Genomic DNA, 114,706 nt, shown 5'->3' on the forward strand with positions numbered 1-114,706 from the left:
ACCCCGGCCCGCTGATCACTCGTTGTGCAGCACCGTGGCGATGCTGAGCCGGGCCGCCGCACGGGCCGGGATGAACGCGCCGATCACCGCGATCACCACACCCGCGAGGGCCAGCGCGCCGAGCACCCACGGCTGCCAGACGTGCAGCAGCATCCGCCCGACGCCGATCTGCGCCGCGTCCGCCGCCAACGGCACGATGAAGCGGTGCGCGAGCATCCCGAGCGGGATGCCGAGTAGTCCGCCGATCACCCCCAGGGCCGCCATCGAGGTCACCATCATCACGGTCACCTGCCGGGGTGTCATCCCGATCGACTTGAGCATGCCGAGGTCACGACGGCGTTCCCTGGTGTTGAGCACGACGGTGTTGAAGACGCCGAGCGCCGTGACCGTCCCCAGCATCAGGGTCAACGTCGCCGCGAGGCTGACGACCGCAACGGTGAACGCGTCGGTGCCCCCGTTGTCGAACGCGTAGAGCCCCGGATCCGCCGCCCGGACTGCGGCGAGGTATCCCTGGACGTCGGTCCCGGCGGCGAGCTGGACCTGGAAGAGGAACTGGTGGTTGCCGGGTTGGCGGTCCGGGGCGAGCAGCGGGAGCGTCTGCCGGTCGGCGAGGATTCCGGGCGGTCCGGGGGCGCCCGCCATGGTCTCGCCGACAATGGTCACCGCGCCCTGCCGGCCGTCGAGTTCCAGCGTGATGCGGTCGCCGACGGCCAGGCCGCGCTCGCGCAGCAGCGTCGAGGGGACGACGACCTCGCCCGGTCGGGACAACCAGCGTCCCTCGACGAGCTGGTCCGGATAACCCTGGGTGTCGACATCCCCGCGCAGAAAGGTGACGACCACGGGCTGGGTGGACCCGACGAGCGAGAAATCGAGGTCCAGGTTGACGGTCACCCTGGCCGTGCCCGGCAACGAGCGCAGCAGCGCTTCGATCTGCGGTTCGGTCAGCGTCGACGGCGCCACCAGCTTCGACCCGGTGGGATTCGCCCGTACCCCGATGGTGTCGTTGCCGTCCGTGGCGTCGGCGTACCCGGTCACCGTGCTGGCCAGGCCGGTCGCGAACGTCACCGTGGTCACGCCGAGGAGGACGGCGGCCATGGTCAGGGTCGTCCGGCCGGGCCGGGCGAACGGCAGCCCCAGGCCCAGGCTGACCGAGCGCGGCAGCCGGGTCCCACTCAGCCATCGTTGGACCCGCAACCCGCGCCCGGCCCGGGACGCACTGCCCGCGCTGATCGCCTCGGCCGCGGACAGCCGATGTGCGCGCAGCGCGGGCACGAGCGCCGCGAGAACCACGATGGCCGGGATCCCCAGCAGGGTGACCACGTCGATCCAGACGGGAATGCCGCTGTCACCCGGGTTGAACCCCAACCCCTGGTACGCGCTCCCCAACAGCGGCTCGGCGGCGATGTTGCCGAGTACGGTGCCCAGCACGCAGCCGACGACCCCCGGAACGCAGACCATCACGAGGTAGACCGCGAGCACCTGGCGCGGGCTGAATCCGAGCGTCTTGAGGATCCCGATGTGCCGGAACCCGGAGACCACCGCGCCACTGACCACGTTGCCGACGATCAGGATCGCCGTCACCAGCCCGAGGACGCCGAACGCCATCAGGAACGGCACGTACACGCCCGCCTCGGCGGCGGCCGCCTGCTTGACGACCAGGTACGACTGCGCGGCGACCAGGGCATCCGACGGAAGTTTCCCGGTGACGGCGGCCATACCGGCGTCGATCTCCCGCTCCGTCGCCGCGGCGGTGAACCGGTAGAGCATCTGGGAGACGGTCGGGTGCAGGGCCGCGGCCTGCTCGGGTGAGACCCAGGCGGCGGCCGTCTGGGTCAGGCTGGAGGCGTAACCGACGACGGTGAACGCCACCTGGTCGGAGATGCTGATCTTTTCGTTGAGCGGGAACGGCGAGGGTCGGCCGGGTGCCGGGGGCGCCACGTTGAGCACGATCTCGCCGGGGCCGGTGGCCCACCGACCCGACCAGAGGTCGATCTGGTCCACGGCACCGCCCGGATCGGCCCGACCCACCACGGTGACCGGACCCGACAGGAACGGACGCGCTCCGCTGTCCGGGGGGATCTCCAGGACGACCTGTGCGAACGGGCCCGCGACGGCCTCGACTCCCGGAATCTCGGCTGTCCGGGTCAGATCCGCCGCCGCGACCCGGGTCCCGTCGAACGCCGCGACGACATGGGCGCCACGCTGCGCCGCGAAGGCCCGCTCGAAGGGGGCCGAGGAGGCGTTCAGCAGTCCCAGCGCGACCACGATCGTCGCGGTGGAGAACAGCACGACCAGACCGATGACCGTCGTCTGCAACCGGCGCCGCCGTACGGCCGCCCGAGCGGTCCGCCACACCGCGCTCACGCCGCCCGCTCCAGGGTGCGTCCGCCGGCGACCCGGCCGTCGGCGAGTTCGACCACCCGGGTGGCGCACCGGGTGGCCAGGCGCTGGTCGTGGGTGACCAGAAGCAGCGTCTGACCGATCTGGTTGAGGTCGAGCAACAGGTCCATCACCTGCTCGCCGGCGTGGCTGTCCAGGGCGCCGGTCGGCTCGTCGGCCAGCAGCAGCGCCGGCCGGTTCATCAGGGCCCGGGCCACGGCCACCCGCTGCCGCTCACCGCCGCTCAACGCCGCCGGATAGATGTTCCTCCGGTCGGCGATCCCGAGTTCGTCGAGGAGTTCGAGAGCCCGTCTGCGCGCCTGCCTGGCCGGGGTGCCGGTCAACTGCCCGGCCAGCGCGACGTTGTCCAGCGCCGGCAGGTCGTCGAGCAGGTTGAAGAACTGGAAGATCATGCCGATCCGCTTGCGCCGGAACAGCGCCAGCCCGGTCTCGCCCAGCCGACCCAGATCCTCGCCGTGCACGGTGACGGTGCCGGAGGTCGGACGGTCCAGCCCGGCGATCATGTTGAGCATGGTCGACTTTCCGCAGCCCGACGGGCCCATCACGGCGACCGCCTCTCCGCTGTGGATCTGGAGGGTCACGCCGTCCAGCGCGGTGGTGTCGCCGTACTCCTTGCGCACGGCGTCGAGTCGCACGACGACCTGTCCGGTGCTGTCTTCGCTGGTCATGGCTGCAAAGCTAGAGGTGGCGGCCAGCCTCGGCATCAGCCCCCGGAGGTAACGTCCGGACAGGTCATCCTGGGGATGTACAGCGCTGCTGCCCCGGGATGACGCGGATCGGGGTGCCTGCTGCGAAGGTGGTCTTGTGTGGGGATCCGGAACGGTCTGGCTGACCGCCGCGCTCGCGACGGCCTGCGCGGCCGTGGTGTGGCTGGCGGTCGCGCTGGTCCGGGCGCGGCGTCTGCACCGACGGGCCCTGGGCGAGCGGAGCTGGCTGTTCGAGCGGGAGCGCGAGAGCGCCGCCCGGGTCGCGGTCGAGGCCGAGCGGGCCCGGATCGCCCGGGAACTGCACGACATCGTCAGCCACAACGTCAGCCTGATGGTGGTCCAGGCCGGGGCCGCCCGCGAGGTGCTGGCCACCCTGCCGGACGAGGCCGCGGCGGCGCTGTCGGCCGTCGAGGGTGCCGGGCGGGACGCGATGACCGAACTGCGGCACCTGCTCGGCCTGCTCGCCCCGTCGCAGGACGGCGAGGAGGGTGGCGACGGCACGGGCCTGGCACCACAGCCGGGGCTGGGCCAACTGAGCCCGCTGGTCGACCGGATCGCGTTCGCCGGGCTGCCGGTGGAGGTACGGATCTCCGGCGAGCCCTATCCACTGCCGGCCGGAATCGACCTGACCGCGTACCGGATCGTGCAGGAGGCGCTGACCAACGCGCTCCGGTACGGCGACGGGGCGAAGGCCGAGGTCACCATCAGGTACGCGAACCGCTATCTCCGGGTGGAGGTGCTCAACACCGGCCCGAGCGTGCTGTCCGGCGCTCGGTCCGGATCGGCGGCTTCCGTGGCCGGGACCCGCCGGGGTGTGGTGGGTGATCCGCCCGACGACGGCACCGGAGCGGGGCGGGGCCTGCTGGGGCTGCGGCAACGGGTTGCGGTCTACGGCGGTGACCTGGACGCCCGTCGGCGCCTCGGCGGCGGCTACCGGGTACGCGCCCGGATTCCCCTGGACCGGTCATGACGACATCGGGTGGGCGGGTGACGGTCGGCGCCGAGCCAACTCCCCGGATCCTCATCGTCGACGACCAGGCCCTGGTCCGGACCGGCTTCCGGATGATCCTGACGGCGCGCGGCCTCGACGTGGTGGGCGAGGCCGCCGACGGCGCCGAGGCGGTGACGGCGGCGCAGGAGCTTCGGCCGGATGTCGTCCTGATGGACATCCGGATGCCGAACATGGACGGTCTACAGGCCGCCCGGCGCATCCTGGCGCAGACGCCGGAGAGCCGGGTGATCATGCTGACCACGTTCGACCTCGACCGCTACGTCTACGCCGCACTGGCAGCCGGGGCCAGCGGCTTCCTGCTCAAGGACGTCACGCCGGAACACCTCGCCGCCGCCGTACGGTTGGTCAGCACCGGAGACGCCCTCCTCTCCCCCTCGATCACCCGACGACTCGTCGAACGCTTCGCTGCCGGCGACGCCACGTCCGGCATCGCCGGCAGGGCCGGGGCGGGTCACGCGGCCGGTACCCGTGCGGCCCCGCACCGGGACCTCGCCGCGTTGACGCCCCGGGAACTCGAGGTCCTGACCCTGCTGGGCCGGGGTCTGTCCAACACGGAACTGGCGCACCAGCTGACGCTGAGCGAGGCCACCGTGAAGACCCATGTCGCCCGGATCTTCGCCAAGCTCACCCTCCGGGACCGGGCCCAGGCCGTCGTCCTCGCCTACGAGACCGGGCTCGTGGCACCCGGCGACTCCGACGGGTAACCGCCCGGCGGTTCGGCACCTGGAGAACGTCCTAGTCGAGCGGGTGGACGATGCTCCGGGCGTAGTCGACGACGGCGGCGCCGACCACGGTCGCCTCGATCGGCAGGACCTCCAGGCAGCGCCGTACCGCCGCCGCCATCAGGACGTTCGGCACCCGCATCGACAACGTGCAGTGCGGCACCCAGCGGCCGGGTCGGTAGTGCTCGCTGACCGGCACACCGGCCCGGACCAGTCGGGTGTGGACCGTCTCCTGGTGGGCCAGCAACTCGGCGGTGGGGGTCGGCCCCAGCCACACCACCCGGCCGACGAACTGGCCGGCGTACTGGAACGACAGCTGGAGCGGCGCCGCCACGACCGTACCGGCCAGAACCCCGGCGACCTGGTCCGGGTCGAGTCGCGGGGCGACCGCCAGCGAGACGTGCGGACGGTGCCGCTGTCCCAGCAGCGAACGCATGCTCTGCACGCCCTCGGACTCCAGGGCTTCCCAGAGCACCCGGATCCGCCGGGTGGCGTCGGTGTCGAGATACAGCTCCAGGGCCGCGACCATTTGATCAGCTTAGAGCCTGGTAAATAAGGGTCTCAGGCGTGTCGGTGGCGGCCGAGGCGACCACCACGTTCCCCTGTTCCTCGCGCACCCGGTACCGGTAGCGCAGTGGTGACACACCCACCTCGCGCTTGAAGGCGGTGCTGAAGGCACTCTCGGACGCGTATCCCAGGTCGGACGCCAGCGACCCGACGCGGACGTCGCCGTCGCGGAGGGCGCGTTGCGCGAGCAGCATCCGCCACCGGTTGAGATAGGTGACCGGCGGCATCCCCACAACGGTGCGGAAGCGTTCGGTGAACGACGTGCGCGACATCGCCGCCGCACGCGCCAGCTCCTGGAGGCCCCAGGGTTTTCCAGGTTCCTTGTGCATGAGGGTGAGCGCCGGGCGCAGCCGTTCGTCGGTCAGCGCCCGTAACCAGCCTGGAGGCAGCTCGGCCTGGTCGACGTAGGCGCGCAGCACCTCCAGCAGCAGGAGCTGACCGTGCTGCCGGATCGCGAACGCCGATCCGACCCGATCGCCCGTCGCCTCGTCGAACAGCCGGTCGAGGCTTGTGCGCAGGCTGCTGGCCGCGGCGGCCGATGCCCGCACGTGCGCCACCGGAGGGAGCGCCTGCAGCAGCAGTGTCCGACCAGCCTGGTTCAGGTCCACGCGTACACCGATGACGACGTCGTCGGTCTGACGGTCGGCACCGGCGAGGCCGGTCTGAGGGTCCGCCTCCTCCGGGACGATCACGCGGGGCGGGTCGTCGCCGGTGCCGCCTTCGATCTCCAGCCACGACCGGTTGTTCACGATCGCGACGTCGCCCGGCTCGAGCTCGACCGGGTCGCCAACGCCGTCGGTGGTCAGCCGGGCGCTGCCGCTCACCATCGCGAAGAACTTCAGGGGATCCTGCACCGACGCGCGCGAGACCCACCGGCCCGTGGCCGCCAACCCGCCGGTCAGTAGCCCGCGCACCTCGACGAGGTCCAACACCTCGGATAACTGATCGGTGGTCATCCCCGTACTATCGCGCAAGAAATTCGGACCGACAACCATTCAGAGTCCGAGGGTGCGGGCGCACAGTGGTGGCCATGACACAGAACATGACCCACCGACAGCACCCCATCGGCTCCGGATTCACCGCGGCGTCGACGGCCGACGAGGTGCTCGCGGGGATCGACCTGTCCGGCATCAACGTCGTCGTCACCGGCGGCCATCAGGGACTCGGCCTAGTGACAACTCGGGCGCTGAGCAAGGCGGGCGCGTCCGTGACGGTGGCTGTGCGTAACCCAAACCGGGCGGCGGCCGGGTTGACGGGCATCGAGCGCGTCGAGACCGGCCGGCTCGACCTCCTCGACCCAAACGCGATCGACGCCTTTGTTGCCCGGTATCTCGACTCCGGGCGCCCGCTGCACATCCTGATCAACAACGCGGGCATCATGGGCGGTCCCCTGGTCCGGGACGCCCGCGGATACGAATCGCAGTTCGCAGTCAACCACCTCGGACACTTCCAGCTGGCCCTTGGTCTGCTGCCCGCCCTGCGGGCCGCGAGCGGTGCCCGAGTGGTAAACCTCAGCTCCGGAGGGCACCGCGTGTCCGACATCCGCTGGGACGACCCGCACTTCACCAGCGGGTACGACCCGATGGGGATGCTCGGATACGGCCAGTCGAAGACTGCCAACGTGCTGTTCGCCGTCGAACTGGACCGCCGATGGGCCGAGGACGGAATCCGGGGCTACGCCGTGCATCCGGGCATCGTCTACGGCACGAATCTCGGTCCCCACATCGCTGAGGGGGTGGCGCGCACGGACACGTTGAGCGACGAGCAGTTGCGGGCCATGGGGCTGATCGACGAGTCGGGCCAGCCGGTCATTGACCCCGACCGCGAGCACAAGACGCCGCAACAGGGCGCCAGCACCAGCGTCTTCGCCGCGACCAGCCCGCTGCTGACCGATATCGGCGGCGTCTACCTCAAGGACAACGACATCTCACCACTGGACGAGAAGCCAGAGCCCATCATCTTCGGCTCCGGGAAGCTACCCCCCGCCACCGTCGTGCCGCATGCCATCGACCCACAGTCCGCACAGCGCCTATGGGACCTGAGCGAGGAGCTACTCAAGGCGTAACCGGGCGCCCTGCGCGGGTACGGGACCCGCGCGGGCCGGTAGCGGACAAGATCGGCCGAATCTGCCCGGCTGACAGGCTTCGGGCCACCGTGCGACGTCACGTCGGATACTTCCGGGTAACTCGCGCTTCCGCCGACCAGGCTTCACCACCAGTTCACGCGATCTTCCGGGGTGACTGGCTAGCGTCTGCTGCGCCTAACTGATCGAACTCTTGGCGCCGGGTCGTGTGGGGCCTGTGCAGCCACAACACGGGTTCAGTTGAAATGAGGACCGGATGGAATTGGACCGCAGGCAGTTCATCGCGGTCGGCGGGGCGGCGGTCGGCGGGGCGGTGGTCGCCGCCGCTGGGCTCGTACCCGCGTCCGCCGCGCAGGCGGACGTCGGAGAGAACCGGGGATCCGACAAGCACCACGACGAGCCCGAGGGACTGTGGCTGCCGGGCGACACCCACGTCCACGACGACCACTCGTCGGACGGAAGCGCGCCTCGGCAACTCTCGGACCAGCGGGACCCGGGCAACCTGCCGGTCGGCGACCAGATCGGCTACGCCGAGTCGGTCGGGCTGACCTTCATGCCGCTGACCGACCATCGCACCTACGACCAGCACTGGGATCCACAGTGGGAGTCCGACAAACTCCTGCTGCTCACCGGGGAGGAGGCGAACGGCTCACCGCACGCCGTCGTCCTCGGCGCGGTCGACACGGTGGTGGACGGCGCCAACCCGCCCGGCTCGGCGGCGTTCCGGCACATCCAACAGTCGATCTGGGACGCGCACGCGCAGCACGCGGTCTGGTCGGTCGCGCATCCCGACGACGGCGAGTACACCTCGGCGACCGGACCGAACGACAACGCCAGTGTTCAGGGCGTCGACGTCGTCGAGCTGTGGAACGTCAGCAACAATCCCGACGCCGAGATCGAGTATGCCGAGAACCGGTGGAACCACGGGTTCCGCTTCGGCGGCGTCGCGGCGAGCGACAGCCACTTCAAGGAACTGCGGCCGGTCAGCGCGCCGGGCCGGGCAACCACCTGGGTGTTCGCCGCCGAACGATCGGTCCGGGCGATCCTGGACGGCCTGGCGGCGGGCCGTACGACGTTGTCGATGAGCCCGCAGGGGCCATTCGTCACGATCGAGGCCGACGCCGACGGCGACGGACGGTTCGAGGCCGTCTGCGGTGACGAGGTCGTCGTACCGGAGAACCGGTTGTCGAAGCACGCGAAGCTGCGGGTCCGGGTCCGCGCGGCGGCCGGGATGAAGGTCCTGGTGTACGCCTCGCCGGGGCGCTCGGCCGGCCCCGTGGCGACGTTCGCGCCCACCCGGGACGACCAGACCTACCTGATCCCGCTCACCCTGCGCGGCGACCACGGCTGGTACCGGGTGGAGGTACGCGCTCCGGGAGAGGTTTCCGGACGCGAGGCCGACCCGAACCTTCCCGACCAGTTGCGCGCGGCCACCTCGCCGGTCTTCCTGTCGGTCCGCAAGCCCGCCGCGCCGGCTCCGGAGATCGCCCTGCCCGCCCCCGCCCGCGGCGACGACCGGGCCGCCCTGGTCCTCGGCGAGCGCGGCGGGTTCGCCGGCTTCGCGGACGTGGCCGTGCAGGGTCGACTGACGCACGTCGTCGCCGAGGTACACCACGACCACCGGACCTCCGTCGTGTACCGCCAGTTGGACGGGCACAAAGGCACCCAGCACGGCGATGGCATCGAGCTGTCCGGCAACTCGCCGACGGCGCGGTCGCCACAGGTCGTGGCATCCGGCGACGACGTCTGGGTGGTGTGGCAGGACGCCCAGGGCCACGAACAACCCCACCGGCCCGCGATCTACCTGCGACACAGCCGCAACGGCGGACGGAGCTTCACCCCCGCCGTCCGGTTGAGCAACGGCCGGGGTCGGGCCATGCACCCCGCACTCGCGCTGCTCGACGGCCAGCATCCGGTCGTCGCGTGGGCGGACAACAGCGGTGGTGCGTTCGACATCCACGTCCAGGTCGTCGGCATCGACAAGGCCCCGGTGAACATCTCCGCCACCGGCAAGGTCACCGACCCCGGTACGCCGTCGGATGCCCGCTCACCGCGCTATCCGGCGTCGCTGTTCCCGTCGGTCGCGGTCGCCCCGGACCGTCGGATCATCGTCACCTGGCAGGACAACCGGTTCGACCCCGACCCCGGCTGGACCGGACACACGCCGCCCGCCGGCGAGCCGGCCAGCGGCGGCACCAACCCGGACAACTGGGAGGTCCTCGCCACGGTCCGGGCCGGTTCGGCACGCACCTGGAGCCCCCTGGTACGGGTCAGCGCCAACGACGACGCCGCGGACCGGCACCCGAGCGTCGCCGTGGACCGGGACGGGTCGTTCGTCGTGGTCTGGGAGACCAAGGTGCTCTCCCCGGCCGGCGTGAACCTGTCGCTGCGGGCGAGCCGGTCGACGGACGGGGCGGCGTGGTCACCGTCCGAGCCGGTCGGCGTCGATCCCGACGCGATGAGCCAGCGGCCCCGGCTGGGCAACGACGCCGACCGGTCAGTGCGGGTGGTCTGGTACGACTCCCGCTCGACCGACTGGCGGTGGAAGATCTTCACCTCCCGCCGGGACGGTCGGTCGGGTTGGACGCCCGCGGTGCAGCTGAGCACGCAGGGCAACGGCACCTGGCCGGCCGTCGACAACGGAACCGTGGTGTTCACCAGCGACCGTGGCGCCGTTCGGACCCAGCGCGACGGAACCCAGCAGGTCTTCCTGATCCGCTGACGGCACTGCCGGGGCGAGGGGCCGACTCCGTATCCACCCGGAGTCGGCCCCGTACCCCCGCCCGGCCGAGGGCGCACCGTGGCATCTCTTCGGTTGCTACGCCTAACGGAGACCGTTGGAGATGGCGGTGATGAGTTCACCGTTGGTCGTGTCGCCGGACAGCTCCCAGAAGAACGAGCCGCCCAGCCCCTGCCCCTTGGCGTACGACATCTTGCCGCCGATGGTGCTCGGGGTGTCGTAACTCCACCAGTTGTTGCCGCACTTCGCGTACGCCGTACCCGCGATGGTGCCGGTCACCGGGCAGGTGTTCTTGAGCACCTTGTAGTCCTCGATGCCCGCCTCGTAGGTGCCCGGCGCCGCCCCGGTGGCCGTACCGCCCGGGGTGGCCTGGGTGACGCCGGTCCAGCCCCGACCGTAGAAGCCGATACCGAGCAGCAGCTTGTTGGCCGGGATGCCCTTGCTCTTCAACTTCTGGATCGCCGCGTCGGACCAGAAGCCCTGCTGCGGAATCCCGCTGTACGAGGTGAGCGGCGAGTGTGGCGCCGTCGGCCCCTGCGCGGCGAAGGCGCCGAAGTAGTCGTACGTCATCGGCATCAGCCAGTTGAGGTTGTTGATCGCCCCGGCGTAGTCGGCCGCGTCGATCTTGCCGCCGTTGCTGCCGTCCGCGGTGATCGCGGCGGTGACCAGCGCGGACGAGCCGAACCGGCTACGCAGCGCGGAGACCACGTTCTTGAACGCGTTCGGGCCGCTGGCGTCGCAGGTCAGTCCGCACGCGTTCGGGTACTCCCAGTCGATGTCGATGCCGTCGAAGACGTCCGCCCAGCGCGGGTCCTCGACCAGGCTGTGGCAGGACTCGGCGAACGCGGCCGGGTTCTGTGCGGCCTGGGTGAAGCCGCCGGACCAGGTCCAGCCGCCGAACGACCAGATCACCCGCAGGTTCGGGTACATCCGCTTGAGCTTGCGGAGCTGGTTGAAGTTGCCGCGCAGCGCGCCGGTGTCCCAGGTGTCGGCCACGCCGTCGACGCTCTCCGCCGCCGTGTACGCCCGGTCGTAGTCCGCGTAGCTGTCCCCGATGGTGCACCGCCCGCCGGTGGTGTTCCCGAAGGCGTACATGATGTGGGTCAGCTTGGCGGCCGAGCCGCTGGTGTGGATGTTCTTGACGTGGTACGCCCGCTGGTAGACGCCCCACTGGGTGAAGTAGCCGACCACCTTCTGGGCGCCCGGGTTCGGCGGCGGGGTGGTCACCGGCGGCGTGGTCGGTGGCGGGGTCGTCGGCGGCGCCGTGGTCGGCCGAACGGTGGTCGGAGTCGCGGTCGGCGTCGTTCCGCCACCGCAGGCGGTCCCGTTGACGGTGCAGTTCAGCGGCGCCCGGTAGCCACCGGAGCCGATGTAGCCCCAGGTCGCCGACGCGCCCGGGGCCAGCGCACCGGCCCAGCTCTTCTTCACCGCCACGTACCGGTCTCCGGTCCGGGTGACGTCGGCGTCCCAGAAGCTGCTCATGGTGGTGCCGGCGGGCAGGTCGAACTCGACCCGCCAGGTGCTCACCGACGCGTCCGTGCCGTTGGTGACGGTGACCTTGACCTCGTGGCCGGAGCCCCAGTCGGAGCTGACGGCGAAGCTGGTGGTGAGGCTGCCGGCACCGAGAGCCGCGGTGACCGGAACCGCGGCGATGGCCACCGCGGCCGCGACGCCGGCCCAGAGCGCCCGGCGGATGGATCTCCTCATGGTGGCGTCTCCCTGTTAATTAATAGGAAACTTTCCATTTAACTGAGGCGACGCTACTCATCGGTTCACTACTTCGTCAAGATGTCCATGTTTCGATTTCCCGCCGCCCCGGCCCGGCTCCGTCCCCACCGGACCGCCCGGCTCTCGGCGGGTGGCTCAGACCTTCGCGTCCGGGTTGCGGCTGACCCGGCGCAGCTCGATATCCCGCTTGTCCACGCTGATGCTCAACACATCACCCGAGCAGGCGTAACTCGACGAACCCACGGCGGCCCGCAACGGTTCCCGCCAGCGCTCCCGACCGTTGATCCGGCCGATGATGGTGCCGCTGGCCCCGGTGTTCTGCCCGAACATCTCGCCATCGCCGGTCCGCAGCTTGAACTTGAGGGTGCCACCGGTGATGACCTCGTAGCGCCGGCCGTTCAACCGCCCGGTCCAGGTCGTCGCCTTGCCGAACTGGGTCACGCCCCGGCCGTCCGGCCAGTGCCGACGGATCGCCCCCGACGCCTTCATCGTGACCTGCACGCCCTGGAAGCCGAAGTCGACCGTGTTGGAGGTCTCCCGCCAGGTCCCGACGAGACAGAAGTCGATCGCCGAGGAGGGGGTCGGCGCCGGGGTGGGCGAGGCGGACGGCGTCGGGGTGTTGCCGACCTGGCCTCCCCGGACTCCGTTGCCGGCACCATCGGCCAACGAGCCGTCGCCCCGGCCGAGGATCGGCACCAGGGCCAGCACCGCCGCCACCGCGACGAAGGCGACCCCCGCCGCCACCCATCGGTTCCGGGTACGCCAACCGGCGGTGTCCGCCGCCCACCGGGCCACCCGCCAACGGCTCGACACCGCGCCACCGAGCGAAGCCGTGCTCCCGAGCGTCGCCGTGCTCACAGGCGGACTCGTACCGCCGAGCGGAGCCGTACCGCCGGGGGCCCCTGTCGGGACGACAGCGGCGGCCACCGCACCGCCGGGCGACGCGCCCGCGACGGTCGTCGCCGGAGTGGTCGTGCCCGGCGTGCCGGCCCCGGTGCCCGTGCCGCCGTCGGAGAATCCTTCGGCGACCGTCGACGGGGCGGCCCCGGCCGTCTGCACGGCGGCGGCCCCGGCCGCGGTCATGGCGGTGGCAGTGGCGTTCGCCGTCGCGGCGGCAGTGGTGCCGGACGCCGCTCCCGGCAGTTCGCCGTCCATCGCGAGCGGCCAGGACACCGCGCGCAGGCTGCCCTCCGCCACGGCCAGTTCCGGCTGCTCGATGGTGGTCGGTGCGATGCCGAAGGCCCGGTGCAGCATCGTCGCCACCAGCGGGATCCGGCTGGCGCCACCGACCAGGTACAGCCCGGCGAGGTCGGCCGCGTCGATCCCGGTGCCCCGCAACGTGGACCGGGCGACCGCGACCGTCCGGGCCAGGATCGGTTGCGCGAGCTGTTCCACCTGCTCACGCCCGAACGGCACCTCGTCGTCGAACAGTGGCACGTGCACCAGCACACTCGTCGACTCGGACAGGATCTCCTTGCCGACCCGGATGTCGTCCCAGAGTGCCCGGCTGAGCCGGCGGTCGGCGGGCGCGACCGGCTGCCCCAGTCGCTGCCAGGCGGCCGAGTCCCGGACGGCGTAGAGCGCGCCGACGTACGCCATCATCGCCGCGTCGACGTCCAGTCCCCCGGCGTCGGAGAGCCCTTCGGTGTTGAGCACCTCGAAGCCGTCGGCCGTCCGACGCACCACAGAGGCGTCGAAGGTGCCCGCACCGAGGTCGTACACCATCACGGAGGAGCCGGGCTGCACGGCGGCGCCCTCCAGCGCGACAAAGTGACTCGCCGCGGCGACCGGCTCCGGCACCAGCACCACGCGGGGAAACACCCGGTTCGCCGCGGTCAGCAGGATGCTCCGACGAGCCTGCCGCCAGCCGGCCGGAAAAGTCAGTACGGCGTGCGGAACCGACTGCCCGGCCGCACGGCTCGCCTCCTCCGCCACCCGCCGCAGCACCGCCGCGATCAGCTCCTCGACCGGCACAGCGGCCGGCTCGGCCGACGACGTACCGGCGTAGCCGAGCAGCACCGTGCCGTCGTCGATGCACCGCTTCGGGTAAGGCTCGAAGCGCTCCGGGTGCGCCCGCCCGGCGTGCAGGGCGTTGCGGCCGACCGCGATCCGGCCGTCGAGACCGGCGAACACCGCCGAGGGCAGCAGCGGCGAGCCGTCGAACAGCAACGGGCGTACCCGCTCGTCCGGCCAGCGCAGCACCGCGACCGTGTTGGACGTGCCGAAGTCCACTCCGAGCCGGAAGTCGTGGGCACCCACGGGGCAAGGATACGGTCGGCAGGCGAACCCCTGATGCGAGCGGCAGCGCCGTAACCGGTACCGTCGAGCCGCCCGACCGGTAGCCTCGGCGCATGGCCGAGCGCAGCGAGGGCGGCGACCAGCCCAGCCAATCACGTCACGGCGACGACGAGCACAGGCAGGAGGCGACGTGAGCGTCTTCGACGTCGAGATCGGAGCCCTGACCGGGGGTTTCACCGATCTCGGTCAGTTCCGGGGGAACGCGCTGCTCGTGGTCAACCTCGCCTCACGGTGCGGGCTGACCCCGCAGTACGTCGGCCTGCAGACGCTCCACGAGGCCTATGCGGACCGCGGCCTGACCGTGCTCGGCGTGCCGAGCAACCAGTTCGCCGACCAGGAACCCGGCACTCCGGCCGAGATCGCCGAATTCGCGCGGTCCAACTTCGGCGCGACCTTTCCGATGACCGAGAAGATCGACGTCAACGGACCGGATCGGCACCCGCTCTACGCCGCGCTCGTCGACATCCCCGACGCCGACGGACACTCCGGCGACATCCGGTGGAACTTCGAGAAGTTCCTGGTCGCGCCGGACGGCGCCGCCGTCGCCCGGTTCGCGCCCCAGGTCGAGCCGGAGGCGCCGGAAGTCGCCGCCGCCATCGAGACGGTGCTGCCCAGGTAGCACCGGCGCCCGACGACTCCGGATCGGGGCCCGACCGGCTCCCCGCAGCGGTTCACATCCGATGTGCGTAACGATTAAGTAACCCTGCGTGGCGAGCTTGCGGGCTCGGTACCGGCTCGGGACCCTTTCAACGGCCCAGTGGTCCTCCCGAGCGTCCTCCCGTGATCGCTCCCGTCCGGACGGACCGCCAGTGCGACATTCCGGGCCCCCGGGCCGCTACCGTGCCCGCCACAGTCAGGAGGCACGATGGACCACACCACCACATCCCTGATCCGAATCGGGCGACGGATCGCGGCCGGGGCGGCCGCCCTCGGTCTCGGACTGGGCCTGAGCACCCTCGTCCCGACCCCCGCCACCGCCAGCGCCGAGGCGACGGTCGGCTACGTGCGGCTGGCCCACCTGTCGCCGGACACCCCGGCCGTCGACGTCTATCTCGGCGCCGCGACCGACTCGGCGAAACCGCAGGTGTTCAAGGCGGTCGGCTATGGCGTGCTGTCCCCGTACCTGCCGTTGCCGGTCGGCCCGTACGCGGTGGCGATGCGCAGGGCCGGCGCACCTGCCACGGATCCGCCGGTGCTCACCGAACGGGTCTCGGTGGCCGCCGGGAAGGCGTACACCGTCGCCGGTGTCGGCCGGTACGCCGGTCTGGGGCTGAAGGTGCTCGACGACGACCTGAGCGCACCGCCGGACGGCCGGGCGAAGGTCCGGGTGGTGCAGGCGTCGGTACGCGCACCCGTGATCGACGTGTCGGTGGCCGAGGGCGCCAGCATCGCCAGCGGCGTGCAGTTCGCCACCACCACCGCGTACCACGAGGTCGAGCCGGGACGGTCGACACTACGGCTGTCGGCGACCGGCGCGAAGCCGACGACGGTCGACGTGTCACTCGCCGACGGCACCGTCTACTCGCTGCTGGTGCTCGACGCGAAGCAGAGTGGCCTGACCACCGAGCTACGGGTCGACGCGCGGGGCGGAGTCGTGGTGCCGTCCGGTGGCGTGGACACCGGCGCGGGCGGTACGGCCGGACGGAACGACTCGACGTACCCGATCGGGCTGGCCTCGGTCGGTGCGCTGCTCGCTGTCGTCGTCACGGCGACCGGCCGGCGCCTCTTCCGGCTCCGTCGGCGCCGCACCTCGTGACATGACCGAGGGCCCGACCGCGCCCGGCGCCACAGGCTGGCGGCGCTGGGCGCGAGTCCGCGCGTCCCGGCCGGCCGTCGCCCCCGGCCCGGCCCGGCCGACGGCCGCGCCGAGCCTTGCCAGCCTGCTGCTCTGTGCCCTGCTCGGCACCGCACTCGGCGGCGCCGTGGCCGGCGACAGCCGGCCGGCGTTGACGCCCGACTCCACGACCACGGCGACGGCAACGACCGCGACGACCCGGATCCGGCCGACGGGCTGCCAGCTCGACTGCCCACCCACCCCGACCCGGACGGCCGTCCGGTCACCCACCGGCCCACCGACCCGGGTACGGATTCCGCGGATCCGGGTCGACTCCACGCTGGCCCGGCTGCGGTTGGACCGGACCGGTCGACTCGCCGCACCCACCGATTTCGCCGAGGCCGGCTGGTACGCCGGAGGAACCGCACCCGGTGACGTCGGACCGGCCGTGATCGCCGGGCACGTCGACTCGGAAGCCGGACCGGCCGTCTTCCACCGGCTGTCCGAGCTGCGTCCGGGCGACCGGATCGAGGTACGGCGGGACACCGGATGGATCCCGTTCCGGGTGACCGGGCTCAGCCGGCACGCGAAGGACGACTTTCCGACGGCCGCCGTCTACGGGCCCACTCCCGGGCCCGAGTTGCGCCTGATCACCTGCGACGGGGTGTTCCACCGACCCACCGGACACTATCTGGACAACCTGGTCGTCTTCGCCGTCGCCGACCTGCCGGTGGTGATCCCGAGCTCGGCCGCCGGCTGACGCCATCCGTCGACCCGTCTGCCCTGCACACACCGTCTGCCAAAGCCGGGTCAGACCCGGCGACGACCCGCGAACCCGCACTCCACCCGGTGGTACCAACCCACGTCGTCGTCACCCTCCAGCCAGCACCACAGCACCGGCTGGCCGTCGCGCTCGCCGGGAAAGTCGAGTAGTACCGGCGCGAAGCCCTTGACCTGGATCTCGTGCCCGGTCAGCTCCTCGAGGATGCCGAAGATCCGCGCCTCCAGCCCCTTGACCTCCGGCAGCCCGCCCAGCGGGCTCGCCGCCCGGTCGGCGAGGTCGGTCCGCAGCTCGGCCAGGTCGGCACGGAGCGTGATGAGCTCGTCAATCCGGGGGCGCAGCGTGGCGATCATGTGGCGCGCCTGGGCGAGGGTGAACACGTCGGTCAGTATGGGGCACAAGGGTCGGCTCCGGACCCGCTCGACGGCTCATACGTGCTGCACCGCTCGGTCGGGCCGCACCGCTCAGTCGTGCTGGGCGGCGATCTCCCGGGCCCGGTCCCGGGCCGCCTCGAGCGCGGCCAACAGCGCGGCCCGGACGCCGTGGTTCTCCAACTCCCGGATCGCGGAGATCGTCGTCCCGGCCGGCGAGGTCACCGCCTCCCGCAGCTTCACCGGGTGCTCGCCGGAATCCCGCAGCATGACCGCGGACCCGATCGCGGTCTGCACGATCAACTCGTGGGCCACCTGGCGGGGCAGGCCGAGCAGGATTCCCGCGTCGACCATCGCCTCGACCAGCAGATAGAAGTAGGCCGGTCCGGAACCGGACAACGCCGTCACCGCGTCCTGCTGCGACTCGGGGACCCGGATGGTCGCGCCCAACGGCCGGAACATCTCCTCGGCGAGTTCCAGGTGCGCCGCTGTCGCGTGTACGCCGGCCGAGATCGCCGTCATCGCCTCGTCGACCAGTGCCGGCGTGTTGGTCATCACCCTGATCACCGGCGTGCCCTCCGGCAGCCGCCGGGCGAAGAAGCTCGTCGGCAGGCCCGCGCAGAGCGAGATCAGCAGTTTGTCGGCCGGCACCTTCGGACCGATCTCGTCGAGCAGCGCGTCCGCGTCCTGCGGCTTCACCGACACGGCGAGAACGTCCGCCTCCGCGACCGCGGTCAGGTTGTCGACCACCCGTACGCCGTACCGGGTGGCGATCTCCTCGGACCGGCTCTGCCGACGGGTCGTGGCCAGCAGCCGGTCCACAGGCCATCCCGCCCGGAGCAGCCCGGAGAGCATCAACTCACCGATCTTTCCGGTGCCGATCACGGCGACCGTGTGTGCTCCCGGCGACATCGCTCCTCCTCAGGTGAAGCCGTCAAGCTCAGGTGAAAGCCGTCAAACCCTCACAGGCAGGTGGCAGCTCGGGATCGGGGTGGCCCGCCGCGCCCGGCGGAGAGATCAAGCCTGACCGCTCGGAGCCGGGTGCGGCGGGCCACCCCACCACCGCGAGTCGTCAGCTGCCGAAGAAGACCTCGGCCTCGGTGTAGCGCTCCAGCGGCACGGTCTTCAGCTCGCGGGTCGCCTCCGCCAGCGGAACCCGGACGATGTCGGTGCCCTGCATGGCGACCATCTTGCCCCAGTCGCCCTCGTTCACGGCGTCGATCGCCTGGAGGCCGAGCCGGGTGGCGAGGACCCGGTCGAACGCGGTAGGCGTGCCACCGCGCTGGATGTGCCCGAGCACGACCGTCCGGGCCTCCTTGCCGGTCTTCGCCTCCAGCTGCTGCGCGAGCCACTGCCCGATGCCACCGAGCCGGACGTGCCCGAACGCGTCCAGTTCCTGGTTGTGCAGCACCATCTGGCCGTCGAGCGGCTGTGCGCCCTCCGCGACGACCACGATCGGGGCGTACTGGTGCTGGAAGCGCTTCTCGACGTACCCGGCGACCTGGTCGACGTCGAACTGCCGCTCGGGAAGCAGGATCACGTTCGCGCCACCGGCGAGACCCGCGTGCAGGGCGATCCAGCCGGCGTGCCGGCCCATCACCTCGACGACCAGGGTGCGGTGGTGGCTCTCGGCCGTGGTGTGCAGCCGGTCGATCGCCTCCATCGCGATGTTCACGGCGGTGTCGAAGCCGAACGTGTAGTCGGTGGCGCTCAGGTCGTTGTCGATCGTCTTCGGTACGCCGACCACCTGGACGCCGAGTTCGTGCAGCTTGGTGGCGACGCCGAGGGTGTCCTCGCCGCCGATCGCCACCAGCGCGTCCACGCCCTGCTCGGCGAGGTTGGTCTTGATCTGCTCGACCCCACCGGAGATCTTGAACGGGTTGGTCCGGGAGGAGCCCAGGATCGTGCCGCCGCGCGGGAGGATGCCCCGCACCTCCGCGATGCCGAGCGGCTTGGTCAGCCCTTCCAGCGGACCGCGCCAGCCGTCGCGGAATCCGATGAAGTCGTGGCCGTAGGTGGCAACGCCCTTACGCACCACCGCTCGGATCACCGCGTTCAGACCCGGGCAGTCACCACCACCGGTGAGCACGCCGATACGCATGATCTGCTTCTCCTCCTGGAGCTTCGAGTAAGCCCGTCAAGCCCCAGGGTCGAAGTCAGGTCAGACCGTCGGCGTCGTTGCCGGCCCGGGGCGGGCCGTCATTGCGCACTGTAGTCGCCCGCCGGAGGGCAGGCCAGCGCGCCCCGTGCGCGGTTGGCGGGGTGGGACAGGAAGATCATCATGATCAAGGACCGGGTGTCCGGATCCGCCGGATCTCGCCCGATTGGTCCGTGGACCCGTCATGACCACGTCTTGACGCCGGTCAGGAGGGCGTCGACTCGGTCCCGGGGCGGGAGTGCATGGCCTGCCAGCGGGCCAGGTTGTGGCGGGCGTCGACCAGGGCGTCGTGCCGCTCGGCGTCGGCCTCGGGCAGCGGCGGCCGTCCCCGGTCCTCCCACCGCTGTCGAAGTTCCTTCGTGAACCGCGGGATCTCCCGGGGCAGCGCGGGCATCGCTCCCCAGAGCTGCGCCAGCGCCACGTGGTCGTACGCCGCGTACCAGGCCCAGAGTTCCAACCGCTCCCCCGGCCGGCCCCGGACGGGCTCCACCAGGAACTCGTAGAGGTCGTCGCGGATCCGCTCGCGGGAGCGCCACGCCCGGTCCGCCGGGGACGGCAGCTTGTCCAGAACGTGCCGGCGCACCCACGGCACCGCCCGCGAGTCGTCGAACTCCGTGGAGACGGCATAGAACTCGCGACCGTACTCATCGACGACGCCGATCGACACCAGGTCGACGAGCCGGCCGTCCTCGATGAACTCGCAGTCGTAGAAATAGCGGTAGACCATCGCCGCCATCCTTGCCCATCCGTCCCGCCCGGCGGGAATCGGGGGCGGAATTGTCGAACCCTCACGGCCCGTGACCGCCACTGGCGGCATCTCGCCGGGTCCGTAACGCCAGCCGGCGTGGTGATCCGATCTGCCGGATCACCACGCCCTCCCCTGGCCGGGCGACCAGCGCCCCCACGCCGGTCGCGCCGCTGTCCGCCGCGGCCGGCCAGGAGCTGACTCGCCCTCCGACCGGTCGCGGCGCCCCGCGCCCCCAAAGATCCGCCGCGCCCCCGTACGGTCCCCACCCAGCGGCGAATCTGAGCCTCAGAATGCCCCCTGGTCAGCGACAGAACTGTCACAGAAGTGATTTGAGGGGTGTACAGCAAGCGACACGACCGTCATGATCTGATGTGTACCGCTACCGGACTCCTACCGGTATGAGTTTCACCTTGCTTCCTCGGTCGGTTGCGGGTCGTCCGAGAGAAACTGTGGTTATTTACCGGGGAGGGGTTGAGCCTTGGAGGTTCGCCTGCCTGAGCCGGGCGACGCCCTCACCGGCGTCGAGATGTTCGCCGGCCTTGAGCCCGAGGTACGTCAACGGGTCATCGCCGCGGCGGTCCCGCGCACCTATCGCAAGGGCCAACTGCTGTTCGTGGAGAACGATCCGGGCGAATCCCTGATCGTGCTCCGCCGGGGCGCGGTAGCGGTGTTCCGCACCGCACCGACCGGGGAGCGGGCCGTGCTCAACGTGATCCGCCCGCCCGACGTGCTCGGCGAGGTGTCCCTACTGGACGCCTCCACCCGGTCCGCCTCCGCCGAGGCCATTGAGGACTGCACGGCCCTGGCGCTGTCCCGTGGGGCGTTCATGGAGCTGGTGCACTCCAACCCACGCATCCTCGACGCCGTGATGCGGTCGCTGGGCGGGCTGATCCGCCGGCTGACCGAGCAGAACGCGGACCACGTCTTCCTCGACCTGCCGGGACGGGTCGCCAAGACGCTGGTCCGGTTGGCCGGGGAGAGCCAGGCGCCGATGATCACCATCGAGCTCAACCAGAGCCAACTGGCCGAGATGGCCGGTGGCTCGCGACAGAGCGTCAACCAGGCCATCGGGTCGTTCGCCAGCCGAGGCTGGCTGCGTACCGAGGGGCGCCGGATCGTGGTGACCGACGTCGCGGCCCTGCGCCGCCGCGCCGGCATGGCCGACCGCTGACCCGTCCGCCGGGCAGCTACCGTCCGCCGGGCAGCTACCGTCTGTTCGTCGCACCGGCCGTCGCACCGTCGCCACCCGATCCCGGTCCGGACCGACGGCGGGCGTCCCGGAGACCACCCACGGCCTCCGAAACGCCCGATCGTGCTCGGTCCGGCTTCGACTCAGGTCGATCCGGGCCAGTTCGTGGTCGAGCCGCCGCCGCCACCCTCGCCGCCGCCGGTCGGTCCGGGCCAGTCCGGGCCCTCGCCTCCGACGATCCCTGCGGCCTGGAGTTTCGCCAGCGTGGCGGCGTCTACGTCGATCATGTCCCCCGGGGAGCGTCCGACGCCGTCGCCGTCGGTCCATTCCCTTTCCAGTCGGACGTACACCATTGCCCATCTCCCTGATAATCCGTCGATCGGTAGGCGCCAATGACTGTATCTTGGAACACTATCGGGTGAACTGTCCGCTAGCTAACAGGCCGGTTCCTGACAGACGTTCAGACGGTGATACTCGGCGGTGGCGATTCGCCCGACACGCGCGGTGGTTGACAATCGGCCGGAGCCCTTGGCCGGCATGGGCCGACGGCACCGCCGCCGCAGGACAGCAGGCTACTTCGACGCTGTAGGAGGTCGGCATCTCCGCTCTCTGTACCAGATGCGGCCGGACCACCGCCGTCGGCGACCGTTATTGCGGCGGCTGCGGGACCGAGCTGACTCCGACCTGCCCACATTGCGACCAGCCACTCGCCGCCGACGCGGCGTTCTGCACCGCCTGCGGCAATCCCCGACCGGGGCGACCCGGCCGGCGGGCGCCGGCCCCCCAGGAGGACCGGCGGCGGGTGAGCGTCCTGTTCGTGGACCTGATCGACTTCACGCCGTACGTCGAACGCGCGGATCCCGAACTGGTCCGTGGCATGCAGACCGCCTTCTTCTCGACGGCCCGCCGGGTCATCGGCCAGTACGGCGGGGTGGTGGAGAAGTACATCGGCGACGCCGTGATGGCCCTGTTCGGCGCGCCGGTGGCGACCGAGACCGACCCGCTGCGCTGTGTGCGCGCAGGTCTGGAGTTGCAGCGGGTGCTGACCCGGTTCACCCCGACCGGCGCCGACCACCTGCGGTTCCGGGTCGGGGTGGCCACCGGCGAGGCACTGGTGGACGTGGCCGCCGCCCGGGACGGTGGCCAGGCGATCGTGGCCGGCGACGTGGTGAACACCGCATCCCGGATGCAGTCGGTGGCGCCGCCCGGCGGCGTGCTGGTGTGCGGCACAACCCACGCGCTGACCAGGGACGCGATCCGGTACGAGGAGCAGGCCCCGGTGACCCTGCGCGGGCGGTCCACGCCGACCGAGGTCTGGCTGGCGCTGGCCCCCGTGCAGCGGCAGCCGCCGGACCGGGAGCCCGACACCACCCCGTTGATCGACCGCGAGCACGAGCTGGGGCTGCTGGTCAACGCCCTGCACCGGTCCATCCGGGACCGTCTTCCGCAGATGATCACGGTGCTCGGGCACGCGGGGATCGGCAAGAGCCGGCTGGTCCGCGAGCTGTTCCGGCACACCGAGCGGCTGACCGACGAGCCGCTGACCTGGCGGGTCGGCCGGTGTCCCCCGTTCGGCGAGAACGTCACCTTCGCGGCGCTGGCCGACATCGTCAAGGCCGAGGCCGGCATCCTGGACACCGATCCGGCCGCCATCGCGACCCGTCGGCTGGACGCGGCGCTGGCCGAACTGGTCGGGCCGGGCGAGGCGGACCGGCTGATGGACGCGCTCCGCCCGGTGGTCGGGCTGCCCGGGCCGACGCTGCCGGCCGAGGAGTCCGAGTCGGCCTGGCGGCGGTTCCTGGTCGCGCTCGCCGCCCGCCAGCCGACCGTGCTGGTCTTCGAGGACCTGCACTGGGCGGACGAGGCGATGCTGCACTTCGTCGAACTGCTCGGGGCGTACGTGCAGAACGTGCCGCTGCTGCTGCTCTGCACCGCCCGACCCGAACTGGTCAACCGGGAGCCCAGTTGGGCGGGGACGACCAGCGGCTCTCTGATCATCACCCTCCCGCCGCTGCGGGACACCGGCATCGCCTCGCTCTACGGCCACATCTTCGGGCAGGCGGCGTTCTCGACCGACATGCTCAGCCCACTGGTCGAGGTGGCCGACGGCAATCCGCTCTACGCCCACGAGTACGTCCGGATGCTCATCGAGCAGGGTGCGTTGCGCCAGTCGGGGCGGGGCTGGTCGCTGGAGAAGCAGCACGACATGGCGATGCCGGACAGCGTCCACTCGGTGATCGCCAACCGGGTGGACCTGCTCGACGGCCCGGACCGGACGGTGCTGCTGGCGGCGTCGGTGGTCGGCATGCAGTTCTGGCCCGGTGCCGTCGCGGCCGCGCTCGGCCAGCCCGTCGAGTCGGTCGAACGGGCCCTGCGCCAGTTGGAGCAGCGCGACTTCGTCCACGAGCAGGCGTCCTCGACCATGGCCGGTCAGCCCGAGTTCCGGTTCCGGCACGTCCTGGTCCGGGACGTCTGCTACCAGCGGCTGCCCCGGACCGAGCGGGTCGCCCGGCACGACCGGACGGCGGACTGGCTGGACAGCATGTCCCGGGGTCGGGAGACCGACCTGGCCGAGGTGCTCGCCCATCACCGCTGGGCGGCACACGAGATCGCGCACACGCTCGGCGTCGACACCGACCGGTACGCCCCGTCCGCCCGGGACGCGCTGCACCGGGCGGCCCGGCGGGCGTACGCGCTGCACGCGCTCGACGCGGCGGCCAACCACGCGGCGCGGGCGCTCGGGCTGGCCGACGACACCGATCCGGTCGGCCGGCTGCAACTGGAGCTGCTCAGCACCGAGATCTCCTACTTCCGCGACGGCAACGCCTTCCTCGCCGGCAGCGGCACCGACCAGCTGCACACGCTGGCGGACCGGCTCTTCGCGTACGGCGAACACGGCGGGGCGGCGCGGGCCTGGACCCTGCTCGGCCAGGCCGCCTGGCTGCGGGCCGACCGGGCCGGCGCGCTGGCCTGCCTGGACCACGCCGTCGAGCTGTTCGACGCGCTGCCCGACACCGGACACAAGGCCGACGCCTACGCCGAGCTGGGCCGGCTGCACATGCTCAACTACGAACGCGACCCGGCGGTGGCCGCGGCCGGCGCGGCGGCCGACATCGCCGAACGGCTGGGCCTGATCGAGACGCAGACCCACGCCCGGATCACCGTCGCGACCACCCGTTACCAGGCCGGCGACCGGGCCGGGCTGGACGAGTTGCACGAGATCCTGCGGTTCTGCCAGGCCCATCAACTGCTCGCGCTGCCCCGGGTGGTACGCAACCTCGCCCACGCGATGCAGGAGGAGGGCGACTGGATCCAGGCCAGCGAGCTGAGGGCGTCCTGTCCCGCGCTCAACGAGGGCGGGACACCGGCCACCGGCGGCTCGATGGATGCGTTGCGCGCCTACTGCGAGGGCGAGTTCGGCAAGGTGCTGACCGTGGCCGACGCCTTCGTCGACACCCCGGACGGCCGGTGGGACATGCAGCTACGCGGCGTGCGGGCGTACCTGCGGGTGCTGCGTGACGAGCCGGTCCCGGGCGAGGTGGCGCCGAGCCGGCCGGGCGAGGTACCCGTCGACGACATCACCGATGCCCTGGACACGGCCCGGCGCAGTGGCTTCCACCGGTTGCACTGGAACGTGTTGGGCCTGGGTGCGCTGTGCCGGGCCCTCCAGGGCCGCTCGTCCGAGGCCGCCGGGTTGATCGCCGAGCTGGCCGAGTCGTGGACCGCGGTGCCGTCCCTGGCCAGCGGCGAGTGGATCCCGTCCGCCGCGTACGCCGCCGCGCTGACCGGTCGGGACTCGGCGGTACAGATCCGGGACATGCTGGACCGGGTCACCCACCACACCCCGTGGACCGAGGCGGCGCGGCGTACCGTGACCGCGGCCCTGGCCAGCTCGGACGGCGACCATGACCGGGCCGGACAGCTCTACACCGCGGCGGCGGAGACGTACGCGCAGATTCCGGCCATGACCGACCGGATGCTGGCGCTGGCGCTGGCCGCCAGCGAGCTGACCCTGGCCGACGCCCGCGCCGACGCCGAGCTGGCGCTGGCCGAGGTGCGCGCCTTCGCGCTCCGGAACCGGGCACCCGGCCTGCTCCGGCTCGGCCACGCCCCGCCGACCGCCGACGCGGCGCCGGGACTCGCCTCCTGAGCGCCGCACCGTCCCTCCCCCGTCCCCGCGTCCGGGTCTGGCCGCTGCGGGGGCGGGGCGGTCAGGCGGCCACGGAACCGGTGGTCGACTCGGCGGGTGGCTTGACAGTCGGGGCGGCTGCCGCCTTCAACTGCTGGTTCTTGATCTTCTGGGCGTAGATGTCGACGTACTCGCGCCCGGAGAGTTCCATCAGCTCGTACATGATCTCGTCCGTGATCGCCCGCTCGACGAACCGGTCACCGGACATCCCGGCGTACCGGGAGAAGTCGAGTGGCTCGCCGAACCTGATCCGGACCCGCTTGATCCGGGGAAGCAACTTCCCGGGCGGCTGGATCTCGTCGGCGTTGAGCATCACCACCGGGATGACCGGAGCGCCGCTGTCCAGCGCCAGCCGGGCCACCCCGGTCTTGCCCCGGTAAAGCCGGCCGTCCGGGGAGCGGGTGCCCTCCGGATAGATCCCGGCGAGGTTACCGGCCCGTAGGACGCTCAGTTGGGTGTCCAGCGCCGCCTGCGCCGCCCGGCCACCCGAGCGGTCGACCGGGATGGTGCCGGTGCCGACGAAGAACATCTTCACCAGCCAGCCCTTCAGCCCCTTGCCGGTGAAGTATTCGGCCTTCGCGACAAAGGTCACTTTTCGCTTGACCATCAGGGGCATGAAGATCGAGTCTGAGAACGACAGATGGTTGCTGGCGATGATCGCCGGACCGGAGTCCGGTACGTTCTCTCTCCCCTCGACCTTCGGTCTGAAGATCAACTTCAGCCAGGGTCCGAGGATGACGTACTTCATCAGCCCGTACAGCACCAGTGTCCTTCCCGAGCGTCCCGCGCATCCCCACGACGGCCTCCGGCCGGCGCGGCACGCGGAAAGCGTCGCACCGGAACCACGGGCCGCGGGCGGGAACTGTCGGCAAGAAGCCTACGAAGCGGGTACGGCACGCCACAACGCACTCCCGGAACCAGTGGCCGCCGTGTCACGATTCATTGCACGGTCCGTCGGTCAGCCAACGACATGATCACGGTCGCGCGCCACGGACCGGTAGGGAGGGTGTCGGGTGTCAGCGGGTGGGGCTCGCCGGGGACGGCGGGACAACGGGCTCGAGGCGACGGAGTACGCCGTCGCCGGCGATGTGGATCCGCGGCTCGGCGAGCATCTGCTCGACGTGCTCGCCGCGGGCGGCATCGCCGCCTACCTCCAGCCGTCCGCCGACCTCAACCCGGTGACCCGGACCACCACCGTGCCGGCCCGGCCGGTCGACCGGCTCTACGTCGACCGCAGCTTCCTGGCCACCGCCCGGGACTACCTGACCCAACTTGCCGAGGAAGACCTTCCGGACCAGCCCGCTCCGCAGCCCGACCCGGACGTGGAGGCCGAGTGGGCCCGGATCATCGCCGGGTACCACACCGAGGTCGCGGCGGACCACCGATCCTGGCCGGCCGTCGAGGACGTCGCCGTCGCCGAGCCACCCGACCGGGCCGCCGAGACCACCCCGCCGACCCGACCCGGCCAGGACCCTTCCGGCCCGGTCGACACGGGCGTACGCCGGTTGCCGTCCGCGACCGACATCTCCGGCATCTCGGTGGGTGGCCGGGCGGACGACCCGTCACTCCTCGACGGTCTGGACACCTTCGGCGCGGATCTTCCGGACGGCCCGGAGGAGCGCTACGTCCCGCCACCACCGCCGCCGCTGCCCCGGATGTCGAAGTACGCGGTAATCGGTGTACTGGCCATCGTCGCCGGGTTCGCCCTCTTCCTCTTCCCGTGGCTGCTCCCGATCGACCGGGCCCTGGTGACCATGCTCGGCTTCGCCGGGATCCTCACCGGTTTCGTGACCCTGATCTGGCGTCTCCGGCCCGGCGACGAGGAGGACGACGACCCGGACGACGGCGCGGTGGTCTGACCCCTGTTGTCCAGATCGCGAGATTCATCGCCGTGTGAAGGCAAGGTGTAACACTCGCGTAATTTCCTATCAGTAGGAATACTGCGGTAAGTTACCTTCCCCTCACGACTACCCGATCGCTCTTCATTCGCGGTGGTCGCCTCGCCCGGAACGAGGTGCCCGAATGCGACAGAGTTCCCTCGTGGTGGTGGCCAATCGGCTGCCCGTCGACGACAGCGTGGCGCCCGATGGCGCCTGCGAATGGCGCCGCAGCCCCGGCGGGCTGGTCAGCGCCCTACATCCACTCCTCCAACACACCCCTGCGACCTGGGTGGGCTGGGCCGGCGGCACCGGTCCCGCACCCATGCTCGCCGACATCGACGGCGTACGGATGCACAGTGTGCCGCTGGCCCGCGACGACGTACGCGACCACTACGAGGGCTTCGCCAACGCGACGCTCTGGCCGCTCTACCACGACTCGGTGGAGCAGCCGGTCTACCACCGCCGCTGGTGGGAGGCGTACCAGCGGGTCAACCAACGGTTCGCCGAAGCCGCCGCCGAGGCCGCCGAGCCGGAGGCCCTGGTCTGGGTGCAGGACTACCACCTGCAACTCGTGCCCGGTCTGCTCCGGGCCATCCGCCCCGATCTGCGGATCGGCTTCTTCCTGCACGTACCCTTTCCGCCGCCCGAGCTGTTCATGCAGCTCCCCCGCCGGGCCGAACTGCTGCTCGGCATGCTCGGCGCCGACCTGGTCGGCTTCCAGCGGGCCCAGGCGGCGCACAACTTCGCGCAACTCGCGACCAAGGTGCTGCAACTGCCGGCCACCGACCGCCGGATCGCGGTCGGCGAGCGGGTGGTACGGATCGGCGCCTTCCCGGTCTCCATCGACATGACCGAGATGGAGGCGCTGGCCCGCCGCCCGGACGTGACCCAGCGAGCCACCCGGATCCGCCGGGACCTCGGCGACCCGCAGCACGTGATCCTCAGCGTCGACCGGATGGATTACACCAAGGGCATCGAGCAGCGGTTGAAGGCGTACAGCGAACTACTCGCCACCGGGCACGTCAAGGTCCGGGACACGGTGATGGTCCAGGTGGCCGTGCCGAGCCGGGAACGGGTCGAGCAGTACCAGATCCTGCGGGAACGGGTGGAGCGCGAGGTCGGGCGGATCAACGGCGAATTCGGCCGGGTCGGTGAACCCGCGATCCACTACCTCACCCAACCGTTCGACCGGGCGGAACTCGCCGCCCTGTACCGGGCCGCCGACATCATGGCCGTCACGCCGCTGCGGGACGGCATGAACCTGGTCGCCAAGGAGTACGTGGCCGCCCGGGTCGACGACGGCGGCGCGCTGCTGCTCAGCGAGTTCGCCGGGGCCGCCGCGGAGTTCCCGCAGGCGTTCCTGGTCAACCCGCACGACCTGGAGGGCCTCAAGTTGACCCTGATGCACGCCCTACAGGCCACCCCGGTCGATCTGACCGGTCGGATGCAGTCGATGCGCCAGCACCTGCGGGTGCACGACATCCGGGCGTGGGCGCGGTCCTACCTGACGTCGCTGGACCAGACCGGGAACCTGGTCACCCAACTGGCCACGACCTGACCGGCGCCGGCCTGGCCGCCCACACCGGCACCCGCGACGGGTGTCAGCCGAGGGTGGCCAGGCAGGCGAACTGGGTGGCGACCGGTCGGTAGCCCAGCCGCTCGTTGATCGCGAGCATCGGCGCGTTCGACTCGGCGTTGGAGGTGTAGGCGACCGTGACGCCGCGCTCGGCGGCCCGCCGCAGCGCCGTCACCTTCGCCAGCCGGGCCAGTCCTCGGCCACGGTGCTGCGGCATCGTCGCGGTCATGTCCGACCACATCCGCGCACCGTCCCGTTTGACCAGCGAGAACGCGGCGACATCCGAGCCCACCAGCGCGGCGGTGCTCGCCACCTTGTCGAGGGCAACGTGATCCCAGACCTCGTACCGCCAGGTCTCGTACGAGATCGCGTCGGCGGGCACGTCACCCGGCTCGTCCGCGCTGGCCGCGATGTGCGCCTCGTAGAAGCGTCGGTCGTCCAGGTCCGTCACGGTAACCAGTCGGACGTCGTCCGGTACGGGCTCTCCGGGCGGCGGCGGGTCCAGCGGCAGTGCCGAGTAGCGCGCCTCCCGGGTCGGCTCGAAGCCACGCTTCCGGGCGAAGTCCAGCGAGTCCGCCAGCGCCCAGGCCCGGACGCGCCGGATGCCGAGCTGGTCGAGGTGCTGTCGCGCCGCGCCGAACAGCGCGTCGCCGGCACCGCGCCGACGGTGGTCCGGATGCACGTGCAGCAGCGAGATCTCGCCGAAGTCGGGCTCCGAGGTGGTGATGCTCCGGTAGGCGGAGGCCCAGCCGACCACCTGCCCGTTGACCTCGGCGACGAACGGGACCCACTGCTCACCGGGCGGCGGTTCGGCGATCATCTGGCGGGTCGACGCCACCCCCCGGACGAGATACGGGTAGACCACCGCACGCAGCGCCACCACCGCCGAAGCGTCGTCGGGCACGGCAGACCGGATCCGCACGGAGTCTCCCCTCAGATCCGCCCTACCTGACCAGGTCCTTGTCCAGCCAGTCGAGGATCGCGTCGATTGGTTCCCGCCACCGGGCGTCGAGCATCATGTCATGGCCCATGCCGGGGAACAGCAGCGGCGCCGCACCGTACCGCCCGGCCGTCCGGGTCAGCGCGGCCGGCGGTACGACCCGGTCGTCCGGGCTGCCGAGAACCAGCAACGGCGGGTTACCCACGGCCCGCTCGGGCGCCTGGTGCCGGAGCAACTGCCACTGTGCCCGCGACGACGCCCGGCCGAGCCGGCTGGCGTAGTCCCGGGCCGCCGCGTCCGGCAGCTCCCGGCTGAACAACTGGCGGTGGTTCAGCCGCAGCGCACCGCCGAAGACCGCCGGCAGCGTACCGACGGGATTGCGGCGCAGCGCGGCGCCGAGCGTTCCCCAACCGCCGAACACCGGGGCGACCAGGACCCCGGCCCGTGCCGGGTAGCGGGCCAGCGCGTGCGCCACCACGAGCGCACCGGCGCCGTGCCCCACCAGCACCGCCTGCCGGGGCAGGCTCGCGGCCACCTGGACCACGTCATGGGCGTACGCCCGCAGCGTCGCCTTCGGCGCCGGGCCGCTGCCGCCGTGCCCGCGCAGGCTGACCGCGTGCGCCGGAAAGGCCCGCGACGCGGCGTGTTCGAGCCAGTGCTCGGCGAACACCCAGGCACCGTGGCCGAAGCCGGGTACGAACAGCAGCGGCGGCTTGCCCTCGGGCGCCTCCGGCGTGGCGGCCCGTACCTCCCGGAACACCGGCGGCACCGGGCGGGTCCAGTCCGTCACCCGTACCACCCGCGTCTTCATACCGCCACCTCGCTGCGCTCGGCGTCGCCATGACTTTCCGCACTGAGCCAGCTGATTCGCCCGCTCCGCTCGCTCATGCCGGGACCTCCAACTCGTCGAGCGTGCGCTGCAACGCGCGCAGATAGTCGATATGCCCGATCTCGAACCAGTGCCGGGTGCTCTCCTTGACCTTGGCGGAGTGCCACCGGGTACCGGCCTCGGCGTCGACCCGGGCGGTGAAGGCGCGGGCCCGGTCCGGCGCGTGCTCGCGCAGCCGCAGCCAGCGGGCGATCGCCACGGTCTGCCAGTGCACCATCGTGAACAGGCCGGAGTCGGGCTGGAGCAGGCCGGCGACGGCGAGCGTCGGATGGCGTCGGGGGAACGCGTTGAGGTAGAGCGCGGGCCGTCCCGAGGCGTCGATGCCGAGCACCTCCGGGGCCAGGAACTCGAACCGGGGCAGGTAACCGGTCGCGAGCACGACCAGGTCCGGCTCGACCTCCTGCCCGTCGACCAGGGTCACGCTGTTACGGCGGAACCGGGCGACGTCCGGCACCGGCGTGATCGAACCGTGCCCGATCTGGTAGACGAGGTGGCTGTTGACGATCGGATGGGTCTCGAAGACCTTGTGATCGGGCCGGGGCAGCCCGAACCGGGTCAGGTCACCCACGGTCAGCTTCAGCATCTGGTGGAACATCCACTGCCGCACCCGCAACGGCAACCGGTACGCGCCGGCCGCGTCGCCGACCTGGTCGGCCGGGCGACCGAAGGCGTACTTCGGGGCGTACCAGTAGCCACGGCGGGTCGAGTGCCAGCACTTGGCCGCCTGCTGCCCAGCCTCGACGGCGATGTCACAGCCGGTGTTGCCGGCACCCACCACCAGCACCCGCTTGCCGCGAACCTGGGTGGCGTCCTTGTACGCCGACGCGTGGATCACCTGACCCCGGAACTCGTCCAGGCCCTCGTACGCCGGCAGCTTCGGTGACCAGTTATGCCCGTTCGCCACCACGACGGCGGCGTACCGGGAGGTGCGCTCGGCACCGTAGCCGCCGGTGCTGCGGGTGGTGACGTCCCAGCGATCCCCGTCGGCGGGCTCGACCCGGACCACCTCGGTACCGAACCAGATGTGCGGTCGCAGGTCGAAGTGGTCGGCGTAGCGCTCCAGATAGGACAGCAACTGGCTGTGGTGCGGATAGTCCGGCCAGTTGTCCGGCATGGGGAAGTCGGGGTACTCGGTCAACGGCTTGGACGAGATCAGGTGGGTGCTGGCGTAGACCGGACTGCGGTCGTGCCGCCAGTTCCAGGCCCCGCCGACCCCGGTCTCCCGTTCGTAGCAGTCGGCGCCGAAGCCGTACTCCTTCAGGTTTTTTATCGCGGTGAGGCCGCTGGCTCCGGCGCCGATGACGCAGACCGTGCCGCCCCGGTCGTAGACCGGGCGCCCGTCCCGCCAGAGGGTCGCGCTCGGCTCGTGGCTCTCCTGGTCACTGAAGGTGGACACCGAAGAATCTCCTTTTGTCCGGCACAGGTGCCGACGTGCGGGGGAATCCTCTCGACTCCCCTCGCCTTTTGTCCAGCCCGCCGCGCGCCCGGAGTTGGTACGACCCGGCAGTACCACGTCGATCCCTGCGCCCCGGCCTGATCGCCGCTTCGGTCATCGCATCCGGGCGGTGTCGCGCAGCACGGTGTCCAGCACCTGGGCTGTCCCGGCCGCGCCGACCGGCGCGGCGGGATCGGTCGTGTACCGGTGCACCGCCTGCCGGACCGCCGTCAGCGACGGGTCCCGGTCCAGGGCCCACTCGGCGGCCGACACCTTCGAGGAGTGCACCTCCTCGACCGCGTAGCGCCAGATCCGGCAGGCGGTGAGCACCATGTGCACGGCGTCCTCCGCGTCGACGGCATGCTCCGCGTCGACGGCATCCCCCGCATCGTGGGCGTCCTCCGCATCGTGGGTGTGTGACTGCCACGTCGTCAGCCAGTGCCGGCCGCGCTCCCGGATCCACTCGGCCGGTACCGGTGCGATCGCGTCGGCCGGCGCCACCCCGACCAGGCCGCGCCCGTCGGCGCGAGCCATCGACAGCTCGGCCGGCAGGTCCGGGGCGGCCGTCACCCGCGACTCGACCTCGACCCCGATGGACGATCCGTCGTACCGCCCGACGTGCAGCTCCATCGGCGGCACCCGGGCCGGTGTGCCGGCGACATCCTCGGTCACGACATGCAGGTCGATACCGCTCGCACCGCCGGGATCGGCCCGGCGGACCAGGTCCTCCAGCGCGGCGACGTGCTCGTCGGAAAGCGTGCTGTCGACGATGACGAGCAGGTCGATGTCACTGCGGCCGGGGATGAAGTCGCCGGTCGCGAGAGACCCGTGCAGGATCACCGATCGGACTGGGGCACCGATGACGGCAACGCAGGACCCAGCGAGATGCTTCGCGGCGACCAGGGCTTCGACGTCGTCACGGTGGATCACCCGGCATTCCTACCAGGTAGTGATCGTTAGTTGAGATCGAAACACTCGGACCACAGCACGAGCCGGCTTACCTGGACAGAGCCGGGCAACTGCGACAGGGCAGCAACCGATCTCGTGGATCAACGCTGGCCCGGCGAGTCAGGGGCCGACCCGGCGGCGGTCGGCTCGGCATGGACGACCTCCCGCTCCCATCGTTGCCGAGGCTGGGTGTGCAGCCGCCAGTAGTGCTCGGCGATGTCATCCGGATCGAAGGCGGTCCCGGGGGCGACAGCACCAGCCACGGTGACCGTCGCCACGTGCACGCCGGACGGCCCGTACTCCTGGTCGAGCAGGGCGACGAGGGTCCGTACCCCGGCCTTGCCGAGCGAGAGTGACGCGTACGACTCCTTCGGCTCGGGCATCCCGCCGGTGACGATGAACGAACCGGCGCCGCGCTCGGCCATGCCGGGCAGGACGTGCGCGGCAGTGGTGATCGCCCCGACCACGTTGACCGCCCAGGCGTCCTGGTGGGCGCGTACGGAGAGGTCGCCGATCGAGTCGGCCTGGATGATCGCGGCGTTGTAGACCACCGCGCCCGGCGGGCCGAGTTCGTTGGCCGCAGCGTCGAGGGCGGCCCGCAGCCCGGTCTCGTCCGTGCTGTCGGCGGTCAGCGCCACGACCCGTACGCCGAGCGGGGCGACCTCCTCGGCCACCGCGCGCACCGCGGCCGTGGTACGCGCCACGAGCGCGACCGGCAGGCCTTCCCGGGCGAATCGCAGGGCGACCGATCGTCCGATCCCTGGTCCCACCCCGATGATCACCACGCCTGACACCTGCGCCTCCTCCGCCCTGACCTGCACCGACGGATGGAGGCTAAACTCTCACATCAATGTGAAGGTCAATCGGAAAGTGCGGAGGCGCACAGTGCGGATCGGTGCCCTGGCCCGGGAGACCGGGGTGAGCGAGCGACTCCTGCGCTACTACGAGGAGCAGGGGCTGCTCCGGCCGGTCCGGCTCGCCAACGGCTACCGTGAGTACGCCGAATCGGACATCGTCGCGGTCTCCCACATCCGCTCCCTGCTCGCCGCCGGGCTTCCCAGCACGGTCATCGCGCAGGTGCTGCACTGCGTACACGACGACGGCGGCCGGTTGACCCCGTCGCCGTGTCCCGGCATGGTCGACCACCTGGAACGGGAACGGGCCCGCATCGCCGAGGCGATCGGCCGGCTGGGCGCGGCGCAACACGCACTCGACAACCTGCTCGCCGCCATGCCGGCCGACTCGCCGGCCCCGGGCCGACCCGACGGTCCCGAGCCGACGGGGTCAGCCTCAAAGACGGCGTGACCGGGGTCGAGAACCGCCAACTTGGCGGTAAAAAAGCGGGCGTGCGGACGCTCACTGCCGTCCACCATGATCCCTGACAGCGTTGAACCAGCCCGTCCCGGGAGTGTGCGATGGCGAGCAGAGGTACCCGGCGAAACCAACTGGGGATCATGTTGGCCGGAGCGGTCGTCCTGGCGGGCTGTTCCGGCCCGGCCGACGATGCCGACGCCGCCCCGCCGACCGGTACGCCCACCCCGGCGCCCACCACTGCGGTAGTCGTGCCGACCACACCAGCCGAGCCGGAGTTCGAGGCGGAGGAGGTCGACGACCTCGGCAAGCTGTGTGGGACCGACGACGTCAGGTACCAGCGCGCCGCGCCGTACCAGGGAGCCGCGCCGCATCCCCTCGCGGTGTTCGCCAAGGAGAAGGGCAGCAAGGGGTACGAGTTGCGGTACGTCCCCCGTGACGACCCGCCCGGGTACGAACCGGAGCGCCCCGAAGAGGTCGCCCTGTTGGCCTGTCTGACCACCGTCAAGAGCCTGCCGGTCGGCACCTGCCGCTACCGGACCGACAACGGCACGAAGGGCGTCCGGACGGACGGCCAACGCTTCAAGATCGAGCTGTTCGCCCTCGCCACCGGGAAGCGAATCGTGAACCGGACCTACGACGTCGACTTCTGCCCGCCCACCCTGATCACCTACCGGGGCGAGATCCCCAAGCGCCTGACGTCCACCCTGAACGACGAGCATCTCTTCCAGATGTTCGACCGGTACGTCAGCCGCACCGCCCCTTGACACCACGGCAGAATCGAAGCCGGCGTCCTCGTCGTGCCGGCAGTCTTCAAGACTCTCGTGGACTGCCGGCGGCGGATGGTGGCGGTGGTGTTGGGGCGTTGTCGAGGCGGGCGCGGGCGATGGCGACGCGCGGTCGTACCCAGGCGAGGAAGCGGGCGTGCAGGGCCGCCGGGTCCGGGCCGGGGTCGGGGTTGAGGTCGCTCAGGTCCGCCATCGCGGCCTGGAGTTGGCCGGCGAGGTAGCAGGACAGGCCGGTCGGGTCGGTGGCGAACTCGACGGAGAGCAGGCTGCGGGCGCCGAGGCAGGGCCAGTCGACCGCGCAGATCCGGCAGAGCCAGATCGGGCGTTGCGGCGTATGCGGCTCGATCGCCGGGCGAGTCCCCTGGTTACTCGTCTGGTCGCTCGTCATCGCGGGCCGGTTCCGGCCTGGTGTGCCTGGGCGGCTGTCGTTCGTCCGGCTCGACCGACCAGTTGCGTGTGGGCGTCGACGGCACCGGCTCGACCCTGATTGCTGGGCCGGGCTGGGCGCTGGTTGGTCGGGCGGCCTTGACGCCGATCGGGTGGACCGGCGCCGGCCGGTGGCGGTGGCGGGTCCGGAGTGACCACCGACCGGGCCGGGATGCCGTCGGGCGGTGGAGGTGGCGGGACGGTCACTGGTGGCGGCAGTACCCCCAGCGCTGGCGGGTCCGGGGTCAACCGGTCCGGGCAGGGCCAACGCAACCCACAGCGGCAGTACCGCCAGAACCGACGCCAGTCGCGACGGTGCAGGGGCGCGAAGCGAAGCCCTTTCGGCGTACGCAGGAAGCGTCGCGTTGTCCTGTCCTTCCTCGAATGGTGCGACACCGTTCTTCGACAGAACGGTTGGATGCGGGGAACCGCCCCTCGGGGAGTTGGGATGGGCGGTTCCCCGCTCGGTTCCGCCCGGGTGTTTGCCGCCCGCCGAACGGTTCCGCTGCTGACACTCTGCTATGGACGCCACTACGCTGAGGAGGGGTGACGCGCATACCACCAGGGCGTATAAAGCCTCGTCGTGCCCGTCCGGGACCTGTCCGAAGCCAGCGCCAAATCTGTCCGGAGGTTGTCCGTGGAGCGACCGGCCATGCTCGAACACTTCGCCGAGGAGTTACGGCTAGCCCGTACGAAGCGCGACATGTCCCAGGCCGAATTGGCCGAGGCGTCGAACTATTCGCCCGCAATGATCGCAAAGGTCGAGGCGTGTGAACGGCGGCCCAGTCTGGACCTCGCCCGCCGCTGCGACACCATCTTCGGCACCGACGGCCTGTTCGAGCGGATCCAGCGCAAAATCGGCCAGGAGACCGTGGTCGGCTACTTCCGGGAGTGGGCCGCCGTCGAGCAGGAGGCCAAGGCGCTGCGCTGGTTCGAGCCGACGTATGTGCCGGGGCTGTTGCAGACCGAGGCGTACGCCCGCGCCGTGCTCGCCAGCAGTGGTCTGCTTACCCCGGAGGAGACCGAGCAGCAGGTCGTCACCCGGCTGGACCGGCAGGAGATCCTGACCCGCGCCACTCCTCCGCTGCTCACCTTCGTGATGGACGAGAGCGCCTTGCGCCGCGCGATCGGCGGGCCGGCGGTGATGCGCGAGCAACTTCTGCACCTGGTCAAGGTCGGCGCCGCCCTGCCCCGGGTCCGGATCCACGTCGTGCCGGCCTCGGCCGGTGCCTACGCCGGCCTGGACGGCACCTTCGTGATCGCCACTCCCCCGGTCGGCGAGCAGGTCGTCTACTTCGAGGGGCACATCCACGGGCAGATGGTCGACCGTCCGGATCAGGTGCAACATATGCTCGATGTCTGGGACTCTGTCCGGGGCGAGGCGCTGCCCCACCAGCAGTCGATCGAGCTGATAGCGGAGGTGGCGCAGACATGGAGCTGACCGGCGCGCGGTGGCGCAAGAGCAGCCGCAGCAACAGCACCGGCGGCGCCTGCGTCGAGGTCGCCGACAACCTGCCCGGCATCGTCGGAGTCCGGGACAGCAAGGACCCGACCGGTCCGGCCCTGACCTTCGACCTGACCGCCTGGCGGACGTTCGTAGCCGAGACCGCCCGACGCCCGTAGCCCGACCGAACACCAGTACGTCAGCAGATCTGCTCGCCTGGACAGGCAGTGCCGACCGGACTCGGCGCTGTCCTGGTCATCGGGAGGCAGCGGCTGCGGTCCGGCTGAGCAGGATCGTGGCCCCCGCACCGGCAAGCAGTCCGATTGCCAGTGCGCCGATCAGTCGTACCCCGGTCGTGTGTGGCAGGAACGCACCCGGCAGTTGCGACGCGGCCAGCACCCCGGCGGCGGTGATCGTCGCCGCAACCGACCAGAACAGGCCCGGTCGGGCCGGGGTGGCCGGCGGCTCGCCGTGCCAGGTCCGCAGCAGCCCCCGGCGCCCGAGGTGTACGGCGAGGACGAGCGCGGCCAGCGCCCCGAGCACCGTCGAGGCGGCGTCGAACACGGGTGCGTTCTGGGTCAGCCGGTCCCACGCCTGATGACTGGTGGCGGCGAGTACGGCCGAGCCGGCGCTGACCGCGAAGACGGGCCGGGAGACGCCGAGTACGCCGTAGTCACGCAGGGCCAGCCCGCCGGGCCAGGACGGCAGGTGTACGGCGACCGTCGGCGCTGCCCAGCGGACGAGCGCCCCGCAGAGCAGGGTCACCGGCAGGCAGAACAGGATCAGCCCGGCTGGCTGGTGCGACAGCGGGAACACCGGCAGGCCCGACCCGTCGAGCGCGTACGCCAGATCGGGTGCGGCGGCGCCGACGACGAGCGCCACCCCGTCGAACCAGCGGGGCCGCCAGAGCTTGAGCGGCAACGGCAGCGCGGCGTGCGAGGGTGTCAGGGGTGTTAAGAAGGGGCCCTTCTTCTACAGAAAGCGCTAATAGGGGGCCCTTCCTTACACCTTAGGCGGGCAGGAGGAGGTCGGCTCGGATGGGGAAGTGGTCGCTGGCTCGGCGAGTCTGCTCGGTGTCGACGACGTCGTAGTCGAGCACGCTGATCCGGGGGTCGACGAAGAGGGCGTCGATCCGGTCCCGGGGTTCCAGGCACGGGTAGGTGAATCGGGACGCGCCGCCGGCCACCACGGCGGCGGCGTCGGTGAGGCCGTCGGCGACGGTACGCCAGGCGCCACCGCCGGAGTTCTCGTTGAGGTCGGCGCCGACCACCACCGGCAGCCGCAGCGCGGCGAGTGCCTCCTTCAGGAGGGCAGCCTGCCCGGGGCGCTCGGTCGGGTCGGTGGACAGGTGCGAGCCGGCGAGAGCGAACCGGGCGGACCCGATCCCGCACTCGGCGAAGACGGCCCCGCGCAGATGCCGGCCTGGCGTCAACGGGTACTGCTGGCACCAGGTGTGGTAGACCCGGACCCGCAGGCTGGTCAGCAGCAGGTTCCCCAGTGCCGGCAGGCCACCCGCCGCGACCACCAGGCCGAGGCGGTCGGCCAGGGCCGCACACTTGTGTCGCCACCGGAATCGGCGCGGCGCCTCCTGCACGATCACCACGTCGGGGTCCATGCCACGGACCGCCTCGGCCAGCGCGTCGACGTCGTCCCGCTGGCCGTGCACGTTGTACGACAGCACCCGCAGGCGCACCGACGAATCCCCGTTTCCGGGGGACTGCACCTGCCCCACGCCGTACCCCTTGCTCATCTGTTCTCGGCCGCCGCCGGATGTTCTCGGCCGCCGCCGTTCCGTTCCCCCGTTACCGCCGTTCTGTTCCCCGTTAGCGCCGTTCTTCCCCCGTTACCCGCCGTTCCGCGCTACCGCCGCCGGGCCAGGTCTGCCGCGCCGACCAACCCGGCGGTGTTGCCCAGTTCCGCCGGCCTGATCTCCGCCACCGGAATTGTGGCACGCGCCGAGAGAGCGTCCATATAGGACCGACGGGTCGGGCCGAGCAGCAGCTCACCCGCCTCGACCACGCCGCCCCCGACGACCAGAATCTGCGGGTCGAGGATCTGCGCCATGTCGGCCAGGCCGATGCCGAGCCAGTGACCGATCTGCGCGAACGCGGCGCCGGAGACCAGATCGCCGGATCGGGCCGCTGCCGTCACCATCGGCCCGGTCACCGCGTCGACGTCGCCGCCGGCCAGTTCGAGCAGGATCGTCGCCCGGTCCGGCTCCTGCCTCGCACCCGCGCGGGCGAACCTGACCAGGGCATTTCCGCTGGCGTACTGCTCGATGCAGCCGAGCCGGCCACAGCCGCACAGGTGGCCGTCCGGCACCGAGAGCATGTGTCCGAGTTCCGCCGCGATGCCGTGCGCGCCGCGCAGCAGTTCCCCGCCGAGCACGATCCCGCCGCCGACGCCGGTGCCGATGGTGAACAGCACCATCGAGTCGTCCGCGTCCCGCCCCGCGCCGTAGCGGAACTCGGCCCAGGCCGCGACGTTGGCGTCGTTCTCCACGATCACGGGCAGTCCGACGGCGTTACTGACGTAGTCGCGGATCGGTTCGTTCCGCCATGCGATGTTCGGGGCGAACAGCACGGTTGACCGGGCGGCGTCGATCCAGCCGGCGGCGCCGATGCCCACCGCGTCCACCTCGTACTCGGCCGCCAGCTCCTTGACCACCTCGACGATCACGTCGCGGGTCTTGGCGACGTCGTCGGCGGGGGTGTCGCGGCGAATCGACGCCTGCACCTCACCCGCCACGTCGACGACGCCGGCGGCCACCTTCGTACCCCCGACATCGACTCCGATGGTCAGCGTCACCGCTGCCGCTCCCCTCTGCCGTACCGCACTCGCGGTCGCTCTCCCGCCACTGCCGCCGTACCGTGCCGTCACCACCGCCGTGGCCTCCGGTCCGCCCGGTCGGACGGCTCCGGCAGTCAGGGGCCCTGGTCGGGGGCCACCTGCTCGCCCGGGCCGGCGGTGACCGGTCCCTCCGGGGTCCGCGACGCGGGCACCGGCGGTCGCCCGGCGGCCGACGAGCCGGCGGGCCGGGCCCCGCCCGTCCCGGCCGAGGTCGACCGGTCCGGATCGGCGGTCGCCCCGGTCTCCTGGGCTCCGGCCTCCGCACGGGTGGCGGCCGCCCAGACGTCCTGGTCGTCCGCCGGCCACGAATCATGCCTGGTACGAGTGGCTTCGCGCCACACCGCGTCTTCCCGGACACTCGACGGGCCGGCTGACGGGGCATCGGGGGTGTCCACGCCATCGGCATCGGCCCGACTGGCGGTGGCGGTGGCGGTGCCGGGCCGGGAGCCCTGTGCACCGGTGTCGTGGCGGCTGGTGGTCTCCGCGCGATTGCCGGTGTTACCGGCGACGCTGGAGAACGCGCGGAGCAGGCTGGCCACTCCGGCCGCGAAGTCGCCAGCGCCGGTGGCCAGCCGTTCGGCGAATTCCGGACTCGGATCGCGTAGGGCGGCGATGGACCGGCAGACGGGACAGACGCAGCATTCGGGGCTACCGGTCGCGAATCCGGCACCCATCGGGGAGTCCCCGCCCGACGGTGCGTCCCCGCCCTTCGAAGAACGCGCGCCCGGTCCTCCAGGCTGCGGCGGAACGTCGGCCGTCGGTCCCCCACCGGAGTCCGCCGCCGGAGGAGCCTCGGCCGCCTCGGGTGCCTCGGCCACGTCCGCCGCAGCGCCGTCCGGGGCGCCGGGTCCAGTCGCCTCCCGCGCGGGCGCGTCCGTGGCCCCGGGCCCGGTCGTGGCAGCCGACCAAGAGTCCGTCGTGGCGGCCGACCAAGAGCCCGTCGTGGCGGCCGACCAGGGATCCGTTGTCTGCTTCGACTCGGTCGTCGAAGCTGGTTCGGGGGCCTGCGGCGGCGGGACCACCTGGTGCAGTACGTCGGAAATCACCTGGCTGAGCGGACCGAAGGTCTCCGCGCGTTCCCGGGCCCCGGATGCGGCTGAACGGGCCATCGCGAGCGCGGCGGCGACCAGCCGCTCGGCTTCCTCGCGTGCGGATCCCGGATCGGTCGCTCCGCCGAACGAACCGCCTGCTCCCATGATCGGCTCCTTTACGTCCGACGCCCGCCGGGTGAACGCGTCAACGTGCCCCGTCCGAAGCTTCCACCCGTCGCTTGAGCGCGGTCAGCGCGGCATCCATGATCATTTTCTCGGCCTTGCGACGGAACATGCCCAGCATGCCCACCGACAACTCGACCTCGAGCGTGTAGGTCACGGTCGAGGTGCCGTCCCCGTTGTCCTCGATGTCGTACGACCCGTTCTGGGTCTTCTGCATCCGTGAGGGCTCCACCAGGTGCCACTCGATCCGCGAGATGTCCTCGGCGTACTCGTACGCCAAGGTGTACTCGTCGGTCATCACCGCCGCGTCAAGCACGAACCGGACCTGGGCGGCGTAACCGTCCTCGTATTCCTCGACCACCTCGACCCGCTTCACCGCTTCGGCCCACTCGGTGTAGCTCGGAAAATCGCAGATCACCGCCGTTACCCGGGTGGGCGGCGCGGCGATGACTATCGACTGGGTGGAGGAATCCGCCATGTCCGGCAGGCTACCCCGCAAGGGGGTGGGTCCGGCCCACCACCTCGCCCCATTCGTGTGCCGGTGGGCGTACCTGGCCGGGCGGGGTGACCCGGACGACAGGTAGGTTGCGGGGTAGCCGGAGCGGTCGGAGGCAGGCCGGTCCGATACGAGCACGAGGGAGTGCAGGTGCGCGAGTTCTCGGTCCCGCCAGCGGTCACGGTCGGCGACGCGGCCAACCTCACCGACCCGGTCTGGGACAACGCCGAGGAGGCGCCGGACAGCGTGCAGTTCGTCCGCCGTGCCCCGGGCACCTCCGGCACCGACGGCGAGTGGACCGACGTCACCTGCCGGCAGTTCCGGGACGAGGTGATCGCGCTGGCCCGCGGCCTGGTCGCCGCCGGAATCACCCCGGGAGCGCGGGTCGGCCTGATGAGCCGGACCCGGTACGAGTGGACCCTGATCGACTACGCCATCTGGACTGCCGGCGGCGTCACCGTGCCGATCTACGACACCTCCAGCCCCGAGCAGGTGGCCTGGATCCTGTCGGACTCCGGCGCGGTGGCCTGCGTGCTGGAGAACAACGCGCACGCCCTCGCCCTCTCCGGCATCCGGGACCGGCTACCCAAGCTGGAGCAGGTCTGGCAGATCGAACTCGGCGGCATCGACGAACTGGTGGGCCTCGGCGAACGGGTCGACCCGGCCGAGATCGACGTACGCCGCAAGGCGGTGAAGGCGGCGGACATCGCCACCATCATCTACACCAGCGGCACCACCGGCCGCCCCAAGGGCTGCGTGCTGACCCACCGGAACATGCTCTCCGACATCTGCAACGCCATCCCGGTGCTGCCCAACCTCTTCAACGAGGGGGCGTCGACGCTGCTCTTCCTGCCGCTGGCCCACTCGTTCGCCCGACTGATCCAGATCGGCACGGTCCGGGCCCGGGCCACCGTGGCACACAGCGCCGACACGAGGAACCTGGTCAGCGAACTGAAGGAGTTCCAGCCCAGTTTCGTGCTGTCGGTGCCCCGGGTCTTCGAGAAGGTCTACACCGGCGCCGTCCAGAAGGCGAGCGACGAGGGCAAGGGCAAGATCTTCGCCAGCGCCGAGCGGGTGGCGATCGCGTACAGCCAGGCCCTGGACACTCCGTCCGGGCCGGGAATGGGCCTGCGGCTGCGACACCAGGTCTTCGACCGGCTGGTCTACCGCAAGCTCCGGGCCGCGCTCGGCGGACGCTGCCAGAACGCCATCTCCGGCGGCGCCCCGCTGGGCGCCCGGCTCGGCCACTTCTTCCGGGGCGTGGGCGTGCTGGTCTACGAGGGGTACGGGCTGACCGAGACCTCACCGGCGGTCGCGGTGAACCTGCCCAGCGCCACCCGGATCGGCACCGTCGGCCGACCGCTGCCCGGGGTCACCATCCGGATCGCGGACGACGGCGAGATCCTGATCAAGGGTGACGTGGTGTTCCAGGGCTACTGGAACAACCCGGAGGCGACCGCCGAGGTGCTCACCTCCGACGGCTGGTTCCACAGCGGCGACCTGGGCGAACTCGACCGGGACGGCTACCTCTGCATCACCGGGCGGAAAAAGGAGATCATCGTTACGGCCAGCGGCAAGAACGTCGCACCCGCCGTACTGGAGGACGCGGTCCGGGCCCACCGGCTGGTCAGCCAGTGCATGGCGGTCGGCGACCGACGGCCGTTCGTCGCCGCGCTGGTCACCATCGACGCGGAGGCCCTGCCGACCTGGCTACGGGAGCACGGCCGACCGGAGGACACCGAGGTCGAGGCGCTGCGGAACGATCCGGAGCTGCGAGCCGAGATCCAGACCGCCGTGGACGAGGCCAACAAGGGCGTCTCCCGGGCCGAAGCCATCAAGCAGTTCCGGATCCTTCCCCGGGACTTCACCGAGGCCACCGGCGAACTGACCCCGTCGATGAAGGTCAAGCGGAACGTCGTAGAGAAGACATACTCGGCTGAAATCGCCGAGATATACGGCAACTGACTACCATCCGTCAGGTGCCCGCCTCGACCTCCGGTCTTCCCCGCCCGCATCCACTCGCGGCGGCGGCGCGCGTCGTCATGCTCGCGCTCGTCGCGGTCCTCACCCTGATCGCCACCCGGGACCCCGGGCAACTCCGCTGGGTCGCCCTGCTCGCCGTCGCGGGCATTCCCGCGGTGATCGCCCCCGGACTTCGGCCGCTGGCCCCGCTCGGCAGGTTCGCCGAGGTCGTGATCGTCGGTCTGGCCGCCGGTCAGGTGGCCGCGGCGGCGGAGATCGGCACCCCGATGCCCGGTCTCGGTGCGTCGGCGATCCTGCCCTACCTCGCCGTGCCGCTCACCGTCGCGGCCCTGCAACGCCGCTCGCGGGAGGGCATCGCCCTGATCGCGGTCACGGCGGCGACCCTGGTGGTGAGCGGCACCTTCACCAGCGGCGACGGCGGGCGGCTGATCGGCCAGCTCGGTTACCTGGCGGTGGCGGCCCAGTGGTTGATCCTGGCCGCTCTCGGGCTGTCCGCGGCCGGCACCCTGCAACGGATCATGCAGGCCCGGGGCGAGGGCAGGCCACAGCCGTACGCCGAGGCGACCCGCCTGCTGACCCAGCTACGCAGCGTGGCCAGGCAACTCCCCGGAGCCACCCTCGATCCGGGCAGCATCTCCGAACACCTGGTGGAGGAGTTGCGCGGCGTGGCCCGGGCGGACCGGGCGGCGGTGCTGTCCGCCAGCGGCGGAGGCCGGCTGGTGGTGCTCGCCCAGGCCGGCGTGGACCGGGTCGACTGGGAGACGACGCTCGACGCCGACTCGGCCATCGCCGACGCCTGGGCCAGCCAGCAACCGCAGACCGCACACCGGTCACAGGCCCGCTCACACTCGGGCGGGGACGTCTCGGCGCTGGTCGTACCCCTGGTCGCCGGGGTCCGGACGGTCGGACTGGTCACCCTGGAGGCCGACGTCGCCAGCGCCTACCCACCGCCGGTGGTGTCCCAGGTGACCGCGCTGACCCGGCCGGCGGCGCTGCGGCTGGAGGCCGCGCTGCTCTTCGACGAGGTACGGTCGCTGGCCACCAACGAGGAACGTCAGCGGCTGGCGCGGGAGATCCACGACGGGGTGGCCCAGGAACTCGTGATGGTCGGGTACGGCATCGACAACGCCCTGGCCAGCCTCCCCGACAGCGCCGGGGAGACGGCCGAGGAACTGCGTGTCCTCCGGGGCGAGGTGACCCGGGTGATCACCGAGTTGCGACTGAGCCTGTTCGAGCTGCGCAGCGAGGTCGACCGGCACGGTGGGCTAGCCGCCGCGATCGCCGAGTACGCCCGCACGGTCGGCGCCTCCGCCGGGCTGCGGGTGCACTACACGCTCGACGAGTCGACCGCCCGGCTTCCGGCCGCCACCGAGGCGGAGTTGCTCCGCATCGCCCAGGAGGCGATCACGAACGCACGTAAGCACGCCGGGGCGGCGAACCTTTGGGTCAGCTGTGCCGTAGATCCCCCATTCGCCCAGATTGAAGTGTCGGATGATGGTCAGGGCATCGCTGACCAGCGCCCTGATGGCAGGTATGGTCTTGCGATCATGGCGGAGAGGGCGGAACGTATCCGAGGCCGGCTAGAGATCAGTCCGCGACACCCCAGCGGCACGACGGTGGCAGTGGTGCTCGGAACCTCTCCCCGGCGCGATAACGTGCGCGATAGCGTCACTGCATCAGAAGGGGAGTAACCCGAGCATGACCACCAGCCCCACGCCGACCACTCGGACCAAGGTTCTGCTCGTCGACGATCATGACCTGATTCGCAAGGGCCTGCGGCACGCCTTCGAGCGGGACCGGCAGTTCGAGGTCGTCGGCGAGGCCGCCACTGCCGCGGAGGGGGTCCGACAGGCGGGCGCCCTACAGCCCGACGTCGTAATCATGGATCTCCGCCTTCCCGACGGCAGCGGGCTCGAAGCTACCCGAGCCCTCCGGAAGTCCAGCGCCACCATGGGAATCGTGGTCCTCACCATGTACGCGGGTGACGACCAGCTATTCGGCGCCCTCGAAGCCGGCGCGAGCGCCTTCGTGCCGAAGACCGCTCCCGCCGACGAGGTGGTGGCCGCCGCACGGCATGCCGCCTCGTCGCCGAGTGCGTTCACCGCAGCCGATCTCGCCGAGGCGATGAAGCGCCGGCTGGCTCCGTCCGGCCCGCAACTGTCGCCACGGGAGGGCCAGGTGCTGCGCCTGCTCGCCGACGGAATGAGTGTCGCCGGCATCGCCAAGCAACTGTTCGTCAGCGAATCGACGGCGAAGACACACATCTCCAAGCTCTACGAGAAGCTGGGCGCGGCCAACCGGGCCCAGGCGTTGATGACCGCGCTCCGGCTGGGGCTCCTCGAGGCGCCGGACGCACCGAAGTTCTGACCCGACCACAGTTCTGACCTTGACCGCAGTTCTGAGCTGACCACAGTTCTGACCTTGATCGCGTGACCGCCGCCCGGGCCCCGATGGCCGGGCGGCGGCTCGCACTCCGGGCTCGTGGCCACCACGCGGTCAGGGTGCCGGGTTGGGCACCCGGGCCGGGATCGACCGCCCGGTCAGCCGCCTGAACAACAGGTACGCCTCGCAGCCCAGGCAGAGCCCGAAGGCGGCGTTGAGGAACGCGGCGGCGAGCGCCAGGCTGGCCATGACCAGACCCAGGACCGGCAGCCCCGCCAGATAGCCGGCAGCGCAGCCGAGCAGGAAGACGAACCCGACGACCTGGGTGAACCGGACCGGTGCCACCGGCTCCAACTCGGCCGGTCGACCCAGCCGGGGCGCGACGAGGGCCCGGAACAGCCACGCGTACGGGCCCCGGCGTGGATCAATCGCGGTGATGCCGAACACCACCGCCTGGGCGAGCGCCAACCAGCCCGAGCCGGTGATCATCACGACGATCACGACGAGTGCGGTGAGACCTGCGGCGAAGCGCGGTCCACGAGGGTCGAGCATCACAGTCACCTCGGTCAGCAGGAGCGGTGCCCGGTTCGGTTGGGGCGGGTGACGATCAGCCGGATCATGACGACGGCTCGGGAAGCAGGGGCGTCACGGCCGCGACGACCTCGGTCCTCACCGGCACCCCGGAGACGCGGTGCAGCACCCGGCCGGCGGCGTCGACCACCAGCACCGTCGGCGTACGCCAGATGCTCAGCGCCCTGACCCCGGTCGGTTGGCTCGCCGCGTCGACCTCGACGTGCCGTACCCCGGGAAGCGTCCCGGCGACCTCGGCGAGCACCCGACGGGTCGCCCGACACGGTGCACAGAACTCCGAGGAGAACTGGAGCAGCGTGACGGGAACACCCGGCTCGACGCCGAGCGTCACCAGCAGACTCGGACTGACCAGCAGCCCCGGCTTCATGGACGCGTCCGGACTCACCCGCAGGTCCGGGTCCACCCCCGTAGCGGATCCGCGCGACGCGCCCCGCAGCGGCGCGACCGGCCGCAGCGTGCCGTCCCGCCGACGCCGCCACAGTCCGACGCCGGTGGTGAGCACCAGCACGCTCGTCACCGCCACCAGCCCGGGAAGCACGGAGTCCCGCACGTGATCAGCGTGCCACGGCGAACCATTGATAGCCAGCTCTATTTGTCATCTTCGTGGCCCGGCCAGGTCGAGCCGGCACAACTGTCGGTTCCGCCGTCCGGGTCAGCCGGCCAGCAGTTTCGTCATCCGCCCTGCCTGGTTCTCCCAGCGCCATTCGCGCTCCACCCAGGCCCGTCCGGCCGCACCCATCCGGCGGGCCAGCTCGGGATCGGCGAGCAGGGTGGCGACCCGGTCGGCGAGCTGACGCCCGTCCCGCCCGTCGACCACGTGTCCGGTCTCGCCCTCCCGTACCGCGTCCGGAGCGCCACCGGAGTTTCCGGCCACCACCGGTAACCCGGTCGCCGACGCCTCCAGGTAGACGATGCCCAGGCCCTCGACGTCCAGCCCACGGTTGCGGGTCCGGCACGGCATCGCGTAGACGTCTCCGGCCGCGTAGTGCGCCGGCAACTCGGCGGTCGGAACCGAGCCGGTGAACACCACGTCGGCCGCGACGCCGACCCGCCGGGCCAGTTTCTCCAACGTCGCGCGGTACGGCCCGCCGCCGACCACCAGCAGCGCCGCGCCGGGCACCCGACGGCGGATCTCCGGTAGCGCCCGGATCAGTGCATCCTGGCCCTTACGTGGCACCAGCCGGGACACGCAGACCACGACAGGCCGGTCGGCGAGACCATGCCGGGCCCGGACCCCGGCGCCGTCGACGTCCGGGTGGTAGACGTCGACGTCCACCCCGGGCGCCAGCCGGCGGAGTTCGGTACGGCCACGCAGCACGCGGTCCAGCCGTACCCGGGTGTACTCCCCCAGGTAGGTCGTCACGTCGACGCCGTCGCCGATCCGGCGCAGCGCCGACCGCGCACCGGGTAGCGCCGCCCAGCCGACCTCGTGACCATGGGTCTGGGCCACCGCCCGCTGGATCCCCGCCCGGCGGCGCAGTCCCGCGGCGAGCAGTCCCAGCGGCGCGGCGGCGCCGAACCAGACCGTGTCGCAGTCGTACGCCCGGGCGAGTTCGGCGGCCCGACGCGCGACGTGTCGGGTCGGGAGCAGTACCTTGGTCGGCTCCCGCACCACCTCGAACGGCTGGTCGGCGTCGAACTTGTCGGCACCGCGCCAGGTCGAGGCGTAGACCACGAGCGAGCCGGGCGGCTGCCGCACCGCGAGGCCGTGCACGAAGGACTGGATCCCGCCGGGGCGCGGGGGAAAATCGTTGGTGACGAGCAGGGTCCTGGTCAACCGCCGGCTCCTCGGGCGTAGGCGCGGGCCGCCGCCATCCGCTCCACGGTGGAGGGGTGGCTGGCCGAGTAGAGGTACTCCCAACGCGGCGGGTCCGGGTCGGCGAGGTTGACGCTGGAGAGCCGGCGCTGCATCGCCTCGAAGGCGGCCGGGTCACCGGTGAGGGCCAACGCGTGGGCGTCCGCCCGCGCCTCGACCTGCCGGGACACCCACGCCTGGGCCGGCGCGGCCACCAGCCCGGCCACGGTGACCAGGGCGATCAGCAGCGGAAACGCCCTCGGCTCGGCCACCGAGTCGACATTCGCGGCCCGGAGCAGCGCGCTCCACGAGCCGAGCAGGTAGAGCGCCACCACCGCCGCGGCGGCACCCAGTGCGCCGGTCAAGGTGCCAGCCAGCACGTCCCGATCCTTCGCATGCCCCAACTCGTGCGCGACCACGCTGGCCACCTCGGCCGGGGGCGCGTCGCGGAGCAGGGTGTCGTAGACGACGATCCGCCGGGTCGGGCCGAACCCGGAGACGTACGCGTTGACCGCCCGGGTCCGCCGGGACGCGTCGGCGACCAGCACGTCCCGGACCGGTACGTCGTCCCGCTCGGCAAGCGCCATCAGTTCGGTACGTGTCGGCCCCGGCTCCATCGGGGTGAACCGGTTGAAGATCGGCTCCACCAGCACGGGCAGGACGAAGGAGAGCAGCGTGACCAGCACCGCCGCGCCGGCCGCACCGAACGCCCACCACCAGCGCGGCGCCAACCGGATCACGGTGTAGAAACCCAGCAGGGCCACCGCGCCGATCACGGCACTGACCGCGTACGACTTGAGCAGGTCGATCGTCCACCCGCCCCAGCCCTGGGTGGCGAGTCCGTAGCGGGCCACCACCGAGTGTCGCCAGGCGGCGAACGGCAGAGTCAGCAGGTCCGCCACCAGCACCACGGCCAGCCCCCCGAGCACCGCCTGGGCGATCCAGTTGTCCCCGAACGGGCGACCGACCAGCCCGACCAGCTTCGCGCCGAGCGGGGTCAGGCCGAGCAGCAGGGCGACGAGCAGTCCGACCGCCATCCCGCCGTAACTGCCCGGCCGAAGGGCGGACTTGAAGGCGCGGCCCCGGGCCACGTCCGCAGGCCGTAGTTCGTCGAGGGCGGCCAACTGGTCCGCCCGGGGTGCCGGCGGGCGGTGCCACGGCACCAGCAGGGCCGTGACGACGACCAGGAGAAGTACGAGGGCCACGAGCGTCAGGCCCGCCCAGGCGCGCGGCGTCATGCGGCGACGTACTGTCGCTCGGTCATTCCGCTCCGCCCCTTCGCCGGCCCGTTCGCGCGGCCAATCCTATGCCGGCCCGACCCCGACCGGGTCGGCTGGGAGATCTCCCGCCGCAGGGGCAGAACCGGAGTCGCCCGACGACGTCCCAACGACGCCGCAACGACGTCCCGACGACGTCCCGACGACGGGCGGGCATGACGGGCGGGTCCTCAGCCACCGCGCCGGCCAGGATGGCGAGTAGTCAGGCGACGTTCCGGCGACGGCGACGGGTGGTCAGTCGCAGCGGCGCGGTGGGCGGAGCCTCGAGCACGTCGACGTCGAAGCCGGCCCGGGTGAACACCTCGATCGCGTGCTGCTCCTCGGCGGTGAGTGTGGGCTGCCCGGCCGGACGGTCCAACAGGGCAGTCACCAGGCACCCGGAACAGGCGGCACCCCGGACGGTGCAACTGTCGCAGTCGATGAGCATCGGCCCTCCTTCAGAGGTGGCGCCGGGGTTGTCGTGACCCGGACACCGTCGGTGACATCGACGCTAGGTCACGGGTACGACAAAACGAAAACGTGTTAGGAAGGGGCCCTTCTTCTACAGAAAACGATAAGAAGGGGCCCTTCCTTACATCTCAGGAGCGGGCGAGGCGGCGGAGCAGGGAGTCGGCGCCGAGCGGGTACGCGCCGTGCCGGCGTACGCCGTCGGCGACCTCGCGGTCGGACGAGACGACCACGATCGGGCGCCCGGCCGGCTCGGCCCGGACGAGCCGCCGGATCAGGTCGTCGGCGGTCTCCCCCTTCCGGGAGAAGAGCACCCGTACACCGCGCGGCGCCGGTGGCAGGCCGTGCATCCGCTCGGCCCCGTCGAAGACGACGGTCACCTCGGCACCGGTCTGCGCCGCGATGCCGCCCAGCCCGGTGATCAGGCGCTTGCGCTGCTGCTCCAGGGGCATGTCGCCGAAGCCACGCTTCGTGACGTTGTAGCCGTCCACCACCAGATGCGCCCGGGGCAACGCCAGCAGCTCGTCGAGCCGGACCGGATCGTCGGCGTCCAGGGCACGGGCCGAGTTGGCGGTGGCCGGACGCTCGGCGAAGGCGTCGGCGACGTAGTCGGCCGGCAGCCGGTCGGCGGGGTCCAGGGCCAACTCCCGGCGCAGCCCCACCGCCGCCCGACCGATCGTCTCCAGTAGCAGCCACAGCCGGGCGTCGTCGACCGAACGCGCCTCCTTGGCGGTCTGCCGCACAGCACCGGCGGTCGCCTCGGCCTCGGCCAGCCGGGCCCGTACCCGACGCAGTTCCGCCTCGTGGTCCGCCGCCGCCCGGCCGGCCCGACCCTTCTCGGTGGCCAGCAGCTCGGCCGCCCGGCGCTCCCGGGCCTGGGTCTCCCGCAGCGAGCGGCCCAGCACCCGGGTCTCCTCGCGCAACTGGCCGAGTTCCTCCCGGAGCCGGGCCACCTCGTCCCGCAGCTTGTCGGCCTCCACCTTGGCCACCGCGCGGTCGTGCTCCGCCCGGGTGGCACGCTGCTCCGCCTCGCGGACCAGCTCGGCGACGACCGCGCTGTCGACCTCGGCCCGGACCGCCGCACCGGCGTCCTCGACCAGCGCACGCCAGCCCGCCGGCCGGGTGAGGTAGGCGAGCGCCGCGACCTCCACCGGGTCGGCGGCGGCGGGGCTGCCGCCTGAGACGACCGCCGAGCCGAGCTCACCGGCCTCGGCCAGCACCCGGCTGGCCACCCGCTGTCGGAACAGCGGGTCGGCCGCGAGCTGGGTCGCGATCGGCGCTCCGCCGAGTCGGGCCCGCCGGTTGGGTGCGAACTTGGCGACCCGGCGCAGCGGTGCCGGCAGTTCGTCGCCGGGCAGGGTCGGCAACGCGGCGGCTGCCAGGCTGACGATCCGCTGCCGGACCGGTTCCGGCAGCGTCGGCTCCGGCTCCGGATCACGGTCGATGGGCTCGTCGGAGCCGGGCTCGTCGGATTCGGACTCGTCGGATTCGGACTCGTCGGATTCGGACTCGCGGTCTACGGGTAGGGGCAGGTCACCCTGGTCGTCGGCGGCGGGGATGCCCTGGTCGTCGGCGGGCGGCGGGAGGTCCGGCCCACCGCCGAGGGACGGTGTTCCGTCCGGTTCGCCCTCGACCGGAAGTCCGGATTCGGGTGTGCCGGGAGCCGCGTCCCACGCTGTACTGCCGCCGCTTCCGGCGCGCGTGGTCTCCGCCGCCCCCTCAGGAAGGCGGTGATCGGACGGTTCGGCGCGCGGCATGTCGCCAGTCTCCCACCGACACCCTACGGATTGCCGAACACCTCAGATGATCTCGTTTCGTCGGCCCCTGCTAACCGGGACGGACGAGACGGAAGTGTCGTACGGGGCACCTAACGTGCCCGCCGTGGTCCAACCTAAATATGTCCAGGGCACCCTGGACGGCCTTCCAGCCGGCGAGTCCCTGCCGGACGGCTGGCCGACCGACGCGTTGGCGCTGAGTCAGACCACCTTCGTGGTGCTCGACCTGGAGACCACCGGAGGCGCTCCGGACGGCGGCGGGATCACCGAGATCGGAGCGGTCAAGGTACGCGGCGGCGAGGAGTTGGGGGTGCTGGCCACCCTGGTCAACCCCGGCGAGCCGATCCCACCGTTCATCACGGTGCTGACCGGGATCACCCAGGCGATGCTGCTGCCGGCTCCGCCGATCGAGCAGGTGCTGCCGAGCGTCCTGGAGTTCCTCCACGGCGCCGTGCTGGTCGCGCACAACGCCCCGTACGACGTCGGGTTCCTCAAGGCGGCCTGCGCCCGGCACGGCTACACCTGGCCGAACCCCCGGGTGCTGGACACCGCCGCGTTGGCCCGCCGGGTGCTCACCCGCGACGAGGTGCCGAACCGCAAGCTCGGCACCCTGGCGGCCTACTTCCGTACCCCGCACCAGCCGAGCCACCGGGCGCTCGACGACGCCAAGGCGACCGTCGACGTCCTGCACGGGCTGATCGCCCGGCTGGGCGGGCACCGGGTGGAGACACTGGGCGACGCGATCGAGTTCGCCCGGGCGGTCACCCCGACCCAGCGGCGTAAGCGGCACCTCGCCGAGGGGCTGCCCCGGGTGCCCGGGGTCTACATCTTCCGGGCCGCCGACGACCGGCCGCTCTACGTCGGCACCTCCGGCGACATCGCCACCCGGGTACGCAGCTACTTCACCGCCTCGGAGAAGCGGGCCCGGATCTCCGAGATGCTCGCCGCCGCCGAGCGGGTGGAGGCCGTCGAGTGCGCGCACACCCTGGAGGCCGAGGTCCGCGAACTTCGGTTGATCGGGGCGCACGCCCCGCCGTACAACCGGCGGTCCAAGTTCCCGGAACGGGTGGTGTGGCTGAAGCTGACCTCGGAGCCGTATCCACGGTTGTCGGTGGTCCGGGCACTCGGGCCGGACGACGACGCCTATCTGGGCCCGTTCAGCTCCCGACGGTCCGCCGAACTCGCCGCGGCCGGGATGCACGACGCGGTGCCGCTGCGGCAGTGCACCCCCCGGCTCTCGATCCGGACCACCAGCCCGGCCTGCGCGCTGGCCGAACTGGACCGCTGTCCGGCACCCTGCGAGCACCGGATCTCGGTTTCCGAGTACGAGCGCCAGGCCGTCGCCCCGGTCCGCACCGCCATGGTGGACGATCCACAGGTGCTGGTCGATGCGCTGCTGGCCCGGATCGAGGCGCTGGCCGGCGCGGAGCGTTACGAGGAGGCGGGGGTGATCCGAGGCCGACTGGTCGCGGTGCTCCGGGCCACCGTGCGGATGCAGCGGCTGGTGGGGCTGACCCGGATCGAGGAGTTGGCCGCCGCCCGTCGGGCCGCCGACGGCGGGTGGGAGATCGCGGTCATCCGGCGCGGACGGCTCGCCGGGGCCGGCACCGCGCCGCCCGGCGTACCGCCCCGACCGGTCCTCGACCTGGTACGGGCGACCGCCGAGACGGTGCTGCCCGGCCACGGCCCGGTCCCCAGCGCCTCGGCGGAGGAGTCCGAGCGCATCCTGTCCTGGTTGGAACGACCCGACACGCGGCTGGTCGAGACTTCGACCGGTTGGGCCTCCCCCGCCAGAGGCGCGGCCCGGTTCCGTGACCTGCTGGAGCGGGCCGAGGCGGCGGCGTCGAAGACAACTCCCGACCGAACGCACATAAGCAAGTGACCGATCGGATGACGTCCACTCCTTTAGGCTGTTAGAGAAGTGCAGTCCTGCCCGATTTCGGGGTTTGCGTTCGCATGCCGGGTACCACGGCGGTGGCGAGCGGCGGACACCGGAAAGCGGGCGGTGAGTGAGGAGGTGTCTCCGCGTGGACCTCGACGCCGGCCACGGCGCCGCCCTCGGGAGCGCCCGACCGTCCGAGATCACGCTGAGCAAGCGGCTGCGCTCGCTGCTCTCCTGGCCGTCCGCTGAGGACGATCCGGTCACCTACCTGGTCCGGGCTCACCGTGCCGTCCATCCGAGTGCCGATGTCGGAGTTCTGCGTCGCAGCTACGCCATCGCCGAGAGCATGCACCGGGGGCAGTTCCGCAAGAGCGGCGAGCCGTACATCACCCATCCGCTCGCGGTGGCGCAGATCTGCGCCGAACTGGGCATGGACACGGTCACCCTGGTCGCCGCGCTGCTGCACGACACGGTGGAGGACACCCGCTACACCCTCCAGGCGCTGACCGGCGACTTCGGAGCCGAGGTCGCACACCTGGTCGACGGGGTGACCAAGTTCGACAAGGCGTTCTACGGCAAGGCCGCCGAGGCCGAGACGATCCGCAAGATGATCATCGCCGCCGGCAAGGATGTCCGGGTACTGATCATCAAGCTCGCGGACCGGCTGCACAACATGCGCACTCTGGACGCCCGCTCGCTGGCCTCCCGGGCCCGGATCGCCCGGGCCACCCAGGAGGTGCTGGTCCCGCTCTGCGACCGGCTGGGCATCCAGGCCCTCAAGCGCGACCTGGACGACGTGGTCCTGCGCCATCTCGAGCCCGAGGCGTACGCCCGGATCGACGAGCACGTCAGCAGCCGACCGGGCTGGGCCGGCTATCTCGACGACGTCGTGGGCCAGGCCCGGGTGGTGCTCCGGCGGGACAAGATCGTGGCGGCGGTCAAGCCCCGGCCCCGGCACTACTACTCGATCTGGAAGGACACCGTCGCCCGGGAGCAGGACATCCCGTTCGACCTGCCCCGGATCGTCATCGTGGTGGACGGGCCAGACACCGACTGCTACGCCGCGCTCGGCTCGATCCACGGTCTCTGGCGGCCGGTCGCCGGACGCTTCAAGGACTACATCGCCGCGCCGAAGAACAACCTCTACCGGTCGCTGCACACCACGGTCATCGGGCCGGGCGAGCGCACCGTCGAGGTGCTGATCCGGACCAAGACGATGGACCGGGCCGCCGAGTACGGCATCGCCGCCGACTTCCGCTACCCGAAGGCGGTCAACGACTCCGCCAACAGCGCCGAACAGCTCGACTGGCTGCAACGGGTGCTCAACTGGGAACGGACCACCACCGATCCGGCGCAGTTCCTCCAGTCGCTGCGCTGCGACCTCGCCGAGACCCAGATCCAGGTCTTCGCCGAGGGCCGGCAGGTCGTACTCCCGGCCGGGTCCACACCGGTCGACCTGGCGTACGAGTTGGGCCCGCGCCGGGGCGACCACTGCCTCGCCGCGAAGATCAACGGGAGGCTGGCCCCGCTCTCGTCCGAACTGGACGAGGGTGACGTGGTCGAGATCTTCAGCGAGACCGACGCGCACACCGAGTTCGACCTGACGGTCGCCCCGCCGGGGCCGCGCAAGGAGTGGCTCGGCTTCGTCAAGTCACCACAGGCGCAGATGCAGATCAGTCGGTTCTTCGCCGAGCACCAGGAGCCGGCGATCTCGATCACCGACAAGGTCCGGCTGGGCCGGGCCACGATCGGGCTGACGCTGCGTAAGCACAATCGCGGCCTGGCCAGCGATCTGCCGCTGCGTCGGCTGGCCGAGGAACAGGGCTATCCCGACCTGGAAACGCTGCTGGTCGCCGTGGTGGACCGGACGATCGAGCCGGACGCGGTGGTCGAGCAGCTCATCGCCATGGTCGATCACCAGGAATGAGTCACGGTGCCCCGGGTCACCAGGCGCACCGGTACGACCTCTAGCCTGGTTGCGTGATCGCCCGCCGCTCGCCGACGCGTGCCATCGGCTACAAGATCTTCTACCGACTACCCCTCGGAGTGCGCCGTCAGTTGGTCCGGCTGGCCGTGCCGAAGTACATCGTCGGCGCGGTCACCCTGGTCCGGGACGCGGAGGCGGCTGAGCCGGGACGGCTGCTGCTGCTGCGCCAACCGTCGGGGAAGGGTTGGACACTTCCGGCCGGTCTGCTGCAACGCCGTGAGGCACCGCTCGTCGGCGCCGCACGCGAACTGCACGAGGAAACCGGCATCGAGCTGCCGCTGGAGGAACTCCAGCCGGCGGTGCCGAACGCCGTCGTACACGCCAAGGGCTGGGTCGACATGGTGTTCGAGGCCCGGGTCCCGGCCTCGACCACGGAACTGGTGGTCGACGGCGCCGAGGTGTACGAGGCCGCCTGGCACCGACTGGACGAGCTGCCCCGGCTGAGCACCGCGACGGCCCGGCTGCTCGCCCACTACGGGATCGGTCCGCTCGCCGAGCCCGGCCCGACCGGCACCCGACCACCGGCGTGATTCCGGCCGCCACCCCTGCGCCGAACCCGCCGACCGGCGATACCGCATCGACCGGTGGTACGGCCGGGGGGTGGGGTGGCGTCTGCGCCGTCGTACTGGCCGCCGGGGAGGGTCGCCGGCTCCGCCCGCTCACCGAACACCTGCCGAAGGCGCTCTGTCCGGTCGGGAACGTACCGCTGCTGGACCGGGCGCTCGCCCGGGTGGCGGCGGTCGGCTTCGCCGGTCCGGCCAGCGTCGCGGTGAACGCCTGCTACCTGGGAGACCAGGTGGTACGGCACGTGGGCGACCGGGCGTGGCTCTCGGTCGAGCCGGGCGACCCGCTCGGTACGGCCGGTGGGCTGGCGAACCTGCGCGGCTGGATCGACGGTCGAGGCGTACTGGTCGGCAACGCGGACGCCTATCTGGCCGATCCGGTCGCGCCGCCGGGTCCGGACATCGCCGCCCTGCTCGCCGGCTGGGACGGTCGGACGGTACGGCTGCTGGGTCAACCGGTCACCGGTCCGGCTCGGCCCGGCGACTTCGGCGGCCACCGGTTCGCCGGGTTCTCGCTGCTGCCGTGGGCCTGGATCCGGGACCTGCCAGTGGAGCCGGCGGAACTGGTCCGCGCCGTCTGGCGACCGGCGGAGGCGGCCGGCGAACTAGAGATGATCAGCTTCTCCGGCACGTACCTCGACACCGGCACTCCCGCCGACTACCTGGCAGCGAACCTGCACGCGGCGGCGGGCGACAGCCTGGTCGACCCGACCGCCGAGGTGAGCGGCGACCACCGGAACACGGTGATCGGCGCGGGCGCCGTCGTGCGGGGTACGGTCGAGCGCTGCGTGGTCTGGCCCGGTGGGGTCGTACACCTGGAGGAGCGGCTGACCGATGCGATACGCGTCGGCGACAGCCTGACCGTCCCGGCGCTGGCCGCCCCTGCCCCGGGCCGGTAGCCCCGTCCTCCGAGGGCGGACGACCTGCCCGTGCGCGGGTGCCTTGACTGAAGAACATCTAGCATGAGCGGGCAGCCGGCACACGGCACCGATCCACGCCCCGGCCGCCGCCGGGGGCGGGTACGTGCCAGCGAGCACGTCGACGAGAGGAGTATCCCGGTGATCACCGCGATCGTACTGATCGACTGCGCCACCGACTCGATCCCCGAGGTGGCCGAGACCCTGGCCGCAGTGCCCGGGGTCAGCGAGGTCTACTCCGTCGCCGGCCACGTCGACCTCATCGCGGTGATTCGGGTACGCGAGTTCGACCAGATCGCCGAGGTGATCGCCGGACGTATCTCGAAGGTGCCCGGTGTACTCGGCACCGAGTCGCATATCGCCTTTCGCGCGTACTCGCAGCACGACCTGGAGGAGGCGTTCGCGATCGGCCTCCCCGACTCGGACTGAGCGCTCCCGGTCCGGGCGGGACGCGAACGCTCCGGTCCGGGCGGGCGGGACGCGAACGCCCCCGGCCGGGCAGCGCCGCCGACGCTCCTACCGGTGGGTAACGTCACCCGATAGGCTCGCCGGATGACCTCGGTGCCGGACTACGAGCAGTCCTATGTCGACCGTGGCCGTGATCGGATCGGATTGCGGATCCATCCGGAGCCGGCGGGCGCACCGAGGGCACCGGTCGTGCTGCTCTGGCCCGCGATGGGGGTACGCGCCAGCTACTACACGCCGTTCGCCGCCGCGCTCCGGGCCGTCGGGTTCGCCGTCGTGGTGGCCGACCTGCGGGGCACCGGAGCCAGCACCCCCGCACCCACCCGTGCCTCCCGGTACGGCTACGCCGAACTGGCCGGTGACGTCGGTGCCGTACTCGGGCACCTGAAGTCCCGGATCGACGGCCGGACCCGCCTCCTCGTCGGGCACTCGCTCGGTGGACAGGCCGCGCTGCTGCACGTCGCGCTCGACGGCGGGGAGCAGGTCGACGGGGTGGTACTGGTGGCGGTCGGGCTCCCGTACTGGCGGGTGTATCCGGGCCGCGCCGGCTACGGCGTGCTCGCCGGCACCCAACTGATCTCCGGCTGCGCGAGGCTGCTCGGCAGGTGGCCGGGCTGGGGCTTTGGTGGACGGCAGGCGCCGGGCGTGGTGCGGGACTGGGCGTACACCGCCCGGACCGGCCGGTTTCCCCGACGGGGCGGAATCGACGCCGAGGCCGCCATCCGGACCGTACGGACCCCGGTGCTCGCGATCAGCGTCGACCACGACCGGTACGCGCCGGGCGAGACCCTCGACTACCTGTGCGGCAAGCTCACCGCCGCGCCGGTCCGGCGTGAGCGGTACACCGTGGCCGAGAGCGGCACCCGGCTGGATCACTTCACCTGGGTACGCTCGTCCGCGCCGGTCGCCGCCCGGATCGCGGCGTTCGCCGCCGAACTCCCCGCCCGATAGGGCGCGAGGGGTGGCCGAGGCGGTACGCCGACAGGTCCCCCGGCACAGCCGGAGGACCTGTTCCGTCGCCGATGTACGGCCGCGGGCTAGCTGATCGTCGGGCCGGGCGTCACCGGCGTACCGCTCCGCGCCGGGCTCCCCGAGCTGACGCCCGGGCTGGGCGCCACGTTGGCACCACCCGGGATCGGCACGCCCAGGCTCTGGGCCGCCGCCACCAACGCGTGGTGATGCGCCTGGAGCACCGGCGCCGCCTGCTGCGCCACCTGCTTGGCCGACGGGTCGGAGCCCTGGGTCAACTCGGCCTGCACGAGCTGCATGGCCTGGGTGTGTGCGGTCAACTGGCTGGTGATCCACTGCGTGTCGAAGTCGGCGCCACTCACGTTCTGCAACTGATTGATCACCGCTTGCTGTTCGCTGGTCACCTTGTTCGGCAGGGTCAATGACCCCGACGAAGCGACGCTCTGCACCTTCTGATCCAGTTGAGTGTGATCCGTCACGAATCGCCCGCCGAGGTCCTTGACCTCCTGGCTCGTCCCCTTCTGCTTCGCCAGGTTACCGGTCGCGATCTCCGCGAGGTTGACCTGGTGGATCGACTGCAGGAACTGCCTGTCCTGCGCCGAGAGCGCGCTGGACGGCGTCGCGGACGGCGTCGCCGACGGCGCGGCGGCGCTGTACGCGGCCCCGGCCGGCGCGAGGCCGAGCACCACCATTGAGACGAGCACACCCAAACGTTTGACGACCAACATGTTGGTTCCCCCCTCCGTCGTTGAACTTCGGGGGTACCCGGTTGACCGGCGGACACGCGGATCGATCGCACCGACGTCGGCCGCGTACGGGATGATCCCGCACGGTCGACGCCGGGCGAGGCCGAATGCCCGGGTTTGCCGTTCGCGCCGACGGGTAGGCCCAACCAGCACAGTCGGTCGACGGCCGCTGAGGACCTACTCGGCGTCCTTCGCGGCCTTGGCTACCGTGATCCAGCGCTCCAGGGTGTCGGCGGCGGAACCGGAGTCGATCGACTCCGCCGCTCGCCGCAGCCCCGCCCGCATCGCCGGCAGCAGGTCACCCGCGAATCCCGCCTGGGCCGCCAGCGCCGCCGCCGCGTTGACGAGCACCGCGTCCCGGACCGGGCCGGGCTCTCCGGCGAGCAGCCGGTGGGTCACGTCGGCATTGAAGGTGGCGTCGCCGCCCCGCAGATCGCCGGGTGCCGACCGGGCCACCCCGAGGTCGGCGGCGTCGGCCACGGTCTCGGTGACTTTGCCCTGGTGGGCGATCCACAGCCGGGTCGGCGCGGCGGTGCTGAACTCGTCGAGCCCGTCCTCGCCGCGCATCACCAGCACCGAGTCGCCACGCTGGGCGAACACCTCGGCGACCACCGCCGCCATCCGGGTGTCGAAGCAGCCGACCGCGCCCGCCCCGGGCCGGGCCGGGTTGGTCAGCGGGCCGAGGAAGTTGAACGCGGTCGGGACGCCGAGTTCCCGCCGGGCCGTACCGGCGTGCCGGAAGCCCGGGTGGAACCGGGCGGCGAAGCAGAAGCCGATGCCCGCCTCGGTCACGCACCGGGCGACCCCGGCCGGGCCGAGGTCGAGCGGGACGCCGAGGTATTCGAGCAGGTCGGCGGCGCCGCACGAGGAGGAGGCCGCCCGGTTGCCGTGCTTGACCACCCGTACCCCGGCGCCGGCCACCACCATCGCGGTCATGGTGGAGATGTTGACGGTGTGCGCGCGGTCGCCACCGGTGCCGACCACGTCGATCGCCCCGGCCCGCAGTTCCTGCGGCAGGTCCACCAGCACGGCGTTGGCGAGCATCGCCTCGACCAGGCCGGCCAACTCCGACGCCGTCTCCCCCTTGGCCCGCAGGGCCATGGCGAAGCCGGCGACCTGGGCCGAGGTCGCCGACCCCGACATGATCTCGCCCATCGCCCACGCGGTGTCCGCCGTGGAGAGGTCCTCGGCGCGCAGCAGCGCGGCGAGCAGGTTGGGCCAGGTCCGTTCCCCCATGCGGGCCTCCCGAGCGGGGCGGGGTGGTTGGCGGTGTGTTCCCGGTACGCCCTAGGAGAGCGCGCTGGCCCCACTGGCGCGGGCGCGCAGCAGGCCGGCCACGGTCTGGCCGGTGGTCACCGGGTCGAGCGGGTGCACCAGGGTGGCGTCGACCTGTGCGTAAGCCGCAAGCCAACGATCCGCGGCCCGGGCGATCACCACGCAGGTCGGCGGAGCATTGTCCCGATCGTCCTTGATCTGTCGGGCGATGCCGAGCCCACCGGACGGGGTCGCCTCGCCGTCGAGCAGCAACAGGTCGATCTCGTAGTCGTCGACCAGTCGGATGCACTCCGCGTAGCTGGCCGCGTCGACGAACTCGACGCGAAGATCGGCCGCCGGCCGGGTGCCGACCGCGAGCCGCATCCGGTCCCGGACCTCCGGGTCGTCGCTGTAGAGCAGGACGGTGTATTGACGATCGCTCATCGGTCGCTGGGCTCCCACCTCGTAGCTGCCCGCCGATCGTACCGGTCCGGTCCGGAAGCCGACCGGCCCGCCCGGCCCCGGGGCCGGAGCCGCCCAGATCCCGGGATGTCGGGCCGGTCAGCGGGCGGCGGGCTCCCCGGCCTTACACCGAGGTACCGGCGGCGCGTTCCCTGGCCTCCTGACGGTCCAGCTCGCGGTCCATCCGGCGGGCCTCCCGCTCGGACTGGCGTACCCACTGCACCACCAGTACGCCCAGCATGGTGACGCTGACGAACTCCCCGCCGGCCCACAGGATGCCGCCGGCGGCCTTCTGGTCGCTCCACGGATCGGCCCAGCCCAGTGCCAGGGACGGGTACCAGTCCCCGCCGAACAGCGTGGTGCTCTGCATGACGGTGAGTCCGAGCACGGTGTGGAACGGCACGGAGAGCACCATCAGCAGGGCCCGGGCGGGGTACGGCCAGCGTCCCGGCAGCGGGTCGAGCCCGACCAGTGGCCAGAAGAACAGGCAGCCGGTGAGGATGAAGTGCGCGTGCACCAGCTCGTGGCCGAGCGGGTTCTCCAGGGTCCACCGGTAGATCCCGGAGAAATACAACACGAACGGGTTGACCACGAAGAGCGCGTACGCGAACAGCGGGAACGTGACCACCTTCGCCACCCGGCTGTGCAGTACGGCGAGCACCCGCCGCCGGGGCGCCTTGCCGAGGGTCCGGAGCGCCAGCGTGACCGGGGCGCCCAGGGCCAGGAAGATCGGCGCGACCATGGACAGCACCATGTGCTGCACCATGTGCACCGAGAGCAGCGTGGTGTCGTACGCGCCGAGCCCGCTCAGGGTCACCGCGGCGATCCCACCGAGCCCGGGGCCGAGGAACAGCACGGTGCGCAGCGGCGGCCAGTGGTGGCCCCGGACCCGCAGCCGGTGCACCCCGTAGAGGTAGCAACCGGCGGCGAGCACCAGCCCGACGGCGAGCCAGCTGTTCAGGGTGGCGTGGGTGAAGATGGCGGAGATGGTGAACGGCGTCGTCTCGGCGCCCCCACCGGCGAGTACGTCCGGTGCCGGGGGCACGACGGACGCGGAACCGGGATCGACGTGCAGCACGTTTTTCAGGCTAGGCCAGACGAACCGGGCGGGGCACGTCACCCCGTCCGACAAGGCAGTTAGGCCACCCCGACGATGGCCGATGCCGATCAGGGGCAATAATGACCGCGTGACTGCGGCCTCAGCCATTGACAAGAGCCGGATCCACTCGCTGACCCGACCCAACATGGTCAGCGTCGGGACGATCGTGTGGCTCTCGAGCGAACTCATGTTCTTCGCGGCGTTGTTCGCGATGTACTTCTCCATCCGGGCGGCAGCGCCCGAGCAATGGGAGAAGCACACCGAAGTGCTCCAGATCCCGTACGCGACGACGTTCACGGTGATCCTGGTGCTGTCGTCGGTGACCTGCCAGCTCGGCGTGTTCGCCGCGGAGCGGGGGGACGTGCACGCGCTGCGTCGCTGGTTCACCCTCACGTTCGTGATGGGCCTGGTCTTCGTGCTCGGCCAGCTCAACGAGTACCGGAACCTGGTGCACGAGGGCGTGAAGATCAACGGTGACGGGTACGGATCGGTGTTCTACCTGACCACCGGCTTCCACGCGTTGCACGTGACCGGCGGCCTCATCGCCTTCATCATCTTCATGATCCGGACCACCATGGGCCGGTTCACCCCCGCGCAGGCCACTTCGGCGATCGTCGTCTCGTACTACTGGCACTTCGTCGATGTGGTCTGGATCGCCCTGTACGGCATGATCTACTGGCTTCAGTGATCTTGGTGCTGTCACGTTTCGCCCCGATGCCCCGTCCCTGAGACAAGGTCGAGAAAACCGTTAAGGACACAGGCCATGACTTCTGACACCCCCGGCGGCGACCGCTCTGGCGGCCTGCTCTCGCGGCTGCGCCGCGCGCGGTCGACGCCGCGCGGCAAGACCCGCCGGCGACTGGGCGCCGCGGTCCGGCTGCTGGCCGCACTGATCCTGGCCGGCGGCGCCTACACCGTTTTCGCGCCAGGTCTGCAGGCGCAGGACACCCCGCAGCTCACCACGGCCGCGCAGGAGGGCAAGGCCCTCTTCGACACGAGCTGCGTGACCTGCCACGGCCGGAACGCACAGGGCGTCGAGGGGCGTGGCCCGAGCCTGATCGGCGTCGGCGCCGCCTCGGTGGAGTTCCAGGTGAGCACCGGCCGGATGCCGCTGGCCCGGCAGGAGGCACAGGCCGAGGCGAAGCCCCCGGTCTTCAACGACGACCAGACCACCCAGCTCTCCCAGTACGTGCAGGAACTGGGCGGCGGCCCGCAGCTTCCGCCGGGCAAGAACCTCCACTCCGACGCGGACGTCGACGAGGGCGGCCGGCTGTTCCGGATCAACTGCTCCTCCTGCCACTCCTTCGGCGGCGGCGGCGGGGCGCTCTCGTCCGGCAAGTACGCCCCGGACATCAAGTCGGCGAGCGACCGGCAGATCTACGCCGCCATGCTCACCGGCCCGCAGAACATGCCGGTCTTCGGCGACAACCAGCTACGACCCGAGCAGAAGGCCGACATCATCGCGTACGTCCAGCAGACGCTGGCCGAGGATCGCGACCCGGGCGGACTGAACCTGGGCCGACTCGGTCCGGCGACCGAGGGTATTGCGATCTTCCTGGTCGGCATCGTCGCGCTGATCTTCGCCGCGCTGTGGATTGCGGGGAAGTCATGAGCGAGCGCAGCGAGCGAATCAGCAAGTTCAGTGCGGATCAGCCTCATGGCGAGCCGGAGCGAAGCGGAGGGTCGGCATGAGCGCCCGGACCGACGGACACGCGCACGGAGCCACGGGCGACACGATCGACGTGGACGACCCGCAGGTGTCCCGCTTCGACATCGTCCGCGAGGGCGCCCGGCGTGACGACATCGAGATCGTCCACTACGAGGCGCAGTTCCCGGTGCCGGGCACCAAGGCCGAGCGCCGGCTGACCCGGACCCTCACCGGAATCTTCCTCCTCGTCGGCCTGTTCGCGACCGCGTTCGTGGTCGCGTACATCTGGTGGCCGTGGGAGTACAAGCCCGGCAGCGGCGCCGGCAAGCTCTACACCCCGGTGCTCGGCCTGACCCTCGGCCTCGCGCTGCTCGGCATCGGCTTCGGCATCCTCGCCTGGGGCAAGAAGCTGCTGCCGAAGGAGGTATCGATCCAGGACCGGCACATCGAGTCCGCCAGCGACGAAGAGCGCAAGATCACCGGCAACACCCTGCTCTACATGGCCGACGAGCTGGGAGTCCGGCGTCGTCCGCTGCTCGGCATCTCGCTGCTGGCCGGGCTGGCCCCGGTGGGCGCGGTCGCCGCCGCGCCGCTGATCGGTGGCCTGATCGAACAGCCGCACAAGGACAACCAGTACTTCACCACGGGCTGGCACCCGAAGGACGGCAAGCTGATCCACCTGACCCACCACGACGGCACCCCGGTACGCCCGGAGGACGTCAGCCCGGGTGGTCAGATCACGGTCTTCCCCGGCATCGAGGGCGGCGCCACCAACGAGCACGCGGACTCCCCCGTGCTGCTGATCCACCTTCGGGAGGGTGACGCGAGCGAGGCGCGGGCGGCGAACCAGCGGGAAGGCAAGCCCGAGTCGATGTGGAACAACTACATCGCCTTCTCGAAGATCTGCACGCACGCCGGCTGCCCCGCCAGCCTCTACGAGCAGCAGACGAACCGGCTGCTCTGCCCCTGCCACCAGTCGCAGTTCCTGATCACCGACAACGCCCGCCCGATCTTCGGACCCGCGAGTCGCCGGCTTCCCCAGCTGCCGCTGGACGTCGAAGAGGGCTTCTTCGTGGCAAAGTCCGATTTCACCGAGACCGTCGGGCCCGACTTCTGGGAGCGGCCATGAAGCGTCGAAGGTTCGACCTGGCGGCGGTGCCAGGCAAGGCGGCCCGGGAGGTCGACGACCGGCTACAGGTGAACACCCCGCTGCGGTCCCTGCTCAACAAGGTCTTCCCGGACCACTGGTCGTTCCTGCTGGGCGAGATCGCGCTCTTCTCGTTCGTCGTGCTCCTGCTGACCGGCGTGTACCTGACGCTCTTCTTCGAGCCGTCGCTGCGCGAGGTCACCTACGACGGCAGCTACGCCCCGCTGCGCGACACACACATGTCCGCGGCGTACGAGTCCTCGCTGAACATCTCGTTCGACGTCCGCGGTGGCCTGGTGATGCGGCAGATGCACCACTGGGCGGCGCTGCTGTTCATGGCGGCGATCATCGTGCACATGATGCGGATCTTCTTCACCGGAGCGTTCCGCAAGCCGCGCGAGCTGAACTGGATGATCGGCTACCTGCTGTTCTGGGTCGGCTTCCTGGCCGGCTTCACCGGGTACTCGCTCCCGGACGACGGGCTGTCCGGCACGGGCCTGCGGATCGCCTCGGCGATCATGCTCTCCATCCCGGTGATCGGCACCTGGGTCACCACTGCCATCTTCGCCGGCGAGTTCCCGGGCCACATCATCATCAGCCGGTTCTTCATCGCCCACGTGCTGTTGATCCCGGGCCTGCTCGTCGCCCTGATCACCGTGCACCTCGGGCTGGTCTTCAAGCAGAAGCACACCCAGTGGCCCGGCCCCGGCCGGACCAACTCGAACGTGGTCGGCGAGCGGATGTTCCCTCGCTACGCGCTCAAGCAGGGCGGCTTCTTCATGATCGTCTTCGGCGTGATCGCGCTGCTCGGCGGTCTCGTCCAGATCAACCCGATCTGGCTGTTCGGGCCGTACGAGGCCGGCGTGGTCTCGGCAGCCAGCCAGCCCGACTGGTACGTCATGTTCCTCGACGGCTCGACCCGGCTGATGCCGCCGTGGGAGATCAACATCCCGATCGGCAACGGCTACGTCATCCCGCCGCTGTTCTGGCCCACGGTGGTGCTGCCCGGCATCCTGACCATGGTGCCGCTGTTCTATCCGTTCATCGAGGCGCGTCTGAACAAGGACCGGGAGCTGCACAACCTGCTCCAGCGCCCGCGTGACGTCCCCGGCCGTACCGCCCTGGGCGCGATGGCGGTGTCGTTCTGGCTGGTACTGACGCTCTCCGGCGCCAACGACGTGATCGCGGACAAGTTCTTCATCAGCTTGAACGCGATGACCTGGGCGGGCCGGATCGGGCTGATCGTCGTACCGCCGTTGGCGTACTACTTCACCTACCGGATCTGCCTCGGGCTCCAGCAGCACGACCGGGAGGTGCTGGCGCACGGCGTCGAGACCGGCATCATCCGGCGGCTCCCGGACGGCCGGTTCATCGAGGTGCACCAGCCGCTCGGCCAGACCGACGAGCACGGTCACGGCGAACTGGAGTACGTCGGCTGGGTGGTGCCCAAGAAGATGAACCGGCTCGGTGCGCTGGGTCCGGCCATCAAGGGCTTCTTCTACCCGATCGAGAAGCCGGTCGACGCGCCGGTCTCGCCCGGCCATCCGCCGGTCGAGCCGCGCGCCGAGCGCGAGGAGATCGGCAGCGGCGGCAGCCGCTGACCCCTCCGAACAACCACGACCGTGGCGCCCACCGGGACCTCTCCGGTGGGCGCCACGGTCGTTTCCGGGCTGAGTCCCCGGGGCGGTCGACGGCACTCAGCGCTGCGCGAAGGCGAGCGTGGCACCGAGCCCCGCGAACGAGCCGGCGAAGATCCGGCGGATCCAGTTCATCACCCGGGGGCGGCCGACCACATGGTCGCGTACGGCGGCGGCGAAGACGCCGTACCCGGCGAAGACGACGAAGGTGACCAGCATGAAGACGCCGCTCAACCCCAGCATCCGGAGTACCGAGCCCGGCTGGCCGGCGTCGACGAACTGCGGTAGGAAGGCGAGGAAGAAGATGGTCAACTTGGGGTTGAGCAGGTTGACCAGTACCCCCGAGACGACGACCCTGATCGCCGAGCGCGGCGCCCGCTCCGTCGCCACCGCGACGCCGTCCCGGTCCCGCAGGGTCGCCCACGCCAGGTAGAGCAGGTACGCCACGCCGAGGTACTTCAGGGCCTGAAACGCCACCGCGCTCGTGTGCAGCAGGGCCGCGAGCCCGGTGATCGTCGCCGCCATGTGCGGCACGATGCCGAGGGTGCAGCCGAAGGCGGCGACCAGGCTCGCCCTGGTCCCCCGGGTGAGGGCCGCCGACAGGGTGTAGATGACGCCGGTGCCCGGCGTGGCCACCACGACGAGCGTGGTCACCAGGAACGCGATGCTCACAGTCTTCCTCCGGCACGGGCTGGTCCGTCCCGAGGGCTCCCCTCGGGCGAACTCCACTCTGCCGAGACAATGGTCCGATGAGTAGGGCCAAACCCGGCTCGGATGACCGGTCCATAACGTCCGGGTCCGACTTCCTGCAACTGGACATCGGCGCCGCGCCGGCCGGACGCCGCGCCGAGTGGCTCGCCGGCCAGCTCCGGCTGGCGATCTCGGACAGTCGTCTGCCGCTGGGTGGCAGGTTGCCGGCCACCCGGGTCTTCGCCGCCGAACTGGGCGTGTCCCGGGGCCTGGTCACCGAGGCGTACCAGCGCCTGATCGAAGACGGCCACGTCGTCGGACGCGGTCGGGCCGGTACGGTCGTGGTCGCCGCCCCTGCCCCGGCACCGGCCGAAGCCGGGTCCCCGGCTTCCCCGGACACCGCCTCCGCCGACCCGACGGCGTTGTTCGGCATCCCACCCGGCAACGACATCTTCGACGCGCTCCGCGCGGCGCCGGCCCGGATCGACCTGTCCCCCGGCGTGCCCGACCTCGCCGCGTTCCCCCGAGCCGCCTGGCTGCGCGCCGAACGGACCGTGCTCGACAACCTCGCCCCCGCCGACCTCGGATACGGCGACCCGCGCGGCACCCCGACCCTCCGTCTCGCCGCCGCCACCTGGCTGGCCAGGTACCGGGGCATCAGAGTGGACCCGGCGGAGGTCATCGTCGTCGCCGGGGTCGCGCAGGGGATCGGACTGCTCGCCCAGGTGCTTCGCGACGCCGGGATCACCAGCATGGGGGTGGAGGACCCGGGATCACTCGGTGCCCGCCAACACCTGCGGAACTGGGGCCTCGACACCCCGCCGATCCCGGTCGATCCGACGGGACTCCGGGTCGACGCACTGGCGGCCAGCGGCCTCGCGGCGGTCATGGTCACCCCGGCGCACCAGTTCCCGACCGGAGCGGTGCTCGACGGTGGTTCCCGACGCCGGCTGATGCGGTGGGCCGAGCAGGGCGGGCTGATCGTCGAGGACGACTATGACGCCGAACACCGGTACGACCGCTCCCCCGTTCCGGCCCTGCGGGCCGTACTGGCCGAACAGGTCTGCTACACCGGAAGTGTCTCGAAGCTGCTCGCTCCCGCGATGCGGGTCGGCTGGCTGCTCGCACCGCCGAGATACCGGGACGCCCTGGTGGCCGCGAAGCGGAACGCCGATCTCGGCAACGCCGCGTTGCCCCAGTTCGTGCTGGCCGAGTTGATGACCTCGGGTGCACTGGAACGCCACCTGCGGCTGCTGCGGCGACGCCACGTACGCCGCCGCGACACCATGATCAGGGCCATCCGGACCCATCTTCCCGGTGCGGTGGTCCACGGCGCGGCCGCGGGCCTGCACCTCATGGTCACCTTCGCCGGGAACGTCGTCGACGCCGACCTCGCGGCGGCCTGCCTCGCCGAAGGGGTGAAGGTGCAGCCGCTGTCCTGGCACTGCCAACGCCCGTACCGGCCGGGGCTCGTCCTGGGCTATGCCGCCAACCCGTCCAGCGAGATCGAGGACGGCGTCGCGGCGCTGGGCCGTGCACTACGTCGCACGGCGGGAACGAGAACGACCCGCCGGCCCGGGTAGGGGCGACGGGTCGTTCCGACGGTGGTACGAACGAACTCAGTGCTCGGCGGTGCGCCGGGTTCCGCTGTAGTACTCGAAGAGCAGGCCACAGGCGCCGCCGAGCACCGCGATCAGGCCGGTGGCGATCAGCCACCACTGCCAGAACACCAGGCCCAGCCCGGCGATCGTGGCGGCCAGGGCCAGCCCGAACGGCCAGTAGCTACCCGGGCTGAAGAACCCGATCTCGCCCGCGCCGTCGGCGATCTCGCCGTCCGCCCGGTCCTCGGGGCGCGGGTCGATCCGCCGCGAGACGAACCAGAAGAAGCCGCCGCACATCGAGGTGAGCAGGAAGGACAGCGCCAGCGCGACGGTGCCGATCCACTCGACCCGACCGCTCTCCGCGTGCGTCCAGACCCCGTAGACGATCCCGGCGATGGCCAGGAACACCGAAACGATGCCGAACAGCCGCCACTCAGACTTCATCTCCGGCTCCTCAGCTTCCCGCGCTCGCGTTACCGAAGTTGTTGACGTCCCGCCGGGTGTCGAACGGCCTGGTCGTCTGTGCCAGTGGCGACTCGCCGATCGAGACCAGCGCGTCCTGGGTCGACTGGCCGGCACGCTTGGCCTCGATGAACCGGTCGTACTCGTCCGGCGAGACCACCCGCAGCTCGAAGTTCATCATCGAGTGGTACGTGCCGCACAGCTCGGCGCAGCGCCCGACGTACGCCCCCTCGGTCTGCAGGCTGCTGACCTGGAAGACGTTGCGCACGTTGCCGGGGAAGACGTCCCGCTTGAACAGCAGCTCCGGTACCCAGAACGAGTGGATGACGTCCCGGCTGGTCTCCTCGAACAGGATGCTCCGCCCGGTCGGCAGCACCAGGATCGGGATCACCTCGGTCGTGCCCAAGGTGGAGGCGACGGTCTCGGCCTCGGTACCCGGACGGTCCCGGTAGTTGAACTGCCAGTTCCACTTGAAGGCGACGACCTCGACCGTCACGTCCGGGTTCTCGGAGACCTTGTTCACTCCGGTCTGCACGATCGCCGTGTAGTAGAACAGCACGGCCACGACCAGGATCGGCGCGATGGTGTAGAGGAACTCCATCGGCATGTTGAACCGGGTCTGCACCGGCAGCGACTCGCCCCGCTTGCGGTACCGGATCACGCACCAGAAGATCAGGCCCCAGACGAAGATGCCGACCGCGAGGGCCGCGATGCTCGATGCGATCCAGAGGTCGTACATGCGGTGGGACTCCGGGCTGATTCCGCCCTGCGGCCAACCGAACCCGTCGAACGTCTGGCCGACGTCACAGCCGGTCAGCAGGGCGAGCAGCGCGGCGCCGCCGACTCCGAGCCCGGCCAGCCGGCCGACCGACGGGCGACGATCGCGCCCTCGGGCATCTCGGGGACTGCCCTGCCGTACGACCGACGGCCGTACCTCCGAACCCCTTGCGACCACCTGGTCCTGCCTCCCTAGCGCGCCGCCGTGTCGGGTTTGTCGACCCCGGCGGCAAAGGCGTCACCGACGGTCGCAGATTACTCGACCTGCGTCGGCTGGACGGCCTTGGGGTCCGCGTCCCCACTCTCCCGGGGGATCTTGCCCGATCCCACCGCGCGCTACGGTTTGCTGGTGAGCGAGCCCCCGGCGTACTTCGACGCGGCCTCCGCCGCACCATTACACCCGGTAGCCCGACAGGCGATGCTCGCGGCGCTGGAGGACGGCTGGGCCGATCCCGGCAAGCTGTACACGCAGGCCCGCCGGGCCCGCCAGCTCCTCGACGCGGCGCGGGCGGCCACCGCCGAGGTTCTCCGGGTACGTCCCGACGAGCTCTCCTTCACCCCCAGCGGTACGGCCGCCGCGCACGCCGCGGTGCTGGGCGGCCTGGCCGGGCGCCGTCGAACCGGCGGCATTCTGGTGCATTCGGCGATCGAGCATTCCGCGGTACTGCACGCGGCGGAACGGCACGTGGCCGGCGGCGGTTCCACCACCTCCGTACCGGTGGCCCGGTCGGGGCGGCTCGATCTCGACGCCTGGTCGAGCGCGGTGGCGGCGCCCGGGGTGGCGCTGGCCGCGCTGATCAGTGCCAGTCACGAGGTCGGCACCGTCCAGCCGCTGGCCGAGGCGGCCGGGGCGTGCGCGACGGCCGGCGTACCGCTCTACGTCGACGCCGCCCAGTCGGTGGGTCGGATTCCGGTGCCCGCCGGCTGGTCGGTGCTGTCCGCCAGCGCGCACAAGTGGGGTGGGCCGCCCGGGGTGGGGCTTCTGGTGGTGCGCAAGGGCACCCGGTGGGAGTCGCCGTATCCGGCGGACGAGCGGGAGGCCGGCCGTACGCCGGGAGTGCCGAACCTGCCGGCGATCGTGGCGGCGGCGGCCGCGCTGCGGATGGTCGACGCCGAGGCGACCGCCGAGGCGAGCCGGCTGAGCCCACTCGTCGACCGGATCCGGGCCACCGTGTCGGCGACGGTGCCCGATGTGGAGGTGGTCGGCGACCCCGTCGACCGGCTGCCGCACCTGGTCACCTTCTCCTGCCTGTACGTCGACGGCGAGGCGCTGCTGCACGCACTGGACCGGCGGGGTTTCGCCGTCTCCTCCGGTTCGTCCTGCACCTCCTCCACGCTGCGCCCGTCGCACGTGCTGGAGGCGATGGGCGTGCTCTCGCACGGCAACGTGCGGATCTCGCTGCACCGGGACAGCACCGCGGCCGAGGTGGACCGTTTCCTCGCCGAACTGCCGGGGATCGTCGCCGAGCTGCGGGCCGAGGCCGGGGTGGTCGGCCTCTGAACCTCGTCCGGTGAACCTCGTCCCGGAAATATTGACAGCCACTTCCACTTGGCAGCTACTCTCATATTGAGGGTTACTGCCGAATAGATTGGCGCTGTCATGAAGGCAACGGGAAACCGGAAGTGGTGGGCGCTCGGCGCCCTCTCCGCCAGCGGGCTGGTGATCGGCCTGGACATCACCGTCCTCAACGTGGCGCTACCCAGCCTCGCCACCGAACTGCCGGCGACAACCAGCGAGCTGCAATGGATCGCGAACTCCTACAACCTGGTCTTCGCCGCGATGCTGCTCCCCGCCGGCCTGCTCGGCGACCGGTTCGGGCGGAAGAGGCTGCTGCTCGCCGCCCTGGCCCTGTTCGGAATGGCCTCGCTGATCTGTGCCTACGCCTCGTCCGCGGGGTGGCTGATCGGCGCCCGCGCGCTACTCGGCCTGGGCTCCGCCTTCGTGGTCCCGCTGTGCATGTCCGTCCTGCCGGTGCTGTTCAGCCCGCAGGAGCGGGGCCGGGCGATCGGGTTGTGGGTCACCGCGAACGCCATCGGCCTCCCGCTCGGCCCGATCGTCGGTGGCTGGTTGCTGGACCACTACTGGTGGGGGTCGGTCTTCCTGATCAACATCCCGGTCATCACCGTGGCCCTGGTCGCGGTCCTGCTGCTGATGCCCGAGTCCCGCAGCAGCCAGCGCCTGCGGCTCGACCTGGCCGGGATTCTGCTCTCCTGCGCCGGTCTGGTGAGCCTGACCTGGGGCGTCATCGAGCTCGGCGACCAGGGACCCGGCAACGGCACCCCGGCCGTCGCCGTGGGCGGCGGGGTGGTGCTGCTGGCCGCCTTCGTGGCCTGCGAACGCCAGCTCGGCCGGCGGCCCGCCATCCGTCCCCTGGTCGACCTCGCCCTGTTCCGTTCGGCCAGCTTCACCTGGGCGACACTGCTGGCCACCCTGGTGACCTTCGGGCTGCTCGGCGCCCTGTTCGCACTCCCGCAGTACTTCCAGGCCGTACTCGACGCCGACGCCCTCGGCACCGGCCTGCGACTGCTCCCGCTGATCGGCGGCCTGGTGACCGGCGCCCGCCTCGCCTCCCGGCTGGTGCCCCGGCTGGGCGCCAGGACGCCGGTCACCGCCGGGTTCCTGGTGCTGGCCGCCGGCCTGTTCGCCGGTACCGCGACCGGAGCCGGAACGGGATACGGCTTCGTCGCCGGCTGGCTCACCGCCGTCGGCCTGGGAATGGGGCTCATCATGCCCACCGTCACGGACGCCGCGCTCGGCGCCCTCTCCGTGGAGCGAAGCGGTGCCGGTTCCGCGCTCATCCAGGCACTGCGCCAGGTCGGCGGCACGATCGGGGTGGCGATCCTGGGCAGCGTGCTCAACTCCGTCTACCGCGATCGGCTGGACCTGTCCGGACTGCCGACACCGGCGGCGGACGCGGTCCGGGACAGCGCCCCGGCCGGCGCACTGGTCGCCCGCCAACTGGACGCCCCGGAGTTGCTGGACACCGTCCGGAGGGCCTTCGTCGACGCGATGGACGCCATGCTGTGGGTGTGCGGCGGACTCGGGCTGCTCGGCGCCGTACTGGCCGTTGTCTTCCTCCCCCGGCACACCGGGCCGGTCACCGCCGCGCCGGTTGGCCTGCCGGGGCCGAAAGCCGGAGAATCAGGGCAGGTGACCGTCGGCTGAACAGGAGTACGCGAGGTGCCGGGGCTACGCGAACGCAACAAGGCCAGGACGAGGGCGGAGATCCGGCGTCAGGCCATGCGCCTGTTCCGGGACCAGGGGTACGCCTCCACCACCGTGGAGCAGATCGCGGCGGCGGCCGAGGTGTCCCAGAGCACCTTCTTCCGGTACTTCCCCAGCAAGGAGGACGTGGTGCTCCGGGACGACCTGGACCCACTGGTCTTCGACGCCTTCGTCGGCGCGCCGCCCGAGCTGACCCCGATCCAGGCATTCCGAGCGGCTCTTCGCACGGTCTACCAGGGCCTGTCCCCCGAGCAGCGCGCCGAGGAATGGGGGCGGCAGCGGCTCACCCAGTCCGTCCCGGAGCTGCGGGCCCGCAGCCTGGACGCGCTGACGCAGGCCATGGGCCTGTTCACCCGGGCGGTGGCACAGCGGGTCGGCCGGCAGCCCGACGACCTCGCGGTACAGGCCTTCGTCGGTGCCCTGATCGGAGTCGGGCTCGCCGTGCTGCTGGACGAGGATCGGGACCCGTCCGGCTACCTCGAGTTGTACGACGCGGGACTCGCCCAGCTCGAGGCGGGTCTTCCGCTGTGATCCGGCCGACCTCCGGGCCCGCGACGCCTGCCCCCGCAGACTCTCCGGCCGGGGCCGGGGCCGGAGCCACCGCCCGATCGGTGCGGAGCCGATGAGTCCGCCAGAGGTCGTCGTCGACTGCCTCGGCCAACGCTGCCCGCTGCCGGTCATCGCGGCGGCCCGGCGGCTGGTCGAACTGCCGGTCGGCGGAGTGCTCCGGGTGCTCGCCGACGATCCGGCGGCGGCCATCGACATCCCGGCCTGGTGTCGGATGCGCGGGCAGGAACTGCTCGGCACCTCGACCGTTGACGGCTCCCCGGCGTACGACATCCGCCGCGCTCACTGAACCGGCGGGCCCGTCAGGCGAACGGGCCCGGCCGTCGACGGCGTTCCGGAGTCGACGGCGGCCGGGAACGGATCACGACCGCGCCGAGCGCTCCGGACCGAGCCGCGCGGCAAGTTCCGTACGCAGCCGCTGCGCCCCGGGACGGAGGCCCGTCAGTGAGATCTTGATCTCGTACGGCCGTTGCTCGCGGGAGAATCGCCGTTGCCCGAGCCGGCCCCACTGCCACCGGTCCAGGACCGGGTCGGTCCGCTCGGGGTCCCCCGGTTCCACCACCAGCGTCGGACTGGCCACGCCGGTCACCCGGGCGACCGCGAGGTTGTCCCAGCCGATCGCGAGCGGCTCGCCGTCCGGCCGGGTCAGCACCAGATGATCGCGGGTGAGCCGGAGCGGCAGGCCCGCCTCCCGCCAGGCCCTGAGGTAGACGGCGACCATCACCAGGACGATCACCGGCAGCTGCACCAGGCCGTCGTACCACGGATCGTCGAACACCAGGACCTGGGCCAGCACGCTGGCCACCAGCCAGAGCAGCCCGATCCCTGTCATGACCGCCACCAGCGGCCAACGGGACCGACGGAAGGTCAGGTCCTCGATATTCATCCCCGTTGACATGAGGTCCCAGTTGCCGAACGCTGCTCACGCCAAACCCGGGAACATGGCGACGGCCGGGTCGGGAGTTCACCCGGACCCGGCCGTGCTGACCCATGCCGCCTCGGAACCTACTGCAGGTGCGGCCGGACGTCCTCGGCCGCCTGGTCGCCGTACGACTCGGCGAGGCGCTTCACGAAGAGGTCGCCACGGACCTCGTACTCCTGCGGGCCGACGGTCTCCAGCACCAGCGTGGCGAGCAGCGAGCCGACCTGGGCCGATCGCTCCAGGCTCAGCCCCCAGGAGAGTCCGGCGAAGAAGCCGGCCCGGAATCCGTCACCGACACCGGTCGGGTCGGCGGCCTGCATCTCCCGGGCGATCGGCACCTGGAACGTCTCGATGTCCCGGCCGGCGATCTCCACGCCGTCCTTGCCCAGCGTGGTCACCCGGATCTTGACCCGCTCCAGCAGTTGGGCGTCGGTCAGCCCGGCCTTGCTCTGCAACAGCGACTTCTCGTAGTCGTTGGTCAGCAGGTAGTCGGCGCCGTCGATCAGGCCCAGCACGTCGCTGCCCTCCATCCGGGCGAGCTGCTGGGACGGGTCGGCGGCGAAGGCGTACCCCCGCTGCCGGCACTCGGCGGAGTGCCGCTGCATCGCGGCCGGGTCGTTGGCGCTGACCAGGACGAGGTCGAGACCACCGACCCGTTCGGCGACCGGGGCGAGTTCGATGTTGCGGGCCTCGCTCATCGCGCCCGCGTAGAACGAGGCGATCTGGCACATCTCGGTGTCGGTGGTGCAGACGAACCGCGCGGTGTGGGCCACCTCGCTGACGTGCAGGGATTCGCAGTCGACGCCGTGCCGCTCCAACCAGGACCGGTAGTCGGCGAAGTCGGCGCCGACGGCGCCGAGCAGGACCGGGCTCAGGCCGAGCTGGGCCATCCCGAAGGCGATGTTGGCGGCCACCCCGCCACGCCGGAGCACCAGCTCGTCGACGAGGAAGGAGAGCGAGACCTTGTGCAACTGGTCGGCGATGAACTGATCGGCGAACCGGCCCGGGAAGTGCATCAGATGGTCGGTGGCGATCGAGCCGGTAACGGCGATCTTCATGTCGGCCCTCGGGATCGGAAGAATGGACTACAGCCGGGTCAGCCTACCGGTACGCTCCCCGGCACGTCTCCGATCGATCGGGTACCGGCCTCCTGAGTGTCACCTCGACCTCGTACCCCGGCAACCCTGGGACGATACGCCGAACGGGCCGCTCCCGGCGGGGCGCTGCGACGGACTCTCCGGACGTCGCACCGCCCGCGCGGGGCGACCCGCTCAGGCAATAATTATTTACGCTGCAACCGGACCTTTTCGCCCGAAATCAGGACGAAACACCCGATCAGTGGAACAAGTGCCGATCAGTGGAACGAGTCGCCACACGCGCACGAGTTCTGCGCGTTCGGGTTGTCGATGGTGAAGCCCTGGGCGTCGATCCGGTCGGCGAAGTCGATGGTGGCGCCGGCCAGGTAGGGGGCGCTCATCCGGTCGACGACGACCCCGACCCCGCCGAAGTCGGTGACGACGTCACCGTCGAGCGAGCGCTCGTCGAAGAACAGCTGGTAACGCAGGCCGGAGCAGCCACCTGGCTGCACCGCGACCCGCAGCCGCAGGTCGTCGCGGCCCTCCTGCTCGATCAGAGCCTTCACCTTCTCCGCCGCGACGTCGGTCAGGGCGATGGTGCTCGGGGCGGTTGCCGCGGTCGACTCGGTCTGCGCTGGCGTTGTCACGTGAAAGTCTCCCCTGCGCGGGTGCGATGTTTATCCGTACTGGCCAACGCTAGCCGGCTGGCCGGTGATTCCCAATGCGGTTCGATTTGATTGTAGGTCGGTGCGGTGCAGGTCACCCGGTGACCGCGGAGCGAGCGGGCCGGAGAATCTCCGCCAGCACCGACCGCTGGGTCGGCCGAGCCTCCGCGTGCCGCTCCCGGCCGGTGTCGGTGAGTGCGACGAAGACCCCCCGCCGGTCCTGCTCACACAGGGCCCGGCAGACCAGCCCGTGCCGCTCCAGTCGGGCCACCGCCCGGCTGAGCGCGCTCTGGCTGAGATGCACCACCTCGGCCAGCTCCTGCATGCGCAGTTTGGTCTCCGGTGCGCCGGCCAGCCGGTCGACGACCTCGAACTCGCTCATCCCGATCCCGTGCCGGTCGTGGAGCTCGCGTTCCAGCGCGCACGACGCCGCCGCGTAACGGTTGGCCAGCTCACGCCACTCGGCGGCCAGGGCCTGGTCCTCGGACACGCCGCCGATGTTACCAGATGCACAGGAAAAACTTGCACACACATTAGTTGCTTGCACATTAGATGCATGTGCACGTAAGTTCGCCGACATGGCTTCTTCGGCTCCACCGGGTACCACCCCGCTGACCACCACAAATGACCCCGCCCAGCTCGACGGAACCACCGACGGCACACCGGCCGGCGGCCCACGGATGACCGCCCGGCTCTGGGGAGCGCTGATCGTGCTCTGCGGCGCGTTGTTCCTGGACGGCCTCGACGTCTCGATGGTCGGGGTGGCGCTCCCCTCGATCCAGGCCGACCTGGGGCTGTCCAACTCGGCGCTGCAGTGGATCGTCAGCGGCTACGTCCTCGGCTACGGCGGACTGCTGCTCCTGGGCGGCCGGACCGCCGACCTGCTCGGCCGGCGGCAGGTCTTCCTCTGGGCGATCGCCGTGTTCGGCGTCGCGTCGCTGGTCGGCGGCCTCGTCGACGATCCGTCACTGTTGATCGCCACCCGATTCGCCAAGGGCGTCGCGGCGGCCTTCACCGCCCCCGCCGGCCTCTCCATCATCACCACGACCTTCCACGAGGGCCCGGCCCGCAACCGCGCCCTGAGCTTCTACACCGCCTGCGGCGCGAGCGGGTTCTCGCTGGGGCTGGTCTTCGGCGGCGTACTGACCGAGGCCGGCTGGCGCTGGACCTTCCTGCTGCCCGCCCCGATCGCACTGCTCGTCCTCTTCGCCGGCATCCGGCTCATCCCGACCGACCGCACCCCGCGCCGGGCCGGCGGCTACGACCTGGGCGGCGCCGCCACCGCCACCGCCGCGCTACTGCTCCTGGTGTACGCGGTGGTGTCGGCACCCACGGCCGGCTGGCTCTCCGTCCGTACGGTGGGCTCGTTCGCCCTGGTGGCGGCGTTGCTCGCGGCGTTCGTCCAGATCGAGCGCCGGGTGGCCCACCCGCTCGTCCGGCTGAGCATCCTCGGCAACCGGAGCCTGGTCGGCGCCAACCTGGCGGCGCTGGCGGTGACCGGCTCGTACGTCGGATTCCAGTTCATCGGCACCCTCTACACACAGGTCGTGCTCGGCTGGTCCCCGCTGGACATGGCGCTCGCGTTCCTGCCCGGCGGCCTGATCGTGGCGTTCGGTGGCCCCCGGGTCGGCAACCTCGTCAACCGGTTCGGCACCGGTCGGGTGGTGATGGCCGGATTCGCCGCGTTCCTCGCCGCGTACCTGCTCTTCCTCCGGATCGACGGCGAACCGCGCTACCTGGGCGTGATCCTGCCCACCATGCTGCTGGTCGGCACCGGCTTCGCACTCGCCTTCCCGGCGCTCAACATCCAGGCCACCGCCGGGGTCGCGGACGAGGAGCAGGGCCTGGCCTCGGGTCTCGTGCAGACCTCGTTCCAGGTGGGCGGCGCGATCGTGCTGGCCGGCGTCACCGCGGTCCTGGCCACCGACCAACCCACCCCGGGCCACGTGCCGGACTCGTTCTACCCGGCGGTGGGCCTGGTGAGCGGGGTGGCCCTGCTCGGACTGCTCGTCGCGGCGGTCACCGGCAGCCGCGCCCGCGGTCGCCATCGTGGCCCGGTCCACCTCGGCTGAGCCGGAACCCGGCCGCCGTGCCGGCCGTACCCGTCAGCGACTCCACTGACCGGCCAGCCGCGCGGCCAGGGCCCGCAGTCCCTCCGCCGGGCGGCTCATCGCCCGCTCGATCCCACCGTGCGGTTCACCGCCGAAGTGATCGACCAGGCTGTGCGTCTCGGTCACGCCGGCCGCCGCCGACTCGCGGCGGCCGGCGCTGACCCGCCCGGCGAGCACCACGCAGGGCAGCCCCCGGTCCCGGGCCGCGCCCGCCACCCCGGCCACCACCTTGCCGCGCAGCGACTGGTGGTCGAACGAGCCCTCCCCGGTGATCACCAGATCCGACTCGTCGAACGCGGTGTCCAGCCCGGTCAGCCGGGTAACCAGGTCGATGCCCGACTCACACCGGCCGCCGAGCGCCAGGATCGCCGCACCGAGCCCGCCGGCCGCGCCGGCCCCCGGCAACCCGGCCAGGCCGGCAGGACAGCCCGGCAGGTCCCGCTCCAGCACCTCGGCGAAGCGCGCCACCGCGTCGTCGAGCAGGAGTACGTCCTCCCGGGACGCCCCCTTCTGCGGCCCGAACACGTTCGACGCACCGGTCAGCCCGGTGAGCGGGTTGTCCACGTCGGTCGCCGCCACCAGTTCCATCCCCCGCAACTGGGGCAGACCCGTCAGTCCGGCGACCCCGGACAGCGCGGCTCCGCCGTACGGCAGCGCCATTCCGGTCGCGTCCACCGGCACGGCGTTCAGCGCGGCCAGCAGCCCCGCTCCGGCGTCGTTCACGGCCGAGCCGCCGAGCCCGATCACGGCGCGCCGGGCCCCGCTCTCCGCCGCCATCGCGACCAGCGCACCGAGGCCGTACGAGGTGGTCCGCTTCGGGTCCCGCTCGTCCGGGGCCAACAGGTGCAGCCCGCACGCCTGGGCGCTCTCGACGTACGCCGTGCCGCCGTCGGCGGTGAGCAGGATCTCGCCGTCGGCCGGCCGGCCCAGCGGGTCGACGGTCGACACCGGCACCCGGCGACCGGGTACGGCGGTGGCGAGCACCTCGACGAAGCCCGGTCCACCGTCGGAGAGCGGCCGGAGCATCAGCTCGTCGTCCGGCGCGGTCTCCCGCCACCCGTCGCGCACCGCCGTGGCCACCTCGGCGGCCGACAGGGTGCCGGCGAACTTGTCCGGACAGATCAGGATCCGCATGGACGGCAAGTGTGGCAGGCCACATCCGCGCGGCTGGAAAGCGGTCCCCGCTGTGCAAGCATGGTGAACGTGACTTCGACGTGGCTTGAGCCGTCCAGCACCGCGACCGCCCTGCTGCTGCTCGGCCGGGGCACAGACCCGGCCAGCGAGCGCGGGGTGGACTGTCCCGGCGAGCTTCCGCCGCCCAGTGACCCGAATCTCGTCGCCCGGGCGACGGCGGCAAAGGCGAAGCTGGGTCAACGGGTGTTCGTGCTCGGCCACCACTATCAACGCGACGAGGTCATCCAGTTCGCCGACGTGACCGGCGACTCGTTCAAGCTGGCCCGGGAGGCCGCCGCCCGGCCGGACGCGGAGTACATCGTCTTCTGCGGCGTGCACTTCATGGCGGAGAGCGCGGACATCCTCACCACCGACGCGCAGCGGGTGGTCCTGCCCGACCTGGCCGCCGGCTGCTCGATGGCGGACATGGCCGCGCTGCCCCAGGTCGAGTCCGCCTGGGAGACGCTGGCGGAGCTGGGCGTCGCCGGTTCGACGGTCCCGGTGACCTACATGAACTCCTCGGCCGACATCAAGGGCTTCGTCGGGCGCAACGGTGGTGTCGTCTGCACCTCGTCCAACGCCGAGCGGGCCCTGCAATGGGCGTTCGAGCGCGGCCAGCGGGTGCTCTTCCTGCCCGACCAGCACCTGGGCCGGAACACGGCGGTGCTGAAGATGGGCCTGGACGCCGACGACTGCGTGCTCTACGACCCGCACAAGCCGGGCGGCGGGCTGACCGCCAAGCAGTTGCGGGAAGCCAAGATGATCCTGTGGCGGGGACACTGCTCGGTGCACGGTCGGTTCACGCTCAGCAGCGTGGAGGAGGTCCGGATGCGGGTGCCCGGGGTGAACGTCCTGGTCCACCCCGAGTGCCGGTACGACGTGGTGACCGCCGCCGACCAGGTCGGCTCGACGGAGTACATCATCTCGACCATCGAGGCGGCGCCGGCCGGCTCGGCCTGGGCGATCGGCACCGAGTTGAACCTGGTCCGCCGGCTCGCGGGCGCCCATCCGGACAAGCAGATCATGTTCCTGGACCGGACCGTCTGCTACTGCTCGACGATGAACCGGATCGACCTGCCACACCTGGTCTGGGCGCTGGAGGAACTCGTCGCCGGCCGGGTGCCGAACCAGATCACCGTGGATCCGGACACCGCGCACCACGCCCGGGTGGCCCTGGACCAGATGCTGGCGCTACCGTGATCGACCGTCATCACGGAAAGTAGCGAATAGGGCACGGATTCCTGTCCTCGTCCCCGTTTCGTGCCATCCGTTGCGCTGTGACCGCTCTTTTTTCGTAACGGAGCGCTATGCTGCCGAGGGCCGTGACAGAGCCGTGCCGTGACATTGAAGATGCCGCGACGATCCGGCCGCGCCACGGGTAGCGGCTGTGTGGACCGGATGGTCCACCCTCGCGGACAGCTATCGACGTAGAGCAGCACCGACCCGCTGGAGGTTGCGTTGACCGACGACGTCCTGGTCGTACACGGAGGTACGCCCCTTTCCGGGCAGATCCGGGTACGCGGCGCGAAGAATCTCGTCTCCAAGGCGATGGTCGCCGCCCTGCTCGGTGACGAACCCAGCCGACTCTTCGACGTGCCGCGGATCCGCGACGTCGAAGTGGTCCGCGGCCTGCTCGAACTGCACGGCGTGAAGGTCACCGACGGCGCCGAGGATGGCGAACTGGTCTTCGATCCCGCCAACGTCGAGAGCGCGAGCACCGACGAGATCAACGTGCACGCCGGATCGAGCCGGATCCCGATCCTGTTCTGCGGCCCGCTGCTGCACCGGCTCGGCCACGCGTTCATCCCGGACCTGGGCGGCTGCCACATCGGTCCCCGGCCGATCGACTTCCACATCCAGGCCCTGCGGCAGTTCGGCGCGGTCGTCGACAAGACGCCCGAGGGCATGCACCTCACCGCGCCCACCGGGCTGCACGGGACCAAGTTCGAGCTGCCGTACCCGAGTGTGGGCGCCACCGAGCAGGTGCTGCTGACCGCGGTGCTCGCCGAGGGCGTCACCGAGCTGCGCAACGCGGCCGTCGAGCCGGAGATCATCGACCTGATCTGCATCCTGCAGAAGATGGGCGCGATCATCAAGGTGCACACCGACCGGGTGATCGAGGTGCAGGGCGTGGCGCGGCTGAGCGGCTACACGCACCGGCCGATCCCGGACCGGATCGAGGCCGCGAGCTGGGCCGCCGCCGCACTCGCCACCCGGGGCCGGGTCGAGGTGCTGGGCGCCGAGCAGGCCGACATGATGACCTTCCTGAACGTCTTCCGGTCGGTCGGCGGGGCGTACGAGGTCACCGACACCCGGCCGCCCCGGGTGGGCAGCCCCGGCCAGGAGGGCGGCATCCGGTTCTGGCACCCGGGCGGCGAACTCCGGGCGGTGGCCCTGGAGACCGACGTGCACCCCGGCTTCATGACCGACTGGCAGCAGCCGCTGGTGGTCGCGCTCACCCAGGCCCGCGGCCTGTCGATCGTGCACGAGACCGTCTACGAGCAGCGGCTGGGCTACACCGAGGCGCTGAACAAGATGGGCGCCACCATCCAGGTCTACCGCGACTGCCTGGGCGGTACGCCCTGCCGGTTCGGCCGGCGCAACTTCAAGCACTCCGCGGTGATCGCCGGTCCGGCCAAGCTGCACGCCGCCGACCTGGTCATTCCCGACCTGCGGGCCGGGTTCAGCCACCTGATCGCCGCGCTGGCCGCCGAGGGCACCTCGCGGGTCTACGGCGTCGACCTGATCAACCGTGGGTACGAGGACTTCGAGGCCAAGTTGTCCGCTCTGGGCGCCCACGTCGAGCGTCCGTAACCCGTCGTCGCGACCGACACGGTCCAGCCGGTCCGGAACCCCCGACCCGCTGATCACCCGGCCTGACTGGTCCTTCCGCGCCTGCCCCGTACCGCGAGGTGCGGGGCGGGCCCACGGTTGGCTACCCTTCAACCGTGCCGTCGCTGTTTCGTCGCAAGTCCGCCGACCTCGTCGAGGATGCCGTCTCCCAGGTGTCCCCCGAGGAGTCCTCGTCCGCCCGCCCTCGGGGCTACACCCCGAGCAAGAAGGAGTTGGGCCGGGAGACCCCGAAGCGGCCGGCCGCCGGCCGCCGCCCGGCGGCCGACACCAAGCCGCTGACCAAGCAGGAGGCGCGGGAGCGGCGCCGGGCCCTGCGGGCCGAGTCCGCCGCCGAGTTCCGGCGTGAGGGCGGCCCCCGGGACCGCGCCCCGGAGCGGGGGCTCGCCCGCGACGTGGTCGACTCCCGGCGTACGGTCGGCACCTGGTTCTTCGGTGGCGCCCTGGTCGTCCTGATCGGCTCGGCGAACACCATGCCGGACGCGGTGCGGTTCGCCTCCAACCTGCTCTGGGGCCTGCTGGCCATCGGCCTGGTGATCGACTCCGTGCTGATCTCCCGGCGGATCAAGAAGCTGGTCCGGCAGCGGTTCCCCAAGACCGATCAGCGGATGGGTTCGCTCTACCTCTACGCGATCATGCGCGCGATCACCTTCCGCCGCATGCGCGCCCCAACCCCCCGCGTGGCGCTCGGCGACTCCATCTGAGGTGTAAGGAAGGGCCCCTTCTTATCGCTTTTTGCATAAGAAGGGGCCCTTCCTAACACCCCCGGGCTCAGGGGACGCCGAGCAGGCGCAGCAGGGCCGCCGTCGCGGCCGCGGCCACCACGACCGCGATGAAGGGGGCGCGCCGCCAGGCCAGCACGGCGCCGACCAGCACACCGGTCGGCCGGGCGAATCCGGCGAACGCCCCGGCCTCGGTCAGCGCGGCGGTCACGGCCAGCGCCGCGAGCAGCGCCGCCGCCGCCATCGGGAGCAGCCGGTTCACCCCGTCGGGAAGTGCCAGCCGGTCCCGCAGCACCACTCCGGAGAGCCGGAAGGCGTACGTGCCGACGGCCAGGGTCAGGATCACCGCGATCAGCACGGCCGCGCCCGGTGCTGCTCGCGGCCGCCGGACGCGGACTCGTCGTGATGCCGGCGGCGGGGCAGCAGGAGCACGGCGAGGCCGCTGAGTGCGAGCAGGACCGGCAGGCCGGCCGGCAGCAGGGGCGTGACGGCCACCGCCACCGCCGCGCCGACCAGCGCCACCCGACGGGTCTCCGGCTCCCGTAGCGCGGGTAGCAGCAGGGCCAGCAGGCCGGCGGGGAAGGCCGCGTCCAATCCCAACCGGAGTGGGTCGCCGACCCGGCTGGCCAGCAGTACCCCGGCCAGGGTGCCCAGGTTCCAGGCCAGGAAGAGGACGATGCCGGCCAGCCAGAAGGCCCGGCGCCGTCCGGCCGGGTCCGGTTGGGCCAGCGCGAACGCGGTGGCCTCGTCGGTCATCAGGTGACTGCCGAGCAGCCGGTCGCGCCACCGCCGCCCCAGCACGTCGCCGAGGGCCAGTCCGAACGGCAGGTGCCGGGCGTTGAGCAGCAGTCCGGCGAAGACCGCCGCGACCGGACTGCCGGCCGCGATCAACCCGACGGCCATGAACTGTGCGCCGCCGGCGTACAACAGGGTGGACATCGCGACGGTCGCCACGACGGGCAGGCCGGCGGCCACGGCGACGGCGCCGAAGGAGGCGCCGATCGCCACGATCGCCACCCCGATCGCCCCGACGTCGCGCAGCAACGCGGGCGTGGAGACGGGTGTCGCCGTTCGTTCTGCCGTACGCATGGTTCAAAATGATGAACGCAGTACGCCTGTTCGTCAAGCCGAACGGATGGACCGATGGACCGAACGACACCCCGCGCCGACAACTCGCCCGTACCCGCCATCGCCGCCGCGCTGCGCCGGGAGCGGGAGCGGGCCGGCATCTCCCTCGCCGAGTTGGCCCGGAGAGCCGGGATCGCCAAGTCGACCCTGTCCCAGCTGGAGGCCGGCAGCGGAAACCCGAGCGTGGAAACCGTCTGGGCCCTGGGCGTCGCGCTCGGCGTACCGTTCAGCCGGCTGGTGGAGCAGCCACCGCCCGCCGTACGGGTGATCAGGGCCGGGGACGGTCCCCGGCTGCGCTCACAGCAGGCCGAGTTCACCGGCACGCTGCTTGCCGCCGGTGCCACGCACGTCCGCCGCGACATCTACCTGATCGAGTTGGAGCCCGGCGCGGTACGCGACGCGGAGCCGCACATCCCGGGCAGCGTCGAGCACGTGGTGGTGTCGGCCGGCCGGCTCCGCACCGGGCCGTCCACCGACCCCGTCGAACTCGGCCCCGGCGACTACGTCACCTTCCCCGGCGACGTCCCGCACGGCTACGAGGCACTCGCACCCGGCACGTTCCTCGTGCTGGTGATGGAACACCCCTGAGCAGCGCCGCGATGGAACACCCCTGAGCGGCGCCGCGATGGAACACCCCTGAGCGGCCGGCGTTCCGGCGCCGAAGCCGGGCCCCGAACAGCGGGCCGAACCGGCACGCCGAACCCGGTCGGCGGGGCTCTGTCAGACGGGCTCGACCGGGGCGGGTGCCCGGTAGAGCCGGGTGACGACGTCCTCGATGTCCGGCTCCACGATGGCGATGTCCCGCAACGCCACCAACTGGGCCAACCCGGCCACCACCGCCGAGGCGGTCGCCGACTCGCAGGCGAAGACCAGTCGCCGCCCGTCGGCCTCGGTACGCAGCAGTGGCGCACCGGCCAGCACCGGCGCCTCGGCCAACGGCTCGTCCAGGTCGGCCACCACCAGACGCCGGGACCCGTAGCGGGCGTGCAGCGCCTCGATCGACCCGTCGTGCACCACCCGGCCGTGGTCGATCACCACCAGCCGCCGGCACAGCCGCTCGATGTCGGCGAGATCGTGGGTGGTGAGCAGCAGGGTGGTGTCGCCCGCCCGGCCGAGTTCGGCGAGGAAGGACCGGACCGCCTGCCTGCTCACCACGTCCAGCCCGATCGTCGGCTCGTCCAGGAAGAGCACCTCCGGCCGGTGCAGCAACGCGGCGGCCAGCTCGCCGCGCATCCGCTGCCCGAGCGAGAGCTGCCGTACCGGGACATCGAGGAAACCGTCGAGGTCGAGCAACTCCCGGCACCGCCGCAACCGGGCGGCGTGGTCGGTGCCGGGCACCCGGTAGATGTGCCGGAGCAGGTCGAACGAATCCCGGAGCGGCAGGTCCCACCAGAGCTGCGAACGCTGCCCGAAGACCACCCCGATCCGCAGCGCCAGCCGGGTGCGTTGGGGCACCGGCGCGAGCCCGCAGACCCGTACCTGGCCGGACGACGGGCTCAGCACGCCGGTGAGCATCTTCAGGGTGGTGGACTTGCCGGCGCCGTTCGGCCCGATGTAGCCGATCATCTCGCCCCGGCGCACGGTCAGGTCGATCCCGTCGACGGCGGTCACCACCCGCTTCGTCCGGCGGAACCGGCCGGCCCGGACCCGTACCACGAATTCCTTGCGCAGACCGCGCACCTCGATCACCGGCTCGTCCGGCCCGGGCCCGGTCACGAGCCGGTGCTCCGGTAGTGCCGGACCCCGACCCGCCAGGCCGTCGCGGCGCCCGCCGCCGCCAGCAGCGCGACGCCCGGAGCGATCCAACCCACCCAGGCCGGCAGGCCGAGCGGGTCGGCGCGGCCGAGCAACGCCAGCGCCGGATAGTAGGCCACGAAACCGAACCCCAGACCGTACGCGAAAACCGCTCGGAACCAGCCACTATAGACAGTCATCGGGTACGTGGTGAAGTCTCGCCCGCCGTAGGTGAACGCGGCACCCACCTCGCCGGAGTCGATCCACCAGAACGACAGCGTGGCGGTGGCCACGAAGATCGACCCGAAGAACACCACCCCGGCCAACGGCGCTAGCACGGCCAACACGACCCGGCCCGGCGTCCAGGACACGTCCGCCAGGGCCAACGCGGTGACCAGCACGCCCAGCCCGACCAACGCCCGGGAGGTCTTGCGCAGCGGCAGGTCCATCAGCAGCAACTGTGGCAACGCGCCGAGCGGGCGGACCAGCACCGCGTCCAGCAGCCCGGTCCGGACGTACTGGCGGACCCGCTCGATGTTGCCCACGGCGAGGTCGGCGGTGGCGAACGCGGCGGCGGAGATCCCGACCATCACCATCGCCTCGGTCCGGTCGAACCCACCGAGCTGCCGGGTGACCCCGAACAGCACCAGCACGGTGAGTACGTCGAACAGGGTGGCGCCGACGTTGCCGACCACGTCGATCACGAACGACGTCCGGTACGACGCCTGCGAGCGGGCCTGTCCACGCAGCAGCGCCAGGTACGCCGGCACCGTCCCGAGTCGGTACGTCCGGTCAGCCACCCTGCACCACCAACCGGCGCTCGGCCCGGCGCTGGACGGTACGGCAGCCCAGCAGGATCAACCCGGCCCAGGCCAGTTGTACGGCCACCATGCCCGACTGGACCGGCCAGTCGTCCCGTTCGATCACCACGTCCAGCGGCGTCTGGAGGAGGCTCGGAAACGGGGTGGCCACCCAGAGCGGCACCAGGATCCAGTCCGGCAGGAACCGCAGCGGGAAGTAGAGCCCGGCCAGCACCCCGGAGCCGAGCGTCCACAGGATCATCGGACCCCGGACGTCCTGCAACCAGTAACCCGTCGCGTTGACCAGGTAGCGGCAGCCGAAGCAGATCACCACGGCCAGCCCGACGGAGAGCACGAAGAGTGGCATCGTGGGCCACCGGTCCGGCAGCTTGAAGTCGAAGAACAGCAGCCCGGTCAGTACCGGCGGCACGAACCTGGTCAGCAGCGCGTACCCGGCGCGCCCCAGGTCGGCGGCGAGATAGCTGACCACCGGGTGTACCGGCCGGAGCAGGTCACTGGCCACCTCGCCGGTACGGATCCGCTCCGCCAGGTCGATCCAGCCCCAGAGCAGCACCACGGCGAGCAGACCCTGTCCTACCCAGACGAACGTGGCCAACTGGGCCGGCGTGTAGCCGGCGACGATGCCACCGGCACCGCCCGCCACCGCGAGCAACACGTAACAGCGAAGAAAGCCGAACACTGTGTTGGTGAAGGCGCCGGCAAGGGTAGCTTGCCGATAGGTAGAGTACCGACGAAACCCTGATCCGGCTATGGCAGTAAATGTCCGGAACCACGGGATAATGTTTCGGCTGATCGGTGGTGGCACAGTGGCGGTGACCGAGCCCACGCCGTTACCCTCCTTCCGCGACCACGCTGCCCCGAGCCGGGTGACTTTACCCGGAGCACCCGGCTGCCCAGCGAGATTTTTCGACGAGGTGACACCCTGTGAGTGAGCGACGCGAGCCGGCTTCTCCGGCCGCGCCGCGTGCGTATCGCCGCCTCGGTCGCGCCGTCGTCACACGGTACGGAGCGACGGTATGACTGAGCGATACTCCAGTCGGTGGGGCGAGGCCCCCGAACCGTCCTGGGTGGCCGAACCGACCGCGGAGTGGCAGCCGCAGTTCCCCGGCCAGCGGTATCCGGGGGACATCGGTCACCAGCGGCAGCGGCCGCGTCGGCCGACCGGCCGGGCTGCCGTCCCGACCGGCCGCGCCAGCGTGCCGCCACCGAACGCGCAGCCGGGCGCCCCGTCGACGAAGGGCCCCTCCGGCCAACCGACCGGATCGCCGACGGCACCCCGCCCCGACGGGCCACCGCCCCGCGACGGCCGCACCGGGTCGACGGACCGTCGGGACGGCCGGGCCGAGCCGCGCAAACCACTCCCCGGCTCCTGGGACGAGTCGCCGGACTCCTGGGACCAGCCGTCGAACGGACGCGGCCGGTCACCCGCCGAGTACCGCACCGGCGCGCCGATGCCCGTCGGCCGCGACGACCGACGGGACGACCGACGCGACGACCGACGGCACGATCGACGCGACGACCGGCTCGGGTCGGTCCCGGTCGCCCGGGACGACCGGCGGGACGACCGACAGGACGACCGACGGGACGACCGACGCGGGTCGGTGCCGGTGGCCCGGGACGACCGACGGGACGACCGTCGAAGCCCGGCCGGTACCGAGCCCGGACAGCGCGGTGAGCGCGGCGAACCGGCCGGGGGCCGGGCGCCACAGGAACACGATCCACATCGGTCCGGCGCGGACCGGACCCGGGCGGTCCGCCCCGGGCCGTCGCCCGAGCGACGGGGACGCTGGCTCACCGGACCGGCGGCGGAAGAGACCCAGCCGCTGCCCGACCGTCGGCCGACGCCCTCCGAGGGCCGCCCCGGTACCCGGGACGACCGGGGCCGGGTCGGATCGGGCGGCCGAAGCCAGATCTACTCCCCGGCGGCCTTCGACGGGCCTCCCGGGTCGGACCGTTCCGAGGGCTGGGCCGCACGGTCCGACGGTCAGCCGCCGCACCCGCCCGGCCGGGAGACACCGCCCAGCCGGACGCCGTCCCGGGCACGACCGGACCGGCCAGATCGACCCGCCTCCGACCTTCCACCGCCCCCCGACCGGCGCCCCGGTGGCTTGCCACCCACACCCGCCTGGCCGGCCCAGCGTGGCCCGGTCCAGGAGCCGCCACGCGAGAGCCGACGCTTCCCGGATCTGGGATCCGGCCGACCGCCGGTCCGCGACCCACGCTCCGCGCCGGAACCGACCGGACGCCCGGGTCAGGTACCGTCCGGCGAGCGCCCCGGATCGATGCCGCCCGGAGTCGACCGACCGGCCGCCGAACTGGCGCCGGGGTACGGACGACCCGAGCGCGCGCCGCTCTCCAATGTCGACCGGCCTCCCGCACGGCCACGGCCGGGCGAGCTGCCACAGGTCGCCCGCCACGGGGATCAGCCACGACCTGTGGAGCCGCCACCGGTGGCGGCCCAGCCGCGCCACGGGGAGCTGCCACGCGTGGCGGCCCAGCCACAGCCAGGCGAGCCGGCACGCGCCGCCGAACAGCCACGGCCGGTCGAACCCGCCCGGAGGATCGAGCCGTCGCGTCCGATCGAGCCGGCCCGCAAGATCGAACAATCCCGGCCGATCGAGCCCCGGGTGGTCGAACCCGCCCGGCCCGTGGAACCACCCCGCCCGGTCGAGCCACTTCGGCCGGTCGAGGCGGCACAGTCGGGTGCGGCGGAGTCCCGTACCGAGCCACGGCCGGTCGAGCAGCCGAGTTCCACCGAGCCGACCCGTCCGGTCGAACGCCCACGCGAGGCGGCGGCCGGCTGGTTGACTCCGATATCGCCTCCGGCTCCGGCCGCGCCTCCGCCCCCGGCTCCGGCTCCGGCTCCGGCCGCGCCTCCGCCCCCGGCTCCGGCTCCGGCTCCGGCCGCGCCTCCGCCCCCGGCTCCGGCTCCGGCTCCGGCCGCGCCTCCGCCCCCGGCCGCGGCTCCCCGACCGTCCCGGCCGCCGACAGCCGACCAGACCGGCCAGCGCCCTCCGGCGGTCACCCCTCCGCCCAGCGCAGGTCTACGGCTGGAGTTCCTGCCCGCCCCGAAGCCCGGTGCCGGACCGGCGGGCACCACGCCGGCAGGTCCCGATGCCGGACCGCCCACCGAGCCCGCACCGGCCTCGGCGTTCGGGCCGGACACCGTCGCGCCGATCGAGCCGGCCGGCACCCCGGTCGAACCGGCCGGCACCGCGCCGACGGATATCCCCATGATCGAACCCGCCTCACCCGCCCCCGCGTCCGGGCCCCCGATCGAACCGGCCTCCACCGGGCCGGAACCGGAATTCGGACGAGCCGCCGATCTAAGTGAGACTTCCGTACCCCCCATGCCAACGACCGGACCTGTCGCGGACCACGCCACACTCGGGCCGCTCGCCGATGCCACCCCGCCACCCCCGGTATCCGGGGCCCAACCCGACGTTCCGGCTGTGCCGGAGGGCGTCTCCACCACCCCGAGCGAACCCCCGATCGCCGGTCCGTCCGAACCGACGTCCGGCCCGACGTCCGGCCCCGCTGGACAGCCACGTCCGCCCGCGGACCAACCGACGCCGACGGACCGCATGCCGGCCGGCGGCGAAGGGACGGGACCCACCGGCACCACCGGCAGATCCGTCGACGCGGGGACCGAAGCTCCCGGCACGCCGACGTCCGGCACACCGACGTCCGATCCTGCGTCCACCGCTCCCCCGCCGGGCCCACCAGCTCCCGCCACCACGTCCGGTACGTCGGGGACACCGGCCACCCCCGGCACGGCCGGCGCGGGGACCACCCCGTCGGCGGCCCCGCCCGGTACGGCGACCTCGGGCAACGTGTCCGACCACCCATCGGGCACGGCGTCGCCCGGATCGCCGGACACCCCGCCCGTCTCCGGACCGCCGGCCACCGTGACACCGGCACCGGCACCGGCACCAGCACCAGGCTCCGGACCGCCGGCCGCCGTACCCACGTCCGGCCCGCCCCTGGCCACGTCGCCGCCCGGCTCGCCGGTCGCGGAGGCCAGCCCGGACACCGTGCTGCCGACGGGGCCAGCCGCCGGTGCTGCCACCGCGCTGAGCGCGCCCACCATGCTCACGCCGATCGTCCGGCCCGGTACCCGGAAGGCCGAGCCGGACGCCACCGACGTCACCCCGGAACCGGCGCCCACCGATCCGGAGCAGGTACTCGCGTCGTACCAGTGGCGCTTCCACCACGAGACGCTGCGCGAGTTGGTCGAGGACCCGGAGTCGCTGCGGGCGATCCGGGACCGGCTGACCGAGAAGCTCGAACCGGCGAAGGACAACGGCACCCGGGCCCGGCTGCTGAGCCTGCGGGCCGTCGTCTCCCGCATCCTCGGCGACCTGGGCAAGGCGCTGGCCGACGGCAAGCTGGCGCTGGCACACGCGGAGGCGACCGGCCAGTTGCGGCGGATCGCGATCGCCCAGGCTCGGCTGGCACACGTCCTGCAATGGCGCGGCGACTTCGCCGAGGCCGACCGTCTCTTCGAGGAAGCCAACTCCTCCGAACTGCCGGACCGGCTGCGGGCCACCATGCACGAGCACGCCGGGCGGTCCTGCTACGACCAGGGCCGCTACATCGAGGCGTGCAACCACTTCGAGAAGGCGCTGGAACTGCGCAAGGTCGAGGATCCGGACCTCATCGCCCGTACCGAGCTGGCGCTCGACGCGGTGTTCAACAAGGTGGCGCAGAACGGTTGGGGCCCCTACCCGCGCGAACGCGACGAGATCCTCCAGGTGCACCGGCCACCGGTACCGAAGTTCAGCGAGAAGATGCAGCGCTGGGGGTACGCCGATCCTGACGGTCAGCTGGCGATCGCGCCGAGCTACGCCGACGTACAACCCTTCCGGGACGGGGCGGCCTGGGTACGCCGTCCGGACACCCGGACGTGGGAGCTGATCGACGAGTCGGGCGGTCTGCTGATCGAGTCCTCGGCCGGGTACCTGGGCGTCGGGTCCTTCTCCGACGGACTCGCCTGGGTGTCCCGGGACGGTACCGGCGGATGGGTCGCGATCGACAAGTCCAACAAGGTGGTCATCTCGGCCGGCTTCGAGGACGTACGTCCGTTCCGGCGCGGCGTCGCCGCCGTCCGGCGGGGCGGTTGGGGTGCGGTCGACCGCACCGGTCGGGTCTTCCTGCCGACCCGCTACACCGGCTTCAGCACGGCGCTGACCGACGGCCGGTACGTCGACGGGTTCACCGACGAGGGGTTGGCGATCGTGGACTCCGGCGGGCGCAAGGGCGTGGTGGACCGGTCCGGGCAGGTACTCATCGCCCCGGCACATCCGGCGCTGGTCATCCACCCGGTCGCGTTCCTGGTCGGTGACGGTGCCGGGCAGTGGGGAGCGCTCGACCGCCGTGGAGAGCCATTGATCGACGTGGTGCACCCCAGCCGGAACGACGTGATGGAGGAGATCGACCGGCTGCTCGCGGACACCAAGCCCGTGTTGTGACCTGTGTTCCTGATCCGGCCCGCCAGTCTGATCATCCGCGGCGCCGAGGACTAGGGTCGACGGTATGGAATTCCGTCATCTTGGCCGTTCGGGCCTGCTGGTCAGCGAGATCTCGTACGGCAACTGGATCACCCACGGCTCACAAGTCGAGGAGGAGGCCGCGCTCTCCTGCGTTCGCGCGGCGCTGGACGTCGGCATCACCACCTTCGACACCGCCGACGTGTACGCGGGCACCAAGGCGGAGTCCGTGCTGGGCCGGGCCCTGAAGGGCGAGCGCCGCGAGGGTCTGGAGATCTTCACCAAGGTCTACTGGCCGACCGGGCCGGGCCGGAACGACCGTGGCCTGTCCCGCAAGCACATCATGGAGTCGATCAACGGGTCGCTGCAGCGGTTGCAGACCGACTACGTCGACCTCTACCAGGCGCACCGGTACGACTACGAGACGCCGCTGGAGGAGACGATGGAGGCGTTCGCCGACGTCGTGCACTCCGGCAAGGCGCACTACATCGGCGTCTCCGAGTGGACGGCTCCCGAGATCCGGGCGGCGCACGCGCTGGCCCGCGAGCTGAAGATCCACCTGGTTTCCAGCCAGCCGCAGTACTCGATGCTGTGGCGGGTCATCGAGGCCGAGGTGGTGCCGACCAGCGAGGAACTCGGCATCGGACAGATCGTCTGGTCGCCGATCGCCCAGGGCGTGCTGACCGGCAAGTACCTGCCTGGCCAGGAGCCGCCGGCCGGTTCCCGGGCCACCGACTCGTCCGGCGGCGCGGGCTTCATCTCCCGGTTCATGTCCGACGAGGTGCTGACCCGGGTACAGCAGCTCAAGCCGCTGGCCGAGCAGGCCGGGCTGAGCATGGCGCAGTTGGCCGTCGCGTGGGTCCTGCAGAACCCGAACGTCTCGTCGGCGATCGTCGGCGCCTCCCGTCCGGAGCAGGTGCACGACAACGTCAAGGCCGCCGGGGTCAAGCTCGACGCCGGGCTGCTCAAGGCGATCGACGAGATCATCGACCCGATCACCGAACGCGACCCGGCCAAGACCCAGAGCCCGGCCCAGCGGCCCTGATCTCGGTCCAGACCGGTTAGCGGTTAGGAAGGGCCCCCGCTTATACAAAAAGCGATAAGCGGGGGCCCTTCCTTACATCTCAGCCCTGCCAGAACCGGATCAGGCGCAGGCCGTCGGCGTAGAGGTAGTCGGGCAGCCCGATCAGGTCCCCGATCGCGAAGACCCCGCCGAAGAACCAACCGCCGACGGTGGGGTTCCAGAGCAGGGCGAAGAGCAGCAGGAAGCCGTACGGGGCCATCAGGTCGTAGCCGCGCCGCCACTGGGCGGACAACCAGGGCTGGATGACGTTGCCGCCGTCCAGACCCGGCACCGGCAGCAGGTTGAGGAGGCTCGCGGTCACCTGGAGGAAGGCGAGCAGGGCGACCCCGGCCCAGAACTCCGGTCGGGCGAAGACGTCCACACCGATCGCGAACGGCACCACCAGCAGCAGCGCGAACACCACGTTGGTCGCCGGCCCGGCGAGGCTGACCAGGGAATGCCGCAACCGACCGGGGATCTGGTGCCGGTCGACCCAGACCGCGCCGCCGGGCAGGCCGATGCCGCCGAGCAGCACGACCACCACCGGCAGGATGATCGACAGCAGCGGGTGGCTGTACTTGAGCGGGTTCAGGGTCAGGTAGCCGCGATGGGCAACGCTCCGGTCACCGGCCCGGAACGCCACCACGGCGTGCGCGTACTCGTGCAGGCACAGCGACACCAGCCAACCCGAGACCACGAAGAGGAACACGTCGAACCGGACGTTGCCGTACCCGTTCCACGCCATCGCGCCGCTGGTCACGAAGAGCGCGACCAGGGCCAGGAAGATCGGACTGGGCCGGAAGGCCTCCCGGGGTACCCCGAGCACGAGCCCGTCCCGGTCCCGCTGATCGAAGTTCATCCGGTCACTCGGCCACGGGCTGCAGGCTCATCCGGTACTCCACCCGGTCGTCCTCGACCAGCAGCACCGTGGCGACACCCGCGGCGGCGAGTTCCCGCCAGGTCTGGCCGATCCACGACTCGGCGTCGGCCTGGCTGCTGAACGCCTCGGTCGGCCCGCTCGCCGGCCCGCCGTCCGCGCCCTCGTACCGCCAGCTCCACGGCATGTCGCGTCTCCCCTCGCCGATCTTTCCGCGCCGACAAAACCTCCGCCAGCCTAGTCGGCCAGCCGGTGCGAGCCAGCCAGAGCGTACGGAGCCACCTCCGACCCGCACCTCGGCGCGAGATGCACAGCCAGGCGCTCTAAGGTACGGGCATGTCCGTAGACGGGTGGAGCAGGATCCTGGTGCTGGGTGGCATCCGCTCCGGCAAGTCCGAGTTCGCCGAGGCGTTGGTTGAGGACGTACCGGCTGTCCGTTATGTCGCTACGGCCACGACCGGGGCCGACGATCCCGAGTGGGTGGCCCGGATCGACGCCCACCGGGCGCGACGGCCGGCCCGCTGGACGACCGAGGAGGCCAACGCCGACCCGTCCCGCCTCGCGGAGCTGATCAACGGCGCGGAGCCCGGCGAGACGCTGCTGATCGACGATCTCGGCGGCTGGGTAACCGTACTGCTCGATCCGGCCCACCAGCCGGCGGACGATGTCGCCACCATCGGTGAGCTGAGCGCCGCGATCCGGGACTGCACGGCCCGCCTGGTGCTGGTCAGCCCCGAGGTGGGGCTGTCGATGGTTCCGATGACCCCGCTCGGCCGGGTCTACGCCGACGCGCTCGGCGCCACCAACCAGTCCGTCGCCGACGCCTGCGACGCGGTCGTCCTGGTGGTCGCCGGGCAGCCCGCCTGGCTGAAGGCCGACGGAGAGCAGCCGAGCCTGCGCGGATCCGCGCCGGAGGGTGCCGCAGGGGTCACGACGGCCGCGACGGGTGGCGTCGCCACGGTCGACGGCTCGGCGCGACCGAACGTGCCGGCACAGGCCGGCAGGGCTCCGCAGAGCGACCCGGAATCGTCGGCGCTGCCGGAGCCGGCCGGAGCGGCGACGCCGTCGGCCTGGACGGAGGTGGTCGGCGCGATGCCCGAGGTGCTCCGGCCGAGCTCCGCCCCGGCCCCGACGGCCGAGCCGGGCCCGCCGTCCGGAACCGCCTGGGCCGCGCCCACCATGGCGCTGCCGATGGTCGCCACCGGACTGGTCATCCAGCCCGGGATGGACCTGCCGATGCCGCACGAGTACACCGGTGGAGCCGCCGTCGACCGGCTCGGCACGCTCGACCTGCCCGGCCCCGGACTCGGCAGCCTGGATCGGGTCGTCTCGTTCGCCGCCGCCACCCAGGGTACGGAGACCCCGGCACCCTGGCGGTCGGTGCGGGTGCTGTTGCTGCACGGCGACCACACCGGCGGTGCCGCCGCCGGCACCGTGTCCGGTGAGTCCGCCCGGCGTGCCGATCAGGCCCGGCGCGGCGAGGGCCCGATCGCCCGACTGGCGGCCGAGGTCGGCGCCACCCTCCAGGTCGTCGAGGCACCGACCGCCGGCCCCATGGAGGACGGCCCGGCGCTGTCCGTGGGCGAGGTGGAGACCGCACTGCGCTACGGCTGGCGGCTCGCCGAGGAGGCGGTCGAGGCGGGCGCCCAGTTGATCGTGCTGGCCGCCTGCGGCGCCGGTACGGACGCTGCCGCCGCCGCCGTGCTCGCGGCCACGGCCGGCGCCGAACCCGCGGCGGTGCTGGGTCGGGTGGTCAACCCGGGCGGTCAGGTCGACGACGCCGCCTGGATGACCCGCTGCGCGGCGGTCCGCGACGCCATGCACCGGACCCGGCGGAGCACCCGGGACGCCAAGGACGTGCTCGCCGAGATCGGCGGCGGCGATATCGCGATCGCGACCGGTGTGTTGCTCGGCGCGACGGCCCGCCGGACGCCGGTGCTGCTCGACGGGCCGGTCGGGGTCGCGGCGGGCCTGGTCAGTCGGGATCTCGCCGGCCAGGCCCGGCACTGGTGCCTGCTGCCCGACCACGGCGAGCATCCGGCCGTGCGGCTCGGCGCCGACGTGCTCGACCTGACCCCGCTGCTGGACCTGCGGCTCGGCCTCGGCGAGGGCGCGGCCGCGTTGGCCGCGCTGCCGTTGCTGCGCTCCGCGCTGACCCTGGCCTCGGTGCTGCCGGTGCATCCGAGCCTGGCCACCGCAGAATCGTCCGCCGCAGGATCGACCGACTCCGGATCGGATCCGGCCGGCGGGCAGGACGCGACGCCGGTCGCCGCCCCGGTGCCGGACCCGGCGGAGCCGTGGGCGCCCGAACCCGGGCTGCCGGGGACGGCCGACGACGACCAGGAGTTCATCGAACCACCTCCGGCCGGGCCCGGGCCGACCTCGGTCCCCGACGACGAGCCGCCGACCGGCCGCGAGGACCGGCGCCAGAGCGGCGCCACCGTCCCGCCCGGTGCCTGACGGCCGACTCGCGGCCGGCGGCCGGCTGGCACTCACCACGTTCACCGTCGCGCCGCTGCGGGCCGGTCGGGTCGACCGGTCGACCGCCGGTACGGCGATGGCGCTCGCACCCGCCGTCGGCGCCCTGCTCGGCGTACTCCTCGCTGCCGTGCTCGGCATTCTGGGTGCGATCGGCCCGCCCCTGGTCGCCGGTGGGGTGACCGTGGCGGTGGCAACCCTGCTCACCCGGGGGCTGCACCTGGACGGGCTGGCCGACACGGTCGACGCGCTCGGGTCGTACCGGTCCGGACCGGCGGCGTTACAGATCATGCGCCAGCCGGACGTCGGTCCGTTCGGCGTGACGGCGCTGGTCCTCGTACTCCTGCTCCAGGCGGCGGCCCTCGCGGCGCTGGCCGACCGGCCGTGGCCCGCGTTGCTCGCGGCGGTGGCCGCCGGTGCCGCGACCGGGCGGCTCGCGGTGAGCTGGGCCTGCCGGCGCGGCGTGCCGGCGGCGCGACCGGACGGGCTCGGCGCGCTGGTCGCCGGCACCGTCGGCCCGCTGACGCTGGCCGGGCTGTCGGTCGGGGTCGCGATCCTCGCCGTGCCCTCGGTGCCGGGCCGCCCGTGGCAGGGGCCGCTCGTGGTCGCCGCCGCGCTGGCCGGCACGCTCCTGCTGGTACGCCACGTGGTGCGCCGGCTCGGCGGCGTCACCGGCGACGTGCTCGGTGCCGTCGTCGAACTCGGCACCACGCTGTTCTACCTGGGTGTCGTGCTGACCGGCTGACCGGGCAGGTCGTTCGCGGGTAGCCTTCGCGAAAAGGACACCAGCACAGCACGCCAGCGCAAGCACTCCAGTACAACGCACAGCGGTACGCGGTCGAGCGGGGGAACACAATGCTCATCACGGACGATTTCCTGCCCGTACCGGTTCCGGAGTCGCTGACCGCGACCTACCTGGTACCCACGTCCGGCGGGGTCGATCCGGCCCCGGCCGAGGCGGTGGCGGCGCTGGGCGGCCGGCTCGCCGGACCCGTGCACGACCTCGCCCGCCAGATGCTGGACAGCCCGCTCATGACGGTCGAAACCCGGCCGGTAGCCGAGTTCCCGCACCTACCGCCGGACCTGCTCACCGCGTTCGGCGCCACCGAGACCCAGCTGGCCCGGCTGGAGGCGGCCAGCGAACTGGTGGTCGTCCAGGCCAGCTACCGGCCCGGCTGGCCACCGGCACACGAGTGGGCGGCCCGTACGGTCGCCAGCGCGATCGCGGAGACGCTCGATGCCGACGTGGTGGACGTGTTCGCGTTGCAGTTCCTCGACCCCGCCACCGCGCTGCGCTCGCTGCCGGACGCCGAGGGTCGGGTACGACTGATCGACTGGGTGCTGGTGCCGTACTCCTCGGACGAGGGTGGGCTCTGGTTCACCACCAAGGGGCTGCGCCGGTTCGGGCTGCTGGAGTTGCAGGCCCAGTCGGTGCCGACGCATCTGACCCGGGCATGGGGTGCCGTGATGACCGGGGTGTCCCGCCGGCTGCTCCGGGCCTGGACCGACGGGCTGTCCGACAGCGAGGTGCCGGCCTTCGTGCAGCTTCCGGTGGTCACTTCGGTCACCGGCCACGACATCGCGGTCGCGTACGGCAACCCGCAGCAGCACGACACGACCGGGCCGGCGTCGCTGCGGCTGGAACTCGACCCGGCCACCGATCCCGACGCCGACTCGTTCCTGAGCCTGTTGCCACCCGTCGGCCATCCCGGCCCGGCCGGCCGGTACTTCGCCGCCGTCTGTGCCGCCCTGTTCGGCGCCACCCAGTCCGACGTCCGGTACGCCCGGCCGGACGACGCGATGGCCCGGGCGGTCGCGACCGCCCGGGACGGGCTGCCGGGGATCCGGGAGCGTTTCCTCGCCGGTGACCTGCCGGACGGGGTGCAGTTGCTGGTCAAGTACGGCCTGCCGACCGACGAGGGCCCGGAGTTCGTCTGGGCCGGGGTCACCTCCTGGGCGACGGCCGAACGGATCCTGGGCGCCAGTGCCAGCGACGCCACCGCCGATCCGGCGGTCCGGGTCGGCCAGCCCGTCGTGGTGGACGTCGTCGACGTGGTCGACTGGGCCCTGCTCGACGCGTGCGGTGTGGTGGAGGGCGGCTGGACCCAGGCCGTACTCGACGCCGGGGACCGCTCACAACGCTGACTGGGGTGGCGGGTCGGCCCGGAGCCGGGCAGTATCAACGGTCGTGATGCCGCCCCCGCAGGCACAGCAGGTACTCGACAGCTACCTGGCGATCGTGGACACCGAACTGCCCGGCCAGCTCGAAGGCCTCTACCTGGTGGGTTCCGTGGCGCTGGACGACTTCCAGCCCGGGGCCAGCGACGTCGACTTCGTGGCGGTGACCGCCGACCCGCTGTCGGAGGAGGCCGAGGCCGCTGTGGCCCGTACGCACGCCGCTGTGTCGCGGCGGCACGCCCGGCCGCATTTCGACGGCTTCTACGTGACCTGGCGAGACCTGGCGGCGGACCCGTCGCTCGCCGAGTCCGCCCTGGACGCGCACGAGGGCCGGGTACGGCGGCGCGGCCCGGGCGGGTGCGATCCGGTGGCCTGGCACACCCTGGCCGGCCACGGCGTGCCGGTACGCGGACCGCGCCGCGAGGACGTCGAGGTGTGGACCGACCGGAGGACGCTGGCGGCCTGGACCCACCGGAACCTCGACGACTACTGGCGGGTTTGGCTGGACCGCAGTTCGCGGCTCGGGTCCCGACCGGGGCTGGTCGGGCTGACGTCCTGGGGGGCGGTCTGGGGCGTACTCGGAGTCAGCCGGCTGCACTACACACTGGCGACCGGCGAGATCACCTCGAAGACCGGCGCCGGCCGGTACGCCCGGAAGGCGTTCGACCCGAGGTGGCGACCGATCGTCGACGAGTGCCTGCGGATCCGGTGCGACGGCAGGGACGGACGCGGCACGGACGGGAACGGCGGGACGTACCGGAGCGCGTTCGCCCGCCGCCGCGACATGCTCGGCTTCGTCGCGATGGCCATCGACGACGCCCACCGGATCGGCTGAGCCCGGCCGCCCCGTCCCGGCGACCAGACCGGCGCTACTTCACCGAGGGGTCGACGAACGGCGGGCGGACCACCTCCATCGCCGCGCGGCGCCCCCGAACGTCGACCTCGACGTGGTCGCCCTGGCTCAACCCGGCCGAACTGTCCAGCAGGGCGAGGGCGATCCCGACCTTGCGGGTCGGCGAGAAGGTCCCGCTGGTGACCGTGCCGACGCCGGCATCGGCGGACAGCACCGTCATGCCGGGCCGGGGAATGCCCCGGTCCAGCGCCACCAGACCCCAGAGGGTGCGCCGCGCCCCGGCGGCCCGCTCGGCGAGCAGTACCTCCCGGCCCCAGAACGCCGGCTTGTCCCAGCCGACCGCCCAGCCCGACCTGGCCTGCACCGGAGTGATCTCCAGGGACAGGTCCTGGCCGTGCAACGGGTAGCCCATCTCGGTCCGCAGGGTGTCCCGGGCGCCCAGCCCGCAGGCGCGGATCCCGTACGGCTCACCCGCCGTGAGGAGCGCGTCCCAGACCGTGGTCGCCGCCTCGGCCGGAACCACCAGTTCGTACCCGTGCTCGCCGGTGTACCCGGTGCGGCAGACCACCAGCGACACCGGTCCACCGGCCGGGGTGGCACCGAGTTCGGCGGCGGCGAAGCTCAGGTCGGCGGTGGAGAAGCTCATGTAGTCGTGTCCGGTCGGCAGCCCGAGCGCGCCGAGCACATCGGCCGAGCGTGGCCCCTGGACCGCCAGTACGGCGTACGCGTCGTGCTCGTTGGTGACCGTGATCCCGGCCGGGGCGGCGGCGCGCAGCCGACGTACCACCTCGGCCGTGTTGGCGGCGTTCGGGATCAGGAAGACGTGCTCGGGGCCGTACAGGTAGGCGATGATGTCGTCGACCACCCCGCCGGAGGACTCGTCGCAGCAGAGCGTGTACTGCGCCCGCCCCGGCCCGATCCGCCCCAGGTCGTTGCTCAGGCAGGCGTTGACGAAGTCCGCCGCACCCGGGCCGGTGATCCGGGCCTTGCCCAGGTGGGAGACGTCGAACACACCGACCGCGGAACGGACCGCCGTGTGTTCGCGGAGCACTCCGCCACCGGCGTACTCCAGGGGCATGGACCAGCCGCCGAAGGCGGCGAACTTGGCGCCCAGCGCGATGTGCCGCTCGTGCAGGGGCGAGTGGCGCGGCTGGTCGGCGGACGGCTCCGGGATCTCTCCGGTCACGTAGGTCGCGTCGGTCATGGGTCGCAACCTACCTGCGATCCCGCACCTGGTTAGCATCGGCGGGATCCTTCCGGCGGACCGTCGGCGGGACAGCCCATTCGTCCGGCGGGTAGGTTGCGCCGGAGACCATTTTCGCCGGCCCGCACACGAGGCGGCCGGCCACGCCCGCCCGGAGCCGCGCAGTGACATCGCCCAGCACCACCCTCAGCCTGGTCGACACCGACCCCGCCGAACTCGCCGTCGACGCCATCGTCATCGGGCTGCACAGTCAGACCACGAGCGAGGAGGGGTCCCCGGCGTCCACCGGCTTCGCCTCGACGCTGCTCCTCGCGACCGGCGCCGAGAGTATCGCGGCAGCGTTCGACGGCCGGCTGACCGAGACCCTGGCGCTGCTGGGCGCCACCGGCGGCCCGGGCGAGGTGATCAAGCTCGCCACCCTCGGCACGATCACCGCGCCGCTGGTCGTCGCGGTGGGCCTGGGGCCGGAGCCGACCGGCGCCGCCCCGGCGCCGGAGACCCTACGCCGGGCCGCCGCCGCCGCGATCCGGGCGCTTGCCGGCGCCGAGCGGGTCGCGCTGACCCTTCCGGTGCCGGACGACGAGGACGCGCCGGCCGTGCTGCGGGCCACCGCCGAGGGCGCGCTGCTCGGCGCGTACCGGTTCGCCGGCTACAAGACCCGCCCGCAGCCGACCCGGCGCCCCCCGGTGACCTCGGTCGCGGTGCACGTGCCGGACGCCGGTGACGAGCGGGCGCTGGCGGAGATCACTCGGGCCGGGGTGGTGGCCCGGGCCGTCACCCAGACCCGGAACTGGGTGAACACCGCGCCGAACGAGCTGCGCCCGCCGTCGTTCGCCGACTCGGTCGCGGCGGCGGCCCGGGAGGCCGGCCTCGGCGTGGAGGTGCTCGACGAGCAGGCGCTGGCGGACGGCGGCTACGGCGGCATCCTGGCCGTCGGACTGGGTTCGTCGGCACCGCCCCGGCTGGTGAAGCTCTCCTACGACCCGGCCGGCGCCGGCTCGGACAAGCCGGTCAAGCGGGTCGCACTGGTCGGCAAGGGCATCACCTTCGACACCGGCGGCGTCTCGATCAAGCCGGCTCAGGGCATGTGGGAGATGAAGTCCGACATGGCCGGAGCGGCGGCGGTCGCCGCCACGATGCTGGCCATCGCGGAGCTGCGGCCGGCGGTCGCGGTGACGGCGTACCTGCCGATGGCCGAGAACATGCCTTCGGCCACCGCGTACCGGCCGGGCGACGTGGTGACGATGTACAACGGCAAGCGGGTCGAGGTGCTGAACACCGACGCCGAGGGCCGGATGGTGCTCGGGGACGCGATGGCGCGGGCGTGCGAGGACGGCTGCGACTACCTGTTCGAGACGTCCACGCTCACCGGCGGCCAGGTGATCTCCCTGGGCAAGCGGGTGGCCGGGGTGATGGGTACGACCGAACTCTGCCAGCGGGTGCAGACCGCCGGTGACGCCACCGGTGAGCCGACCTGGCCGATGCCGCTGCCGGACGACGTCCGCAAGGGGATGGACTCGGACGTCGCGGACATCTCCCAGGTCAACGCCTCGATGGACCGTGCCGGGCACATGTTGCAGGGCGGCGTGTTCCTGCGCGAGTTCGTCACCGACGACGTGGCCTGGGCGCACATCGACATCGCCGGCCCGAGCTACCACTCCGGCGAGCCGACCGGCTACTGGACCAAGGGTGGCACCGGGGTTCCGGTCCGGACCCTGCTGGAACTCGTCGACGACATCGCCGCCAACGACTGAATCGGATCATCCCCGCCGATCCGGCGCCGGATCGGGGGCTGCCGACGCCGGGTCGGCGTGTCCGTGCCCCGATCGGCCGGGTGGTGCCGGTCACAAATCGCGGTCGCGGTCAGTCGGCCGACCGCTTGCGGCGCTCGTTGAAGTCGCGCATCCGCTGCGGGTATCCCATCAGCCGGACGTCGTAGACCGGGATCGCCATCCGGTGGGCGAACCGTCGGGCGCCGTCCGGGCCGTCGATCCGGCGCCGGGTCCACTCACCGTCGTGCGCGATCAACATCACCGTGGTCTCGGTCACGGTCGTCCGGGGTTCGATGAACGCCTCGACACCCCGCCTCGATCTGACAAACTGTTCGAGATGGTCGACGTCCGCGCGGCTGGCCGGACGATCGCCCGCCGTGACAACCGCCTTCTTCCGTCGGCGAAACCAGGCCACCGGATCGTCTCCTCCCCGCCACACGCGTCCCGCCGGTAACTGGCGACTCCGGCAAGCGTACGTCCCGACAGCGTGTCCTTGCGCACCCCGACGTGTCCTTGGGCACCTCGGTACGCGGCCCGCTTCCACAAGTGACAAGATGGCCGAGGTGGTCTCTCCCCGGTCCGAACTGGTAGTCCGGGTAAAGTCCACGCCCCTCCGGCCGAAAGGCGTCGACCGGGGGCGGTGGTATGCCCGGTTGACCGGCATCACCCTCGTAGCAGCGACGCGACCTGGGAGTTAACTGTGAGCGAGCCGAACGGCGAGACCTTCGATGTCGTCATTCTCGGAGGTGGCAGCGGCGGGTACGCGGCGGCGCTGCGCGCCGTGCAGCTGGATCTGTCCGTAGCGCTGATCGAGAAGGGCAAGCTGGGCGGTACCTGCCTGCACAACGGCTGCATCCCCACCAAGGCGCTGCTGCACGCGGCCGAGATCGCCGACCAGACCCGCGACTCCGAGCAGTTCGGCATCAAGGCCGAGCTGGTCGGCATCGACATGTCCGGGGTCAACGCGTACAAGGACGGCGTGATCGCCCGGCTCTACAAGGGCCTGCAGGGCATGATCAAAGGCGCCAAGATCACCGTGGTGGAGGGCGCCGGCAAGCTGGTCGGCCCGAACACGGTCGAGGTCGACGGGGCCCGGTACACCGGCCGCAACGTCATATTGGCGACCGGCTCGTACGCGCGTACCCTGCCCGGCCTGGAGATCGACGGCGAGCGGGTGATCACCAGTGACCACGCGCTGACCCTCGACCGCGTGCCGGCCTCGGCGATCGTGCTCGGCGGCGGCGTCATCGGCGTCGAGTTCGCCAGCGTCTGGCGCTCCTTCGGGGTCGACGTAACGATCATCGAGGCGCTGCCCCGGCTGGTGGCCGCCGAGGACGAGGAGTCCTCGAAGGCGCTGGAGCGGGCGTTCCGCAAGCGCGGCATCACCTTCAAGACCGGCAAGCGTTTCGAGAAGGTGGAACACACCGAGTCGGGCGTCAAGGTCACCATCGAGGGTGGCGACACCTTCGAGGCCGAACTGCTGCTCGTCGCGGTCGGTCGCGGCCCGGTCACCGCCGACCTCGGGTACGAGGAGCAGGGCGTCAAGATCGACCGTGGCTTCGTACTGACCGACGAGCGACTGCGTACCGGCGTACCGAACGTCTATGCGGTCGGCGACATCGTGCCCGGCCTGCAGCTCGCGCACCGGGGCTTCCAGCAGGGCATCTTCGTGGCCGAGGAGATCGCCGGACGCAATCCCGCCGTGATCGACGAGAACGGCATCCCGAGGGTCACCTACTCCGACCCGGAACTGGCCTCCGTCGGGCTCACCGAAGCCCGGGCGAAGGAGCAGTACGGCGCCGACAAGATCAAGACGTACAACTACAACCTCGGTGGCAACGGCAAGAGCCAGATCCTCAAGACCGCCGGGTTCGTCAAGCTCGTCCGGGTCGTCGACGGCCCGGTGGTCGGCCTGCACATGGTCGGCGCGCGGGTCGGCGAGCTGGTCGGCGAGGCGCAGCTCATCTTCAACTGGGAGGCTTACCCGGCCGAGGTGGCGCAGCTCATCCACGCCCACCCCACCCAGAGCGAGGCGCTCGGCGAGGCCCACCTGGCCCTGGCCGGCAAGCCGCTGCACGCCCACGCCTGACCACAGATTTTCCGCGGCACCCGGTGGCGACCGGGGGCAGGATCGCAGAGGCCACGAAGGAGTCTTGAAAGATGCCGGTATCGGTCACCATGCCCCGGTTGGGCGAGAGCGTCACTGAGGGCACCGTCACCCGGTGGCTGAAGCAGGAGGGCGACCGGGTCGAGGTCGACGAGCCCCTGCTCGAGGTTTCCACCGACAAGGTCGACACCGAGATCCCCTCCCCGGCCGCCGGTGTGCTGGCCCGGATCGTGGTGAGCGAGGACGAGACCGCCGAGGTCGGCAGCGAGCTGGCGGTGATCGACGGCGAGGGCGAGTCGACCGGCGAGACCGCCCCGGCACAGCCGGAGCAGGCCGAGGCCGAGCCGGCCGTGGCGGAGCAGGAGCAGGCCGCACCGGCCGAGACGGCGCCGCCGGCCGAGACCCCCGCGCCGAGCGGCCAGCAGGAGCAGGCCGAGCCGGAGACCGTGGCGGCGCAGACCGCGCCGGCCGGCGACGGTGGCACGGTGCTCAAGATGCCGGCGCTGGGCGAGAGCGTCACCGAGGGCACGGTCACCCGCTGGCTCAAGGAGGTCGGCGACACCGTCGAGGCCGACGAGCCGCTGGTCGAGGTCTCCACCGACAAGGTGGACACCGAGATTCCCTCCCCGGTCGCCGGAACGCTGCTGGAGATCCGGGTCGGTCAGGACGAGACCGCCCCGGTCGGCGCCGACCTGGCGGTGATCGGGGCCGCCGGCGGCGCACCGGCCAAGCAGGCCGAGCCGGAGAAGGCGGCCCCGGCCGCCGCTCCCGAACCGGAAAAGGCGGCCGCCGCTCGCGCACCGGAGAAGCCGGCCGCCGCTCCCGCACCCGAGAAGCCCGCCGCACCGGCCCAGGCACAGGCGGGTGCGTCGTACCAGGCTCCGGCACCGGAGACCGAGCGCTCCGACCAGCCGGCCCGGACCGAGCAGGCCGCCACGCCGGCGCCCGCACAGGCGTCCGCACCCGCGCCGACCGGCGGGCAGGCCGGCAGCGAGAACGGCGCCGGGTACGTCACCCCGCTGGTCCGCAAGCTCGCGGGCGAGCAGGGTGTCGACCTGTCGACGCTCTCCGGCAGCGGCGTCGGCGGCCGGATCCGCAAGCAGGACGTGCTGGCGGCGGCGGAGCGCGCCAAGGCCGAGCGCGCCAAGGCGGCCCAGCCCGCACCGCAGGCCGCCGCGCCCGCCGAGCCGGCCGCGAAGGCTCAGCCGAGCCCGTTGCGCGGCAGCACCCAGAAGATGACCCGGATCCGTTCCGTCATCGCCAAGCGGATGCAGGAATCGCTGCACGAGTCGGCGCAGCTCACCACCGTGGTCGAGGTCGACGTCACGAAGGTGGCCAAGCTGCGGGCCAAGGCCAAGGACAACTTCCTGCAGCGGCACGGGGTGAAGCTGTCGTTCCTGCCGTTCTTCGCGCTGGCCGCGGTGGAGGCGCTGCAGACCTACCCGGTGGTCAACGCCCGGATGGACCTGGACGCCGGCACGATCACCTACCCGGAGGCGGAGCACCTGGGCATCGCCGTGGACACCGAGCGCGGCCTGATGGTGCCGGTGATCCACAACTCTGGCGATCTGAACCTGGCCGGCCTGGCCCGACGGATCGCCGATCTCGCCGAGCGGACCCGCACCAACAAGATCAGCCCGGACGAGATCGCGGGTGCCACCTTCACGCTGACCAACACCGGCAGCCGGGGTGCCCTGTTCGACACCCCGATCGTGCCCGCGCCGCAGTCGGCGATGCTGGGCACCGGCGCGGTGGTCAAGCGCCCGATGGTGATCACCGACCCGCAGCTCGGCGAGGTGATCGTGCCGCGCTCGATGGTCTACCTGGCGCTCTCCTACGACCACCGGCTGGTCGACGGCGCGGACGCCGCCCGGTTCCTGACGGCGGTCAAGGAGCGGTTGGAGGGCGGCCAGTTCGAGGCCGAACTCGGGCTGTCCTGATCCAGCGGAACCTTCTCCAGGGGCGTCCGGCCGGTGGCCGGGCGCCCCTGAGCCCGTCCGGGAGCCTGGTCGACAGCGAGCCGAGGCGCCCGGCACGGCACGTCTGGGCGAAGATACCGGGATGCGCATCCTGGTCGCCGGCGCGTCCGGCTTTCTCGGTACCCGTCTGACGGATCTGCTCCGGACGGAGGGCCACGAGGTGGTCCGGCTGGTCCGGCGGCCCTCCCGCACCGCGGACGAGGTCCAGTGGGATCCCGGCACCGGCCAGCTCGACCCCGCCTCGCTGGCCGAGGTTGCCGCGGTGATCAACCTGGCCGGCGCGAACATCAGCGAGCGGCGCTGGAGCGGCGGCTTCAAGGACGTGCTGCGGAGCAGCCGGGTCGACACCACCGCCACGCTGGCCAGGACGATCGCCGGACTGCCGGCACCACAACGGCCCCGGGTCCTGCTCAACGGCTCGGCGATCGGCTGGTACGGCGACACCGGCGACCGGCCGGTGGAGGAGGACGCGCCCGCCGGTGACGGCTTCATGGCCGACCTGTGCCGGGTCTGGGAGGCGGCGACCGCTCCCGCCGAGCAGGCCGGCGTCCGGGTGGTACGGCTGCGCAGCGGCCTGCCGCTCGACCGGGCGGACGGCTTCCTCAAGCCCCAACTGCTGCCGTACCGGCTCGGCATCGCGGGCAAGTTCGGCAACGGCCGGCAGTGGATCCCCTGGATCTCGATGGCCGACTGGCTGGCGGCGGTCTCCTTCCTGCTGACCCGCGACGACATCGCCGGGCCGGTCAACATCGTCGGTCCGACGCCGGTGACCAATGCCGAGTTCACCCGGACGTTGGGCCGGACGCTGCACCGGCCCACCGTGATGCCGGTGCCCGGGATCGCGCTGCGGATTCTGCTCGGCGAGATGTCGACCGAGGCGCTGCGCAGCCTCCGGGTGCTGCCCGGCGTGTTGGACCGGGCCGGGTTCCGGTTCGCGCACCCGGACCTGGACAGCGCCCTGCGGGCCGCGCTGCACACCGGATAGGCCGCGCCGCGCGCCGCGAGCCGGCGCCGCAAGGCTGGCGGGTCGATGACGCCCGCCGGCCCTCGGATCCGGTCGAACGGAGTCGAGGGCCGGCCGGACCGGGTCCTCAGCAGTCGCGCAACTCCGGAGACTGGTTACGAACCTGCGCGAGCGGCGAGACGAATCGCCGGTACGTCGCCCCACCCACCGCCCCCGGTTTGAACGCGGCCACCCGATGGCAGTTCTGGAACGCGAGCCGTACCCCGAAGTGGCGCTCCAGACCGCTCCGGATGGCGTCGCTGGCCAGCGCACGGAGCAGTTGGCCCCGGTGCGCCTCGGTCGGTGGCGGGACGGCGTGGTCGGCGTAGTCGGCCGTGGTCGAGTGGGCTCGCGCCGACACCTCGGAGACCACCGCCCAGGCATACGGCAGGGATCGTCGGACACAGTCGACGAACTCGTCGTCGTCGACCCGGCCGGCTTCGGCCCGCTCCAGCAGAGCGGCGGGTACGTCCAGGGACATCTCTTCTCCTCCTGTTGCGATTGCGGTTGGGATCGATCCGGGGTGCGGCTCGATCCGGGTGGGGATCGAGCCGGAGCGGATCAGCGGACCGGCACCTCGGGGCCGGGCACGAATTCGGGGTCGACCTGTCCGGCCAGGTCCTCGCCGACCCGGTCGTTCGCCCAGGCCACCGCGTTGCGCAGGTGGAATTCCACCGCGTGCCGCTGGTAGCCGGCCCAGTCCTTGAGCTGCGCGTCGACGGTCGTCCGGAGCAGGTCCAACGCCGCCCGGTTGGCCGGTTCCAGTGCGTCGATCGGTTCCGGTGCGCCCCGCTCCGCGCCCTTGACGTAGCGGGACCGGGTCAGCCAGGTGAGCAGGTCGGCCCCGACGTGCTGACGCAGGAAGTCGACGTCGGACGGGTCGTCGATCTTGTTACCGACGACGAAGACCCGGACGCCGTACTCGCGGGCGTGGCCGACGTACTGCCGGTAGACGCCGACGCTGCGCAGGGTCGGCTCGCAGACCAGGAACGTGGCGTCGAACCGGGTGAACAGCCCGGAGGCGAACGAGTCGGCCCCGGCGGTCATGTCCACCACGACGTACTCCCCCGGGCCGTCGACCAGGTGGTTGAGCAGCAGTTCCACGGCGCCGACCTTGGCGTGGTAGCAGGACACCCCGAGGTCTTCGGCGCCGAACGGGCCGGTCACCGCGAGGCGGACGCCGCCGACCTCGCGGACCAGCGCGGCGTAGATCGGGTTGACGCCGTCGACCGGAAGGAGTCGGGAGCCGCGCCCGGGTGGGGTGGTCTTGACCATCGCCGCGGCCGAGGAGATGCGGGGGTTCTCGCCGCGCAGGTACTCCTTGATCTCCGCGAGGTGTTCGCCGAGGGCCGGCAGCCGGGCCGCCTCGGCCTCGGTCGCGCCGAGGGCGGCGGCGAGGTGCTGGTTGATGTCCGCGTCGATGGCGAGCAGCGGTGGTCGGCCGCCGTCGACCGGGTCGGCCTCGGCCAGATACCGGGCGAAGAGGGCGGCCAGGGTGGTCTTGCCACTGCCGCCCTTGCCGACGAACGAGATCTTCACGGTACGGGTCCTCCTGTGCGCTCCACGACGTTAATCCAATTGGAAATCATTTCCATCAGTTTCGTCAAGGCTGCCCGGATGCTCGGCGTGTCGGCGCCGGGTTGGTAACCTGCGGCCCGTGCCGCTCTCCTCGTCCGCGCTCGCCGGGCCGACCCCGCAACCGTCGACGCCACAACCGTCGACGGCGCCACCGGCCGACCGCCCGAACCGGCGCCGGGCCGACCTGCTCGTCGCGGCCGTCGCGATCATCGGCGCGTTCTGGGTCACCAGCGGACTCTGGCTCGACCCGAACGGCCGGGCGATCACGGTCAACTCCAGCGACCAGGCACTGTTCGAATGGCTGCTCGCGTACGGGGCACACGCGCTCAGTCACGGCCAGAACCCGTTCTTCACCGACCTGCTGAACGTGCCGGACGGGGTCAACCTCGCGGTCAACACCTCGGTCACGGTGTACGCGGTCGTCTTCGCCCCGCTGACCTACCTGATCGGGCCGCCGGCAACATTCCTGGTGGTGCTCACCGCCAACCTCGCCGGCACCGCGTTCGGCTGGTACTGGCTGCTCTCCCGGCACCTCGTCCGCAGCACCCCGGCCGCCGTGCTCGGCGGGCTGTTCATCGGGTTCGCGCCGGGGATGGTCGCGCACGCCAACGGCCACCTGAACTGGAGCGCCGGATGGGTGGCACCGATGCTGCTCTGGGGCGTACTCCGACTGCGCCAGCCCGGCCGATGGCTACGGAACGGCCTCCTGCTCGGCGTACTGGTCGCGGTGGCGTTCTCGATCGCCGCCGAGGGACTCTTCTTCACCGCGCTCGCCTGCGGAGTGTTCCTCGGCACCTGGGCACTGGACCGGGGCCGGCGAGCCGAGGCCAGAGCCCTGCTGCCGACCTTCCTGCGCGGGCTCGGGGTCACCGCCGTCGTGGCGTTCGCGCTGCTGGCGTACCCGTTGTGGATGCACTTCCTCGGCCCGCAGCGGTTCCACGGCACGGGCTTCGATCCGGTCATCCACGCCGAGGACATCGCCGCGTACGGGGCGTATCCGCAGCGGACCCTGGCCGGACTGGCCGGACTGGACACCTCGCTGGCGCCCAACCCGACCGAGGAGAACTCCTTCCTCGGACTGCCGCTGCTGGTACTCGCCGTGGCCTGTTTCGGTCTGCTCTGGCGACGCGCCGAACCGGGGGGCCGGGCCACCCTCCGGGCGCTCGGGGTGACCGCGCTGGTCTTCACCGTGCTCTCCTGGGGACCCCGGGTGAAGATCTTCGAGGCACACACCGACATTCCACTGCCGTACGCCCTGCTCGGACACCTACCGGTGTTCAACGCGGCACTGCCGTCCCGGCTGGCCCTGGTCGTGGCGCCGGTCGTCGGGCTGCTGCTCGCGCACGCCGTCGACCTGCTCCGGAGCACTCCGCTGTCCCGGCGGGCCCGAAACGGCTGGCTGGCCGGCTTCACGGTGGCGCTGCTGCCGCTCTTCCCGGCGACCCTGCTGACCGTGCACCGCGACCCGGTCCCCGAATTCATCACCTCCGGCACCTGGCGGCAGTACGTCTCCCCCGGCGGCGTACTGACCCCGCTGCCCCTCACCCTGGACCTGGCCCCGGACGGGCAGCGCTGGCAGGCGTACGCCCTGGCGCACCGGCAGGGCGAGTTCGCCATCCCGGCCGGCTTCTTCCTCGGGCCGGGCGGCCCGGACGGGCGCGGCCGGATCGGGCCGGTCCCCCGGCCCACCGAGACGCTGCTGATGGAGGTGGCCCGGACCGGCGAGGTGCCGACCATCACCGACGCGGACCGGGCCACCGCGCGCGCCGACCTGCGGCATTGGCGGGTACAGGTGCTGGTGCTCACCCCCGAGGCGCACGGTGCGAAGTTCCCGATCCGCTGGGAGCGGGTGCTCGAGGTCGCCACCGAACTGTTCGGCCCCCCCGAGCAGGTCTCGGACGTGTGGCTCTGGCGGGTCTCGTCCTGACCCGCCGAGCACCGCGATCCTTCGGCCCGGCCCCTCCGGCCGAACCGATCGCCCCCGGGACTGCCGGGGGTCGTTCAGTGTCCCGCCGTGACGCCGAGCGCGTAGGCCGCGCCGACCAGGCCGCACATGGTCAGTGCGACCAGCCGGAACCGGCGTTGCAACCCGGGCAGTTCGGCGGGCAACGCGAAGACCCGGCGCGGCCAGCCCCGCCAGGAGACCCACCAGAACAGCCCGGACGCGCCGGCCAGCAGGGCCGCCTTCACCGCCAGCACCGTCCATCCGGTGGCCGACCGCTCCTGCGCGAGCAGCGCCAGGGCGAGCCCGGTCACCCAGAGCACGCCGATCAGGCCGGTCACCGGCCAGCGGTTGCCGTGGGCCAGAATCCGCTGCGCGTCCTCCACCCGCTGTGGCTCCTCCGCCGGTGGTGCGTCGACCATCCGGGCCAGCTTGGGCTGCACCACGAACAGGCTGTAGGCCATCGACCCCAGCCAGAGCGCCGCAACCCCGGCGTGTACCAGTACGACCACCGCCCGCACCGTACCCATCCGGGCATCATGCCCGGATGGGTACACCTGTGCCGCCCCCGTGACCCCGGCTCCGTGGGCCGAGCAGCGGCGGTGACTCCGGCCACGTAGCGGAGCGACCGGCCGGTAGCGAACTAAGCTGGGCTACGTGACCAGCACAGTTGCCGGGTTGACCAGCGTCCGGGTCGGCACAATCGACTACCTGACCGGCTGGGACGAGCAGCGTCGGGTGCACGAGGCGGTGGTCGCCGGAGAGCGCCCCGACACCGTCCTGCTACTCGAACATCCCAGCGTCTACACCGCCGGCAAGCGCACCGAGCCCTGGGACCGGCCGATGGACGGCACCCCGGTGATCGACGTGGACCGGGGCGGCAAGATCACCTGGCACGGGCCCGGACAACTCGTCGGGTACCCGATCATCAAGCTGCCCGGGGCGGACAGTGGCCTGCCGGTGGACGTCGTGGCCTTTGTCCGGCGTACCGAGCAGATGCTCCGGGACGTCTGCGTCGAGGTGGGGCTGACCAGCGCCGGTTTCGTCGAGGGTCGCAGCGGGGTCTGGGTACCGGCCGACGAGCGGGGACCGGAACGCAAGGTGGCCGCCCTCGGCATCCGGGTGGCCCGGGGCGTGACCCAGCACGGCTTCTCGATCAACTGCGACTGCGACCTGTCGGCGTTCGACCGGATCGTCCCCTGCGGCCTGCGGGACGTCGGCACCACCTCGCTGAGCGCCGAACTCGGCCGCCCGGTAACCGTCGCCGAAGTCCTCCCGGTGGTCGAGCGCCACCTTCCTACGCTTCTTGGTTGATCTTGGTTAAGAAGGGGCCCTTCTTCTACTGAAAACGATAAGAAGGGGCCCTTCCTTTCACGGGGTGAGGCGGTGCAGGTCGCGGGGGAAGGCGGCGACCTCCCGGACGTTGCCGGCGCCGAGGAGGCGGGCCACCAGGCGTTCCAGGCCGAGTGCGAAGCCGCCGTGTGGGGGCATGCCGTGGCGAAAGGCGTCGAGGTAGGAGGTGTAGGGCGTCTCGTCCTCGGCTCGGGCGGCTAGTGCTTCGAGGTAGTCCTGGTGGCGGTGCAGGCGTTGGCCGCCGGTGACCAGTTCGACGCCTCGGAAGAGCAGGTCGAAGCCGTTGGAGTATGCCTGGGTCGGTGCGCCCGACGGGGCGTCCGTGGTGGCGGGGTGGGTGTAGAAGGGGCGTTTCGCCATCGGGTAGCCGGTGACGAAGAGGAAGTCGGAGTGGTGTTCGGTTCGGGCCCACTCGCCCAGGGCGCGTTCGTGGGCGGGGGCGAGGTCGGGCTCGTCCGGCGGGGCGCCGGCGATCGCCAGCGCCTCGGTGAAGTGCACGGCGGGGATCTCGGGCGGGACCGGGGGTAGCGTGACGCCCAGCGTGGCGAGCGCGGTGGTGGCCCGGTCCTGGAGCTGTTCGAGCATCCCGGCCAGGACGGCGCGGAGCAGTTCCATCACGTCCCGGTGGTCGGTGACGAAGCCGAACTCGACGTCGAGCGAGGTGTACTGCGCCAGGTGCCGGGTGGTGTCGTGCGGCTCGGCCCGGAACACCGGTCCGACCTCGTAGACCCGTTCCAGCACACCGACCAGCATCTGCTTGTAGAACTGCGGCGACTGGGCCAGGTAGCCGGGTCGGCCGAAGTAGTCGATGGCGAAGACGTTCGCCCCGCTCTCGGTGGCGGAGGCCACGATCTTCGGGGTGTGCACCTCGACGAAGCCCAGCCCGTCCAGGGTGGATCGGAACCCGGCCACCAGCGCCGCCGAGACCCGGAGCGCGGCGGATCGGGTCGGGTGGCGCAGCGCCACCGCCGCGTGGTCGAGCTGGGTTGGCAGGGCGGCGGTCAACTCCGGCCGGTACACGTCGAACGGTGGCGGCACGGCGGGGTCGCCGAGCGGCCGTACCGTGGGCCCGACCAGCTCGACCCCGGCGGGCGCGGCCGGGTTCCCGACCACCCGGCCGGTCACCTCGACCACCGACTCCTCCGGCAGTTCGGCCAGCCGGGTCCGGAGGTCGGCATCGGTCACCACCACCTGGGCCAGGCCGGTGCCGTCCCGGACGATCAGGAACGTCACGGACTTGAGCTGTCGGCGGCGGTGCACCCAGCCGGCGACGGTGACGGTCGCGCCGATGTGCTCGGGCAGGGACGTGGTGCCAACGCGGGACATCGGTGGTACTCCTCGACTTGTCGCGACGCCCGCGACCGGTGTGGTCCGCGGTACGTCGAGCGGGCCCCGGGGAGTGTGGGCGAGCGGGAAACTCGCGGTGCCACCACACCTTCACCACCGGCGGTACGGCCGGCGGCCTCGTTCACGGCCCGTGTCGTCGGGCCGGACGGCGGGTTCTACGCGGGCGCCGGAGCGCCGTTCTTCCCGCAGCTCGGGAGGGTCTTCCCAGCCCCGGCCGGAGATCACCTTCCAGCAACGGTGACTCTCTGGACTCCGGTGGTCGAGGTGG

General features: G+C 71.7%; 106 protein-coding genes. 50 read left to right on the forward strand and 56 right to left on the reverse strand.

The genetic code is table 11. The annotated features are described in order from the left end of the window. Window positions 1-15: 15 nt before the first annotated feature. Entirely contained in the window at window positions 16-2,364 is a 2,349-nt protein-coding gene (locus ACFP2T_RS30460) for an ABC transporter permease (RefSeq protein WP_377427740.1), read from the reverse strand. Further along, a complete protein-coding gene (locus tag ACFP2T_RS30465; RefSeq protein ID WP_377427743.1) occupies window positions 2,361-3,068 on the reverse strand; it encodes an ABC transporter ATP-binding protein in 708 nt (235 codons plus the stop codon). Before ACFP2T_RS30465 ends, ACFP2T_RS30460 begins: the two co-directional genes overlap by 4 nt. A 196-nt stretch (window positions 3,069-3,264) precedes the next feature. On the opposite strand from ACFP2T_RS30465, the gene ACFP2T_RS30470 reads away from it, so the two are divergent. Next, on the forward strand, window positions 3,265-4,077 hold the full coding sequence (locus ACFP2T_RS30470; RefSeq protein WP_377428056.1) for a sensor histidine kinase: 813 nt from the start codon (window positions 3,265-3,267) through the stop codon (window positions 4,075-4,077). Continuing rightward, the gene (locus ACFP2T_RS30475; protein WP_377427746.1) at window positions 4,074-4,823 is read left to right on the forward strand and encodes a response regulator; all 750 of its coding nucleotides are present in this window, start codon (window positions 4,074-4,076) and stop codon (window positions 4,821-4,823) included. The genes ACFP2T_RS30470 and ACFP2T_RS30475 overlap by 4 nt, the downstream gene beginning before the upstream one ends. 31 nt (window positions 4,824-4,854) lie before the next feature. On the opposite strand, the gene ACFP2T_RS30480 is transcribed toward ACFP2T_RS30475, so the two are convergent. Together ACFP2T_RS30480 and ACFP2T_RS30485 are read right to left on the reverse strand one after the other, a co-directional pair. Then, window positions 4,855-5,370, reverse strand: coding sequence for a 2'-5' RNA ligase family protein (locus ACFP2T_RS30480; RefSeq protein WP_377427747.1), 516 nt, complete (start codon window positions 5,368-5,370; stop codon window positions 4,855-4,857). 4 nt (window positions 5,371-5,374) lie between these two features. After that, complete coding sequence (locus ACFP2T_RS30485) at window positions 5,375-6,364, reverse strand: AraC family transcriptional regulator (protein ID WP_377427749.1); 990 nt, start codon at window positions 6,362-6,364, stop codon at window positions 5,375-5,377. Window positions 6,365-6,438: 74 nt separating this feature from the next. Here ACFP2T_RS30485 and ACFP2T_RS30490 point away from each other — a divergent pair, with 74 nt between their 5' ends. Together ACFP2T_RS30490 and ACFP2T_RS30495 are read left to right on the forward strand one after the other, a co-directional pair. After that, a complete protein-coding gene (locus tag ACFP2T_RS30490; RefSeq protein ID WP_377427752.1) occupies window positions 6,439-7,473 on the forward strand; it encodes an SDR family NAD(P)-dependent oxidoreductase in 1,035 nt (344 codons plus the stop codon). 274 nt (window positions 7,474-7,747) lie between these two features. Then, window positions 7,748-10,213 (forward strand): CehA/McbA family metallohydrolase, encoded by a 2,466-nt coding sequence (locus ACFP2T_RS30495; protein ID WP_377427755.1) that lies wholly within the window; start codon window positions 7,748-7,750, stop codon window positions 10,211-10,213. Between the two features lie 102 nt (window positions 10,214-10,315). Here the strand turns inward: ACFP2T_RS30495 and ACFP2T_RS30500 are convergent, their stop codons facing one another. Next, the gene (locus tag ACFP2T_RS30500; protein ID WP_377427758.1) at window positions 10,316-11,938 is read right to left on the reverse strand and encodes a glycosyl hydrolase family 18 protein; all 1,623 of its coding nucleotides are present in this window, start codon (window positions 11,936-11,938) and stop codon (window positions 10,316-10,318) included. Window positions 11,939-12,094: 156 nt separating this feature from the next. Then, entirely contained in the window at window positions 12,095-14,218 is a 2,124-nt protein-coding gene (locus ACFP2T_RS30505; protein WP_377427761.1) for an Hsp70 family protein, read from the reverse strand. Window positions 14,219-14,387: 169 nt separating this feature from the next. Between ACFP2T_RS30505 and ACFP2T_RS30510 the strand changes: the two genes are divergently transcribed. The 3 genes from ACFP2T_RS30510 (at window position 14,388) to ACFP2T_RS30520 (ending at window position 16,791) form a co-directional block, all read left to right on the forward strand. Continuing rightward, on the forward strand, window positions 14,388-14,876 hold the full coding sequence (locus ACFP2T_RS30510) for a glutathione peroxidase (protein WP_377427763.1): 489 nt from the start codon (window positions 14,388-14,390) through the stop codon (window positions 14,874-14,876). 246 nt (window positions 14,877-15,122) lie between these two features. Next, window positions 15,123-16,013, forward strand: a complete 891-nt coding sequence (locus tag ACFP2T_RS30515; RefSeq protein WP_377427766.1) for a DUF4397 domain-containing protein — start codon at window positions 15,123-15,125, stop codon at window positions 16,011-16,013. A 1-nt stretch (window position 16,014) separates the two neighbouring features. Further along, window positions 16,015-16,791 (forward strand): class F sortase, encoded by a 777-nt coding sequence (locus ACFP2T_RS30520; RefSeq protein WP_377427769.1) that lies wholly within the window; start codon window positions 16,015-16,017, stop codon window positions 16,789-16,791. A 50-nt stretch (window positions 16,792-16,841) separates the two neighbouring features. Here ACFP2T_RS30520 and ACFP2T_RS30525 read toward each other — a convergent pair whose 3' ends face one another. From ACFP2T_RS30525 to ACFP2T_RS30540, 4 genes are all read right to left on the reverse strand, one after another. Continuing rightward, window positions 16,842-17,192 (reverse strand): DUF2203 domain-containing protein, encoded by a 351-nt coding sequence (locus ACFP2T_RS30525; protein ID WP_377427772.1) that lies wholly within the window; start codon window positions 17,190-17,192, stop codon window positions 16,842-16,844. An 84-nt stretch (window positions 17,193-17,276) separates the two neighbouring features. Further along, complete coding sequence (gene proC / locus ACFP2T_RS30530) at window positions 17,277-18,095, reverse strand: pyrroline-5-carboxylate reductase (protein ID WP_377427775.1); 819 nt, start codon at window positions 18,093-18,095, stop codon at window positions 17,277-17,279. A gap of 160 nt (window positions 18,096-18,255) precedes the next feature. After that, complete coding sequence (locus tag ACFP2T_RS30535; RefSeq protein ID WP_377427777.1) at window positions 18,256-19,284, reverse strand: 6-phosphofructokinase; 1,029 nt, start codon at window positions 19,282-19,284, stop codon at window positions 18,256-18,258. 262 nt (window positions 19,285-19,546) lie between these two features. After that, entirely contained in the window at window positions 19,547-20,068 is a 522-nt protein-coding gene (locus ACFP2T_RS30540) for a polyadenylate-specific 3'-exoribonuclease AS (RefSeq protein ID WP_377427780.1), read from the reverse strand. Between the two features lie 499 nt (window positions 20,069-20,567). On the opposite strand from ACFP2T_RS30540, the gene ACFP2T_RS30545 reads away from it, so the two are divergent. Further along, window positions 20,568-21,260, forward strand: coding sequence for a Crp/Fnr family transcriptional regulator (locus tag ACFP2T_RS30545; protein WP_192771356.1), 693 nt, complete (start codon window positions 20,568-20,570; stop codon window positions 21,258-21,260). A 161-nt stretch (window positions 21,261-21,421) separates the two neighbouring features. Here the strand turns inward: ACFP2T_RS30545 and ACFP2T_RS30550 are convergent, their stop codons facing one another. After that, complete coding sequence (locus tag ACFP2T_RS30550) at window positions 21,422-21,631, reverse strand: hypothetical protein (RefSeq protein WP_377427784.1); 210 nt, start codon at window positions 21,629-21,631, stop codon at window positions 21,422-21,424. A gap of 245 nt (window positions 21,632-21,876) precedes the next feature. Here ACFP2T_RS30550 and ACFP2T_RS30555 point away from each other — a divergent pair, with 245 nt between their 5' ends. Next, window positions 21,877-25,428, forward strand: coding sequence for an AAA family ATPase (locus tag ACFP2T_RS30555; RefSeq protein WP_377428058.1), 3,552 nt, complete (start codon window positions 21,877-21,879; stop codon window positions 25,426-25,428). Window positions 25,429-25,489: 61 nt separating this feature from the next. On the opposite strand, the gene ACFP2T_RS30560 is transcribed toward ACFP2T_RS30555, so the two are convergent. Beyond that, on the reverse strand, window positions 25,490-26,230 hold the full coding sequence (locus ACFP2T_RS30560) for a lysophospholipid acyltransferase family protein (RefSeq protein WP_377427787.1): 741 nt from the start codon (window positions 26,228-26,230) through the stop codon (window positions 25,490-25,492). A gap of 250 nt (window positions 26,231-26,480) precedes the next feature. Between ACFP2T_RS30560 and ACFP2T_RS30565 the strand changes: the two genes are divergently transcribed. Both ACFP2T_RS30565 and ACFP2T_RS30570 read left to right on the forward strand, forming a co-directional pair. Next, window positions 26,481-27,326, forward strand: coding sequence for a DUF308 domain-containing protein (locus ACFP2T_RS30565; RefSeq protein WP_377427789.1), 846 nt, complete (start codon window positions 26,481-26,483; stop codon window positions 27,324-27,326). A 163-nt stretch (window positions 27,327-27,489) separates the two neighbouring features. Then, on the forward strand, window positions 27,490-28,905 hold the full coding sequence (locus ACFP2T_RS30570) for an alpha,alpha-trehalose-phosphate synthase (UDP-forming) (protein ID WP_377427792.1): 1,416 nt from the start codon (window positions 27,490-27,492) through the stop codon (window positions 28,903-28,905). Between the two features lie 43 nt (window positions 28,906-28,948). On the opposite strand, the gene ACFP2T_RS30575 is transcribed toward ACFP2T_RS30570, so the two are convergent. From ACFP2T_RS30575 to ACFP2T_RS30595, 5 genes are all read right to left on the reverse strand, one after another. Further along, window positions 28,949-29,845, reverse strand: coding sequence for a GNAT family N-acetyltransferase (locus tag ACFP2T_RS30575; RefSeq protein WP_377427795.1), 897 nt, complete (start codon window positions 29,843-29,845; stop codon window positions 28,949-28,951). 22 nt (window positions 29,846-29,867) lie between these two features. Next, window positions 29,868-30,674 carry an alpha/beta hydrolase gene (locus tag ACFP2T_RS30580; RefSeq protein WP_377427798.1) on the reverse strand — a complete coding sequence of 269 codons (807 nt, stop codon included), beginning with the start codon at window positions 30,672-30,674 and terminating at the stop codon, window positions 29,868-29,870. A 73-nt stretch (window positions 30,675-30,747) separates the two neighbouring features. Next, window positions 30,748-32,148 carry a flavin-containing monooxygenase gene (locus ACFP2T_RS30585; protein WP_377427801.1) on the reverse strand — a complete coding sequence of 467 codons (1,401 nt, stop codon included), beginning with the start codon at window positions 32,146-32,148 and terminating at the stop codon, window positions 30,748-30,750. 153 nt (window positions 32,149-32,301) lie between these two features. Then, on the reverse strand, window positions 32,302-33,117 hold the full coding sequence (locus tag ACFP2T_RS30590; protein WP_377427804.1) for an aminoglycoside adenylyltransferase domain-containing protein: 816 nt from the start codon (window positions 33,115-33,117) through the stop codon (window positions 32,302-32,304). Window positions 33,118-33,236: 119 nt separating this feature from the next. Beyond that, window positions 33,237-33,929: an SDR family NAD(P)-dependent oxidoreductase gene (locus ACFP2T_RS30595; RefSeq protein ID WP_377427807.1), complete on the reverse strand. Its 693-nt coding sequence runs from the start codon at window positions 33,927-33,929 to the stop codon at window positions 33,237-33,239. A 91-nt stretch (window positions 33,930-34,020) separates the two neighbouring features. On the opposite strand from ACFP2T_RS30595, the gene ACFP2T_RS30600 reads away from it, so the two are divergent. Together ACFP2T_RS30600 and ACFP2T_RS30605 are read left to right on the forward strand one after the other, a co-directional pair. Continuing rightward, window positions 34,021-34,440 (forward strand): MerR family transcriptional regulator, encoded by a 420-nt coding sequence (locus ACFP2T_RS30600; RefSeq protein ID WP_377427810.1) that lies wholly within the window; start codon window positions 34,021-34,023, stop codon window positions 34,438-34,440. Window positions 34,441-34,550: 110 nt separating this feature from the next. Then, window positions 34,551-35,213 (forward strand): hypothetical protein, encoded by a 663-nt coding sequence (locus ACFP2T_RS30605; RefSeq protein WP_377427813.1) that lies wholly within the window; start codon window positions 34,551-34,553, stop codon window positions 35,211-35,213. A gap of 46 nt (window positions 35,214-35,259) precedes the next feature. Here ACFP2T_RS30605 and ACFP2T_RS30610 read toward each other — a convergent pair whose 3' ends face one another. Beyond that, window positions 35,260-35,622, reverse strand: coding sequence for a hypothetical protein (locus tag ACFP2T_RS30610; protein ID WP_377427816.1), 363 nt, complete (start codon window positions 35,620-35,622; stop codon window positions 35,260-35,262). A 675-nt stretch (window positions 35,623-36,297) separates the two neighbouring features. Here ACFP2T_RS30610 and ACFP2T_RS30615 point away from each other — a divergent pair. After that, window positions 36,298-37,101, forward strand: a complete 804-nt coding sequence (locus ACFP2T_RS30615) for a helix-turn-helix domain-containing protein (protein WP_377427819.1) — start codon at window positions 36,298-36,300, stop codon at window positions 37,099-37,101. Next, window positions 37,092-37,283 (forward strand): DUF397 domain-containing protein, encoded by a 192-nt coding sequence (locus tag ACFP2T_RS30620; RefSeq protein ID WP_377427822.1) that lies wholly within the window; start codon window positions 37,092-37,094, stop codon window positions 37,281-37,283. Before ACFP2T_RS30615 ends, ACFP2T_RS30620 begins: the two co-directional genes overlap by 10 nt. Window positions 37,284-37,359: 76 nt before the next feature. On the opposite strand, the gene ACFP2T_RS30625 is transcribed toward ACFP2T_RS30620, so the two are convergent. The 5 genes from ACFP2T_RS30625 to ACFP2T_RS30645 all read right to left on the reverse strand — a co-directional run bounded on the left by ACFP2T_RS30625 (window position 37,360) and on the right by ACFP2T_RS30645 (window position 41,646). Next, on the reverse strand, window positions 37,360-38,052 hold the full coding sequence (locus tag ACFP2T_RS30625; protein WP_377428060.1) for a DUF4184 family protein: 693 nt from the start codon (window positions 38,050-38,052) through the stop codon (window positions 37,360-37,362). 61 nt (window positions 38,053-38,113) lie between these two features. After that, window positions 38,114-38,854, reverse strand: a complete 741-nt coding sequence (locus ACFP2T_RS30630; RefSeq protein WP_377427825.1) for an endonuclease/exonuclease/phosphatase family protein — start codon at window positions 38,852-38,854, stop codon at window positions 38,114-38,116. A gap of 110 nt (window positions 38,855-38,964) precedes the next feature. Then, on the reverse strand, window positions 38,965-39,912 hold the full coding sequence (locus tag ACFP2T_RS30635; protein ID WP_377427828.1) for an ROK family glucokinase: 948 nt from the start codon (window positions 39,910-39,912) through the stop codon (window positions 38,965-38,967). A 116-nt stretch (window positions 39,913-40,028) separates the two neighbouring features. Then, the gene (locus ACFP2T_RS30640; protein WP_377428062.1) at window positions 40,029-40,772 is read right to left on the reverse strand and encodes a hypothetical protein; all 744 of its coding nucleotides are present in this window, start codon (window positions 40,770-40,772) and stop codon (window positions 40,029-40,031) included. A 418-nt stretch (window positions 40,773-41,190) separates the two neighbouring features. After that, window positions 41,191-41,646 (reverse strand): SRPBCC family protein, encoded by a 456-nt coding sequence (locus ACFP2T_RS30645; protein ID WP_377427831.1) that lies wholly within the window; start codon window positions 41,644-41,646, stop codon window positions 41,191-41,193. 168 nt (window positions 41,647-41,814) lie between these two features. Between ACFP2T_RS30645 and ACFP2T_RS30650 the strand changes: the two genes are divergently transcribed. Genes ACFP2T_RS30650 through ACFP2T_RS30660 form a run of 3 tightly spaced genes read left to right on the forward strand, consistent with a single transcriptional unit; the run spans window position 41,815 to window position 46,014 of the window. After that, window positions 41,815-43,629, forward strand: a complete 1,815-nt coding sequence (locus ACFP2T_RS30650; RefSeq protein ID WP_377427834.1) for an AMP-dependent synthetase/ligase — start codon at window positions 41,815-41,817, stop codon at window positions 43,627-43,629. A 14-nt stretch (window positions 43,630-43,643) separates the two neighbouring features. Continuing rightward, window positions 43,644-45,338 carry a sensor histidine kinase gene (locus ACFP2T_RS30655; RefSeq protein ID WP_377427837.1) on the forward strand — a complete coding sequence of 565 codons (1,695 nt, stop codon included), beginning with the start codon at window positions 43,644-43,646 and terminating at the stop codon, window positions 45,336-45,338. A gap of 7 nt (window positions 45,339-45,345) precedes the next feature. Then, on the forward strand, window positions 45,346-46,014 hold the full coding sequence (locus ACFP2T_RS30660; protein ID WP_130460771.1) for a response regulator transcription factor: 669 nt from the start codon (window positions 45,346-45,348) through the stop codon (window positions 46,012-46,014). Window positions 46,015-46,143: 129 nt separating this feature from the next. Here the strand turns inward: ACFP2T_RS30660 and ACFP2T_RS30665 are convergent, their stop codons facing one another. The 6 genes from ACFP2T_RS30665 to ACFP2T_RS30690 all read right to left on the reverse strand — a co-directional run bounded on the left by ACFP2T_RS30665 (window position 46,144) and on the right by ACFP2T_RS30690 (window position 51,896). Further along, window positions 46,144-46,581, reverse strand: coding sequence for a DUF4395 domain-containing protein (locus ACFP2T_RS30665; protein ID WP_465264277.1), 438 nt, complete (start codon window positions 46,579-46,581; stop codon window positions 46,144-46,146). A 64-nt stretch (window positions 46,582-46,645) separates the two neighbouring features. After that, window positions 46,646-47,170 carry a TlpA family protein disulfide reductase gene (locus ACFP2T_RS30670; RefSeq protein WP_377427839.1) on the reverse strand — a complete coding sequence of 175 codons (525 nt, stop codon included), beginning with the start codon at window positions 47,168-47,170 and terminating at the stop codon, window positions 46,646-46,648. A 102-nt stretch (window positions 47,171-47,272) separates the two neighbouring features. After that, window positions 47,273-48,397 carry a glycosyltransferase family 4 protein gene (locus ACFP2T_RS30675; protein WP_377427841.1) on the reverse strand — a complete coding sequence of 375 codons (1,125 nt, stop codon included), beginning with the start codon at window positions 48,395-48,397 and terminating at the stop codon, window positions 47,273-47,275. Next, window positions 48,394-49,653, reverse strand: a complete 1,260-nt coding sequence (locus ACFP2T_RS30680) for a M48 family metallopeptidase (protein WP_377427842.1) — start codon at window positions 49,651-49,653, stop codon at window positions 48,394-48,396. The genes ACFP2T_RS30675 and ACFP2T_RS30680 overlap by 4 nt, the downstream gene beginning before the upstream one ends. A 241-nt stretch (window positions 49,654-49,894) precedes the next feature. Beyond that, the gene (locus tag ACFP2T_RS30685) at window positions 49,895-50,119 is read right to left on the reverse strand and encodes a hypothetical protein (RefSeq protein ID WP_377427844.1); all 225 of its coding nucleotides are present in this window, start codon (window positions 50,117-50,119) and stop codon (window positions 49,895-49,897) included. A 151-nt stretch (window positions 50,120-50,270) separates the two neighbouring features. Beyond that, entirely contained in the window at window positions 50,271-51,896 is a 1,626-nt protein-coding gene (locus ACFP2T_RS30690; RefSeq protein WP_377427846.1) for an NYN domain-containing protein, read from the reverse strand. 124 nt (window positions 51,897-52,020) lie between these two features. Here ACFP2T_RS30690 and ACFP2T_RS30695 point away from each other — a divergent pair, with 124 nt between their 5' ends. The 6 genes from ACFP2T_RS30695 to ACFP2T_RS30720 all read left to right on the forward strand — a co-directional run bounded on the left by ACFP2T_RS30695 (window position 52,021) and on the right by ACFP2T_RS30720 (window position 58,679). Further along, entirely contained in the window at window positions 52,021-53,796 is a 1,776-nt protein-coding gene (locus tag ACFP2T_RS30695) for a DEDD exonuclease domain-containing protein (RefSeq protein WP_377427848.1), read from the forward strand. A 145-nt stretch (window positions 53,797-53,941) separates the two neighbouring features. Then, the gene (locus tag ACFP2T_RS30700) at window positions 53,942-55,723 is read left to right on the forward strand and encodes a RelA/SpoT family protein (RefSeq protein ID WP_377427850.1); all 1,782 of its coding nucleotides are present in this window, start codon (window positions 53,942-53,944) and stop codon (window positions 55,721-55,723) included. A 56-nt stretch (window positions 55,724-55,779) separates the two neighbouring features. Next, window positions 55,780-56,313 carry an NUDIX hydrolase gene (locus ACFP2T_RS30705; protein WP_377428066.1) on the forward strand — a complete coding sequence of 178 codons (534 nt, stop codon included), beginning with the start codon at window positions 55,780-55,782 and terminating at the stop codon, window positions 56,311-56,313. 95 nt (window positions 56,314-56,408) lie between these two features. Next, window positions 56,409-57,245, forward strand: coding sequence for a sugar phosphate nucleotidyltransferase (locus ACFP2T_RS30710; protein ID WP_377428068.1), 837 nt, complete (start codon window positions 56,409-56,411; stop codon window positions 57,243-57,245). A gap of 159 nt (window positions 57,246-57,404) precedes the next feature. After that, window positions 57,405-57,692 (forward strand): Lrp/AsnC family transcriptional regulator, encoded by a 288-nt coding sequence (locus tag ACFP2T_RS30715; RefSeq protein WP_377428070.1) that lies wholly within the window; start codon window positions 57,405-57,407, stop codon window positions 57,690-57,692. 123 nt (window positions 57,693-57,815) lie between these two features. Then, on the forward strand, window positions 57,816-58,679 hold the full coding sequence (locus ACFP2T_RS30720) for an alpha/beta hydrolase family protein (RefSeq protein WP_377427852.1): 864 nt from the start codon (window positions 57,816-57,818) through the stop codon (window positions 58,677-58,679). A gap of 86 nt (window positions 58,680-58,765) precedes the next feature. Here the strand turns inward: ACFP2T_RS30720 and ACFP2T_RS30725 are convergent, their stop codons facing one another. The 4 genes from ACFP2T_RS30725 to ACFP2T_RS30740 form a co-directional block, all read right to left on the reverse strand. Beyond that, window positions 58,766-59,401, reverse strand: a complete 636-nt coding sequence (locus ACFP2T_RS30725; protein WP_377427854.1) for a DUF4142 domain-containing protein — start codon at window positions 59,399-59,401, stop codon at window positions 58,766-58,768. Window positions 59,402-59,620: 219 nt separating this feature from the next. Then, window positions 59,621-60,679: an anthranilate phosphoribosyltransferase gene (gene trpD / locus ACFP2T_RS30730; RefSeq protein WP_377427855.1), complete on the reverse strand. Its 1,059-nt coding sequence runs from the start codon at window positions 60,677-60,679 to the stop codon at window positions 59,621-59,623. 51 nt (window positions 60,680-60,730) lie between these two features. Then, complete coding sequence (locus ACFP2T_RS30735; protein WP_377427857.1) at window positions 60,731-61,141, reverse strand: response regulator; 411 nt, start codon at window positions 61,139-61,141, stop codon at window positions 60,731-60,733. 142 nt (window positions 61,142-61,283) lie between these two features. Beyond that, a complete protein-coding gene (locus tag ACFP2T_RS30740; RefSeq protein ID WP_377427859.1) occupies window positions 61,284-62,237 on the reverse strand; it encodes a cytochrome c oxidase assembly protein in 954 nt (317 codons plus the stop codon). Between the two features lie 109 nt (window positions 62,238-62,346). Here ACFP2T_RS30740 and ctaE point away from each other — a divergent pair, with 109 nt between their 5' ends. From ctaE to qcrB, 4 genes are all read left to right on the forward strand, one after another. Then, a complete protein-coding gene (ctaE, locus tag ACFP2T_RS30745) occupies window positions 62,347-62,946 on the forward strand; it encodes an aa3-type cytochrome oxidase subunit III (RefSeq protein ID WP_377427861.1) in 600 nt (199 codons plus the stop codon). A gap of 75 nt (window positions 62,947-63,021) precedes the next feature. Then, complete coding sequence (qcrC, locus tag ACFP2T_RS30750) at window positions 63,022-63,870, forward strand: cytochrome bc1 complex diheme cytochrome c subunit (protein ID WP_377427863.1); 849 nt, start codon at window positions 63,022-63,024, stop codon at window positions 63,868-63,870. Between the two features lie 76 nt (window positions 63,871-63,946). Continuing rightward, window positions 63,947-65,035, forward strand: a complete 1,089-nt coding sequence (qcrA, locus tag ACFP2T_RS30755) for a cytochrome bc1 complex Rieske iron-sulfur subunit (protein WP_377427864.1) — start codon at window positions 63,947-63,949, stop codon at window positions 65,033-65,035. Continuing rightward, window positions 65,032-66,654, forward strand: coding sequence for a cytochrome bc1 complex cytochrome b subunit (gene qcrB / locus ACFP2T_RS30760; RefSeq protein WP_377427866.1), 1,623 nt, complete (start codon window positions 65,032-65,034; stop codon window positions 66,652-66,654). Before qcrA ends, qcrB begins: the two co-directional genes overlap by 4 nt. A gap of 96 nt (window positions 66,655-66,750) precedes the next feature. Here qcrB and ACFP2T_RS30765 read toward each other — a convergent pair whose 3' ends face one another. Further along, the gene (locus ACFP2T_RS30765) at window positions 66,751-67,362 is read right to left on the reverse strand and encodes a LysE family translocator (RefSeq protein WP_377427868.1); all 612 of its coding nucleotides are present in this window, start codon (window positions 67,360-67,362) and stop codon (window positions 66,751-66,753) included. Between the two features lie 77 nt (window positions 67,363-67,439). On the opposite strand from ACFP2T_RS30765, the gene pdxR reads away from it, so the two are divergent. Beyond that, window positions 67,440-68,963 carry a MocR-like pyridoxine biosynthesis transcription factor PdxR gene (pdxR, locus tag ACFP2T_RS30770; protein ID WP_377427869.1) on the forward strand — a complete coding sequence of 508 codons (1,524 nt, stop codon included), beginning with the start codon at window positions 67,440-67,442 and terminating at the stop codon, window positions 68,961-68,963. A 36-nt stretch (window positions 68,964-68,999) separates the two neighbouring features. On the opposite strand, the gene ACFP2T_RS30775 is transcribed toward pdxR, so the two are convergent. Beyond that, on the reverse strand, window positions 69,000-69,425 hold the full coding sequence (locus ACFP2T_RS30775; protein WP_377427871.1) for a cytochrome c oxidase subunit 4: 426 nt from the start codon (window positions 69,423-69,425) through the stop codon (window positions 69,000-69,002). Window positions 69,426-69,435: 10 nt separating this feature from the next. After that, complete coding sequence (gene ctaC, locus ACFP2T_RS30780; protein ID WP_377427873.1) at window positions 69,436-70,398, reverse strand: aa3-type cytochrome oxidase subunit II; 963 nt, start codon at window positions 70,396-70,398, stop codon at window positions 69,436-69,438. A 171-nt stretch (window positions 70,399-70,569) separates the two neighbouring features. On the opposite strand from ctaC, the gene ACFP2T_RS30785 reads away from it, so the two are divergent. The 4 genes from ACFP2T_RS30785 (at window position 70,570) to ACFP2T_RS30800 (ending at window position 74,302) form a co-directional block, all read left to right on the forward strand. After that, window positions 70,570-71,721, forward strand: a complete 1,152-nt coding sequence (locus ACFP2T_RS30785; protein ID WP_377427875.1) for a cysteine desulfurase family protein — start codon at window positions 70,570-70,572, stop codon at window positions 71,719-71,721. 99 nt (window positions 71,722-71,820) lie between these two features. Next, window positions 71,821-73,386, forward strand: coding sequence for an MFS transporter (locus ACFP2T_RS30790; RefSeq protein ID WP_377427877.1), 1,566 nt, complete (start codon window positions 71,821-71,823; stop codon window positions 73,384-73,386). 15 nt (window positions 73,387-73,401) lie between these two features. Continuing rightward, window positions 73,402-73,977, forward strand: coding sequence for an acyl-CoA-like ligand-binding transcription factor (locus tag ACFP2T_RS30795; protein ID WP_377427879.1), 576 nt, complete (start codon window positions 73,402-73,404; stop codon window positions 73,975-73,977). Window positions 73,978-74,068: 91 nt separating this feature from the next. Beyond that, a complete protein-coding gene (locus tag ACFP2T_RS30800) occupies window positions 74,069-74,302 on the forward strand; it encodes a sulfurtransferase TusA family protein (RefSeq protein ID WP_377427880.1) in 234 nt (77 codons plus the stop codon). Window positions 74,303-74,374: 72 nt separating this feature from the next. On the opposite strand, the gene ACFP2T_RS30805 is transcribed toward ACFP2T_RS30800, so the two are convergent. The 4 genes from ACFP2T_RS30805 to ACFP2T_RS30820 all read right to left on the reverse strand — a co-directional run bounded on the left by ACFP2T_RS30805 (window position 74,375) and on the right by ACFP2T_RS30820 (window position 77,166). Then, window positions 74,375-74,845 carry a hypothetical protein gene (locus ACFP2T_RS30805; RefSeq protein ID WP_377427882.1) on the reverse strand — a complete coding sequence of 157 codons (471 nt, stop codon included), beginning with the start codon at window positions 74,843-74,845 and terminating at the stop codon, window positions 74,375-74,377. A 173-nt stretch (window positions 74,846-75,018) separates the two neighbouring features. Next, window positions 75,019-75,993 (reverse strand): carbohydrate kinase family protein, encoded by a 975-nt coding sequence (locus ACFP2T_RS30810; RefSeq protein WP_377427884.1) that lies wholly within the window; start codon window positions 75,991-75,993, stop codon window positions 75,019-75,021. Window positions 75,994-76,289: 296 nt separating this feature from the next. After that, window positions 76,290-76,658: an iron-sulfur cluster insertion protein ErpA gene (erpA, locus tag ACFP2T_RS30815; RefSeq protein WP_377427886.1), complete on the reverse strand. Its 369-nt coding sequence runs from the start codon at window positions 76,656-76,658 to the stop codon at window positions 76,290-76,292. Window positions 76,659-76,770: 112 nt separating this feature from the next. After that, a complete protein-coding gene (locus ACFP2T_RS30820; protein ID WP_377427888.1) occupies window positions 76,771-77,166 on the reverse strand; it encodes a MarR family winged helix-turn-helix transcriptional regulator in 396 nt (131 codons plus the stop codon). A gap of 88 nt (window positions 77,167-77,254) precedes the next feature. Between ACFP2T_RS30820 and ACFP2T_RS30825 the strand changes: the two genes are divergently transcribed. Beyond that, window positions 77,255-78,748, forward strand: coding sequence for an MFS transporter (locus tag ACFP2T_RS30825; protein WP_377427890.1), 1,494 nt, complete (start codon window positions 77,255-77,257; stop codon window positions 78,746-78,748). Window positions 78,749-78,781: 33 nt separating this feature from the next. Here the strand turns inward: ACFP2T_RS30825 and ACFP2T_RS30830 are convergent, their stop codons facing one another. Beyond that, entirely contained in the window at window positions 78,782-79,921 is a 1,140-nt protein-coding gene (locus tag ACFP2T_RS30830; protein WP_377427892.1) for a glycerate kinase family protein, read from the reverse strand. A gap of 69 nt (window positions 79,922-79,990) precedes the next feature. Between ACFP2T_RS30830 and nadA the strand changes: the two genes are divergently transcribed. From nadA to ACFP2T_RS30845, 3 genes are all read left to right on the forward strand, one after another. Continuing rightward, window positions 79,991-81,160, forward strand: a complete 1,170-nt coding sequence (nadA, locus tag ACFP2T_RS30835; protein WP_377427894.1) for a quinolinate synthase NadA — start codon at window positions 79,991-79,993, stop codon at window positions 81,158-81,160. A 258-nt stretch (window positions 81,161-81,418) separates the two neighbouring features. Further along, entirely contained in the window at window positions 81,419-82,774 is a 1,356-nt protein-coding gene (gene murA, locus ACFP2T_RS30840) for a UDP-N-acetylglucosamine 1-carboxyvinyltransferase (protein WP_377427896.1), read from the forward strand. 134 nt (window positions 82,775-82,908) lie between these two features. After that, complete coding sequence (locus tag ACFP2T_RS30845) at window positions 82,909-83,514, forward strand: DUF3043 domain-containing protein (RefSeq protein WP_377427898.1); 606 nt, start codon at window positions 82,909-82,911, stop codon at window positions 83,512-83,514. 67 nt (window positions 83,515-83,581) lie between these two features. Here ACFP2T_RS30845 and ACFP2T_RS30850 read toward each other — a convergent pair whose 3' ends face one another. Both ACFP2T_RS30850 and ACFP2T_RS30855 read right to left on the reverse strand, forming a co-directional pair. After that, the gene (locus ACFP2T_RS30850) at window positions 83,582-83,890 is read right to left on the reverse strand and encodes an AzlD domain-containing protein (RefSeq protein WP_377427900.1); all 309 of its coding nucleotides are present in this window, start codon (window positions 83,888-83,890) and stop codon (window positions 83,582-83,584) included. Then, entirely contained in the window at window positions 83,884-84,621 is a 738-nt protein-coding gene (locus ACFP2T_RS30855) for an AzlC family ABC transporter permease (RefSeq protein WP_377427902.1), read from the reverse strand. The genes ACFP2T_RS30850 and ACFP2T_RS30855 overlap by 7 nt, the downstream gene beginning before the upstream one ends. A gap of 54 nt (window positions 84,622-84,675) precedes the next feature. Here ACFP2T_RS30855 and ACFP2T_RS30860 point away from each other — a divergent pair, with 54 nt between their 5' ends. Continuing rightward, window positions 84,676-85,248, forward strand: a complete 573-nt coding sequence (locus ACFP2T_RS30860; protein ID WP_377427904.1) for a helix-turn-helix domain-containing protein — start codon at window positions 84,676-84,678, stop codon at window positions 85,246-85,248. Between the two features lie 132 nt (window positions 85,249-85,380). Here the strand turns inward: ACFP2T_RS30860 and ACFP2T_RS30865 are convergent, their stop codons facing one another. From ACFP2T_RS30865 to ACFP2T_RS30885, 5 genes are all read right to left on the reverse strand, one after another. Continuing rightward, on the reverse strand, window positions 85,381-86,376 hold the full coding sequence (locus ACFP2T_RS30865) for an ABC transporter ATP-binding protein (RefSeq protein ID WP_377427907.1): 996 nt from the start codon (window positions 86,374-86,376) through the stop codon (window positions 85,381-85,383). Further along, window positions 86,373-87,194 (reverse strand): ABC transporter permease, encoded by an 822-nt coding sequence (locus tag ACFP2T_RS30870; protein ID WP_377427909.1) that lies wholly within the window; start codon window positions 87,192-87,194, stop codon window positions 86,373-86,375. Before ACFP2T_RS30870 ends, ACFP2T_RS30865 begins: the two co-directional genes overlap by 4 nt. Beyond that, on the reverse strand, window positions 87,187-87,870 hold the full coding sequence (locus ACFP2T_RS30875) for an ABC transporter permease (RefSeq protein WP_377427910.1): 684 nt from the start codon (window positions 87,868-87,870) through the stop codon (window positions 87,187-87,189). Before ACFP2T_RS30875 ends, ACFP2T_RS30870 begins: the two co-directional genes overlap by 8 nt. Window positions 87,871-88,347: 477 nt before the next feature. Then, window positions 88,348-88,656 (reverse strand): hypothetical protein, encoded by a 309-nt coding sequence (locus ACFP2T_RS30880; RefSeq protein WP_377427912.1) that lies wholly within the window; start codon window positions 88,654-88,656, stop codon window positions 88,348-88,350. Then, the gene (locus ACFP2T_RS30885; protein WP_377427914.1) at window positions 88,637-88,939 is read right to left on the reverse strand and encodes a hypothetical protein; all 303 of its coding nucleotides are present in this window, start codon (window positions 88,937-88,939) and stop codon (window positions 88,637-88,639) included. Before ACFP2T_RS30885 ends, ACFP2T_RS30880 begins: the two co-directional genes overlap by 20 nt. A 2,109-nt stretch (window positions 88,940-91,048) precedes the next feature. On the opposite strand from ACFP2T_RS30885, the gene ACFP2T_RS30890 reads away from it, so the two are divergent. Together ACFP2T_RS30890 and ACFP2T_RS30895 are read left to right on the forward strand one after the other, a co-directional pair. Then, window positions 91,049-92,686 (forward strand): WG repeat-containing protein, encoded by a 1,638-nt coding sequence (locus ACFP2T_RS30890; protein WP_377427916.1) that lies wholly within the window; start codon window positions 91,049-91,051, stop codon window positions 92,684-92,686. A gap of 64 nt (window positions 92,687-92,750) precedes the next feature. Beyond that, entirely contained in the window at window positions 92,751-93,749 is a 999-nt protein-coding gene (locus ACFP2T_RS30895) for an aldo/keto reductase family protein (RefSeq protein WP_377427918.1), read from the forward strand. Between the two features lie 79 nt (window positions 93,750-93,828). On the opposite strand, the gene ACFP2T_RS30900 is transcribed toward ACFP2T_RS30895, so the two are convergent. Both ACFP2T_RS30900 and ACFP2T_RS30905 read right to left on the reverse strand, forming a co-directional pair. Further along, window positions 93,829-94,626, reverse strand: coding sequence for a site-2 protease family protein (locus tag ACFP2T_RS30900; RefSeq protein WP_377427920.1), 798 nt, complete (start codon window positions 94,624-94,626; stop codon window positions 93,829-93,831). Between the two features lie 4 nt (window positions 94,627-94,630). Next, entirely contained in the window at window positions 94,631-94,831 is a 201-nt protein-coding gene (locus tag ACFP2T_RS30905; RefSeq protein ID WP_192771420.1) for a hypothetical protein, read from the reverse strand. A 149-nt stretch (window positions 94,832-94,980) separates the two neighbouring features. Between ACFP2T_RS30905 and ACFP2T_RS30910 the strand changes: the two genes are divergently transcribed. From ACFP2T_RS30910 to ACFP2T_RS30925, 4 genes are all read left to right on the forward strand, one after another. Beyond that, complete coding sequence (locus ACFP2T_RS30910) at window positions 94,981-97,104, forward strand: bifunctional adenosylcobinamide kinase/adenosylcobinamide-phosphate guanylyltransferase (protein ID WP_377427921.1); 2,124 nt, start codon at window positions 94,981-94,983, stop codon at window positions 97,102-97,104. Then, window positions 97,097-97,867: an adenosylcobinamide-GDP ribazoletransferase gene (locus ACFP2T_RS30915; protein WP_377427923.1), complete on the forward strand. Its 771-nt coding sequence runs from the start codon at window positions 97,097-97,099 to the stop codon at window positions 97,865-97,867. Before ACFP2T_RS30910 ends, ACFP2T_RS30915 begins: the two co-directional genes overlap by 8 nt. Window positions 97,868-97,977: 110 nt before the next feature. Continuing rightward, the gene (locus ACFP2T_RS30920) at window positions 97,978-99,267 is read left to right on the forward strand and encodes a DUF2314 domain-containing protein (RefSeq protein WP_377427925.1); all 1,290 of its coding nucleotides are present in this window, start codon (window positions 97,978-97,980) and stop codon (window positions 99,265-99,267) included. Window positions 99,268-99,313: 46 nt separating this feature from the next. Continuing rightward, window positions 99,314-100,135: an aminoglycoside adenylyltransferase domain-containing protein gene (locus ACFP2T_RS30925; protein WP_377427927.1), complete on the forward strand. Its 822-nt coding sequence runs from the start codon at window positions 99,314-99,316 to the stop codon at window positions 100,133-100,135. Window positions 100,136-100,169: 34 nt separating this feature from the next. Here ACFP2T_RS30925 and gcvT read toward each other — a convergent pair whose 3' ends face one another. Further along, complete coding sequence (gcvT, locus tag ACFP2T_RS30930) at window positions 100,170-101,357, reverse strand: glycine cleavage system aminomethyltransferase GcvT (RefSeq protein ID WP_377427929.1); 1,188 nt, start codon at window positions 101,355-101,357, stop codon at window positions 100,170-100,172. 164 nt (window positions 101,358-101,521) lie between these two features. On the opposite strand from gcvT, the gene ACFP2T_RS30935 reads away from it, so the two are divergent. After that, complete coding sequence (locus tag ACFP2T_RS30935; RefSeq protein ID WP_377427931.1) at window positions 101,522-103,111, forward strand: leucyl aminopeptidase; 1,590 nt, start codon at window positions 101,522-101,524, stop codon at window positions 103,109-103,111. A 109-nt stretch (window positions 103,112-103,220) separates the two neighbouring features. Here ACFP2T_RS30935 and ACFP2T_RS30940 read toward each other — a convergent pair whose 3' ends face one another. Then, window positions 103,221-103,544, reverse strand: coding sequence for a hypothetical protein (locus ACFP2T_RS30940; RefSeq protein WP_377427933.1), 324 nt, complete (start codon window positions 103,542-103,544; stop codon window positions 103,221-103,223). Between the two features lie 285 nt (window positions 103,545-103,829). On the opposite strand from ACFP2T_RS30940, the gene lpdA reads away from it, so the two are divergent. From lpdA to ACFP2T_RS30955, 3 genes are all read left to right on the forward strand, one after another. Then, window positions 103,830-105,218: a dihydrolipoyl dehydrogenase gene (gene lpdA, locus ACFP2T_RS30945; RefSeq protein ID WP_377427935.1), complete on the forward strand. Its 1,389-nt coding sequence runs from the start codon at window positions 103,830-103,832 to the stop codon at window positions 105,216-105,218. 71 nt (window positions 105,219-105,289) lie between these two features. Then, window positions 105,290-107,176, forward strand: coding sequence for a 2-oxoglutarate dehydrogenase, E2 component, dihydrolipoamide succinyltransferase (sucB, locus tag ACFP2T_RS30950; RefSeq protein ID WP_377427937.1), 1,887 nt, complete (start codon window positions 105,290-105,292; stop codon window positions 107,174-107,176). Window positions 107,177-107,297: 121 nt separating this feature from the next. Further along, the gene (locus tag ACFP2T_RS30955; protein ID WP_377427939.1) at window positions 107,298-108,200 is read left to right on the forward strand and encodes a TIGR01777 family oxidoreductase; all 903 of its coding nucleotides are present in this window, start codon (window positions 107,298-107,300) and stop codon (window positions 108,198-108,200) included. 106 nt (window positions 108,201-108,306) lie between these two features. Here ACFP2T_RS30955 and ACFP2T_RS30960 read toward each other — a convergent pair whose 3' ends face one another. Beyond that, entirely contained in the window at window positions 108,307-108,699 is a 393-nt protein-coding gene (locus ACFP2T_RS30960) for an SCO5389 family protein (RefSeq protein WP_377427941.1), read from the reverse strand. An 80-nt stretch (window positions 108,700-108,779) separates the two neighbouring features. Then, entirely contained in the window at window positions 108,780-109,757 is a 978-nt protein-coding gene (locus ACFP2T_RS30965) for an ATP-binding protein (protein WP_377427943.1), read from the reverse strand. Between the two features lie 118 nt (window positions 109,758-109,875). Between ACFP2T_RS30965 and ACFP2T_RS30970 the strand changes: the two genes are divergently transcribed. After that, window positions 109,876-111,723, forward strand: coding sequence for a DUF6311 domain-containing protein (locus ACFP2T_RS30970; protein ID WP_377427945.1), 1,848 nt, complete (start codon window positions 109,876-109,878; stop codon window positions 111,721-111,723). A gap of 74 nt (window positions 111,724-111,797) precedes the next feature. On the opposite strand, the gene ACFP2T_RS30975 is transcribed toward ACFP2T_RS30970, so the two are convergent. Continuing rightward, complete coding sequence (locus ACFP2T_RS30975) at window positions 111,798-112,268, reverse strand: hypothetical protein (RefSeq protein ID WP_377427946.1); 471 nt, start codon at window positions 112,266-112,268, stop codon at window positions 111,798-111,800. A gap of 127 nt (window positions 112,269-112,395) precedes the next feature. Here ACFP2T_RS30975 and lipB point away from each other — a divergent pair, with 127 nt between their 5' ends. Next, the gene (gene lipB / locus ACFP2T_RS30980) at window positions 112,396-113,052 is read left to right on the forward strand and encodes a lipoyl(octanoyl) transferase LipB (RefSeq protein WP_377427948.1); all 657 of its coding nucleotides are present in this window, start codon (window positions 112,396-112,398) and stop codon (window positions 113,050-113,052) included. Window positions 113,053-113,109: 57 nt separating this feature from the next. On the opposite strand, the gene aspS is transcribed toward lipB, so the two are convergent. Then, window positions 113,110-114,417, reverse strand: coding sequence for an aspartate--tRNA(Asn) ligase (aspS, locus tag ACFP2T_RS30985; protein WP_377427950.1), 1,308 nt, complete (start codon window positions 114,415-114,417; stop codon window positions 113,110-113,112). Window positions 114,418-114,706 lie beyond the last annotated feature (289 nt).

This window comes from Plantactinospora solaniradicis (assembly GCF_042658085.1).
Classification (GTDB): domain Bacteria; phylum Actinomycetota; class Actinomycetes; order Mycobacteriales; family Micromonosporaceae; genus Plantactinospora; species Plantactinospora solaniradicis.

Bases quoted from the DNA above. Each gene is read 5' to 3' on its own strand.
- sucB (WP_377427937.1), top strand. From the start codon at position 105,290: ATGCCGGTATCGGTCACCATGCCCCGGTTGGGCGAGAGCGTCACTGAG.
- ACFP2T_RS30495 (WP_377427755.1), top strand. From the start codon at position 7,748: ATGGAATTGGACCGCAGGCAGTTCATCGCGGTCGGCGGGGCGGCGGTC.
- ACFP2T_RS30465 (WP_377427743.1), bottom strand. From the start codon at position 3,068: ATGACCAGCGAAGACAGCACCGGACAGGTCGTCGTGCGACTCGACGCC.
- ACFP2T_RS30735 (WP_377427857.1), bottom strand. From the start codon at position 61,141: ATGAGCGATCGTCAATACACCGTCCTGCTCTACAGCGACGACCCGGAG.
- ACFP2T_RS30905 (WP_192771420.1), bottom strand. From the start codon at position 94,831: ATGCCGTGGAGCTGGCGGTACGAGGGCGCGGACGGCGGGCCGGCGAGC.
- ACFP2T_RS30535 (WP_377427777.1), bottom strand. From the start codon at position 19,284: ATGCGTATCGGCGTGCTCACCGGTGGTGGTGACTGCCCGGGTCTGAAC.
- ACFP2T_RS30885 (WP_377427914.1), bottom strand. From the start codon at position 88,939: ATGTGGATCGTGTTCCTGTGGCGCCCGGCCCCCGGCCGGTTCGCCGCG.
- ACFP2T_RS30550 (WP_377427784.1), bottom strand. From the start codon at position 21,631: ATGGTGTACGTCCGACTGGAAAGGGAATGGACCGACGGCGACGGCGTC.
- ACFP2T_RS30810 (WP_377427884.1), bottom strand. From the start codon at position 75,993: ATGAAGATCGCCGTTACCGGCTCGATCGCCACCGACCATCTGATGCAC.
- ACFP2T_RS30690 (WP_377427846.1), bottom strand. From the start codon at position 51,896: ATGCCGCGCGCCGAACCGTCCGATCACCGCCTTCCTGAGGGGGCGGCG.
- ACFP2T_RS30805 (WP_377427882.1), bottom strand. From the start codon at position 74,845: ATGACAGGGATCGGGCTGCTCTGGCTGGTGGCCAGCGTGCTGGCCCAG.
- ACFP2T_RS30500 (WP_377427758.1), bottom strand. From the start codon at position 11,938: ATGAGGAGATCCATCCGCCGGGCGCTCTGGGCCGGCGTCGCGGCCGCG.
- ACFP2T_RS30480 (WP_377427747.1), bottom strand. From the start codon at position 5,370: ATGGTCGCGGCCCTGGAGCTGTATCTCGACACCGACGCCACCCGGCGG.
- proC (WP_377427775.1), bottom strand. From the start codon at position 18,095: ATGTCGCCGGGAGCACACACGGTCGCCGTGATCGGCACCGGAAAGATC.
- ACFP2T_RS30580 (WP_377427798.1), bottom strand. From the start codon at position 30,674: ATGAAGACGCGGGTGGTACGGGTGACGGACTGGACCCGCCCGGTGCCG.
- ACFP2T_RS30570 (WP_377427792.1), top strand. From the start codon at position 27,490: ATGCGACAGAGTTCCCTCGTGGTGGTGGCCAATCGGCTGCCCGTCGAC.
- ACFP2T_RS30960 (WP_377427941.1), bottom strand. From the start codon at position 108,699: ATGTCCCTGGACGTACCCGCCGCTCTGCTGGAGCGGGCCGAAGCCGGC.
- aspS (WP_377427950.1), bottom strand. From the start codon at position 114,417: ATGTCCCGCGTTGGCACCACGTCCCTGCCCGAGCACATCGGCGCGACC.
- ACFP2T_RS30680 (WP_377427842.1), bottom strand. From the start codon at position 49,653: ATGACGCCGCGCGCCTGGGCGGGCCTGACGCTCGTGGCCCTCGTACTT.
- ACFP2T_RS30895 (WP_377427918.1), top strand. From the start codon at position 92,751: ATGGAATTCCGTCATCTTGGCCGTTCGGGCCTGCTGGTCAGCGAGATC.
- ACFP2T_RS30630 (WP_377427825.1), bottom strand. From the start codon at position 38,854: ATGAGCAAGGGGTACGGCGTGGGGCAGGTGCAGTCCCCCGGAAACGGG.
- ACFP2T_RS30910 (WP_377427921.1), top strand. From the start codon at position 94,981: ATGTCCGTAGACGGGTGGAGCAGGATCCTGGTGCTGGGTGGCATCCGC.
- ACFP2T_RS30620 (WP_377427822.1), top strand. From the start codon at position 37,092: ATGGAGCTGACCGGCGCGCGGTGGCGCAAGAGCAGCCGCAGCAACAGC.
- ACFP2T_RS30685 (WP_377427844.1), bottom strand. From the start codon at position 50,119: ATGCTCATCGACTGCGACAGTTGCACCGTCCGGGGTGCCGCCTGTTCC.
- ACFP2T_RS30955 (WP_377427939.1), top strand. From the start codon at position 107,298: ATGCGCATCCTGGTCGCCGGCGCGTCCGGCTTTCTCGGTACCCGTCTG.
- ACFP2T_RS30540 (WP_377427780.1), bottom strand. From the start codon at position 20,068: ATGGTCTACCGCTATTTCTACGACTGCGAGTTCATCGAGGACGGCCGG.
- ACFP2T_RS30775 (WP_377427871.1), bottom strand. From the start codon at position 69,425: ATGAAGTCTGAGTGGCGGCTGTTCGGCATCGTTTCGGTGTTCCTGGCC.
- trpD (WP_377427855.1), bottom strand. From the start codon at position 60,679: ATGGGGGAACGGACCTGGCCCAACCTGCTCGCCGCGCTGCTGCGCGCC.
- ACFP2T_RS30610 (WP_377427816.1), bottom strand. From the start codon at position 35,622: ATGACGAGCGACCAGACGAGTAACCAGGGGACTCGCCCGGCGATCGAG.
- qcrC (WP_377427863.1), top strand. From the start codon at position 63,022: ATGACTTCTGACACCCCCGGCGGCGACCGCTCTGGCGGCCTGCTCTCG.
- ACFP2T_RS30790 (WP_377427877.1), top strand. From the start codon at position 71,821: ATGAAGGCAACGGGAAACCGGAAGTGGTGGGCGCTCGGCGCCCTCTCC.
- gcvT (WP_377427929.1), bottom strand. From the start codon at position 101,357: ATGACCGACGCGACCTACGTGACCGGAGAGATCCCGGAGCCGTCCGCC.
- ACFP2T_RS30900 (WP_377427920.1), bottom strand. From the start codon at position 94,626: ATGAACTTCGATCAGCGGGACCGGGACGGGCTCGTGCTCGGGGTACCC.
- qcrA (WP_377427864.1), top strand. From the start codon at position 63,947: ATGAGCGCCCGGACCGACGGACACGCGCACGGAGCCACGGGCGACACG.
- ACFP2T_RS30520 (WP_377427769.1), top strand. From the start codon at position 16,015: ATGACCGAGGGCCCGACCGCGCCCGGCGCCACAGGCTGGCGGCGCTGG.
- ACFP2T_RS30720 (WP_377427852.1), top strand. From the start codon at position 57,816: ATGACCTCGGTGCCGGACTACGAGCAGTCCTATGTCGACCGTGGCCGT.
- pdxR (WP_377427869.1), top strand. From the start codon at position 67,440: ATGAGTAGGGCCAAACCCGGCTCGGATGACCGGTCCATAACGTCCGGG.
- ACFP2T_RS30605 (WP_377427813.1), top strand. From the start codon at position 34,551: ATGGCGAGCAGAGGTACCCGGCGAAACCAACTGGGGATCATGTTGGCC.
- ACFP2T_RS30515 (WP_377427766.1), top strand. From the start codon at position 15,123: ATGGACCACACCACCACATCCCTGATCCGAATCGGGCGACGGATCGCG.
- ACFP2T_RS30830 (WP_377427892.1), bottom strand. From the start codon at position 79,921: ATGCGGATCCTGATCTGTCCGGACAAGTTCGCCGGCACCCTGTCGGCC.
- ACFP2T_RS30645 (WP_377427831.1), bottom strand. From the start codon at position 41,646: ATGGCGGATTCCTCCACCCAGTCGATAGTCATCGCCGCGCCGCCCACC.
- ACFP2T_RS30975 (WP_377427946.1), bottom strand. From the start codon at position 112,268: ATGGGTACGGTGCGGGCGGTGGTCGTACTGGTACACGCCGGGGTTGCG.
- ACFP2T_RS30920 (WP_377427925.1), top strand. From the start codon at position 97,978: ATGCTCATCACGGACGATTTCCTGCCCGTACCGGTTCCGGAGTCGCTG.
- qcrB (WP_377427866.1), top strand. From the start codon at position 65,032: ATGAAGCGTCGAAGGTTCGACCTGGCGGCGGTGCCAGGCAAGGCGGCC.
- ACFP2T_RS30665 (WP_465264277.1), bottom strand. From the start codon at position 46,581: ATGCTCGACCCTCGTGGACCGCGCTTCGCCGCAGGTCTCACCGCACTC.
- ACFP2T_RS30485 (WP_377427749.1), bottom strand. From the start codon at position 6,364: ATGACCACCGATCAGTTATCCGAGGTGTTGGACCTCGTCGAGGTGCGC.
- ACFP2T_RS30855 (WP_377427902.1), bottom strand. From the start codon at position 84,621: ATGCGTACGGCAGAACGAACGGCGACACCCGTCTCCACGCCCGCGTTG.
- ACFP2T_RS30800 (WP_377427880.1), top strand. From the start codon at position 74,069: ATGAGTCCGCCAGAGGTCGTCGTCGACTGCCTCGGCCAACGCTGCCCG.
- ACFP2T_RS30490 (WP_377427752.1), top strand. From the start codon at position 6,439: ATGACACAGAACATGACCCACCGACAGCACCCCATCGGCTCCGGATTC.
- ACFP2T_RS30660 (WP_130460771.1), top strand. From the start codon at position 45,346: ATGACCACCAGCCCCACGCCGACCACTCGGACCAAGGTTCTGCTCGTC.
- ACFP2T_RS30925 (WP_377427927.1), top strand. From the start codon at position 99,314: ATGCCGCCCCCGCAGGCACAGCAGGTACTCGACAGCTACCTGGCGATC.
- ACFP2T_RS30825 (WP_377427890.1), top strand. From the start codon at position 77,255: ATGGCTTCTTCGGCTCCACCGGGTACCACCCCGCTGACCACCACAAAT.
- ACFP2T_RS30860 (WP_377427904.1), top strand. From the start codon at position 84,676: ATGGACCGAACGACACCCCGCGCCGACAACTCGCCCGTACCCGCCATC.
- ACFP2T_RS30475 (WP_377427746.1), top strand. From the start codon at position 4,074: ATGACGACATCGGGTGGGCGGGTGACGGTCGGCGCCGAGCCAACTCCC.